The organism is Marinobacter sp. AC-23 (assembly GCF_001858325.1).
Lineage (GTDB): Bacteria > Pseudomonadota > Gammaproteobacteria > Pseudomonadales > Oleiphilaceae > Marinobacter.
This window is the reverse complement of sequence record NZ_MBPP01000023.1, coordinates 57,504-172,846: the sequence shown is the minus strand read 5'-3', so window position 1 is coordinate 172,846 and position 115,343 is coordinate 57,504. Positions and strand designations below refer to the sequence as shown.

Here is a 115,343-nt window from a genome sequence, read left to right as displayed (position 1 = left end):
CACTGCCACGCCTGGACAAGGGCGAACCTGTATTCTGCGAAGACAGCGCTGTAAGCGAGCGCAAAACACAGCCGCCCCAGCACTTTACCGACGCCACACTGCTATCCGCAATGACTAACATCGCGCGCTTTGTGACGGACCCGGAGTTACGCAAAACCCTGCGCGAGACAGACGGCTTGGGCACAGAGGCAACCCGCGCGAACATTATAGACACGTTGTTCAAACGGGATTACCTATGCCGGGATAGCCGGCATATCCGAGCCACAGACAAGGGCAAGGTGCTTATCAACGCCTTACCGGAGTCTGTCAGCAAGCCAGATCGAACCGCCGTTTGGGAGGCCACTCTGGACGGCATTCGCAGGGGCGAGGACGACCCCCGTAAATTTCTGGAGGCGCTAAAAGAAGAAATTCGTCAGTTCGTAGGGGGCTCTGTTGGCGCTGCGGCTTCCAGGCAACAAAGCACGGCGCCCAACTGCCCTAAATGCCGCTCACCAATGACAGAGAGAGACGGCAAGTTCGGCCATTTTTTCGCCTGTACTCGCTACCCCGATTGCCGTGGCACACGCCCCATTGAGGACGCGACACCGGAGGATGGTACCGAACAAAAGCCCATCCCCTGTCCCCACTGTTTTTCACCCATGGTGCGCAGAAAAGGGACAAAAGGTTGGTTCTGGGGCTGCAGTAATTTTCCTGCCTGCCGACAAACACTAGATGACGACGATGGCAAGCCTGCAACTCGTTTACGCAAATCTACATAACGACACTGAACACATTGCAGCAATTTGTGATAATTGACTGATACGGCAGGATTTCCTGTATCGCTACCCGCGACACAGAATCGCAATGAGACATCATCTACCCCAGGAGAGGCGCAATGCGCATCGCTCTGCTTGAAGACCAACAAGAACAGGCGCAGCACATTCAGTCCATTTTGTCTGAGCGCGGACACCAATGCGACAGCTTTCCTACAGGTCAAAGCTTTCTCAGCGCGGCGCTACACCGCAGTTACGATCTGATGATTCTGGATTGGCAGATTCCTGACATGACAGGGATTGATGTGCTGAAGAGCGTAAGGGCACAGATCAACTGGCCGATTCCTGTGGTGTTTCTCACTCAGCGCGACAGTGAGGCCGACATCGTGCAGGCACTGGACGCAGGCGCAGACGACTTTCTCGCAAAACCCGCGCGCGCGGCAGAGCTGGCGGCCCGTATCAACGCCTTGGCACGCCGTGCCAATCCAGACAGTGAAAAAGAAGTTCTCAAACACGGCCCTTTTGAGATCAATACGCAGCACCGAACAATCTCCCTGCACGGCGAAGGGCTTGCGTTGACCGACAAAGACTTCGATCTAACCCTGTTCCTGTTTCAGAATCAGGGCCGCCTTCTCACGCGGGAAGTACTCCTGGAACGAGTGTGGGGAATGGCAAGGGATATAAATACCCGGACTGTCGACACTCACATGAGTCGTTTGCGGCGCCGGCTGGGCCTTAACCCAGAAAACGGCTTCCGCATCAAGACAATCTACCAGCGCGGGTATCGCCTGGAGGCTATGAACACCAACATAAATGAGGCCCAGGCAGCAGATCGGGAAGTACAGACTTAAAATGACTGAATGCCCGATACCGTTTCTCGCGAAAGCTTCCTGGCACTGGCTCTTTTGGTGCTGGGCACGCCCGCGTGTGCCGAGCTTTCTATTACCCGTGGCTCGGCGACCGCCGCATCAAGCACCGCCGGCAACGCCGTTCCTGAATGGATTTACACCCTAAAACCTGGCGAAAGCTTTACCGAGGTTGCCAGTGATCTTCTGGTTAAAAGCCATAGTGCCGACCGGTTGCTTCAATATAACGCTATCGAAAACGCCGCTATGCTTGGCGAGGGAGATCGCGTTCGCATCCCTCTATCGTGGCTGAAGAGACAACCCAATCCCGCGCGTGTCACATCGGTTTCCGGTAGCGTGCAGCTAATTTCCGGCATGGATGGCACGAAAAAGCCCTTAACGGAAAACACTCTGATACGAGTGGGCGACGAAGTGCTCACCGCAATGGGTGCGGCAACCGTTACCCTGGCCGATGGCTCGGAAGTTCGCCTATCCCCGGATTCCCGGTTAATCTTCAATCGCCTGACCCAGTACGGCAAGTCCGGCATGGTAGACACACGGCTGAGACTGAACCGCGGAGAAGTCCATACCCGCGTTAAACCAGTAATCGAAGGCGGTGCCCGCTTTGAAATTGAAACCCCCTCTGCCGTCGCCGCCGTTCGCGGTACCGCGTTCTCACTAAAAACTGGGCCACAAGGCACACATTTGCAGGTAACCGAAGGCGTAGTCGATTTCGGGGCGCCAAACCAAACCCATCGAATTCCTGCTGGCTACAGCGCAACTGTTGCAAATAATAATGGCAACAGAGGCAAGCTGAATATTCGCAAGATGCCCCCGGCACCAGAAATAAATCCGCTCCCAAAGGTGCTCACTCAGCTTCCCGCGGAACTGACGTGGAAGCAAAGTTCAGCAACGAACTACCGTTTGGATGTTTTTGAAACCCAAAGCGGGCGCTGGGTCGAGAGCCGGGAAATAAGGGGGAATCGCTTCGATATCGGCCGCCTGGATAACGGCCAGTACGAGGTTCACCTGGCGGTTCTTGGCCAACATGGCATGGCAGGAATGCCCGGCATACTTCCCATAGAAGTTGATTTACAGGCTCGCTCAGCACACCTGCTAGCGCCCGACGATGGCGGCAGTGTAAATGACGACATGCCAGAATTCAGCTGGGCTCTCAAAGGTAAAAACGAAGTGGCTCGGGTTGAGATTGCGGAAGACGATACCTTCCAAAACTTAGTCGCGACCAGCGAATGGGCACCAGGCACAACCGCACTGCCATCTCGCCCGCTGGGGCCCGGCCAGTATTACTGGCGCGTGGTAACAGAAGCCGGTGGAAATTCAGTAGCTACAACGCAGCCGCGCAAACTGGTCGTAAACGGTACACTTCCGCCGGTGCGCATTATCAGCATTAACTACGTAGAAAGTCAGGTTCGCGTGTTCTGGCAGAAGGTCGATACAGCCGTTAATTACCGATTACAACTGGCAGAAGAGCCGAGTTTTAACCGCGTTATTAAGGAGGCTACGCTGCCAGATACAACAGCGGCCTTGCGTCTTATTCCCGGAAGGCGGTATTTTGTGCGCCTGAAAGCACTTTCTGACGGCCCACTACAAAGCCGCTGGGGACCAGGGAGGGAACTGTACCTGGAATAATATCGAATAATCGACACGAACAGCAGGGCTCATGAACCGGGACTGGTTGCCAATAAAAACGACTCCGTGGACACTCGGCCTGGCGCTCCTGCTCGTATTTCTGCTCGCCGAAATGTCGAATATCCCACAGCGTATTGATTACTGGCTTCTGGACTCGGCCATGCTTGCCAGCCCCGCTGCAGCCTCTCCCAATGTAGCCATCGTTGCCATAGACGATCTCAGTCTCGCCCAGCAAGGCCGCTGGCCTTGGCCAAGAAAAACCCATGCAGCTCTTATCAAAAAACTGCAACAGGCGGGCGCAGGAACCATCGTATTTGACGTACTGTTCACGGAACCTTCTACAGACGACACCCTGCTTAAACTCGCCATGCAGGCCCATGGCAAGGTTATTCTGCCACTGCACCTGTCACCCTCCAGTTCCCGCGTACTGCTCAGCGAACAGCTGCCTTCAAGTAAACTGATCAATGCAGCCACAGGCCTTGGCCACGCCCACGTGGAGCTGGACCATGACGGTATCGCCAGAGGGCTTTACCTGTTCAATGGCATGGGGCGCCAACTTTGGCCCAGTCTTGCGCTTGCGGCCTCTGGCGTGGGCCCCAGGAAACCCGATACAAAAGGGTTACCTTCGTTTGTGAACGTGCGCAACGATTACCGAATTGTTCCGCTTGCTGGCGGCGCGGGCACCTTTCCCACCTATTCCTACAACGATGTGCTTAGTGCGTCTCCGGCCCCGGATGCATTCAGTGGCAAGACCGTTTTTGTAGGAGCCACGGCAGCCGGGCTGGGGGACGTTCTGCCAACAGCGTTCTCTGGGCTAAGCCAACCCATGAGCGGAGTAGAGTTCCACGCAAATATTTTTTCAGCAAACCGACAAGGGCTTCTTATCACCCCGGCCCCTGCATGGGCCAGCATAGCCCTGGCGGCTATCACCCTTCTGTCACTGGCTGTACTATTACCGCGAATACGCCATGCCCGCACTCTGATTACATGTATTGCGGCCGGCGCTTGCATTATCGGTTTATACACAGCTCTGCTGGCCGGATTCCGGGTATGGCTTCCTGTCGCCCACGCGCTGATTATCCCCTTGCTCGCCTTCCCCATAGCCAGCGGCTTACGCCTGACCATGACCAGCCAGTTCCTCAACCGACAACTGGATGAGCTGGTTCGTAGCCCAAGAGTGGCCTTGCCCGAGCCAGCAAAGCGCGCACCCATACAGCTTTTAGAACATTTTCAGGCACTGTTTCAACCAGAAGGCTGGTTGCTGGCCGAAGGTGGTGACATTCTCTCCACCCAAAACCTGAGCCTCGCCGAGGTTCCAGACAACCTGGAGCCCGGGGTCTGGCTGCATAAAGGAAACCAGAGCTGGGTTCAGCTATACCGCGGCGGCGCTTGCTACACACTGGGCTTTACCCTGCCCAACGGCCTTAGCAGAGAGGCCATTCAACGCTATCTACGCCGACTGACGCTTTCCAACACGAGCCCTATTACAAAAAAGATCAGGCCCAGCGATACTATTTCGGCGCGTATTGAGCGCGTTAAAGTAGCCACCGAGAGCCTCAACCATATTCAAGAGTTTATCCGCCGCAGCTTCGAGCGTATGCCTGATGGCATCATAGTGACCGATGAACTAGGCATCATCCGCTTTGCTAACGGCCATATTGAGGAGTGGTTTGGGGAGCCCATGCCCAGTTTAGGCGGGCTGCCTCTGACGCGCCTTTTGCAAGGCCACGATCCACGGGAAACGCCACCTTGGCATGAAACTGTGTCTGAAACGCTCACCCTTCTGCAAAGCCGAACGGTAGATCTGAAAATACGGAATAAAGACTTCCTCATTCACTTCGCGCCCTTTGCCCTTCCAGACAGTGCGCAATACGGCATTATTGCCAACATTTCTGATATATCCGAACTGAGAGAGCAGCAGCGCCAACACCGGGAGGCCATAGACTTTATTTCCCACGATGTACGCTCGCCTCTGGTGTCACAACTGGCACTTATTGAGCAGTTGAAGCGTGACCCCACGCATATCGGCCAAAGCCAGCTAGAACAACTGGGGCGACTGGCAAGGCGAAGCTACCACCTGGCAGAAGAGTTCGTTCAATTGGCGCGCGCCGAGCAGCTAACAGAAACCCGTTTTTATGAATGCGAATTCCTGGCCATTGTAGAAAATGCTCGCGACAGCGTGAGTGAGCAAGCAGTGGAGAAGCGCATCTCCCTGCAGCTGCAAGGTACGGAGGACCTCTGGTTACGGGGTAATGCAGAACTACTTGAGCGAGCAGTCATCAACCTGCTAACCAACGCTGTGCAGTACAGCCCAGCGGGCTCTGCTGTGAGTATTCAGGTGTTTCGTGCCGGGCATCAGGCATGCTTGACGATTGCAGACGACGGTACTGGCATAGACCCAGAAGAACTGCCCCATTTGTTTGACCGTTACCGCCGGCAAAAGCGCAGCGAGCTGGCGGGTATTCACGGTGCCGGGCTGGGGCTTTCATTTGTAAAAACAGTGGTAGAGAAACACCGGGGGGAGATTTATGTGGTCTCCAGCCCCGGGGAAGGTTCATCTTTTACACTTAAACTTCCGATTGCCAGCCCGATGGCATGAACGTTCAGGATTCAAACGTCTTTTCGACCGTGATAGAAGGAGCACTCCTTAAACCATCAGTATCCTCTACCGAAATGCTGAAATACCAAGTTCCTGCGCCCAAGCCACTGATTTTGTGAGCCATATCCACCCCACCCTCTCCAGGTACGATAACCTCGCGGTTCAAGCTTTCAGCATCTTGGCCATAACTAATAATGTATTTTTCGAGCTCATATAACTCGATGTCCTGATTGTTTGCCCTGGACCTAGGGGCGCTCCAGCTGAGGACTGCTGCTCTCTTCGCCTCGGGAAGAATCGACTCACCAACAGAAGCTCCCGTGTCTGATCCTAAAGAGCCAGCCCCTGCGCTTGCATCGGTAGAATCAGAAGAACCACCACACCCTGTAAGCACAATCCCAAAAGTAAACGCGGCGATCCATGCCTTTGACATTTTAATGACGCGTTTCATATCTATTTAACACCAATTAATCGTCGGATTTGATAAATTATACAAAACGCCGCGAATTATCGATGTGATACCCGTCATCAATCTAGTTAAGAAATCGTCAATATTCCGTCAGAAATCGGTAATGTGACGACTAAATTAACGCGAGTTGTTGATTGTCCAGGCAAATTTTCGCCCAGCTCTTAATGTGCAGGTTTTTAGAGGGGATAAAAAAATAACAGATGATATTTCGGGGTTGTATTCCGGTATTAAAAAGGCTTAAAGGCATTCTCTGATTGCAGGCATCTGATCAGTCCCGCTCCAGGAAACAAAGCAGTCTTCCCCAGCTTTGCCGCGGGTAATCTGGCCATTCTCCATTTCGTATTCCACGAAGCTCGGGCGCGAGACAAAACATCTATCCCGGGCTCTCGGGCCAGCGTAGTTTTTATGGACATTTAGCGGAGGGTGCGTCCGTACGCCAAGGGCAGCTCTGCAAGTAGTATATTCCGCCGAACCAAATGCTCCTGCATCACCGCCAGCTCCTGGCTCGCCATATGTTCGGCAATGGCGAGAAGCTCTCCGGTGGCTCGGTCTTTCAGTCTTTTCAGAGCTGCGGATTGCTTACGGTGGACTTTGGGTTGGTTAAATGGCGTATGCCTGCCAAGTTCACGCCAGCTGGAGGGTACAAGCGTACTGCCTTTGCCCTGATCGAGTGCGAGGGATTGCCCGGATGGGTCGAAATCGAAAAACCACGCCAGTTTGTCTGCGGGCTGACGGCTAACTATGTCTGCAACAGCACGGACATTTTCCCGGTGCCCACGGTACAGAATGACTGAATTCTTGCAGGACCCAGGTAGCTGGAAATCCGACCAGTAGGGCATCAAACCTCCGTTTTCGATGATCACCAAATTCTGAGTTTGAAGATGTTCGGCGTCCAGGAAATCCGGCCGCACGCTGACTACACTCCCCTGAGGTGTTGTGACGTCTTCACCACTCACCCTTACGTTTGCCGCACCTGCAGTTGCCAGTACAAGCAGCTGGCCGAAGACTGAATCAGGGGTGAGCTTTTCACTGGCATCAAGACGCGCCATCGTCATGCGGCCACCGGCGCGGGTGTCAAACTGCGGGTCCAGGCCATGCTCGGCCACAACGTATTCTCGCAAGCGTTGCTTGTCTAAGGGCGTAAAATGGATTTCCCTGCCTAAAGCTCGCCCTACTCCGTTTTCTGCGCAGATCTTTTCCCAGGTTTGATTACGCTGAACCTTCGACTTACCGCCCCTTAGCAGGCGCTCAATGGCAGCGATTTCAGCCGGCATTGCTGTGCCTCAGAGTCAGGTCAGAAACCATGACATTATCTGGATAAACCCGGTGCGGAATCTGGTGATAGACCACTTCAATGTGCCTCTGATCACCGTCGGGCAATGATTCAATTTCCGAGACAATGGCCTGCAGCCAGTCGGCTTTATCTATCCCCAGGCCCGTGCTGGTCAGCGCCTCAGAGGCAAGAATGGTTCGCTCACCAAGAGCTCCGTCTACAACCAGCTTGATCAGCTCCTCAATTGCCTCTTCTACTGGGTCGTCGTCTTCAACTTCCGTTTCACCTGCTACGTCAAAGTTAACGGTATTCACGTCATCCGGAATGGGTTCGTCTTCAATTTCAACGGGAACAGTGCGAGCCTTTGCTGCAATCTCTATCAGCTCAAGGTCATCGGAGGAATCGTAAATATCGCCGAAGCCCTTTATCTGGAACGGGGCTACTGTATTCAGGAATTCCGGAACATGCCTCAAATCCAGATGGTCAATGGCAGGCTCAAAGCCCCGGTTGTTAATGAAGTGTGCCTCAAAGGCTCCAACCATTCGGCTCAGCCGCTGATCCTCGCGCATGCGCACCAGCATTTTACGCAGCTGGTTAAGGGCGTAGGAGAGGTTCTTCTGTGAAGACTCCAGTGTAGCCGGCAGGTGTCTCAGCAACAGCCGTTTGAGGAACGCATCAGAGCCTGCTTGCTCCGCCAGCTCCCGAATACGAAAGCTCTCAAACAAGGTAATCAGGCGCCCTGCGCGCTCAATAACCCGCTCGTTCTCACGGATGCGCAAGTTCAGATCGGTGATGTAGGCGAAGCCGGTGTTGATGTAGGTTGCGAAGGCATCCGTTGCATTTCGGATGTCTTCGATCACATCCGCAAGGCATTCCTTGATTTCACCTTCCAGCCGATCTATATCACTCAAAGCCGATCGCTTCTTGGCCTCTTTGTATTCCTGGAACAGCTCACTGAGTTGCTGCCAGAGAATATGCACCTGGGCACTGGCGTAGCGGCGCCTCTCCGATTCGGTGATGTGATCCAGAAACTGAACCAGAACTTTTTTCAGCTGTAAATCTTCGGATTCACCAATGCGCCACACCAGGCGATGGTGTTCAAGGGTTTCGATCAGGCCAAGGTTGTCATCCGAATCGGGCACACGATTGCCGTTTCGCAGGTGCGCCTCCAGAATCGCCTCACCATACTTGGCCAAGGCCCGGAGGGTGCCATGGGCATCTTGAGCGCGAGCCATTAGTGGAGCCTCATCTGCTCAGAGTCTGCTTCGTCAGATCCCTGAATACCTTCGTGGGTCTGGATAAACGTCATGGCGTCGTACAGCCAGCTCCAACGGCCGGTGGCCCGAAAAAGGCTCCCGCTGGTGCCAACAGGCTTCAGGTATCCCATTTTCTCCAGGCTCGAGAGAACCGCACGAATTTGGCCGGCCGAATCTGCACGCTTGGTGTGAAACACCTTTTTTTCCGCCAACGACCGCAATTTGGACTCCAGTGCCGGGGCTGCTGCAATGCGATCCAGTATGGCGCCTTCAGATAGCTTGTCGCCGGGTAGAATCGGGCGATCGTTTGCTTCCAGCATCATTACCAGCCGAAGGAACTGCACAAACGCCTCAAGATTGTTGGCTACATCCCGGAACTGATGGCGGATCGCCTCTTTGGTGTCTGCGTCCGAGGTGTCCAAGTACGCACAAACAAAGGCGTCGTGAGCGCTTGTCTGGCGCAGTGTTCGGTTAATCTGCCCTAGAAACCGGTTTACCGCGTCCTGATTGCCCGGTAAAAGCAGGTAGTTATAAAGCTCGTCGTCACTGACTTCACAAATCACCCGTTCCTGCAGCAGGGCCGTCACAGTTCGCTCGAATAACGGACTACTCATGGCTTGTCACCTCTTCTGCTTTTCCTTGCCCACCCTGGCTCACGCTGTTGAACATCTGCGCATGCTTTCCTTCGCGGGTAGACGATTCGTAGGTATGAACCCGGCCCTGCTTGAGTGAGATTTTGTTCTCGAAGAACTTGCGCAAGCTTCGATCCAGTTTGGGGCAGGCGGAAATCATGGTCAGGTTGTTGGCTTCGAGCATATTGGCCAGATGGGAAATGTTATTAGGACTGAGCGTGGCCAGCTCATCAATGGGCCAAGTGATGCGGGTGTTCAAATCCGGGCACAGATAACGCGTAAGCCCCATGAACACGGTCATGATCGCAAGGTACGTCAGTCCGGTGGAACTGGCAGACAGGAAGTCGGCGTCTGTGCGGATCACCACCTGCCGGTCGTTCTCTTTCATTTCCAGACGCATGTCGATCATCGATTCGACACTGTCCTTCACCTTGGCATCATTCAGAGTGTCGGAAACCAGCTTGAAGCGCCTTAAAATGGCATCGCTTGGCAGTGAGCGGCGGTTCATGTGAACCCATGTTTGCCACTGCTCCACAAACTCTTTCAGGGGCTGCCAGGTTTCGTCCTCATAGATTCGGGGTTCGAGCACAACCTGAATATCGCTGAGGCTTTCTATCTGTTGGTCTGTGTTGATCTTTCGCTTCAGCAGGCTGGAAACCGCTTTCACCTCACGGGCCATTACCTCCAGGCTGTCGAAATACTTCACCAGGCTACCGGCCTCTGAGACAAACTGATCAATCAAGGCATCACGCAACTGGGGAATATCGGTATCCAATAGCTCACGCAAATCCGGAACCCGCGCCAGCTTAAAGCTCTCTTCATGGTCCAGCACATCGCCGGTCATCTGGCCGCGCCTGTGTGCCGACAGTTTCTGCCACGCCTGCTGAATCTGGGTGTTGTCATACCGGTTCAAAATGGCGGTGGCTTGGTCAAATGTTCCCACCACTTCTTTGCGCAGCTGCTCCAACTTCTGGTAGGCACCCTGAAGCTCCTGGGTGAGATCGCCGATATTACCTGGGAAGCCTTCAGCAAGTGTCTCTTCCGGAAAGTGTTTGAGCATGCCTTCTGCAGCTTCGGTTTGATCCCGTAGCACCTTAATTGCACCTTGGTGCTCTGCAATCGAGATCTTCAGCTTGCTGTCTTGCTCCTTCCACGAGCGCTCTGCTTCCTCGCGCTTTCGGACAGCAGCCTCACGCTGCGCCTTAGCTTGGTTGGTTTGTTCGGTAAGCGCCTCAACCTTGCTCCACTCCTGTTCGCGCCATTTTCGATAGCCACGCACCAAATCCTCAGACGCCACAATGCTTTCGACGGTGTCTTTGAGCTTTGCCAGCGTCGCTCGCGCTTTCTGAACCACCTTCGGATCAATACCTTCCTCAGAAAGGCGCTGATCGTATATCTGACGTTTTTGTTTGAGCCGTGCTTTATGCTCCGCCTCTGCCGATGCAATCAGCTCACCCTGCTGATCTATGCTGGATTTCAGCTCAGATTCTTTCTCTGCCCAATGTCCACGCATATCCAGCATCTGCTGCTGAAAGCCGGACTCAACATCGCGAATACCCTCGCCAGTTTGCTCATCAAAGGCTTTCAGCGTGTGCTGAACCGCATCCAGATCCTTTGTGATCTTTGCAATCCGAGCAGCTTGTGCTTCTTTGACACGCTGGCGCGCATTGGCGAGCTTGTTCTGAGCGTTGCTGCGAGTACGCTCAACTAGCGAAAACTCTGTTTCCAGCCGATCCGCAGCTTCCGCACGGGCTTTGTATGTTTCGTGCCGGCGCTGGGCGTCGCGCTCGGTTTCCGCCCGCTGTTTGATTGCAGCCTGGCGTTCCGCATCTATGCTTCGGCTACGTTCCTGCAACGCATCTTCGGAGGCGGCAAAATCCGGTACTGGCAAAGCATCCAAGGCAAGTTGCCAGCCATAACAGCTGTGCCACTGGCATCAAGATCGCGGGTAGGCGTGAGATCTTTTCTGTGCAGAAGCTGCGGATTAACAACCTTCGCCAAGCGGCTGCCCCACTCTGGATCCTGGGCACGCAACTGTGATAACCAGGTACCGTCTTCGGGTGCGATCTGCTTCTGAAGCTCGTTAAACCTGTTTTCCAGCTCCTGGACTTTTACATCCATGTGCTGAACTTGTTCCTGGGCCGATTTCCAGTCGCGATCCGCCTGATCCCTTTTGCGGCCGGCTTCCAAACGATTTTCGTGCGCCAGGGAGACCTGTTCAGAGGCTTCTTCCGAGGCCTGCTCAGCGACCGCAATCTCCTGCTGCTCTGCTTCCGTCTGGCCGGGGCTTTGCCTAAGTGCCGACAGGCGGGCCTGTTCGTTCGTCAGCTCCGAGCGCTCCATTGAGCGGGTATCTTTGTATTCCGAAACCGCTGTCACTTGGTTCGTTTTGATCGCATTCAGCTTCAAATCGTAAGCGTGCTTGGCAGAGGTCAGCGCATCACTGGCCTCTCTTAGGCGTTGCTGGCGCTGGGCCTGATGCTTCTCATGCTCGCGCTGGATGCTTTGCTTCTCAAGCTCATACTCGCCCTCAATGGCCGACGCCTTACCGGTCAGGCTGTCGTAATCTGCCTGAGCGGTTGCCTGGCGCTGTCGGTAATCGGCCAGGTTATCAAAACCCTGCGCCAGGTCTGGCAATTCATCGGCTTCATACTTATCGTTCTGCTGGTGCAGAGCCGCTACTCGCCCATCCAGAGTTTCGAAATCGGCATTGTGGTTGGTCACCAGCCGCGCCAACTGGTGGTCGCCGCCTTCAAACTCCGCTCGCCTATCGGTTCTCTGCGTCTCAAGCCGCTCCTTCTGCTGGCCCAGCTCACCCACTTTCTCCCGAGCTTCCTCAACCGTTGCAAACAGGTTGGCGACCGTTTTATCAGCTTGCTCAAGTATCGCTCTGCGCTCGGCGTCCTTTCTCAGGCATTCACGGATTTTTTCTTCCTCACCTGCGAAGGCAGAAAGACTCTGTATATCCGCAATCAAATCTTTGCGATCAATGGCCCGGGGCTTGGCGTGCTGGTGGATGTTTTCAAACTGCGTCTCGCAGATCATCGCCTTAAAGCTGCTCAAAAGCCGATGCTTATTCAGCACCACGTGGGTCAGCCGTTCAATGTTGGTCATCTGGGTGTCGCTGTCACCCAGGCCAAATTCGGCCGCAAGCGCACGAAGCGCTCGGGCATCCGCAGGAAGCCGCTTCAGCAGTTTTTGGTTGCGCTGAATAATTGCCCGGTAATTGGTAATTGTATCGATGATTTTCGAAACCGCTGTGCCTTGCCTACGAAGCGCTGCGAATACGTCGTCTGCGCTGGCGCCAGCCTGAAGCAGTTCTTTGATCTCTGGTGCGAAGAAGGTTTCTTCTGCAGACCCGGCTATAAATCGGTAACAGGGTTTTCCCTGAGCATGGCGAAACATTACGGCGCAGTGGAGCCCCGTATGCCGGCGGTACTCAAAAATGATGAGACTTTGAAAGGTGGGCAGGTAGTAGTCCAGAAAGGACAGCTTGCCCGAGGCCTTGGTGACTATCCGCTCTGGCTCTTCGCCAAAAAAAGCCGGGACAAGCGCCAAGACAGAGGTTTTACCCGCCCCGTTCACACCTCCCAGGTGCGTGCGTTCGCGGCAGTCGATTTTGATGGTTCGTCCCTTCACTTGCTTGAAGGAGTGGTGCAGGACGATGCTTTCTAATCCGTAGCTTACAGTCTCGACAGACAAACTGATTTCCCCGTAACGGCAGGTCGTTCTTGATAGCCGCAGTATACAGGGAATAGTTACGGGACAAAGCCACGGAGCTGAAGCAAACATCACTCAGCGCCGTTGGAGGGGCTTACCCTTCCAACGGCGCTGAGCTGGTTTATCAGCTGTTGAGCTTGGCTGCTATTTGCGCGCCATGGTTTCCATATGGCCGTACATAGAATAATAAACAATCAGAATTTTAGTCATTTATGCTTCCTCTTTTGCATTGATTAAGGTGAATCTGTACTTCTTGTTGCTTATGCAACGTCTACCAGTACGAGTTCACTGTCTTCGTGAGCGCTAACCTTAAGCAGCACTTCGTCGCTAATTGCGACACCGTCGCCAGCAGAGGCAACTACTCCGTTAATTTCTATCTTGCCGCTCGCCGGCACCAGATAAACCTTGCGCCCCTCAGCGATGCGGTATTCGACACTCTGTCCTGCTTCCACAGTTGCTGCTACCAGCCTGGCGTCCGTGCGTATCGGCAACGCCTCATCATCACCCGGCAAACCGCTGGCGAGGGTGACAAAAGACCCACTGCGCTCGCCCTTGGGAAACGGCTTGGTACCCCAGGCCGGAGGAAGGCCGGTTTCATTGGGCATGATCCAGATCTGAAAAATCTGGGTGGCCTCGTCCTCTTCATTGAGCTCACTGTGAGCAATGCCTGTTCCGGCACTCATCACCTGTACATCTCCGGCCTCGGTGCGGCCCTTGTTTCCGAGATTGTCCTGGTGCGTAATAGCACCCTTGCGAACATAGGTGATGATTTCCATGTCGCGGTGCGGATGACGCGGAAAACCAGATTGCGGAGCAATCGTGTCATCATTCCATACCCTGAGATTCCCCCAGTGCATGCGCTTTGGATCGTAGTACTCAGCAAATGAAAAATGATGGCGGGTATCTAGCCAGCATGGTGGGCGCCGCCCAGTTCGCTGTGGGGTCGAAGTTCAATCATTGTAGAATCTCCTGTTTCGAGTAGATCGTAACGGTAAGATCATATTGCCTTAAGGAACCAGGACGACCTTTTCAGACCCACCCTCATTTACCTTATGGTAGGCCGCAACTGCTCCGAAAGCGGATGCTCGTTAAAGCCATCAGAAACCGGTACACGTAAGACCAGAGAGACATAACCGCCGTTGGAACTGAACAATGCTTATGCAAATTTGGAGTTCATTTTAATCCCTCAAACCTTGGTCTGTTGATTTCCCCCTGAAGCCTCGCTCCAGATGATGAACCTACTTTACTATCGCCAAATCGAAAGACTAAGATGCTTATCATTGCGTTATTATCAATGAATTGTTGATAGTGTCCGAATACTAAAGATACAGGACCTCCTATGGATCGCATCAATGCCATGCGCGCTTTCGTTACGGTGGTGAGCGAGGGCGCCTTCACCCGCGCCGCCGATCGGCTGGAAACGTCCCCACAGCTGGTCAGCAAATACGTTTCTCAACTTGAGCAACATTTGGGTGTACGTCTGCTCAACCGAACCACCCGCAAGATCCACCTGACCGAAGCGGGAACGAGCTATCATCAGCGAGCTCAACAGGTGCTGAACGACATCGATGAAATGGAAAGCCAAATCGGAGACCTGCAAACCCGGGCTCAGGGTCTATTGCGGATCAGTGCACCTGTCTCCTTCGCTATCCGTCACATGGCACCGTTGCTGAGCGAGTTCCAGAAAGCCCATCCGGGCGTAGGTATCGATCTGCAGCTGAACGACCGCAAAGTCGATGTGGTTGAAGAGGGGTTCGACGTAGTACTGCGGATCGGCCATTTGAAAAGCTCCTCATTGATCGCCAAACGGATTGCTCCGGTGCGAATTGTGATGTGCGCCTCTCCGGCCTACTTGAAACAAAATGGCACCCCCCAACACCCGGAGGATCTTCAGGGCCACCGTTACCTGCGCTACAGCTACATAGAGCTGGATTCCAGCCAATCCTTGCACCGGTGGTTGCAAAACAACGGCCAGAACAACAGCAGCGGCATGACCAGCAACAACGGCGACGTATTGGTCGAATCGGCTATTTCGGGAGCAGGGATCGCCCTGCAACCCACGTTTATTTCAGGCCCGGCAATCAAAGAGGGAAAGCTGCAGGTTATCCTGCAAGAGTATGAACTGGAGCCCATGGGGCTCTATGCGGTGTATGCACATCGGCAACTGCTGGCGAGTAAGGTTCGGAGCTTTATTGACTTTATTGACGGGTATTTTGGTGACCCACCCTACTGGGATTGAGTTCCGCCCCGTTTAGCTTTGCTATCTCTGCAGCCGTTAACCCATTTCTCTTCGCCTTAAGGTATCTCAGGTACGCGGGAATGTGTGTTTTACCCATGTATTTATCAAGATAGGGTAAGAAACCGGCGTAGTTGCCTTTGAACTTGGCGTGATGAAAATCGTGATAGACGGGGCCTTCATACACGGGGAGAAGGTGCACAGGGTTCCACGGGATATCATAACCAATATGGCCATCTGCGCCTTCTATCTGCCGGATAACCACCCACAGCCAGATCACATAAACGTGCGCGCCGAGAAGAACTGGCCCAATCAAGGTCAACGTTGCTGTCAACGAATATTCCAGCCAGTGCACGTAGTTACCGTTAATGCCGCAGGTATTTCGAATTCGGTGATGTACGCTGTGCACGTTCCGGAGCAACCATTTGTTCTCGTGCATGTACCGATGCATCCAGTAATACAGAAAGTCGTCCAGCAATACGAAAAACACCAATTGGGCCAAAATCACATACCAGGCCGGCAACTCGGTGTTGTGCACAGCAGTAAGTTTTAACAATGGCCAGCTCAGCACCAAAAGCGACGCCAGGATAATGTTATTTATAAGGATGCGCCCAAGTGAGGGCAGCAAGAATTTCCTGACCTCAAACGGCTTCTGCTGAATTTTATATTTCCTCAGCGACACCGGATCTAACCAGGCAACGATCGTCCAGGGCGTTGCGACTATCAGGAACGCAACCATGCTGATGGCTAGAGTGGCCATGGGGAACTGCCAGAACCAGGGATCGTTATAAAACCCATCCCAGTATCCGAATACATTCATAATCGCTCCAGAAAACCTGAACTCATGGATCACCTACGGCTGCAGAAAACCCAGGTTTACTGCTTGCGCTGCACCGAGCCAAAGCTCAAGTCACCATAGGTGACTGTTGGCCTGTAGCCCGGGAATGCGGGAATGCTCCGGCGCGTAGCAATCCGGCCCAACCCCGTTTTCGCTAGTCACCTTTAGGCCTTCCGGGGTATGTGCCACAAAAGAATGGTTGCCCACGGTATGGCCAGGTGTGCGGATCAGCGCCAAGCCTTTGCCAATCATCACATCTCCTTCAAGCTGAATGATGCGATCTTCCGGGACACCGGCCAGGCCATTAGGGCAGTACCAGTCAAATTGTGGCGGCATCAGAAAGTTGGCGGCCGTCCACTCCTCTTTCATCACCAGCAGTTTCGCATTAGGAAACAAACCCGGAGTGTTGGCATCGCCTAGCCAGCGACGAATATCCTGGGTATGCAGGTGGTCGTAACTGATGTAATCCACGTCTTCTGGTGTTAAGCCAACCTGTTGAAGACAGTCCTCTACAGTATTGATTTCGGGCGCGATAAACTTCCTCACCAATTCCTTGAGCGGCCCTGCCCTGTCGATCATTTTCTTGAAATAGGGAGTTTCTGCATTTGCTTCAGCATCTGAAGGCGACAGCAGTATCGTTTTCACGCCCTCTTCGCTATCAACCTGCACTATAAAAACGCGATTGAGAATATGAATAAACGGTGTGGGAACAACTTTGCAGTTCAGGAAAGCGTATTTGCTGGGGTATGGCACGTTCGAGCCCCATCGAAATGCGTGACCGGCTTGATGATACTGCCGTCAATAGCGCTGCTTTCAAGAATGCTGCTCATACGCCACCCCTTTTGTAACCGTATTCGTATCGTTGAATAGCTGACTGAAAAGCATCTTAGCCTGACTTATCCGCTCTTAATTGTTAGATTACGAATATAAATTGCTAAAAAACGACACCAATGAACAACCACTCGTCTTCAGATGCTTCCGTTAGTCATCCTGCCAACTATGTGGTCGGGCCTTACATTCAGCCTGTTCTGCTGGCTTATCTGCAGCAAGGCGGTCGCCTCTCAGCGCTTGCCGATGCGGCCTCTGTCACCGACCTCTGGATGATTAACCCGCCGAAAAAAGTAATCGTAGATGAGTACTTTCGGCTGTTTCTCAGCGCCAGTGATCTGCTACAGGACCCTCTGCTCGGCATAAAGACAGGGCAAAATGCCGGTCTGGAAAACTTTGATGTGTTGGGGCAGGCTCTGGCCAATATACGCGCCAAATCCTTAACGCTGCGCCACGCACTGCAACAGGTTATGGCATTGGAACGTCTGGTACACCGCTTGGGCACCTCTCGCTTGGAGTCGGATGGCGGTAATGTGCGCTTTCTCTGGCGCGCCAACTTCCAGCAGCACAAGGCAGCTCGGCTGGTGTGTGAGAGTGTGCTGGCAGGCATTATTCATCTGGCGGAACAACTGACCGGTCGACTGATTCCGGTGATGGAAGTGTGCTTTGTGCACGCAAGACCCGCAGATTATCAGGCGGAAACATACCAGCAGGGGTTCAGAGCCAGTGCCGGTTCAGCCAACCCCATAACAGCATCATGATTGCTGCAGACGTATTGGCTTGGCCTTTGAAACACATAGCGCGCCCTTCGGTTGTTGAACCCTATGCCGGCCAAGTAGTTGAGCAGGTGAAAAACCAACTTGGAAAAAACCTGACAAACAGCCCAAAACTCTCACAAATTGCGGCTATTCAAGGGCAAAGCGAGCGCGGCCTGCAGAGGCAACTGACGCAGCAGGGAACCAGCTATCAAAGGCTATTGGCGGATGTTCGTCTGCACCATGCAATGGATTATCTGCAATATTCGAATTTGAGCATCTTACAGATCAGTCAGCTGCTCGGCTTTAAGGAACAAAGCTCGTTTAATCACTTCTTTTTGCAGGGTTGTGGTGTGTCACCCAAAAAATGGCAGGAAACTAATAGAGCCCTGACTGTTAGCCGTCACCTCAAGTGAGGTTACTTGACAGGAAAACACGTCGAGAACTCGAATAAGGGCTGTCTATGCTATTGATGGCTATGATGTGCGACCAAAGTCGCTTTTAATTACCGATTTGGTCGCATTTACAGCGTTACGCCTACACTGAGATCCTCAGTACAAAGCAATAATACGAGGGTGAAGCAATGAAACAGTATCAAGGCAAGTGCTTTTGTGGCTCAGTACAGTTTCAGGTCAGTGGCACGCCGGAGGCGATGGGTTATTGCCATTGCGACTCCTGCCGGCGTTGGTCAGCGGGTCCGGTGAACGCCTTTTCTCTGTGGCCATCCGATACATTTAAGATTCTGTCAGGAGCCGATCAGATCGGCGAGTTCCATCTCACCGAGAAAAGTCACCGCAAATGGTGCAAACAGTGCGGTGGTCATATCTTTAGCGATCACCCAGCTTGGGGTTTGGTAGACGTGTATGTTGCAAACTTGCCACAGCTAACATTTGAGCCCGCTCTTCACGTGCACTATCAAGAGTCGGTGTTACCAATCAGAGACGGTTTACCTAAAATGAAAGATATGCCGGCTGAAATGGGCGGCTCAGGAGAAACGCTGCCTGAATGAGGGTGCAGCGTTAGCCACACAATGAACCTGCCAAGGGCTGGCTCGGTCATTGTTTCAGTTTGCGGGCAGCAAGCTCGTCAGCAATGCCCGCAAACGGTTGGGTTTTACCGGCTTGTTCAAAATAGGCAGGTTCTGGGCTCGCATTTGCTTGCGCAATTCATAGCTGCAATCTGCAGTAACCAGAGCGGCAGGCAATGGCTTACCCAGTAATGTGCGTACAGCCTCAATCGCCTGCCAGCCTGTTTTTTTGTCATCAAGATGATAGTCGGCCAGCATCGCAGCCGGCAAATCTTCTGCCTGCCGAAGGTATTCCAGAGCCTGGTGTTCGTCAGGGCTGGTAATCACTAAACAGCCCCAACGCTCCAACAACAGCTTCATACTCTCAAGTACGGCTGGCTCGTTATCAATTACCAACACGCGCAGACCCGCAAAGCTTGGCCCTGTCGCAACCACAGGCAACTCGATTTTTCTGGCTGCGTGCCTATCCAACGGTAGTTGCAGCGAAAATCGTGACCCCCGGCCCGGCCGCGACACAACGTCCATCTGGTAGCCCAATACCGACACCATACGGTCAACAATGGCCAAGCCAAGCCCAGCACCTTGGCGTCCGCCCGTTCCCTGCGGCAATAGCTGATGAAATTCCGTGAAAATATCCTGCAATTTGCTTTCTTCAATGCCTACACCGGTATCCCACACTTCAATGCGCAGGCTATCGTGACGGGCCCGCAAAGCCAACAGAACACGCCCACTAAGTGTGTAGCGGAAGGCATTACTCAACAAGTTGCGAAGAATCCGCGTGAGCATGCGCTGATCCGTTTTCGCCAGGGCCGGGATAGTGCGCACCCGTAGCCCAATGCCGGCGTTCGCCGCCACGGCTTCAAATTCATCACCCAAGCCCTTGGCCAAAGCGGCGATGTCGGTCATAGCCAAGTCCGGCACCATTGCTTGCTGATCCAGTTTTGATATATCCAGCAGGTCGGCCAGCAAATCCTCTGCACCCTCCAGGGCGCGGTGCACCTGATGCACCATCCGCGCCTCCTCTGCCGGCAGTGCGCTGTCTTGCAGTGCCGAAATAGTCAAGCGCGCGGCGTTCAGAGGCTGCAGCAAGTCATGGCTGGCCGCTGCCAGGTATTTGTCTTTGCTGCGATTTGCATCCGCCGCTGCCTTTGCTGCAATCACCAATTCACGCTCAACCTTTTCGCGTTCGCCGATTTGGAAATGCAACCCAACGTTGGCATCTTGCAGCGCTTGGGTGCGATCTTTTACCCGGCATTCGAGGTCGGCGTTAATCTGTACCAGTTTTTCCCGCGCCTGAACTCGCTCGGATATATCGGCCACGAAAGCTTCAACCACCTCTGGGCCTAAATCGGGCCTTCTTAACAGAGTGATTGCCACATTCACTGCGGTGTTGTCGGCACGGCGCAGGCGAATCTCACGCGCATTTATGCTGCCATTATCAAGTAATTCCTGGCGCAGCGTGTCGAACTCACTGGCACTGCAAAAAAGCTGCTCACGCAAACGAATCACACGGGTTTGCAGATCCTGAGGACCTGAGTACCCGCAAATTTTAGCCATGGCCGGATTGCAGGCTAAAAACCCGCCCCGCAAATCACCCTGAAAAATGCCGTGTAACGCCTTTTCGAACAGCCATTTGTATCGGTTCCGCTCTTGCTCAAGCTCCTCTATTTGCTTTTGCAATGCCGGGTAGTAGTTCTTGCGGGCAGACTGACTGCCAAGCCCCAGCAGGTCACTAATGCCATAGTCACCGGTTCGCTCAGAGGGCTTCTTCATACACAACCTGAACGTCTCTGAGTGACGACTTACGGGGATTGGTCAGAATACACGGATCCTGCATTGCAAAGCCCGAAAGCGACGGGATGTCAGACACGCTTACGCCCAGCTCAGAGAGCTTCGCCTCCAGGCCGACGGTGCGCTTGAGCAGGATGATGCGATTCATCAGTCGCTTCTGAATTTCGATCTGGCTCATACCACGGGTATCAATATCCATAGCTTCCGCAACCCGACGGAAACGTTCCGCCGCAGAACGGAAGTTATAAGCCACCACGTGCTCTAACAGCATGGCGTTACACAAGCCGTGGGGTAAATCCAGAAAACCTCCCAAACTGTGAGACATGGCATGCACAGCCCCGAGGATTGCGTTGGAGAATGCCAGACCGGCCTGCATCGATGCCAGCATGATCTGCTCTCGCAAATACGGATCTGCGGTATTCGCTACCAACGGCTCCAGATTGCGGTTAATCAAACGGATGGCTTCGAGGGCATGAGAGTCTGTCAGTGGCCCGCTACCGGTAGATACATAGGCCTCTATGGCGTGCACCAGAGCATCTACCCCTGTGCAGGCGGTCAAATAGCTGCTCATGGTTTCGGTCACTTCCGGATCGATCAACGAAACATCCGGCACAATCGCCTTGCTGATGATGGAAAACTTGAAGCGACGTTTGGGGTCAGAAATGATCGCAAATTGTGAGACATCGGCCGAGGTGCCGGCGGTTGTCGGAATCAGGATCATTGGTGGTGGGGGGTGGTTGATGGTGTCCACCCCTTCAAAATCCAGAATGTGTCGACCATCACTGACAACAATGCCAATGCCTTTGGCGCAGTCCATGGGGCTGCCGCCGCCGATCGCAACAATCACGTCACACTCTGAAGATTTGTAGAGCTCTGCGCCAGCCATCACCTCATCAACCCGGGGGTTAGCAGAAACCCCAGTATAAACCGTGGTGCGTATGCCTACATCGGTCAGCAAGGTAACGATTTCGCCAACCCAGCCGGCTGCCGAAACCCCCGGGTCGGACACCAGGAATACATGCTTGCCACCGAAATTACTGGCGAAGTTGGCAACTGACTTGCGTGACCCGGCCCCAAATACAATCTCTGGCGAGACAAACTTTCTTAATGCTGATATGTCGTGACCCATGAAAATGCACTCAACGCTGTATTTGTTTTTATCGTAATAGTTGAGAGCTTAACTCAAGCTCTCTGCGCATTCATTGGCCTTTCGGCTATGCCTTTGATAAAAGCGATAGAGTCCCTCAAGCATGGCGGCCTGATTCGCCTGCTGTAAAAAGCCATGGCCCTCGTCTTCAAACCAATGCAGCTCCGGGGCCTGCCCGGCTTTGTGCATTGCTGACACCATGGCGCGAGTTTGCTCCGGCACAACCACTTTATCCTGCCCTCCCTGAAAAAAAATTACTGGCGCGACCATTTTTGCCGCGCGCAGCCTGGGCGTGCGCATTTTCCAACGCTGTGGATATTTCTCGGGATCGCCTAGAAGCCAATCCAAATAACCGGATTCAAAGCGGTGTGTTACGCGCCGCAACTGGGCCGGATCAGTGACTCCAAACAGGCTGGCACCGGCGCTGTAGCGCTGATCTGTGGCCAATGCCATCAGCGCCGTGTAGCCACCGGAACTGCGACCTTGAATGAATACTCGCTGGGGGTCTGCCCACCCAGCGTCAACCAGGCAATCCACTGCGTGCGCCATGTCTTCTACATCCAACTCACCCCACCGTTCCGCCAAGGCTAAGCGGAACGCACGGCCAAATCCACTACTGCCGCGGTAGTTCACCTCGGCTACGGCAAAGCCACGCTGGCACCAGAATTGTATCTGAGGATTGAACACCGGGTAGGCCGCAGAAGTAGGCCCACCATGGGCTACGAGAATCAATTTGGCTGGTTGTTTATCCGCCGTCAGTGGTGCATAAAAAAAGCCCTGTGGAGGCTCCAGCTCTGGCCCGCGGGCGGGCGTTCTGAATGCTACCGGATGCGTCAGAGCGTGCCCGGGAAGTGCGGGCTCCCCACCGGCAATAACATGGGGCTGGGCGCTGAGCGGATCGATACGAAGAACCGCATCAAGACGATGTGGCGACTTTGCGATCGCGTAAAGCATGCCGTTAGCCGTGCACAAGCTGCGAAAATCGCTAAATTCCGGCGAAATGCGCACCGGCCCTGAGAGATCTGGACCCGAGAGCCACAACTCACCGTAGCCGTTGTGATAACAGACACGGGCCCAACAATCGCCAGGCAACGGGCAGTGGTGACGTTCACCGAGCTGCCATGGCGCATTGGCGTGATCTCGTTCGGGCGCAGCCAGAGCTTTCAGCCAGCCGCTTTCTGCGTTTTGGTAATCCACCTGCCAGGGTTGCCACCACCCCTCGTGGTCAGACAAAACCCACAGCGCCTGGCCGGAAAAAACCGGCTGTTGAATAGAACCTTCATTGGGCGATGGATGGCTCTGAACCTGCTCTAGCGTGCCACTTTCAGTAACATCTGCAGTCCATAGACGGGTACGTAACCAAGGCATATCAGGCAATTGCCAGCTCACCCAGGCAATCTTTTTACCATCGGCTGTGAGTGCCGGTGCACCGTAAAAATCTTCACCTTCATGCAGCACCGTCAAGCCGCCTGTGCGCGCCAAAGCCACCAGTTGCTGTCGACCCTCTGCAACGCCCTCCCCCGTTTCACGTACCGCCAGCACACGCTGTCGCAACGGATCTGACACCAGGCCGCCATAAGCCGCTGTATCGGTGGTCAGCACTTGGCTGCGAGTCTTTTCGCTGTCGATAAAACAGATTTTCTGACCGTCACTGACTATAAAGACGCCGTCCGGGGCCGCTGCCAAAGCACCGCCGCCGTATCCATTCACCCGGCTGCGAATACTTGGGGATGGCGTGGTTAATGGGACCGAAGCCTGGTCGCGTATCCACCAAGCCCGATTCACGCCACTGTCAGGGTCACTTTGCAGCCAGAATATGCCTGCTTGCGACGCCACCAAACCGCTGCGCTGGATGTAACCCGCGCACGCCTCAGTGGCGCTCAGCAGCCCCGCGGGCGGCTCAACTGCGGAAGAACAAACGGGAGTTACCGGCGTTGCGATAGGTCAGCTCCTCTATACCTGCGGTAGCATGGTCAGCGGCTTGGCGCGCGGCCAGAATGCGATCGTGATGGGGCGACTTACCACACACAGGGTCTGCGTTGTCGGCATTGCCGGTAAGCAAAAATGCCTGGCAACGACAGCCGCCGAAGTCTTTTTCCTTTTCATCACAGGACTGACACGGCTCTGGCATCCAGCTATCGCCACGATAATGGTTAAATCCTGGGCTGTCGTACCAGATGTGCTTCAAGTCTTTATCGCGCACATTGGGGAAGTCGATCGGCAGCAGGCGGGCGCTATGGCAGGGTAAGGCGCTACCGTCGGGAGCCACCGTTAAAAAAATACTGCCCCAACCGTTCATGCACGGTTTTGGGCGTTCTTCATAATAATCGGGGGTCACAAAAATCAGCTTCATGGCCGAGCCTTCATCCAACAGCCGGGCCCGATTCTGATTCACTTCATACTCCGCCTTTTCCAGCTGTGCCCGCGACGGCATCAGCCCTTCGCGGTTCTTGAAGGCCCAGCCGTAGTACTGGCACGTGGCCAATTCAACGTAATCTGCTCCCAGGCGATCACACAACGCGACTATGTCATTCATCTGATGGATGTTATGGCGATGAATCACAAAGTTGAGAACCATGGGGTAGCCAGCCTCTTTCACCGCACGGGCCATCGCCAACTTTTGCTCAAACGCCTTGCGAGAACCCGCAACGGCGTTATTCAATTCCGGATCTGACGCCTGAAAGCTAACTTGAATATGATCCAACCCGGCTTCGGCAAACGACTCAACTTTGGCTTGGGTCAGCCCTAAGCCAGACGTAATCAGGTTGCTGTAGTAACCCAGATGTCGAGCCTCGGCAATCAGCTCGCCCAAGTCCTGGCGCACCAACGGCTCGCCCCCTGAAAATCCCAACTGGGCCGCACCCATTTCACGCCCCTGACGCAAAACACTAACCCACTCCTCCGTGCTGAGCTCGTTCGCGGTCTCGGCAAAATTCAGGGGGTTTGAACAGTACGGGCATTGCAGAGGGCAACGATAGGTCAGCTCGGCGAGCAACCACAACGGGGGCCCAATGCTGGCTGGCTTGTGTTGTATCGAACTGGAGGTCAGAGAGGTCATGTGAGGTCAATCCAGTGTTGCTGTCTGGCGTGCTCCAGAAATTCAATCACGTCGTCTTCCAGAGCACCGGCTTGAGGAAACGTAGCCTTTAACGCAGCCACAATATCCTGCACGCAACGCTGGCCGTCAATTTCGCTCAGTACCGCACCGGCGCTCTCGTTAAGCTTCACCATACCCTCAGGGTACAGCAACACATGACCGTTCTGTGCGGGCTCCCACTGAAACCGAAACCCGCGCCGAAAACGAGGGGTGTCTGTCGTTTTGATCGCATTTTCTGCCAGATTTGCCATTACAGCCCCCGATGCCAGATTTGCTGGTCGGTTACCGTGTGAAACGGTGGTGTGTTGTGGCTGTAGGCCATCGTAAGTGCGTCCAGAAGGCTCCACAAAATATCCAGCTTAAACTGCAGAATATCCAGGGCTCTGGCCTGCTCGGGGGCAGTGGTGAAATGTTCAAGCGTTATCGCCAGGCCGTGCTCCACATCGCGACGGGCTTCCGAGAGGCGCTTGCGGAAATAGTGGTAACCAGACTCGTCTATCCACGGATAATGCTGCGGCCAACTGTCCAGGCGAGACTGGTGAATTTCCGGTGCAAACAGTTCCGTAAGAGACGAACACGCGGCCTCCTGCCAGCTAGCGCGGCGGGCAAAGTTCAGGTAGGCATCTACCGCAAAACGCACACCTGGCAGCACATGACGCTGGTCAATCACCTCTTTTCGGGTAAGCCCTACAGCCTCCGCCAAGCACAGCCAGGCTTCGATGCCGCCTGCATCTGAGTTGTGACCATCGTGATCAAGAATGCGTTGCAACCACTGTTGGCGAACCTCGGCATCTGGGCAATTAGCCATAATGGCGGCGTCTTTACGCGGAATCATGATTTGGTAATAATACCGGTTGGCTACCCAGCCCCGGACTTGTTCAGGGCTGCATTGTCCGCCATACATGGCCCGGTGATACGGGTGGTGAATATGGTAATACTGCCCCTTGCTGCGCAGCACTCGCTCAAACTCTGTCGCGTTCATGGCAGTATTGACGATGGCGCTCATAGCTTCTCCGACAGATCAATATGCATTCCGTCCCAAGCCACATCGATGCCGTGCTGAATCAATTGCGCTCGCTCATCAGAGTCTTCATTCAGAATCGGATTCGTGTTGTTGATGTGGATCAGAATCTTATACTTGGCGGGCACAGAATCCAGTACCTCAATCATCCCGCCCGGGCCACTCTGGGCCAGATGGCCCATGGCCTGACCGGTTTTGGTGCCTACTTTCTGGCGGATCATTTCGTCGTCGTGCCACACCGTGCCATCCACCATCAGAACGTCGGCTTTGCACATCCACTGCAGAATGTTCGCATCGGGCTTACCTAGCCCGGGAGCGTATAGCACAGTGTTACCCGTACGTGTGTCCTCGATAAAAATGCCAATATTATCGCCTGGGTGGGGCTGATCCCTTCGCGGCGAATACGGCGGCGCATTACTCAACAGGGGAATAGCCGTCAGTTTCAGATTCGGGGCGCAAGGAACAACAAAGGCTTCTGGCGCTCCGTCATCAAGCGGGATTTCTTGCCAGCGCAACCCACCGTTCCAGTGCGCTAGCATCGGGAACAGCGGAAAGCCGGAACTGAGGTCTTCGTGTACCTGCGCCGTACACCATAGATCAAGTGGTAGCCCTTCTCGTAGCGTTAACAGGCCCGTCGTATGATCCACCTGACTGTCCATCAGCACCACGGCCTCAATACCGGTATCACGCAGGCGCGCGCCGGCTGCATAGCGGGAAACGATGCCAACTGAGCACAAATATCGGGGGAAGCGTTGATCAGAATCCAGCGCTCGCCATCTTCACTGACGGCAATGGATGACTGAGTGCGTGCACGAGCGTTAATAGTGCCCTTTCGCAAACCATCGCAATTGGCGCAGTTGCAATTCCACTGAGGAAAACCGCCACCTGCCGCCGAACCAAGAACCTGAAGATACATAAACAGAAGCTCCGAAAGTAAAACGGCCGGCGCCTGGGCGCTGGCCGCTTCAGTCTTCAGCGGTTGGCGAAGTACATAGTGACTTCGAAACCAATACGCAGGTCTTCATAAGCTGGTTTTGTCCACATAATGCTCACCTCTTTTGTCATGATTATTTGGGCATCAGGAAACGTTCGGTCATGGTCACCGCATCCCCAAAACCCATCCTAAAGGCAGCCGCAAGTCTCCAACATGGTACTTTCGCACTGTTTTAAGGTCGTCTTAAGTTGCAGTTTGGCAGCAATTAAAGGGCGCGGAGCGATACAACAGCAATGTTGAAAAGCAAAAAAGGCCCACGAAGGGCCAAAAGAGAGCGACACACATGTCGCGGGGTCTCAGCAAAAACACCCCGACAAGCGCCGGGGAGAAAAGGCGCACGTTCCCTGTGCAGTTTACCAACCAACCTGTGTGGAGGAGGTGGCCGGCAGCATTACAATCAGAAAAAGCCCAGCGGATTAATGTCGTAACTGGTTAGCATGCACTTGGTTTGCTGGTAGTGATCCAGCGCCAGTTTATGGGTTTCGCGACCAATACCGGATTTCTTGTAACCGCCAAAGGCGGCGTGGGCTGGGTACGCGTGGTAGCAGTTCATCCACACCCGACCGGCCTGGATCTGGCGACCCATGCGATAGGCAACATGGGTGTCACGGGACCAAACTCCTGCACCCAGACCAAACTCGGTGTCGTTAGCGATGGCCAGAGCCTCTTCCTCGGTTTTGAAGGTGGTTATCCCCACAACCGGGCCGAAGATTTCCTCCTGGAACACGCGCATATTGTTATCGCCCTTAAACAGCGTGGGCTGGATGTAGAAACCGTTAGCAAACTCGCCTTCCAGGTTTTCACGGCCACCGCCGGTCAACACCTGGGCACCTTCCTGTTTGCCAATTTCAAGGTATGACATGATCTTGTCGAACTGCTCCTTGCTAGCCTGAGCGCCTACTTGCACGTCGGTGTCCAGTGGGTTGCCGCGCTTGATTGCCTTGGTGCGAGCGACCACTTTTTCTATAAATTCGTCGTACATGTCTTCCTGCACGATGGCGCGAGAAGGACAGGTACACACTTCACCCTGATTGAAGAAAGCCAAAACCAGACCTTCCACACACTTATCGATGAATTCAGGCTCAGCCTTCATCACGTCAGAGAAATAAATGTTTGGTGACTTGCCACCCAGCTCCACGGTAGAGGGGATGATGTTTTCAGCCGCGCATTTAAGGATGTGCGACCCAACCGGTGTCGAGCCGGTGAAGGCGATTTTAGCAATACGCTTGCTGGTTGCCAGCGCCTGGCCGGCTTCAATGCCGTAACCGTTAACTACGTTGAGCACACCCGGCGGCAGCAGGTCTCCGATGACCTCCATCAACACCAGTATGCTCGCAGGTGTCTGCTCGGCCGGCTTCAGCACGGTACAGTTACCCGCCGCCAGGCATGGGCCTAGCTTCCAGGCGGCCATAAGAATTGGGAAGTTCCAGGGGATAATCTGCCCGACCACGCCTAGCGGCTCGTGAAAGTGGTACGCCACGGTGTTGTTATCAATTTCTCCCATATGACCTTCCTGGGCGCGAATGCAACCAGCAAAGTAACGGAAGTGATCAGCGGCCAATGGAATATCGGCGTTCAGGGTTTCACGGACGGCTTTACCATTGTCCCAGGTTTCCGCCACTGACAATTTTTCGAGATTAGCTTCAATCCGATCAGCAATTTTCAGAAGGATATTTGAGCGCTCTTGCGCTGAAGTGCGTCCCCATGCGGGGGCTGCCTTGTGCGCCGCGTCGAGTGCCAGATCGATATCTTCAGCAGATGACCGCGGGATTTCACAAATCACATCACCCGTTACAGGGGTAATGTTATCAAAATATTGCCCTTTTACCGGGGCAACCCATTCTCCGCCAATGTAATTTCCATAGCGGGATTTGAAAGAAACGACGGAACCTTCCGTTCCTGGTTGTGCGTAGATCATGGCTTCAACCTCATGTTTTGTTTATCGCGCGCCAACGGGAGGGCAATCGCGTTTACCCATCCAATGTAGACACTAACTCTCACCCATTGAATGCTGCGATGGGGGCGAAAAACTCCTCCCTTGGTAGTAGACACCAGCCGACCCGTATTGCCCGCGGCCTGCTGGTGTCCACTTTCATCGCATACAGGATTTACTGGCTCGCAACACGGTCCTTCGGCAGTTTAAAGGTCCAGACCGTGCCACCCTGGTTAAAGTGCTTGACCACTTTGGCCACTTCACCTCCCCAAAGCGGAACCGCACCACCCCAGCCAGAAGCCACTGAGACAAACTGCTGGCCGTCCATCTGCCACGTAACCGGGGTACCAACCACACCGGAGCCGGTATTGAACTTGTACAGCTCTTCACCTGTTTTGGCATCAAAGGCTTTCAGGTAGCCCTCTGGCGTACCAGTGAACACCAGATCACCCGCTGTAGTCATTACGCCGCCCCACAAAGGCGCGGGATTTTCATAGCGCCACACTTCCTCACCGGTTTTCGGATCCATGGCGCGCAAAACGCCAATATAATCGTCGTTAGCAGGCTTGATTGTGAAACCGGCGCCTAAGAATGCCCCGCCTCTTTTATAAGAAACCGGCTCATTCCAGATATCCATAGACCACTCGTTGGAGGGCACATAGAACAAGCCCGTTTTCTGGCTGTAAGCCATGGGCATCCAGTTTTTGCCACCGAGAAATGCCGGTTGAGCTACAACTGTTTCGCCTTTGCTTCCATCCATGCCGGCAGGATCACCCGGGCGCCCACCTTCGGCATAAATAGGCCGCCCGGTTTCGGGATCAAGCCCCGTAGCCCAGGTAATCTTGTCGACAAACGGGAAGCCACGAATGAAGTCACCGTTTTCACGGTTCAAAACATAGAAGAAGCCATTTCGATCAGCTGTGGCCGCAGCCATGACGGTTTTTCCATCTTCCTCATAGTTAAAGGAAATCAGCTCATTTACACCATCGTAATCCCAGCCGTCGTGGGGCGTGGTCTGGAAGTGCCATTTGATGCTGCCATCATCCGGATCGATAGCCAGCCTTGAGGATGAGAACAGGTTGTCCCCCGGGCGCAGGTGCGAGTTCCACGGCGATGGGTTACTGGTACCAAAAAATAGCGAATCTGTGTCCTGATCGTAAGTGCCGCCCAACCAAGGTGCTGCGCCGCCAGTCTTCCACATGTCGCCGGGCCAGGTGCGTCCGGCTTCGCCACCAGAAATACCATTTTCAACTTTCTCGCCATCTTCGTACACATACCCCATGTGGCCTTCAACCGTGGGGCGCGTCCAGACCAGGTCACCGGTTTCAGCATCGTAGGCTTCCACTTTGCCAACAACGCCGAACTCACCACCGGCTACCCCGGTAATTATTTTGCCCTTTATAATAATTGGAGCAGCAGTGATGGCGTACCCTGCTTGGTAGTCCGCCACCTTCTTGATCCACTCAGGCTTGCCTGTATCCTTGTTCAGTGCCACAAGCCTGGCATCCAGAGTACCGAAATATACTTTGTCGCCGTAAAGGGCTACGCCGCGGTTAACCACGTCACAGCAAGGCATGATGCCATCGGGCAGGCGAGCATCGTACTGCCAAATCTCTTCGCCGGTTCTTGCGTCAATTGCGTAAACGCGGGAATAGGAGGCGGTCACGTACATCACGCCATCCTTTATCATGGGCTGGGATTCCTGGCCGCGCATCTTTTCGCTACCGAAGGAAAATGCCCATGCGGGCTGCAAATACTGAATATTATCTGTGTTCAAGTCTTCAAGCGTGCTGAACCGTTGCCCTTGAGTACCCATACCATAGGTAACAATGTCTTCTGGCGTGTTGGCATCGTTGAGGATATCTTCGTCGGTTACGGCCTGGGCGCCGCACGACACTGCCAACGCAAGGGTGCTGACTGCAATGCGAATGCCGAATCTGTTCAATCTCATGGTTGCGCTCTCCGAGTCTCTTGTTGTCGGTTTTCGGTGAACCGGGAAGTTTTCCCGCCTCTATGCAGATTCTTCGCTTTGCCTGCCCAATCAACAATGACTCCCCAGCAGTGGTTTTCTCATCACTTGGTCGTACGACCCAAATAGAAAAGCCCACGCTAAATGCATGGGCTTAGTCCAAATCCAGTGTGTTGCGTTTGTCGCAACCGACCTCAGGGCCGACCCTCAGCTTGTGCAATCGCTTCGTCGCTCAGGAACTCCCGGTAATACTGAGGGACGCTGTAACGCAGGCTAAACTGAGAAAATAGCTCGTTTAGCTCGCCAGACTGCACAAACTTGCCAACTATATCCTCGAGGGCATAACCCAGCTGTCGGTGTGTGTGCTTGATCGCCATGCCCACATCCCAAACCTGCTTGTTAATACCCGGGAAACCATTGCCTGCGTGTTTGAACTCACTGTTTTTAGCGTTTGCTAATTGATAATCAATTTCTGCGCGCATGCCCATAACGGCGCTCACTTCGCCATCGCGCATAGCCCCGAACGCCTCCTCCACGTTTGCGTAATGGCGCACCTGTTCGCGTAAGCGGCCATTTAGCCCGGATGAAAGATAGAAATCCGGCAATGTGTCAATTTCCACGCCAATCGGGTGGTACTGGAACATTGCAACAGTATCTACCGAGTCCATCTTCTGCGGGTTGTAAGCAATCTGCCAGGTTTCCTGCTGGTAGGGCCCAAACAGCACCACCTGTTCGTTCATGTATTCGCCAGTGGAATCCTGCATATAGGCATATTGTTTATCGTAAGGCACCCGCATCATCACATCCGCAAGGCGCTGCTTAGCCAGGTAATGACCTTTCCAGACGTTGTTGCGCAGGTCGTCCCCCAGGTTTTCATCCGGCACAATCCAGTGCACTTTGAAATCCACACCCATGGCCTTCGCAATGCGCTTGCCAAGTTCCACATCAATGCCCTGCGGTTCGCCGTTCACAGTGTAAGAGTAAGGTGGGAAGTTCTGGTAAACGCCCACCTTCAAATAACCGGACTCAAGAATAATGTCGTAAGTGCGTTCTGCGGGCCGGTTCAGCAGCGCGTTGCCATCGTCCACTTCCTGGGCAACACCCGTTTGCAACAGCAACATCAATGCTATGACTCGAAAGAGCGCTTTCATTATTTTTTCCTCAAACGGCGGCAGGCCGGCGCATAGCCGACCTGAAACCAGACCTTTGAATTTCGAAACCGACGCCACTCACTCAGGCTTTGGCAGCGATTCGACATAGGTTCTGATCGCCCAGATTGCATTCTGATCCAGGGTTTTTTTCCACGCTGGCATACCACGATCGGTGCCCTTGAGAACGCGGCCCATGTAGTACTCGTCGTCCCATTCCGTGAGCTCGCGCAAATCTGGTGTTAACCCTCCAGACATCGCCCTTATCCCGTGACAGCCGGCGCAGTTGCCGGCATAAGCACTTTCACCAATCTGCACCGCCAGAGAATTTACATCACCGTGTGAGCCGCCCTTGCGGAACGGGTTTTCTGCCAGGATTTCATCTCCCAAAACGGGAAGGTTACCTGTATCCACCGGCTGAGGAGTGACATTGCCGTGCGCCATCACCAAGCCCGATGCTCCTAGCAGGGCCGCCGTTGTCAGCGCTTTGAGTGAGAAGGAAATTTCCATTGCACTTACCTTTGTTGATTTCTCGTGCTCTGGCGATTGGATTTATGAGATGCCAGTTGCTGGTAACCAGTCTAAAAAGCTGAGCGGCCAATCCGAATGCCACTTTGGGGGCTTCGGCTTAGTTCCTTAGTCGTAGGCAATCAGGCGAAAGCCAAAGCACGAGTACCTCAGAAGCTCACTGGAAATTCGCGCGTTATCAGCGACAAAGCGAGCAACCGGGCATTTATCCCGGTTTTTAATGAAATCTTCCCGGTTATTGAGTGAATTTTGCCGTCGCCGCGTGCGTGGCTCACAGCTAATACTCAATGCGTCGCCAACAACAGCGAAGACGCCACAACAAAAATGTGAGGAATGAGTATGAAAATTCACAGTCAAAAACACCCACTGATCCGCGGAATCGGCCTGGCCCTACTTCTTGGTTCGACAGCCGGACTGGTTGCCGTTGAAAGCCATGCCGCCGGAGTAACCTGGGAAAACATTGCCAACGATGCAGAAACCACGCACGACGTGCTGGGTTACGGCATTGGCCCAAAAGCTCAACGCTACAGCCCCATGACCACACTGAACCGTGACAACGTGGAGCGCCTGGTTCCGGCCTGGTCGTTCTCCTTCGGTGATGAAAAACAACGCGGACAAGAGTCTCAAGCCTTGGTTCACGATGGGGTTATTTACGTGACAGCGTCCTACTCACGAATCTTCGCCCTGGATGCGAAATCTGGCAAGCGCCTCTGGGAGTATAATCATCGCCTGCCGGAGGGCATTCGTCCGTGCTGTGATGTGGTTAACCGCGGTGCTGCAATTTTCGGCGACAAAGTATTTTTCGGCACGCTGGACGCAGGCATCGTGGCGCTGAATAAAGATACCGGCAAGGTGGTGTGGCGCGAAAAGTTTGGCGACCATGAGGCGGGCTACACCATGACCGGTGCTCCCACCCTGGTGAAAGATCAGAAGAGCGGCAAGGTCCTGCTGATTCACGGCTCCTCCGGCGATGAGTTCGGTGTTGTAGGCAAACTCTATGCGCGTGATCCGGATACCGGCGAAGAGGTCTGGATGCGACCCTTTGTGGAAGGCCACTACGGCCGCCTGAATGGTGAAAAGAGTACACCCACCGGCGACCCTCGCGCACCCAGTTGGCCAGATGACCCCACAACCGAAACCGGTAAGGTCGAAGCCTGGAGCCATGGCGGCGGCGCACCCTGCAAAGCGCCAGTTTTGATGCCGAAACCAACACCATCATTATAGGCGCCGGCAACCCGGCCCCGTGGAACACCTGGAAGCGCACTTCTCCCGGTGGCAACCCGGCGGATTATGACAACCTTTACACCTCCGGCCAGGTAGGTGTAGACCCCACCACCGGCGAGGTGAAATGGTTCTATCAGCACACACCTAACGACGCCTGGGATTTTTCCGGTAACAACGAACTGGTGTTGTTTGAATACACCGAAGACGGCCAAACGGTAAAAGCCACCGGCCATGCAGACCGCAATGGTTATTTCTATGTTGTTGATCGGGCCAACGGCGATTTCAAGAAAGCCTTCCCGTTTGTCGACAATATCACCTGGGCAACGAGCATTGGCGACGATGGCCGCCCAGTTGAGGCAGAAGGGCAGCGGCCGCCACCCGTGCCAGAAGGTAAAACCCGTGGCGAACCCGTTGAAGTATCGCCACCATTCCTCGGTGGCAAAAACTGGAACCCCATGGCCTATAGCCCGGATACAGGCCTTTTCTACATTCCAGCCAACCATTGGAAAGAGGATTACTGGACCGAAGAGATCACCTATAAAAAGGGGGCTGCCTACTTAGGGCAGGGTTTCCGTATCAAGCGCATGTACGATGATCACGTTGGTATTTTGCGGGCCATGGACCCGATTACTGGCGAGATTGAATGGGAGCATAAAGAAAACATGCCGCTATGGGGTGGCGTGCTTACCACCAAAGGCGGGCTGGTGTTTACCGGCACCGGCGACGGCTACCTGAAAGCGTTCAACTCAGAAACCGGCGAAGTTCTTTGGAAATTCCAGACTGGCTCCGGCGTCATTTCATCCCCGGTCACTTGGGAAATGGACGGCGAACAGTATGTTGGCGTGGCCTCGGGTTACGGCGGTGCCGTGCCTTTGTGGGGTGGCGATATGGCTGAGCTGACCAAGCCTATTTCACAGGGTGGCTCGTTCTGGGTATTCAAGCTGCCCTCCTGGGCGCAGGCTTCTAACTAATCCTCCCCTGACTTGGGCCTGGTGATGCGCACCTGGCCCTATCTTAGCCACTTTCTTGTGGAGTCTGCCCTATGAAACCGTTTATTTACGCGTCGCTTCTGTTTCTTATAACGCCGGTCATGGCCGGTGATTACATGGCCGACGAAGATCAACCGCCGGTTATCAATGGTTGCGTGCTGAAGCAGAAAACCCAATGCCCAGGGGCGGATCTCCAGGGCGCTGACCTTTCCAACATGGACCTGCAAGGTGCCAACTTCGAAGGCGCGGACTTCAGTGCAGCCAATCTCAACCACGCCAGCCTGCGCGGTGCCAACCTTGACGGTGCCAATCTTGATGGAGTTAGCGGTTATCGGCTGCAAATGTATCGCGGAAGTATGCGCGGTGCCAAAGTGCGCAACGCCGAACTTCAGGGCATGCAAGGCGAATACCTGTTCGCTCAAGGCGCGGATTTCAGCGGCTCTGATCTCACCGGAGCCAACTTTGCCTTTTCACGATTCGCCGGCGCAACCCTGCAAGGCAGTAATCTGTCTTACAGCAGCTTTGAGATTGCCTGGCTACCAAAAGCAAATCTGCAAGGCGCCAACCTGCACGGGGCCGATCTCCAGGAAGCCAAGTTAGGCCTGGCCAATCTAGCCCAGGCTGACCTGACCAATACCCGTATTCACTACGCCACCTTCGAGGGTACTTACATGGAGGGTTGCACCGGCTGTCCTTTTGACTGGTAAAAACATCCACACCGGGTCAGAGCCTCTGACCCGCCCCCATTCGGCCATAACGAACCAAGCCGGCATCCACGGCAAGGTGAATCAGTTCCACAGGTGAACAAACCTGTAATTTGTTTTTTAGCAATGCCAAGTGATTCGACACGGTTTTATTGCTGATACAGAGCCTGTCCGCGATGCCGGCGATACTTTCACCACGGGCGTACATTAGTAATACTTCCATTTCGCGCTGGGTCATGTCTTTCAAACGCTGATCCACAGGTCGTTCGCTGTTCATCGCAAGGCGAGTTGCTATGGGGTGCTCAATATACGGCTGGCCGGCAGCTACCCGCCTGACCGCCTCTACAAGCTCCTCGGGTGCGCAGCTTTTAGACACAAAACCCAGGCCGCCCACATCCAGCGCCTGACGCACCATAGGCAGTTCATCGTGCATGGTAAAAAACAGAATAGCCGCTCCATGCCAGCGTTGGCGGATGCGCCGCCCCACCTCTAACCCGGATATATCCGGCAGCCCCATATCCAGCAACAACACATCCGGCCGGTTCTGTGCATAGTGACTGAGGGCCTCTTGGCCATTTTCCGACTCAGTAATCACAAGGCCAGGAATCATCGAGCGAAGAAGGTTGGCGATTCCCTGTCGAACCACCTGGTGGTCGTCAACAATCATTAATTTCATAGCATGCCTCCACTGACACAGGGCAGCCCCAACGGTACCGTGAGCTTTATTTGGGTACCTTCGCCGACCTTACTTAAAAACTGGGCACGACCACCCAGGCATCGAGCCTTTCGCGCATAGAGCGCAAGCCCAACCCAGCTTTTTCGGGAAAGTCGTCGGCACCCACTCCATTATCACGCAACTCAATATGCAGCTGATTGGCACTCTGTTGCACCGCCAGCATGGCGCAAGTGGCATTAGCGTGCCGCGACACATTATTCAACGCTTCCTGCAAAAAACGATACAAGTGCGTTTGCTGTGCATCGCTTAATTGCGCCAGCGGATCATCCATCGTCAGCTTACAATCCAGCCCACTCAAGTGCTGCCACTGTTCGGCCAAATGGCGAATAGCGCCCGCCAGCCCCAACTGCTCCATCACCAACGGATGCAAATCCTGAAGTAGATGACGAAAATGTTGCTGAACAGTTTCGCAGTGCCCCGCAAGATCCCGGGCCTGCTGCCTTTGCCGCTCGTTCAAGTCAGGGTCGTAAACCCAACTTCTGGCCTGGGCGCGAATGCCGGTTAAATACTGGCCCAAGTCATCGTGCAATACCCGAGCGATGTGCTCGCGCTCTTTGTCCTGTAGCTGTAACAGCTCGTTCAAAAGGCGGCTCACGGTTTTTTGCTCGCTCTCAAGCGCCGCCACCATGTCGTTAAAGCGCAGCGCCAATGCGTCCAGTTCGACAACACTTTGCCGCGATAAGCGCGACCCCAACTTGCCCTCGGCCACTGCGGCCATGGCGCTGGCCAGGTTTGCAAGAGGACGTATTCCCTGTCCCACCATCCAGAACAACGCTATAAAACACAGCGCCATGCCCACGGCGTATGATGCTGATATCAGCAAAAATCCTTCCCAGATTTCCTCCACCTCGTCAGCCGGGTCTATGCGCCACCCGTTAACCACCTCATAACCTTGACTTCCGGCTACTGTCGATTCAAACCATCGCGGCACCTCCTGGATAGGCGCCAACCCGGTTATCTGCGCAGGGCGCATGTGCCGCAAGGTTTCGGCGACGCCGGACGGTAAGGTTTCCGGCGACCCCAGGGCCCGTGCCAGGCTTGTTACCGCCGCCAACTCACGTTGGACGTCATGACGCGCTTGATGCACATAAAACACCGCACCCAGTAGATAGGTCGCGATAAACAGCGCTAGCATCAGCAGAAAAATTTTGCGAAAGGCGGTCATTAGTTGATCCGTTCAAGCACATTGAAAACCCTACCAACCATGCTAAACAGGCTGCTTCAGACCGGAATAGTCCTTTAGTACTGGCAGTTTGCTACTTTCTGAATATTCCCGGAACTTTTTCCCTTCTCTAAGCTGGTCGGACAATAAAATCCGGAGAGTCCCATGTTCCGACCCACATCGGTGATTGCCGTGCTCGTTTTCAGCATGCTGAGCGCGCTACCAATCCACGCGGCTGACACGATCGCTGTAAAGATCGGATATATACAGTGGGCGCCAGATCAAGGCCCGGTGTTGTCCAACGTGCTTCCAGAGCCCGAAGATGCCGGCCTGCGAGGCGCCGAGCTGGCTATCAGTGATAACAGCACCACCGGTAAATTCATGGGCCACACTTATACACTCACATCCAAGGTGGCCGAATCAGAGCAGGCGGCGGTAAAGGCTTTTGAGGCTCTGCAACAACAAGGGGTTGAGTTGTTTGTTATCAACGCGCCGGCCAGCACCCTAAATGCGATGATGGACAAGGCCAGCCCCGCTACGCTGGTATTCAATTCCGGAAGCTCAGACGACTCACTGCGCGCCGATGAGTGCCACCCCAACCTTCTGCACACACTCCCAAGCTACGCCATGCTGACCGATGCCCTAGGCCAATGGCTGAAAATGCGGCGCTGGAGCCAAGTGTTCCTGATTACGGGGCCAACTGCAGCAGACCAGGCTTGGGCCAGCGCATTTCGCCGCTCAGCTAAACGCTTCGGCGTAAAAATCATAGAAGACAAGCCCTGGACCTTCGATTCAGATCTTCGACGCACCGCATCCAAAGAGTTGCCACTGTTCACTCAAGCTAATGATTACGATGCGGTGGTCGTGGCCGATGTGCGCGGTGACTTTGGTGAATACGTGCCGTTCAACACCTGGTTGCCGCGCCCAGTGGTCGGCACACAGGGTATGTCGCCTGTGGCCTGGCATCGCGTTGTAGAAAGCTGGGGCGCCGCGCAGTTACAGAGCCGCTTTTACGATTTGGCCGGCCGGGACATGACCAGCGCAGATTACGCGGCATGGGCGGCGATTCGATCCTTGGGAACTGCGGTTACTCAGCTTGGCGAAGCCGACGCCAATAATCTTCGCAGCTTTATTTTCAGTGACCGCTTTCAATTGGCCGCGTTCAAAGGCCGCAAGCTGACCTATCGCTTGTGGAATGGCCAACTCCGACAACCCATTCCGCTGGTCCACCCTAGAGGTCTGGTGGCAAGTGCACCATTCGAAGGCTTTATTCATCCGAAAACGGAAATGGACACCCTCGGGCTAGATGAGCCAGAAAGCGCGTGTCGTATCAACGGCTGACCGCCTGTGCGTTCGCCATCCAGAATAATAAGGAGTTCTCCCATGAAATCGCTATTCAGACACACCGCTTTGGCTGCCCTGGTAGGGCTGTCCGCACCGGCTATGGCAAGCCTGGCTTACGTATCCAATGAAAAAGACAACACCCTGTCTATTATTGATACGGAATCACAGCAAGTCGTCGACACCATCGATGTCGGCGCACGGCCGCGTGGTATTTTGTTGTCCAAGGACTTCACAAAGCTGTACATCTGCGCCAGCGACGACGACACAGTTCAAGTGCTGGACCTGGCCACCCGCAAGATTATCGCCACCCTGCCCTCCGGCGAAGACCCCGAGCAATTCGCCCTGCACCCCAACAACAAGCATCTGTATATCGCCAATGAAGACGATGCGATTGTCACGGTGGTAGATGTCACCACCAAGGATGTTCTGGCCCAGATTGACGTAGGCATCGAGCCAGAAGGCATGGCGGTGAGCCCGGACGGAAAATGGGCGGTGAATACCTCAGAAACCACCAGCATGCTGCACTGGATAAATACCGAAAGTTTTGAAATCGAAAAGAACATCGTGGTTGGCCAACGACCGCGCCATGTGGAGTTCAGTAACGACAGTAAAATTGCATGGGCCTCGGCTGAAATTGGCGGCACCGTGCATATTATTGATGTTGATAAGCTCGAACAAATTCACGAAATGTCGTTCAAAGTACCCGGCGTTAACCAGGACAGAGTTCAGCCAGTGGGCATTGAGTTAACCTCTGACGGAAAATACGCGTTTGTTGCACTAGGCCCCTCCAATCACGTGGCTGTGGTCGACGCTAGCACGTACGAGGTTCTTGATTACCTGCTGGTCGGAAGCCGGGTGTGGCAACTGGACCTGAATAAAGACGAAACTCAGCTCTACACCACCAACGGTGTGTCTGGTGATGTATCCGTTATTGATGTAGAAGATATGAAAGTCATCAAATCCATCAAGGTAGGCCGCTACCCTTGGGGCGTGGTCATCGATCCCAATTCATGACTATAGAAGCCCGGAACATCAGCTTTCGCTATGGCAATAAGCCTGTGCTCAAGGAAGTCGGCTTCACGCTAACCTCCGGGGGATTCCACGCGTTGCTGGGGCCAAATGGTGCAGGTAAGTCCACGCTGTTCGGGCTGCTTACCCGGCTGCTGGCACTGCAACAGGGCGATATACTGCTTGCTGGGCAGTCTCTGAAAAAGCAACCAGCTGATGCCATGCGCCAAATAGGTGTGGTGTTCCAGCAGAACGCGCTGGATCTGGATCTGTCGGTTCGGCAAAACCTGATGTATCACGGTGCTCTTCACGGGCTATCGCGCAAAGAGGCCCGCATCCGCGGCGACCAGGAGCTGCAGCGGTTCGGATTACTTGACCGGGCGGGCGATGCGGTTCGGGAGCTCAACGGCGGTCACCGACGGCGGGTAGAAATTGCACGCGCCCTGCTACACCACCCCTCACTGCTTTTGCTCGACGAGCCTACCGCCGGGCTGGATGTCGCCAGCCGCCGGGCCCTTAATGACCATGTGCGCACGCTCTGCGAAGAAGACGGCCTAACGGTACTCTGGGCCACCCATTTGATTGAAGAGGTGCGCCCGCAAGACCGGGTGCTCATTCTGCACCAGGGCCAGCTACTAGCAGACGATAAAGGCCTTGAAATTTGTTCTGCCGACGGCACCGAGAGCCTTGCCGAGACCTTTGAATCACTGACGGGAGGCGCGTCATGACACCGGCTCAGTACTGGCACTGTTTTGTCGGCATCCAATTCCGTGAATGGTTGCGCTTTTGGCAACAGCGCACGCGGTTTGCCAGCGCGTTGGTTCGCCCACTGCTCTGGCTGGTCGTGTTTGCCGCCGGTTTTCGCGCCGTCCTTGGCATTTCCATTATTCCGCCCTATCAAACGTATATCACCTACGAGACCTACATTGCACCCGGGCTGTGCGGCATGATCATCTTGTTTAATAGCATGCAGGGCGCGCTCTCTATGGTCTATGACCGGGAACTTGGGAGTATGCGGGTACTCTTGATGAGCCCCTTGCCTCGCCCCTTTCTGCTGATAAGCAAATTACTGGCGATGGGTGTGGTATCTGTTGGCCAGGTCTATGTTTTCCTCTTGTTGGCTTTGCTCGTCGATGTGGAGCCGCCGCTCTGGGGATACCTGGCCGTACTGCCGGCTTTGATACTTACGAGCCTGATGCTTGGTGCGATGGGTCTGTTAATTGCCATGTGGATCAAGCAGCTGGAGAACTTTGCCGGAGTGATGAATTTCGTCATTTTTCCGATGTTCTTTATGTCCTCCGCGCTGTACCCACTCTGGAAAATGAATGAGGCAAGCCCCTGGCTGTACTGGGTATGCCAGTTCAATCCCTTTACCCACGCAATAGAAGCGATTCGGTTTTCGCTGTACCTGGAGTGGAACCCGTTGGCCTGGGGAGTGATTGCGGGAGTTACGTTGGTTCTGGTTATTTTGGCCACTGCCGGCTTCCGGCCACAAAGAACCAAAATACTGAGCAGCAAACCGGCCTGACCTGGAGCCTGCAATCAATGCCTGATACCCGGACCTTTGCCTCTAATCGGCTCGTTCAGGGCTTCTTAGTGTTTCTAACAGGCTCTCGACCAGACCCTGCTCTTCAGTTGCGCCATCCCACAGCAGCTGCGCTGGCTTGCCATCGAGATACCACAGTCGATTGGCCAGAGTTGCCGCATCTCCGCCATCGTGGGTCACGCAGATCATTGCCATGGCGGGGTTAGCGTCAAGAATCGCCACAATCAGCTGTTTAAGCTCATTGGCCATAACGGGATCAAGGGACGCGAACGGTTCGTCCAGCAGCAACAATTGCGGCTTTATCGCAAGGCACCGAGCCAGTGCGGCACGACGGGCCATACCCAGAGATAGCTGGTCAGGCAGGTAGTGACCATAACCGGCCAAGCCTACTCGGGCAAGATACTCCTCAGCCTCTCGCGGCGAGACGCCCACAAGCTCAATGTTGGCTGTCAGGCTGCGCCAGGGCAACAGACGATGCTCCTGAAACAAATAGCCTATCCGAAGCGCTCGACGGCCAATGATGGCGCTATCCGACACCACCGGATCCAGGCCCGCGATGGCGTTCAATAAGGTTGTTTTGCCTATGCCAGAGGGGCCTAGTAAACAGATACGATCGCCGGCCTCGACCACAGTGGCGATACCTCCCAACACTGGCTGAGTAAAATCACGGCCTGTTATGCGTAACTCAAGCATGGGCGTTCTCAGGCTGGCGCCAGCGGCTGGATCGGCGCTCCAACGGTTGCAGGATAGCCAGCTCTATCAATTGGACCACGGCGATGAAAGCCAGGCTGTAAGCGAGAATGGTGGCCACGTCGAAGATCTGAAAAGCCAGTTGGAGCTGGAACCCTACGCCACTGGAGCGGCCCAGCAATTCCACTACCAGCACAATTTTCCAGATCAGGGCCAAGCCGCCCCTCGTTGCAGCCATCAGATATGGAAACAATTGCGGCACCCAGACTTCCCGGAACCTTTGCCAACGGCTAAAGCGATAGACAGTTGCCATGCCCTCAAGCCGGAAATCCAGGCTACGGGCACCTTCACGAATAGTCACCGCAACGTTGGGCACCTTGTTGATGACCACGGCCATAATGGCTGCCGACTCAACAAGGCCTAACCAAACGTACATAAGAATAATGGTAACCAGTGCCGGCAAGTTCAGCAGCAGAACCAGTAATGGATCGAAAAGAGCATTAATGACGGTCGACCGCCCCATTGCCAAGCCAATCAGCGCACCAAGCGACATGGCCAAAAAAAACGCCAGTACAACACGGCGCAGGGTGGCAGAGAGGTGATACCAGAGATCGCCGGAACTGGCTTCCCGCATTAGGGTATCCAGCACATCTAGCGGAGAAGGCAGCAGTGGTGACTGCATGAGCCATGATATCAAAGCCCATAGCACCAGCACTGATGGCAATACAATCCAGTAGACCCAAATCGGCGGCCGCCCCCGTTTAAACGCGCCTTCGCCACTGGTCATGGCTGTTTCCGATAAAACAGGCGATCTGGCATCAACAAACCAGGGTCTACACCTGTAAGAGTCAGCAGCTCCTTTAAGTGCGCAACACGATTGTCCGTCAGCGGTTTCGGAGTTCCGGCAATGAAACCATCTCGCAAAGCCTTGAACACTGAGTCCTCAGGATTCCGTAGAAGTGGCCGTAACCGCTCCCAGGCAGACGGTCGCGCTGACAGCTCTGCGTTTGCGTCAACGACCGAAGCGGCAAACCGGTCAATAAGCTCTTTGTGTTCGCTCGCCCATATTTCCGGAAACACATACCCCAGTACAGGCAGATTGGGGTCCAGACCCATGGCAACAAGCAAGTCAGCCATACCAAAGGCCGAACGCCAGCCACCCTGCCCTTTCAAGCGAGCAGCAAAATGCCAGTAGGTGACGATGGCATCCATTTGCCCTCGCTTTAGCCCCTGGCTCAGCAACGGAGGTGCGGCAAACTGAACCTCGGTTGAACCTGCCAGATCAATACCTTGACGGGAAGCAACCTTCTGCAGCAACACCCAGCCCTTGCTGTTTGGCCCTCCAGCAACCCCGATACGCAAACCTTGAAGGTCGGCCAAAGTGCGTACGCCAGAATTTTCTGGCACCACGATGTCGCCAATATGGGATGAAAACGGTACATAGAGATAGGCACTACCGGCTTGGTACCGTGACTGCGCCCATAGCAGATCGGCAACAGCACCATTCGCTGAGCCACTGGTCACGGCAAGGTGCGAGGCCGAGAGATTGGCAACCACTCTCAGAGCCAATCGGTAGCCATGCTTGCGATCCAGTTGCTCATGTACGATATGGTCCAGCTCCCAGTGCGCTGTACCAAACTGTAAAACACTAACCGACAACTCCCGCAGCTCTGGTTCTGATTTGATTGGCCCAGCCAGAGCGACCAACCCAAAATACTGGGTAAAAATGAGCAAAGCGACCGCAGCAAGTACAGACATACCCGACTTTCGTTGTGGTAGATTCATTCCTACACAATACGAACCCCGATGACGCGCAAGAATAGTACTTTGGTGGCTGTTTTTTGGTGCGATGGTCGCATTCAACTAAGGGCCGGGGTGGCGTGTAATGGAAGTATCACAATAATATCCTGGAGCTTAGCGCCATTTTGCCGAGCTAACGACCTTCTGAACTGGGGGCTGCCGTGCATAACCAACCCAATGCTGTACTGTGTTCCGAAACCCACTCTCACGATTCGGGGAACGTTCCCGATACTGAAAATAGACAGGTAGACACCACCATGGAGCCTGCGTACAAGATTCTGATTGCCGACGACCACCCGCTTTTTCGGGAAGCCATCAGCAACGTCATCGCATCGGGCTTTGAAGGCAGCGAAATCATCGAAACCGATGATCTGGACAGTGCGCTTAAGGTTGCACAGGAAAATGAAGACCTTGATCTGATCCTGCTGGACCTGAATATGCCAGGAATGCACGGCCTGAATGGCCTGATCACCTTGCGCAACGAAATGCCAACCATTCCCGTCGTGATTGTCTCGGCTGAAGAGGAAAAGCAGGTGGTGCTGCAAGCCATCACTTACGGCGCAGTGGGTTTTATTACCAAATCATCGCCGCGGGCGCAGATGACCGAAGCTATCCAGCAAATTCTCAACGGCAACGTGTACCTGCCCTCGGACATTATCCGCTCTGGCAAAGAAAGCGCCACCCGGCGCAGACGTAACGACGACAACCCCATTTCTCCGGAGCTGCTTAATTCCCTGACTCGGCGCCAATTACTGGTGCTGGAGCGGATGTCCAAAGGAGAGTCTAACAAGCAAATCGCCTACAACCTCAATATTGCTGAGACTACCGTCAAGGCCCACGTTTCGGCCATTCTGCGCAAACTCAGTGTGCACAATCGGGTGCAAGCCATCCTGTCCGCCAGTGATGTGGATTTTAGTGAATACCTGAAGCGCTAATACCTTAGCCAGTTTTATAAGCATACGGCGGGGCCCGGCTACTTAACGCTGATTCCGCCGTTGCAGGCTAATCAAATGACTAAGCGTACTCCTGAGCTTTAGCGGCTTGACCGGTTTGTTCATCAACACATAACCAAGGTCTCGAATGTGTTGTTTGAGCTCATTGGTGTAGTTTGCGGTAATCATTACCACTGGGGCCGGATGAAGACGCAGCTCATTAATACTGGCAACAATATCCGCGCCAGTCTCATCGTTATCGAGATGGTAGTCGGCAAGGATCAAATCCACCGGACTTCCAACAGGGTCTAGCTGGCGCTCCAAATCCGCCAGCGACGTGGCAACGGTTACCCGACAATCCCAGCCTTCCAACAGAGTTTTCATGCCAGCACATATGGCATGATCGTTATCAATCACCCAGACCCTTGCGCCGCCCAAGCCCTGATCTGCCATCGCGTTATGTATCACCTTGCCGGCAGCGCCAACACGTTTGGGCTGAAGTCGGCCCATTGGTACGCTTACGCTAAACACCGACCCTTTACCTTCAACCGACGACACCGAAACATCATGACCCAGCATACGTGCAATTTTATCTACGATGGCAAGGCCGAGACCCAGCCCTTTGTCGGGACGCGAGCCTCAGGTCGGATGCGCTTGAACTCCTCAAAGATTTCGCTCAGTTTGTCCTGAGGAATGCCCGGCCCGGTATCCCAGACCTGGAGCAGCACATGGTCTTTCTGGCGCCGGCATCCCAGCAAAATCCGGCCACTACCGGTGTAGCGAATGGCGTTGGTTAAAAAGTTGCGCAGAATACGCGCCAATAGCTGAGAGTCTGATTCCACAATCGCCGAAGACGCCACAAAATCGAGAATCAGGCCTTCCGCAACAGCCATTTGCTGGCATTCACGGGCGATGTTATTGAGAAGATCACGCAAATCAAACGCGGTGACATCTGGCTTAATCACACCGGCGTCCAGTTTGGAAATGTCCACTAAGGTGCCCAACAGACTCTCAACGTCATCCAGCGAGGCGCTGACCGAACGCACCTGGTTTTCGGCTTTGGGGCCAAACGATTGCTCTAACAAGGCGCTGGTGAACAATCTCGCAGCATTGAGAGGTTGCAGCAGATCATGCTGACAGCAGCCAGAAATTTGGTTTTCGACAGGTTTGCCTGTTCGGCTTCCAATTTTGCCTCTTGCAAGCGCGCCTCTGCAGACGCGCGCTCGCTAATTTCCTGACGCAATTGGCTGTTGGCGTCCGTCAGCGCCGATGTGCGCTCTTTGATCCTATGTTCAAGATCGTCATACGCTTGCTCCAACGCAAAGGCCGTTTTGCGGCGCTCGGTAATGTCGCGAATGAGCACGAAAAACCCGACCACATCGCCACGCTCATCAAAATTGGGCACATAGGAGCGCAGCATGAAGCGCACCTGCCCCTGTTCACCGGTTTCTTCAAACTCGAAGTTCACGCTATGGCCAGCCAACACTTCCAGCATCTGTGGCAAAAGCCGTTGATACAATTCCGCCGAGTGCAACTGATCAAGCGCATACCCAGGGGTGACTCGCCGTTGCGGCCATACCAGGCTTCGTAAACCTGGTTGCAAAACTGAATGCTCAAATCCGCACCAACGTAGGCAATTAACGCCGGAACATGGTCAGTGACCACACGAATCCAGCGCTCGCTTTCTTCAAGCGCCTTGATGCGACGGGCCATTTCGCTGTTTTTTACATCGGTTATATCCGAATACAACACTACCAACCCACCCTCACGGGTGGGTCGCTCAGTCATTTGCACCCAACGATCATTGGAAAGCAGAAACACGACACCTTCTGAATCTGGCTCGCGGTGTTCTTCCACAATCAAACCCGACGCGAACGCCAGTTCCCGCACACTCTCAATACTGGTACCTGGGACTGGCATCGCAACACCGGCATGGCGCCAATAACTGCGAAAGCGGCTATTGCTTTGCACCAGCTGGTGGCGGTGGTCAAACAGAACGAATCCATCCGCAATACTCTCGATGGCATCACTCAGGCGCTGGCGGGTTGTTTCCGCCTCCTCACGAGCCGATTCAATGCCTTATTGCTGCCACGAAGCTCCTCCATTGCCTTGTATGGATAATCTCTGCCGTGAATGGGTAAAGTTGAGACCCACCCCCAGCTGCAACTGGGGGTCTTCGTGCAGCAGCTCGGTGATTGACCGGCTCCTCTTTCGAGAGACCGATAACCAGTGTGTAGCGCTGCATGACTCTAAAGCGATAACTCGAACAGTCATCGGGGCCTCGAGCCGTATAGCAAGGCAGAGTCAGCTTATTATGAACAACTCAAAAATCCAAATACCCGTCAATATCGGTGTCGACGTTGGTAAGGCCAATCTCGATATCGCCCTTCATCCCTCCGGACAGCTTTATTCGATCCCCAACAGCAAGGCGCACATCCGGCGATTCGTCAAAATCCTCAAAGGCTACTCCATCGAACGTATCGTGGTGGAAGCAACCGGGCGTTATGAACATGCCCTGGTGCAAGCATGTGACCAAGCCAGTCTACCGATCATTGTCGTCAATCCCACCAGTGTCAGACGGTACGCTCAAGCTATCGGCGTGCTTGCCAAAACCGACCGGATTGATGCGCAAGTCATTGCCAAATACGCGGCCACACTGAAGCCTGAGTTTAGGCCTATTCCGGACAAAACATCCCAAAAAATTAAAGACTTACTAACCCGGCGCAGCCAGCTCCTGGAAATGTCCACCATGGAGAAAAACCGTCTCCAGATACTTCCAAAGACACTGCATCGTTCCATCAATAGCTTGCTAAAAATGCTTCAAAATCAAATCAAAACCATTACCCAACAGATCGACCAAGAAGTGGCCAAAGTCGATCATTGGCGCATCAAAGCAGAGATTCTGACCAGTGTTCCGGGCGTCGGCAAAGTACTCACCTACACCCTGCTCAGCGAGCTTCCAGAACTCGGCTCGCTCAACCGAAAAGAAATTGCTGCGTTGGTCGGTGTTGCACCAATCAACCGCGATAGCGGCAAGCTCAATGGCAAACGAAGGATACAGGGAGGACGTCACAGAGTGCGCACGGTGATGTTCATGGCCATGCTCTCATCCATCCAGTGCAATCCTGTTTTTAAACGGTTCTACGAGCACCTGAAAGCCCAGGGCAAACTTCCCAAGGTCGCTCTGATCGCCTGCATGAGAAAAATGATTGTGGTGCTCAATACCATGGTTAAAAACCAAGAACCGTGGCGTGAAAATATGGCTTAATTTATGGGATTGACACCACAGTCACTGGTTAGTGCGAGACAACAGCATACTTCGATCTCTGGCTACCAACATGACCGGCTGCTCCAAATCCCGATACCCGGATTCGTGGATGCACTTTGATTGAAAACACCCCGCAGGATGCGACAAATGAACCTATGCTTCACGCTATCAGATCCAGACCAAATTTTAGGCTGACGGCCCCACCGCTTCCGGTCAGTGCCTGTCCCTGGGCTTTTTTCGAGTACCTGTACCTCGTTTCCCTGGCCCCGCTGGTAGCCGACAATGTCAGGCTGACATTTTAAGTTAGCCTCCATTCCGCTGGAGAATGGAATTAGGGATGGTTCCACTCATTCCGTCAGAGAGCCCTAAAAACGAAGGGGTGGAGGGGGCAAGGAATTTTTTAGGTGTCCTATATTCTTCCATATCTGATTAACGAACTTGCTCTTTCACTGCAAGGGATGCCTGCCCCTCTGTGTGTGGCCTGTTCTCGAATGCCTGCCCCTGTTACTCCTTCGGCTGTGCGAAACGGCAACTGCGATGTATCACTTGCAGCAACATCACGGTCGAAGTCTGCGCGCGCGTAATCGCGCGGGTAATATGAGAAGCTCTTCAGGTAAAAATATGCCTTTGCATCCATGTAACGCCTAGACAATTGCAAGCTAGCGGCCTCAGCCGATTTTGCGTCAAAATCATGACTGAGATGAATCATTGATATCCCGCTGTCGTTCGCGCTACTTGAATCGACCGGCGTAGCACCGCTCCTCGACCATTCATTCAGAAGAATATTCGCGGTCTTCGGTGGGCCATAGGCCACGACTGGGCCAACCGAAACTCCGGCAATCGAGCTCTTGTGATCATCGAGAAACGAACGCGTTTCCTCAAGAGTCTTGGTCGTTTCCCCGGCGTAAAGCAAGACATTGACCTTGGCGGCGATACCGTGATCGCTGCACGCCTTGAGCAAAATAGACGCTCGCTCAAGGTAGCGGTCCGGATGGCGGGATTTGCGCATGTTTAGAATCTGCGTCGGGGAGGCCGTCTCGAGCCCCAGATCGAGCACCTTCAATCCTGCCCCGGCGAGGCAGGCAATCGTTTCAGGCGTAAGGACATCGACGCGGCTCTCCGTCCGCCACGCCACATTGAGGCCGTCGGCTTGGAATGCCTTCGCTAGACCGGTGGCCCATTTCTCATTGGGGACGAACATTGATGATTGAAAATAGGGCCGGATCTCGCTGTCCCCATACTGGCTAGAAACTGCCGCAAGCGCTCTAGCAAACTGCTGCGGTTCACCCAACTTCTCTAGAGGGATATCCCGCTCTTCGCAGAACGAGCAACCCATGCCACAACCACGTGATGCCTCAATGCTCGGTTGATAGCGTTCGAAGCCTGATACCAAGGTATGGTTTAGGACGACATCTGGCTTCGGGGCAGGCAGGAGGCGTAAGTCCGGCGCGTTCGTGAGCAGGCTCGCTATTAGCGGTTCTGCCAGACCGGGGACCAACAAATCCGCCTCCGGCAATTTCGCGTGCAACCAGTCAGGATCCGGGCCGACTACCCAACGTCCACCGACAATGATCCTAGCGTCCGGATCAATGTCGCGCACTAGCCTGCAAAAAGTCTGCGCCCATCGTAGAGCGTAGAAGCTGGGTATGGATAGCATTATCGGCAACCGAGACGGAAATACTCCTTTATCCAGCAACATGCTTAGGACGTCGGCGGGTTCGCGGTGCTCGCCGTGCACCAACAAGGTGGAGGTTCCCATGGTATCTAGGGTCGTTGCCAGCGATAATGCACCGTAATTGAGATAGAGTTGCCGGCGCGCAAGCATATGATCGCGCTTCTTGGGCGATAACATACCGGCAGATACGAATGTAACTGTATTCGAGCGTTTCATTAAACTCCATTGCGTGTTTGATTATTATAAATAAAGGATTTGCATGCCATTTATAAGTATCGAGGGCATTGACGGTAGCGGGAAGACCGAGCAAGTTAAGCTACTTGTTGAGCATCTTAGAGGTAACGGTCAATCGGTACTACAGACAAAGGAACCGGATGGAGGCCATTTGGGGGCAGAGGTCCGGGCGATTCTAACGCACTCTGACCGACCACTCGCTCCGGCAGAGCAGCTCTTGCTGGTAAGCGCTGCCCGATTTGATCATGTGCGCAGTGTTATCCGGCCGGCATTGGCGAGTGGCCAGTGGGTCATCTCTGATCGTTTCATCGACTCGACTTACGCTTTTCAAGTCGCGGTGTCCGACGCTGATCTCCACCTGCTGTTTCGGTCGACCCGCGACATTGTCGTGGGCCCCACACTCCCAGATCTTACGATCATCCTAGACCTTCCCCTTGCCGTCGCTCATGGCCGGCGGGAGCAGCGCCGCGACGGCGTTCCTGACCCGGCGGAAGCGGCGCGAGATTTCGCAGTCATCCGCAAAGCTCTGATCGCGGTGGCACACCAGGAGCCGGAACGCTGCCATGTCATCGACGCAAATCAGTCACTGGATGGGGTGGCGCGAGACATCTGGCGCTTGGTCGAACCTTTGCTATGACAACCTCCGGCAACACACCTAGCGACCGTCGCCCATCGCAACAGATCTGAAACCCGGAGCTTTCCATGAACCCGCAGACCCGAAATCTGCTTATCCAGCGCGTGATTGACTCGCTTGGCATCTTGGCGCCGGGCTCGATTTTCGAGCGGTTCGGGGTCGTGTTTATTGAGTATCTGCGCGATGTGAAGCTCGTACAGCGGGGGTCGTCGGTCGGCGGCAGCCAGTCGGTGGGGCGCTAGATGCCGTGTCGGAAGATGGGAGTCTGGTCGTCGAGGCTTCGATCGTGCAGAAATACTTCTCCGGTGCGATGACCAAGCCTTGGGGGGATCTCGATCACACCCTATCCTTAGCGCCGCGCGCCCAGGACATCTATCTTCTGAGTTCCCAGCGCGCGCAAACCGGCGTAATCGAAGCGATGGTCAACACAGCATTGCAGCAGACACGGATGAATGGGAGACACCTCCATCTCATGGACAGCCGGTCGATCGCTGAGGCCATCATCGATACGCTGATGCTGCGGGACGACGCGATCGACGACCTTGCCCAGCATCTGCCCGTTCTGGCCGATATTCGAGATGACCACCCTGCGTCGTTGCGCGCGCCGCCAATAAGCGCTCTTTACGTACCAAATAACGCAGTCGACACTGAACTTGATCGGAGGCTCGAAAAAACGGCGTGTGTTGAGATCGGCGGCATTGGCGGCATTGGGAAGTCGCAAGCCGCAGCCGCGTGTCTACTGCGCAACGAATGCTATTTCGAATACAGGTTTTGGGTCAGCGGTCGCGACATCGACGGTGTCGAGCGACTCTCGTCGGTCCCGGTTCAGCGCGGCGGTGCTGAGCGTAATGTCAGCGCCCTGCTGCGCAGAAACCGCACATTCCTAGTCATAGACAATGCCAGCCCGAGTCTCGCCGTCGACCAACTAGCCGCACTGTGTGGGCTGAACTCTCGGATTCTGATCACACGGCAAACCCCCTCACCTGGAGCATTCGCTATGCCTACCATGGAAGAGACGCTGGCTCGTGAACTGCTCGGCAAAGGCTAAACACCCAGCCGTCCAAAGAGGCGTTCCAGACTATCTGGCGCGCAGTCGGCGGCCATCCTCTTAGCCTAGTGATGCTTAATGCCGCCGCGCACGAGGGCGTTTCGTGGAGCGATCTTGCAGAGGACTGCGTCAATGTAGCCAAACTGCCGGTTGGCGGCGCAAGGCTCGCTGACCGTATTCTAGGACGGTTGAAACCGGCACTAGAGGAAGAGCTGTGTTTGTTCCAATGGGCGGGCCAGAGCCACTGCGATCGCGCGTTCTTCAAGTTCGTTGTTGGACCGCTACGCTTAAGAGCGTTCGAGCGTCACGGACTGACCGCGCCCGAAAGTGAAGCGTCAATCCGAATCCACGATATCGTCTTCACGGCGCTGAAGTCGTTGAACTGGCTAACCGACGAGAAGGCGAGACAAATCGATAGTAAGCTCGATGCGTTCATTCTCCAGCAAATCCGTGGGGATGGACATGGCCTGCAGCTGATCGCATCGCAGCTCAAGGACAAGATTGCCAGCAATGTCGAGAAAGGGGATCGGCGTCCGGCCTTTCTCTACGCATTGTCGATGGTCTGGATGGGCAGCGCCATTCAGAACCAATTGCTGCCCAACCCGCTGGAAGATGCAAATCGGCTCAGGTCGCTGAGCGCGACTAAAAACGAGGTCGCGATCCTGGTAGTTCTCGAGTCAATCGAAGCTAAGGAGCGCTATTTCCGGCATATATCAGGAGAAGAGGCTGCGATAAAATGGCTAGGGACGATCGTGCAAGCCTATGACGACCTTGCAGCCATGGTTGGCCTCGATGCCCGTCAAGCCGCAGAAATCAAGTACCACCATGCAAAGACACTCCGTAGCTTGGGGAAGCATGCCGAAGCCGAGCACTTGTTCCAAGAGGTGGTCGCCAGTTATTCGCTGAATGAAGCCAAACTTCAACTGGTGCGATCTTGCAGCCGCAGGCATCAGTGCTATGAGACGGCACAGCGATATGCATCAGAAATCATCTCTACGAAACAGGACAACGGCAGCGTGTCTCCCTCACTGTTGATGGCACTAGGCGATGCGCTCAATGGCGCGCGTCAAACTTGGGCAGGCGAACTCATCGAACAGCATGAGGAGCTATTTCTGTCGGAAGCGCTGTACAGTGCTGTGATCGGCATACCGCAAGGCTATCACTCTGTCGCGAGTTTCGTCCGCGCGCTGGTTTGGCATGCGCCGGAGCGAGTCCAGAATGTACTGGCGCGTCTGCCTGAACCAACGCCGTTGATGCTGGACGATGACCAGAGCCGCGGCAGCTATGCAGAGATCATGCTGCTCGCAGCAAGCGTCGATGACCACCCCACTTACCTGAACCGCGCTCTAGAAGCGTTCGAGACTCTGAAGGCCCCCGACCCCTATCAGAGGCGCAAATGGGGAGAGTCGCTTTATAAACTTGGCCGCTACGCGGAGGCAGAGGCTATCCTTGAGACAATCGAAGACAAGAGCGGCTGGATCTGGTTGGCTCATAATTTGTCGCAGGTGAAACTTGAGCTGGGTAAGTTCCAGGAAGCTCTTGATCTCGTTAACGACTCCGTCACGGGGGCAATCGGCGTAAACGAAAAATACCGGAGCAGCTTCCTTCTGCAGCGCGTGAAGGTGAAGGTTGCGCTACATCAGGATCCAGCAGATGATATCGTTGAGGGCCGTCGGCACACAACCAACCCCGGCCTTCTTGAGCAGTTTTCCGAATTCTGAACTAAACGTGTCCGAAATTTTGTGAATGGCTTGGGCAAGAATGGTCGCAAAGCGAACATTCAGATGTTGCGATAACGCCGCTCAACACACGCGGCTACGGAATGGAGGCGAGGCCGCAATGTAGTAGCCGTCGCCGTGCATGGCCTGGTTATACAGACTTTGCCACCAACATCTCAGTGGCGCCTTTTTGAAAACGGTAGCTCACAGCCTGCAGCGAAACTTCAATACCGCCTGCGGATAGTGCCGTCACGACCGAATCCAAATACTTCGAAGCCGTTCCATCCAGAGAGATAACCGGGAAGACGCGAACCTCGGAGGCAACTCTGCACAGCTCCCGTATTGATTCCAAGTGAGCCACTTCGTCTACGTGGTCACTGTAGAGAAAAAGGTAGTGGGAGCAGAGAGCCAGATCGAAACCAGAATCCGGGAATGGCAGCGAAGGTAATGATGCTGGTACATACCGCCCTTGGTGGCGACCCGTATCAAAGTCAGAAAGAAACTCAGACATGGCTTTCATCCGAACCTTGCCAAGCTCTTCAACGCTGCCCAGTGAGTCCCAGATATAGTTGTCTGCCCCCTGTTTCATCTTGGTCATGATGTCCGGATACACCTCATCAATCCGGCGACGTATCTCCTTCGTCTCGAACTGATATACCGGATCACAAGATGTGATTTCGCTCCCCCGTTTTGTTCCTTCCGCGTTGAAGCTCGCTGGGCCATCACCACAACCAAGAATTCGCTTTTTCAGATCATCTTCCGATAATCCGAACATTGCTTGGTATTCTGCGAAAGATCGCCCCCATGGGACCACGTTTGCTAACTCCAATTCTGACTCTCCCTATCGGTATGACGCCAGCAATAAACGGCGCCCTGACAAGGGCGTCCGGTGTAGGCCGTAGGCCGGAACGAACTACAACAACTTGTTAAGTGATTCCAGGCTGTCCGGTCCACCGTCCAGTCGAACACACTCAGCAGACTCTAGCTCCCAAGGGGCAGCGGACTTTGTATGGAGGTGAACAGAAATCCGTGATGCAACCGCTTCATCAAGCAAACCAGCAGGAATCCAAACCATTCCGCTGTCTCTCAGGCTATTGGGAACCGGACTCCCGCACTCTGAACAAAAGTCGCTTCGGAAACCGCTGGGCTTTTTGTAAGACTTGATACCACTTTCACCTGACACCCAACGAAAGGCGGTGCCCTGTACAAAAGTCGCGGCGTTAGCTGCCGCTCCAGTAACTTTTCGACACAACGAGCAGTGGCATTGATAGAAATTTCGAATCTCCTCTTCAATTTCGAACTTCACGTTTCCGCAGAGACATTCACCTTTCATCGATCACTCCTTCTGAAGGCGCCAGGCCCGTAACAGGAGAGCCCGGGCCGACTCATTGATCCCGGGCTTCAACGATCCACGTGTCCGAGCGAGCGTTCAGGGTCGATTTCGTCCCGCACCAATTGCTTGAGCACCTTGATCTCCGGAAATCCCCCTTGCTCCTTGCGGGACCAGATCCGCTTTTCATTAACCCACACCTCGAAAATTCCACCGCTTCCCGGATGCAATGCCAGCGAATCCAGCTCGTCTTCGAAGGTGGCCAGCAGTTCCTGTGCCATCCAAGCCGAACGAAGCAGCCAGCGGCACCCTATGCAGTAATGAATATCAACTTTGTTTGTCATTGGGCTCGCCCATTAATTCCCGAGTGTATTCGTTCGCAGTATACAGCAGACGCTAGGTCTTCTGACCGGGCCGACGAAACAACACGTAGTTTCCCAGTATGGCCAGCATCGCTCCCGCCACCGCCGTAATAGTCCACTCGAAGCCCTCCAGCCAGGTGGACACACTCAAGGCCACGATCGGGAACAGCACCGTTGCATAGCCCGCCTTGTCAGCGCCCAGGATCTGGATCACAGTTATGTAGGAATAGAAGGCGATGATGGACCCGGGGACTGCAAGGAACACGGTTGCACCCCAGAAGGTGGCTGTCGTGGGCACCACCCACTCCACTCCCTGAATCAGGCACCAGACACCCAGGATCAAGGCACCGTAGACCATGCCCCAGGCGTTGGCGACCAGCAGGGGAATCTCTGCCAGTCGCACCTTTATGCTCACCAGGTTCCCCATGGAAAACCAGAAAGTACCCGCAGCGGCAAACAGTATGCTGGCGCCGGTTGCGTTACCCAGCTGCAGGTCATGCCAGAACAACAACGCGACGCCGCTTATACCCAGTGCCACGGCCGGGTACAGTCGGGCGGCAGGCTTCAGCCTTAGCCACAACCAACCATTAACCGCGTTGAACAGCGCCACCAACGAGAACACCACCGCCAGAAGGCCACTGGTCATCGATTCCGCAGCGCGATAGATCAGCAGAAAATTCACGCTGTACATGGTAAGCCCCTGAAGCACCAGCCAACTGTGCTGTTTCAGGCTCAGCTTCTGCAGGCGTCGCAGCAACGCAAGCACCGCCAGGGTCACAACAGAGGCCATGAGAAAACGGTAGAACACCGAAATATCAACCGGCGCCGACTCTACCTGCAAGCGAATAGCTGTCCAGGTCAGGCCCCAGATCAGCACCGTGAGAGCATAATGAGCAGAAACAGGCATGGCAGGTATTCCAGAAAAAGTTGCACGTAACCAAACGACAAGAACAGAGTAAGGGGATGGAGAGGGCAAGACTTGTCAGATCCTGCGCAACCATGGATGATTCTTGCGGAGGCCCGCTATGGATACCGACCCGATACCCACAAACACTTCACCGACGAAGCGCCGCGATATCGTGGACACGCTGAAAGCCGCCGGCGTGGCGCCACAGAAACTGATGGAACTGGATAAGGGGCGGGCGCTCGCACAGTGGCAGAATCGCAAAGGAGAAGTGCGTTATGAGCGGCCAAACCATCACGCCCTGAGCATCTACATCAACGAGGGTGCCAAAGCCAGACGGATGGTCAATGGGCAGGCCGTGAGCCAGGGGTTCCCCGGTGCCGTTTGTCTTTTTCCGGCAGGCAGCCACTCCACCTGGAAGATCGGCGGTCAGTTCGAATTCTTCCATTTCTACTTTAATGACCTCGACATAACCCAATGCGCTGAGCAAACCTGGGATTGCGAACCACACAACGTCGAGCTTGCCGAGCTCTACCATGCTGAAGACCCGGTACTGGCCCAGGCTGGGAAGTTGCTGGCGCTGAGCGATTGACAGGCCCCTGGCCAAGCCATGGCAATGGACCATCTGGCGCAGTGGCTGTTGTTGCAGGTGCTCAGCCGCCACTCCACGGTGCAAAAGACACCACCCGCTGTCACCGGCCAGCTCTCCATGCGTTATCGCAGGTTGTTACAGGCCCGCATCCATCAGCAGCTGGACCAGCCACTCACCCTCGCGGAGATGGCAGGCTGGGTAAACCTCAGCCCCTATCACTTCGCTCGCCTGTTCCGTGCCACCTTCGGCTGTGCGCCCTATCAATACGTCCAGGAACAGCGGCTGACCCGGGCCCGTGACCTGCTACGCCAGCCCGGACATAAAATCACCGCCATCGCCCTGGCCTGCGGCTTCAATGATTCCAGCCAGTTCAGCCGGACGTTCAAGGCCCGGTTTGGGGTAACGCCGTCCGCCTATCGCGGCTTTGTCGGATAACTGGATGGACCGATTATCCACGACCAGTCTTGCTGGCCGCACCAGGCCTGACCACAGAACCGTCCCCTAGCCCGGATTTCTCATAGTACCTCGGCGAACTTCTCAAATGGCTACCAGTAACGCCAAGATCCCTTTTGTAAGCATCCCTGTTTTAGTGGCACCTCTATTAGAGCCCTCCGCTGACGGTCGCTAAGCGGACATTCAGCCTCTTTGGTACCAGCCTAAAAAAAGAACCACTTATAACTTATCGTTCTTAATCTTCCGTTGACTTACTGGCAACAGAGCCCCACCATTGGATTGTCTCCGGCGAAAGCCGGTTGGAGTCTGGATCCCTTTCACGCAAAGGTTGAACCAGCCACCTCAGAAGGGCGATGACAAGCTCACTGAGGTGCTTGTCTTAAACCGCCTTTGGGCGGTTTTGTCATTTCAGGGATGCGATATGCCACTCAAAGGAGCTTACCCAAAGCACGGCCATGTCCTCTATTGCGACTTTACGCGAGGATTTGTTGAACCAGAGATGGTTAAAAGAAGGCCCGTAGTCGTTATATCTCCAAGCTCGACACATGGACGAAGGTTGTGCACTGTCGCTCCAATCTCTTCGACGCCTCCCAGCGATCCAAAACTCTATCATTATCTCTTAGGTGAACCACCAATAGATGGAAGACCTCTAGGTGAGGAAGCCTGGGTTAAATGCGACATGCTTTATACAGTGTCTTTCGACCGATTGGACAAACCACATAGACGGACCCGAGCCGGCAGAGAGTACTACATGCCCCGTATTACTGGCGAGGATTGGAACAAAATCATGGAAGCTGTCAGTGAATACTTGAAGCTGACTTAATTCCACCGACACACAATGTTTCTATTCTTCTGGAAATTGAGAGTTTTAGAAGCCTCTTTTGCTCTCTGAGCTGGCCTTGAGGCGTTCAAAAAGCAAATGAAAGGGTGGTCGCAAAGCGAACGCTCAGGTTTGTAGGTAATGCTGAAAAATTGCCCTGCAACAGCAAATTGTCAGTCATCACCAAACTCCTGTGGTCTCCACCCGGCAAGGTACTTTTCGGCCAGCTCAAATAAATCATCAACTTGGTCAGGCGGCGTAGCTTTCAACGTTTCGACCCTCACTCGCAATGGATCTTCGCCGCCGTATAGCTCAACCAAAATATCCCACGCGAGCCGTGGCTTTCGCTGAACAGCACGACTACCCATTACCTGACTTCTTGTTTCACTCCTAGCACTCTTCAGTAGTGCAAATGTTACTTCCGGAGAATCAGGCACTATTAACTCAGGCTCATCAGGGGCGACCTCCCTTTTAGTCAGCAAAAGTACCCGTAGTAGATCTGTTTCACACGCCAACTTTTCGGGGCTAGCATTGCGGACCTCCTCGCGCCATTCAGCCTCAAACCTTTTCGCAGCCGCCTCCGAAACCAGCTTATGGCCGGCCCCTTCGCGATACCCAACATCGGTGATGAGTTCCATTTTTGAAGATAAAGAGTCAACTTGAGGGAGTATTTCTTTAACCGTTGCTTCAATGGCTTCAGGTTGCTTCAGTGCCCGCACGAGACGGTATACAACCCGTCCAACAACAAGTCTTGTATCTAAGTCGAACATTCCGCGCGGTCGATCAGGGAGCTTGGGAAGAAGATTGAGGAGCACCACGACCCCAGGGACTGCATGTTCAGCACCGAATTCATCCTCGTATGCTTCAAGCGAGGAGATAACATCCTCCAGTCGCTCTGCCGGTATCGAGGTGAGGTAACTCTCGAAAGCTGTTTTTTCAGTTATTAATGACCAAGCTTTCTCTGCATCTGAGAAGGCCTGTAATTGCTCCCCTATGACACGCTCTAAGTAGTAACTGAGCACGCTCACATGACCTACACGCCTTTCTCGCAACCAACTGCTTTTCCAATCCCCGCCGTAATGCATACCTCCTAGATGACGCTCGCCAGCCGGAAATAATCTCCGAATTAAATTGCTGACACTCTGCGCCTGATCTCCACCAGCCTTTACGAGATTATCAATCTGTTGCTTTAACTTAGGTGGCTCATCGTGATGCCCGTAGTCATTCGTTGTAGCGGTAAGGCCTTCCACCGAATGGTGCAAGGTGTGAAATACGTCTGGAAGAAATACACGAATTGCCTCTAAAGCCAACACATCGACTAAGGCAACTTGCCCTTCTAAATCCTTTACCGAACCATGAATAGCAGCGGCATAACGCCGGACATCCCTCATATTCCTTATGAGTGGCTTAATGACCTCCATAAATACATCTGGCCAAAGGGCTGAATCAAAGTGCCCGGGATTGTCTATGCCTTCGAGTGCTGCATCGATTGCCTTGAATATCTGAGAAGTTAAGACGTGATCTGGCACTGCGGGAAGGTCCACTCCAATCTGCAAGATCTTTTCAAGGTAGTCACGTCCCGGAATACCTTGTTCACCTAAAGCTTGTTCTACACGGTAGCGATCGAACGCCAATAAATAGATGATATTCGGGAAATTTGCTGTCAACCTCACTAACTTGAATACGTCCCGGATTTCAGGTGTAGATAGACGATCGATATCATCAAGTACAACGATAATCGGCTCGTTCAGTTTTTCTAAGGCTTCTCGCACTCTCGATTGGTTAGCTTTCACACCCTCTTTCTTACGCTGGAGGGACTTGGCAAGAATGTCGGTAACCACGCGCCCTCGCTCAATCCATGGTCCTACCAGCGGCAACCAACCGAGGCCTGAGAAAGATTCACCGTACTCTTCGATTCTCTCACCGACTTCAGCCATTCCCGGCCGAAGCCTGAGCTGAGCAGATAGCTCTATAAAAAACGAGTGGACAAGTTGGTCTGCTCCACTAAACATCCACGGGTTAAATTCAAGTACTGCTATTCCTGAATCCTTGAAGAAGCCTTGAGTTAGATTGATAAATGAGGTCTTACCTGAACCCCATGCTCCCAAAACCCCAACCACCACTCCTTCGCTGGCGTCCAAAGATAGAACTTGTTTGGCAAACGAAGAGGCCGACTTTACACGCCCAAGAGCATCATCCTCAGGTTTTTTGATTGGATTGTCCGCACTAAGGCGGACCACCTTCTCGTCAATTTGGGGGGTTGCTGGCTGTGTAGTTTGGCGATTTAAATCGTCACCTTGTTTATCCGAGAATAAATTACGTAACCAGTTCATGGACCATCCCATTGCCTAACGCCGACCAGCATGGCCGGCTGCGGAATGTAGGCGAAGCCGCAATGTAGTAGATCGCCGTGCCAGCACTTTTTATGGATTCTCAGCATAGGGCAACCCCTTCTGTGGGAGGCCGATACCACCGGACATGCTTACCTTCACATATGCGTCTTCCCCGAGAACCCAGTGGTACAAGTTACAAAGATCGTCCGGAAACAACTTCAATCCCGAGCCACCGATGTATCCAAAGTGGTTGCTGATAAACATCTTCTTGACCAAAGGAAATAATTCACCTGCATATCTATCTTGCCGAGCTACCATGGCAGCAGTGATAGAGGTAACTAGATCAGCTAGTTGTAGATGCTTAACTAAGTGGGATGGAGTTGTAAGAATATTTAGCGCTACACGATCTGGGCCAACGTGTACAGTTCCATTGTTAACCCGCTCAAGGAAATCGGACAAAAATGCCTCGTCCTGTTTATGGCTGCCACCCGGCCGGTCAGCGATCATCAAGCCAATGGTGTCTTGCTTCTCAAGGTGAACGGATATGCGCTCGAAAGCGAAGTCCAACGCTTTGTTGAAGGCGCGTTCTCCCTTCAACGTTGTGCGCCCCTTGTCCCAACAAATGACGATTGCCTTTACGCCGTGATCGAGTGCCGCTTGTATAATCTCACGGTAACATTCAGTTCTTTTCTCACCGTGTAAGTTTTCATATATCCAGGATTTCTTCTTGGGCGACCACTTAATCTCTTCGCCCTCGGGAATGGCATATTTTTTCTGGCAGATATCGGTAATCTGCTGTTCAAGAGGCATCAGCGCCTCTGGGGATACAAAAACTCCCCCAAATGAGATTATTTTTCCCATGCCATCTCGAACTCCTTTGTGAGTTGAGTCATCGGCGAAAAACAACTCCATGGGTCATCTCCTATCCATAACAGCAGCTAGACAGCGCGCTTCACCACTGCAAAAATTTGTCTGCGTCGTTGTTACAGCCTTTGAACCGTCAATCGCACCGCAGATAAATTTATAAAACAACAGCCTAGCGCACCATCGTGAGCTCTGCCACGGAATCATTTGGCTTCTGTAATTGGCTCCGTCAATTAAATAGCATGAAAGACCAGTGATTCGCTTGGAACCTTCGGGGAAAAGCACTAATCGAATGTTCGCTTTTGTTTAAAAGAAAACATTTTGGGCGGCCACAAGCGGTTGCCTGTGTGCCCATAAAGTGGCCAAGCTGACCAACTTATGGGTGCCATATCAGCCAATATCAAGAGTCTGCTCAAGATAGCCATTGTCATATGAGAAGCCGGGCATGTTAGCTGGGGCTTAGTGTTTTCCTCAACCGGCCATCTCAAATAATCCCCGCCTCTAGGCTGGCTGCCATCGACAATCCAAGCTTCTCACATTGGTCAACAAACTCCTCCTGAAATTCCCCTCGACAGATTAGAGCTCTTGAACTAAACGCCATTTTAGGCCGGTAGTAATGCTCTCTACTGCTCTACGAGTACCCGTGCCGTCGTGGCCCGCGCGAATGTAGTAAGCAAAGGGTAAGCCTTGGGTTTTCTCCAGGCAGGGATAATAGCTGCGATCAAAGAAATCCTTCAAAGCGCCGCTCATATAACCGAGGTTTTCAGTGGTGCCGAGGATAATGGCATCACAGGCAAGAACATCATCCGGGCCGGCCTCGAGTGGCGCCAGCACGGTTACTTCTACATTTTCAATGTCTTCATGGCCCGCACCCTGCGCGACAGCGTCGCGCAGGGTGCGGGTATTCAGAGAAGGCGCATGGGAAACAATGAGTAATTTCTTTTTGCGATCCATAACGCACCTCCCGGGATGTCTTAAATCAGTTCGCTACTCGCTTCTTCGGCAGCTTCGGCGGCCGCCGCAGCGTCTTTCTTGGAAACCGGTTTCGGCATCAGCTTGTCACGTACTTTGGTTTCGATTTCCATGGCAATTTCCTTGTTTTCTTCAAGGAACTTGCACGCATTGGCTTTGCCTTGGCCAATCTTATCGCCGTTGTAGGCATACCAAGCGCCGGATTTGTCCACAAAGCCTTCTTTAACGCCCATGTCGAGCACTTCAGCCAACTGGTAAATGCCCTTGCCGTAAAGAATCTGGAACTCAGCCTGACGGAAAGGCGGGGATACCTTGTTCTTGACCACTTTAACGCGGGTTTCGTTACCCACTACCTCATCACCGTCTTTTACCGCACCAATACGGCGGATATCCAAACGTACAGATGAGTAGAATTTCAGAGCGTTACCGCCAGTGGTGGTTTCGGGGCTACCGAACATCACACCGATTTTCATACGAATCTGGTTGATGAAGACCAGTAGGCAGTTGGAATGCTTCACGTTACCCGTGAGCTTACGCAGAGCCTGAGACATCAAGCGGGCTTGCAGACCAACGTGGCTGTCACCCATTTCGCCTTCAATTTCAGCTTTCGGTGTAAGCGCGGCAACGGAGTCAACAACGATGACGTCTACGGCGTTGGAGCGCACGAGCATGTCGACAATCTCCAGAGCCTGTTCCCCGGTGTCTGGCTGCGAAACCAGAAGGTCGTCCACGTTAACGCCGAGCTTTTCCGCGTAGATAGGATCTAAAGCGTGCTCAGCATCGATAAAGGCACAGGTTTTGCCTTCCTTCTGCGCTTCCGCAATAACCTGAAGAGTCAGTGTCGTTTTACCAGAGCTCTCAGGCCCGTAAACTTCAACAACCCGCCCGTAAGGCAAGCCGCCTATACCCAAAGCAACATCCAGCCCGAGAGAGCCAGTGGAAACCGCAGGCATGGCTTCGCGGGGCTGGTCGCCCATTTTCATTATCGCGCCTTTACCAAACTGGCGCTCAATCTGACCCAGCGCTGCGCTCAATGCTTTTTTGCGGTTATCTTCCATCAGTGCAAACCCTCTGTTGCCTAGGCCGCCAGCGAGAGAACACAAGCCGGCGGAGAGATAGTAAATCGGGACCCGCGCAATGGTTGCGGCAGAATTCCCTGTATGTTTGAACAGTATTAAAACATACCCCGCGAAAGAGACCAACCCCTGTTATTGTGAAAAACCTCAGGCTTCTTCCAAAAACCCGCTAACACCCTGCAGGGCAAAGAGAACCGCTTGCCGGCGCACCTGATCACGATCGCCGCTAAAATGCTGAACCACCGCCTCTGTCGTCTTCACGGCACTCCCCCACGCGAACCAAACCGTGCCTACTGGCTTCTCTTCGCTGCCACCACCAGGCCCGGCCACACCACTTACAGCCACCGCAATATTCGCCCCGGTTGTCGCCAGGCACCAGCGACCATCTCGCGGACAACTGGCTCACTAACAGCTCCATGGTTATCCAAAGATACATCCGTAACCCCAAGCAAAGCCTTTTTAGCATCATTGCTGTACGTAACCAGACCACCCACCACGTAGGCTGAAGAACCTGTTTTATCTGTTAATACTTTGGCAACCCAGCCGCCGGTGCAGCTCTCGGCGGTCACCACCGTAAAGCCCATCTGTGATAATTGGTCTGCTAACTGGCTTGCTGCTTGTTCGAGTTCGTAGTCGCTGGCAGGCATAATGTTCTCCTCGTTTCATCACGGGCATTATTTTCTTACAATCCGTGGCTTCACCCAAAGCAAGATTATCCGGACTCGTCCATGTCAGCAGCTCAGAACAGCAAACCCCAGCACACCCCAATGATGCAGCAATACCTTAAAATCAAGGGTCAGCACCCGGACGAGCTGGTGTTCTACCGGATGGGTGATTTTTACGAACTGTTCTATGACGACGCCAAGAAGGCCGCAGAGCTGATGGATATTACCCTCACAGCCCGGGGGCAGTCCGGCGGCAACCCAATTCCCATGGCAGGCATCCCGTTTCATGCCTCAGAAGGATACATTGCACGGCTGGTCAGGGCGGGTCAATCCATTGCCATTTGCGAGCAGATTGGCGACCCGGCAACCAGCAAAGGCCCGGTTGACCGCCAAGTGGTCAGAATTGTTACCCCCGGCACCCTGAGCGATGACGCTTATCTCGAAGACCGTCGCGACAACCTGCTGGCCGCCATTTATCACCACCGCGAACAGTTCGGCTTTGCATCATTGGACATCTCCAGTGGTCGATTTGTGGTTTCCGAGCTAGATAACCTGGAAGCCTTGCAAGGGGAATTGCAACGGTTACGCCCTGCGGAAATTCTTATCAGTGAAGACTTCCCGTATCAGGAAGTGCTTACGGGCCTTACCGGCGTTCGGCGCCAGGGCCCCTGGCTTTTTGAATCCGATACGGCCCGCCGCGTAATTACACAACAGCTACAGGTACGGGACCTCACCGGTTTTGGTTGTGAGGATTTGAGTTTAGCCATTTGTGCCGCCGGCTGTTTATTGCAGTACGCAAAAGAAACCCAACGCACCGCCCTGCCCCATATCCGCAAGCTAACCCGAGAACGCCGGGACGAGGCGGTGATTCTCGATGCCACCAGCCGCCGCAACCTTGAGATTGATGTCAATCTTATGGGCGGGTATCAGCACACTCTGGCCTGGGTAATGGACCGAACTGCAACCTCCATGGGCGGCCGGGAGCTAAGGCGCTGGCTGAACCGCCCGCTGCGGGATGTGAACGCAGTGCAACAGCGACAGCAAGCGGTATCTGCCCTGCTTGAGGGCTTCCATTACGAGCCTGTACATAACTTGCTCAAAGCCGTGGGCGATATTGAGCGCGTGTTGGCCCGAGTGGCACTGCGTTCGGCCCGCCCCAGAGATCTGGCCCGCCTGCGGGACGCCTTCCAGACCCTGCCAGAGCTGCAGAAAACCCTGAAGCCGGTTAATTCTCACCACGTCGTTAAACTGGCCACGGTGATTGGCGAATACCCAGAGCTTGCCGACACGCTGGAGCGTGCGATTATCGACAACCCTCCGGTCGTGATCCGCGAAGGCGGCGTGATTCGTGAAGGCTTTGATGGCGAGCTGGACGAGCTGCGCAACATCAGTGAGAACGCCGGCCAATACCTGCTGGACGTGGAAACCCGGGAGCGAGAGCGCACCGGCATAAGTACCTTGAAAGTTGGCTATAATCGGGTTCACGGCTACTACATTGAAATCAGCCGAGCCCAGTCTGCGCATGCACCTGTGGACTATATCCGCCGCCAAACCCTGAAAAACGCAGAGCGTTTTATTACCCCGGAACTGAAAGAATTCGAAGACAAAGCCTTGAGCGCCAAAAGCCGTGCGCTGGCCAGAGAAAAGGGCCTTTACGATGAGGTACTGGAGACAGTCGCGGAACAGCTCGCGCCCCTGCAGGATGCCGCACAGGCGCTGGCCGAGCTGGATGTGATCAGCAACTTTGCCGAGCGCGCCACCACTTTACGCTTTGCTGCACCGGAGTTTCGCGAGGCTGCCGGGTTCGATATCGAGGAAGGCCGCCACCCGGTAGTCGAGCAGCTTCTTGACGAGCCTTTCGTGCCCAACAACCTGCTGATGGACACCCAACGCCGCATGCTGGTCATTACCGGCCCCAACATGGGCGGTAAGTCTACCTACATGCGCCAAGCGGCCCTCATTGCTCTACTGGCCTACACGGGCAGCTTCGTACCAGCCAACCGTGCTGTGCTTGGGCCAGTAGATCGCATATTCACTCGTATGGGTTCATCCGATGACATTGCCGGCGGCCGCTCCACCTTTATGGTGGAAATGACAGAAACCGCCAACATCCTGCACAACGCCACCGAGTTCAGCCTTGTGCTGATGGACGAAGTAGGCCGAGGCACCAGCACCTTCGATGGATTATCCCTGGCCTGGGCAACGGCCGAACACTTGGCAAAAGAGATTCGCTGCTACACCCTGTTTGCGACTCACTATTTTGAGCTCACGCAGTTGGCGGACGATCTGGAACTCGCTGTAAACGTACACCTGACAGCAACAGAACACGACGACAGCATTGTGTTCCTGCACAATGTACACGAAGGCCCTGCCAGCCAAAGCTACGGTTTGCAGGTAGCAAAGCTGGCCGGCGTGCCCCAGAGCGTGATACACAACGCCAAAGCGCAGCTGAAACTGCTGGAAGGCAGCGCAGTGCCCGCAGCCACTACGCGCCCATTGGTCGCTGAGGCAAGCCAGAAACGGCCAGCAGTGCCCAGCCAGACCGTTTACCAGGGTGACATGTTTGCCAGCGCAGAACCCAGCGCCGTGGAAGAAGCATTGCAGAGCTTCGACCTGGACGACTTGTCACCCAGAGAAGCCATGAACCGGCTGTATGAATTGAAGAAATTATTGAAAACTGACGGGAAGTGACGTGAATAATAAGGTTATAGCTGCCAGACGCTTGCGGCAGCGCGGGCTGCTCCCTACAATATCGCCCATTAAAATATAACCATGGAGCCTGACAACAAGCTCCGGATGAGATTGACCACTGGACCAGGGATCTGATTATGGCGTTTATCGTTACCGATAACTGCATCAAGTGTAAACATACAGACTGCGTAGAAGTGTGCCCGGTAGACTGCTTCTACGAAGGCCCGAACTTTCTGGTAATCGACCCGGACGAGTGTATCGATTGCGCGCTGTGTGAGCCCGAGTGCCCGGTTGAAGCGATTTTCTCGGAAGACGAGCTACCCGCAGACCAAGAACCATTCATTGAAATCAATGCCGAGTTGGCGGCCAAGTGGCCCAATATCACCGAGAAGAAAGACGCTCCTGCAGACGCTGCAGAATGGGATGGCAAGCCCAACAAGCTTCAGTATTTGGAAAGATGACTCGAGCCAAGCTTGGCAGCACCGCCCAAGCCTAAGCGCAAAAAAGGGAAGCCTATATGGCTTCCCTTTTTTTATGAAACTGCATCACCTTGAGCAGCCAAGCAGCAGGCTGCAGATACTAGGATTCCGGCTCCAGAATCTTACGTGCCGCAGCCGATTTATAAAAAGCTGACAGCCGTCGGCGCACAAGCGCCTCAACATACCCCTCTTCCTGAAGCACACCGATAACTGGAATAGCCCAGGCGTCCACCTCTGCCATAATTACATCGCGGGTAACGCCCAGATCACCGAGCAAGTCGGTAAGCGGTCGGTCACCATATTTCACAAACAGATGTGACACCACAGCCCGGGCACAGCCTTCAAAGTAAGCTGTTTTGCGGAACTGCAGCCAAAACTCATATCCCAGCACGACAAACTCCTGCAGCTCAACGTCTCCCAACCCATCGTGAAGCTCTGCAATCGTTCGATCCTCTACAGAAACCCAGGCCGCCATCACCGTGTCTCGCACTTCTTCATCGGAAAGCGCACGCTGCAGGAACTGCTCACTGCGGCTGACAAGCCCCGGCAGGCTATCTGAAAGCCAGGCTTTAAGGCGACGTTCAAAGGTTTCATCCAGCCCGGGCACCGCTTTGTTAGCCATGCGCTTGCCAAACTTCATCATGGAACCAACGCCGGGGACCGTTTTAGTGATCAGATTGTCTTCATAAAGGTAATTAACAATACCCTGATAGACCACGTTTGATACCAGCTCCTGATAAACCGGGTGAGCCATGATTTCGCTGATCACCCGCTCACGCTGCTGCCTTAGCTCTAGCATTTCTTCCACAAACCCCGTGGCCTGCTCGCGGGTGATAATGTCGCCCAAGGTGTTGTTCGCCTGAACCGAGGCATTCAGTACCTCGGCCGCCATCTCGCCTGCCAGTTCGGGAATGCCTGCGTCCAGCTCCATGCTTACAACAACGCGCTGGATGGTCTCCATCACTTGTTTTTCCGAGGCTATGCGATTCAGGGTGACAGTACCTGCGTGATCAAGAAGCTCACTGACCTCCTGCTTAAGGAATGTGCGAAGCTTTGTACCCTTTAGTGAGGCAACTTCATGCTTCACATGCAATTCCAGCAGTTGACTGGCTGGATCGATTTTGTCCTTGGTCATGGTATTCGCGGCCTTGTTGATGTGGTGAAACACAGCTAAATTGCACTGGATAGCGGGAGGCTAACACGAAGATCGGAAAGACGGATTCGCCATAATTGCGGTTGGTTCGCTGCGGCCGGGCCAGTGCCGGCAGCTGCGGAGGTAATTACTGATAATCGCTGAAGCTGTGTGTGTCTGCCGCCAGCGCCAAACACAAGCTGCCGGGGCCAACGTAAATGCTGCTGGTAATGCCCATCTGTGACAGTAGCAACTCGACGCCATTTTGTTCGCAGGCATTTCTGAGCCGATTCAAACCAGGCAAATCTTCGATCTCTGTCCAGGCCAAGCCACAGGATAGGCTCACATAAGGCGTTAGTAGCCCAGCCTCAACTCGTGCAGTGGCATAATTCATGACCTTTTCTACAGCCACGTCAAAACTGCGGGTCTTGGCAACGGGCTGGCCTTCAGCGCCCTGGCCAAAAATCACCGGAGTGATATTCAAGGCTTTACCCAGAAACGCCACAACGCCCGATACGCTTTTGTCACCACGGCGCCGGGCACGCTCACGAATATAGTGAAGGTCACGGGGAATAACGCAGGTGTATATCTTGTCTGAGAACCGCTCTACCTCGTTACGCAAGGCATTTTTAGAAAGCTTCTGATCAATCAGTTTAAGTGTATGGGCTGCCAACAAACCCTGCCCCGCAAAGATCTGCTTGCTATCAATCACGCGCATGGAAAATTTGCCCTCACGGCCTGAAGCTGCGCGTGCTTGCTCGTAATTGGCCATTACGCTGTTCATGGCTTCCGACGCATTCTGGTAAATCAGGCTTCGGCTGCGGGTGACCGTTTCACAGATGGCCACATCGAACTGGGGAACAATCTTTTCCATGAACAGCTCATGAATCTGCTCGGTGGTAAAAGCCCGGGTTTCAGCATGGCGGCCTTTCTGCAAAAGCCCACTCTGATAAAACTCCTGAGTTCTTACAGGGTCGTGTTTATCAATATAGGTTTCGCCATCGATAACGGCCGTCACCGGGAGGACAAACAAGTCGTGCTTTCGACTGAATTCGTAAGGTAAATCACACGCCGAATCAACGATCAACCCAACTCGCATGCTGGACCTCCTGTTTTGGGCCGCTTTCCCGAACGGAAGCGCCATTTATTGTAATGGTGTTAGCAAGCTTCATCTTTACACACCCTGTACCGGTTTTCAGCACACCCGGATTAAATGGTGGGCGCAGCAGCATCCAGTTCCCGGAGATTTTCCTCCAGAAGCGCCCTGTTATCCTGCTGCCAAGGGTGAAAGTCTTTGCGGAAGTACGCCAGAAAATCAGGCAGACACTTGCGCAAGATTCCGGGCTTGCCCCACAAAAAGTTGAGCCCGCCCATCCAGGTGCGAAGGCTCCAGAGCTTACCGTCGGTTTTCAGAAGGCTGCAGGTATTCAGAAAAGTGTATTTAAAGAAATTCCAGGTCACAAACAGGAAGATAATCCGCCTAAGGCGCTCGTTACCTACGCATTCTCGGTACACATCAAACGCCACCGATTTGTGCTCGGTTTCTTCTATGGCATGCCAGCGCCAGAGCTGAGCCATCACGGGCGTTGCACCATCCAGCCATTCAGGATGGCTTAAAATCGCATTCGCCAGCACCGCTGTGTAATGCTCGGCGCCGCAAGTACCCGCCAGCTGCCGGCTGGGCGACAATTTTCCAACCCATTCCATGTGCTTGCGAAAGCGGCGATCCAGCCCCTCAATATCATAGCCCCGAGCTTTCAGGGCTTCGTTGTAGGCTTTGTGCTCACGGCTGTGCAGCGCTTCCTGGCCAATAAATCCACGGATCTCGGCCTTCAGCTTCGGATCGGCAACCCGGTCCTGATAAAGCCGAACCGCGTTTATAAATTGCTGCTCGCCATCTGGAAACTGAAGCGATAGGGCATTAAGGAACGCTGTTCGGAACGCGTCGTCGCCGTGCCAAAGCGTTTTCAGATCTTCGTTGACATCAAAATGCAAATTCCGGGGCTTAACGGACACCCCTTCGGGAGTGAAACTGACGGTCATGACTGCCTCCTTTTTATTATGACGTTCGAGCGGCGGACAAAAAATCACCAACAAACTCAGTTTAGTCCTGAGGACGAGACAGAAGGAAGAGCAAGGCCAGGAAAACGGACAGATTGTCACAAAATGACACACCGTCATGGGCGCACGGAGGAGAAATAAAAGGGCAGGCAAAAAAAAGGGGAGGCGTTCCGCCTCCCAAAGACACACAGGATAAGGACGGCCCCCGGTGTAAACCGGAGGCCACCAATTCAGTGCTTGTCTGCCTCGTCTTTACCCGGTGCATCAGGGTCTGAGGTAAAGCCAAGAAGCTTGGTTCGCTCAATCAGCAGATATAGAACCACACCCGTCGCAAGGCCCCAGCCGGCGCCATAAACCGCCAATACCACGCCCATGGTGCCCGCAATACCACGTTCGGTATTATTCTCAAGCTGCTCCAGGCCTACCATCAAACAAATGTAACCGGTCAACAAAAGAGTCAGCGACAACGCAATGGGCAATACCGGCTGAAAAAAGCTCACCAGCGGCAAGATAAACAGGGCAATAAAGCCGGTAATCCAGAAGGTGCCGCCACCGCTATAGATTGAGTCCATGGCGTTGCGACCATATTTGTAGCGCTCAGCCATGGTGGCCGTCACAGCTGTCCAGATTGGACCAGCGAGTCCAGGATACGGAGCGAAGAAAGCATGCCCACCGTTGCGGATAGCGGTTACCAGATGCACGCGGTCGATACTGTTGTCGATATCTTCGTCTTTACGAAGATGATCCACGCGATTCATCAGGGACTGGCCCACTACAATATCGCCGAAAGCAATAATGTAGGCGATGACCGCCGTTGGAATCGCGTAGAGGAATACTTCGGGATTGGGGAATCCAACCGTAAACGGCAGGTAGTTCCACAACTCGTCAAAAGCCGGTTTGGTAATGCCCCATTCAACATTCGGAACGTCATATTCGCCGGTGGCAAACCCCACCAGAATAGCCACAATCATGCCCGGAACCATACCGTAATTGGCCACCTTGCGAGCAAAGGAATTGACCTCAACAAAGCCCTTGAAAGACACAGAGAACATCAGATACAGGCAAACCAGTCCGCCAACAATCAGTGATATAGGCGTATTGGCCACCCGACCGCCTACTTCAATTTCTCCCATCAGCGCAGCAATACCGGCACCAATAATAATACCACCCTTCATGGAGCGAGGTATCAGATCAACCAGCTTGCTCCCTAAACGACTGACACCGAGCAAAAGGAAAATGATAAACACCAGGAACTGCAGTGCAAACATCGCCTGAATGGCTTCTGGGCCAGGCTCAAAGTCACTCAGGAACAGCAGTACCACCGGGATACCCGGCGTTATCCAGCCCGGAACCAGAGGGACACCCAGCAAGGCGGGCAGCATAAAACCAATACCGCAGATCACTGCATAGGCCAAGGCTACGTCGTAGGGTACACCGAGGTATTTTTCCAGTAGAGGGATCATGGCCAGACTAACCACAAACATGATCAATGCTTGCACCATCTCCGCAAATTCCCAGCGGTAGTGAACAAACGGTAGGCGAATTTTGAATGGGCCAGCAGGCCAGAATGGCTGTTCTTCCCCATTCTTACGATGAAACATTTGCATAGGAATCTCCTGACACACGCGAACAGCGTGTGCCTGATCATGTTGTTTTTGTGGTGATATTCGGCAGCACTGGGGCCAGTGCTGCCAGTCAGAAGATCAGTCCAGCTCTTTGGCTTGATCCCTAAGTACGAACTTCTGGATCTTGCCCGTGGAGGTTTTGGGCAGCTCCGAGAAAACGACGGTTTTGGGTACCTTGAAGCGAGCCAGGTGTTCGCGGCAGAAGTTGATAATATCCTCTGCGCTCACATCGCCCGCTTCCGGCTTGAGGGTTACAAAGGCACAGGGAGTTTCGCCCCACTTTTCATCCGGGCGAGCCACTACCGCGGCTTCGAGAACCGCCGGGTGCCGGTAAAGCGCATCTTCTACCTCAATGGTGGAAATGTTCTCGCCGCCAGAAATAATGATGTCTTTGAGACGGTCCTTGATTTCCATGTAGCCGTCTTCGTGCCACACGGCCAGGTCGCCGGTGTGGAACCAGCCGCCGCGGAACGCTTCCTCGGTGGCTTTCGGGTTTTTCAGGTAGCCTTTCATCACGGTATTACCGCGCAGGAAGATTTCACCGATGGTCTTACCATCTTTGGGAACCGCCTCCATCGTTTCGATGTCACCCACCATGGTGCCGGCAAGGGTGTGATAACGCACACCCTGACGGGCTTTCATCTTCGCCCGATCATGCAGCGGCAGTTCATCCCACTCCTTCTTCCACGCACAGACCGTTACCGGCCCATAGACTTCGGTCAGGCCGTATACGTGAGTCACTTTGATGCCCATTTCCTCAACAGCACCAATAACCTGGGCCGGAGGCGCCGCGCCTGCAGTCATAGAGCGAACCTCGTGATCAATGCCCGCCTTGGACTCAGGCGGCACATTCAGCAAAGCATTCAGCACAATGGGCGCACCGCACATGTGGGAGACCTGGTGCTCTTTGATCAGTTGCAGGATTTTTTCCGGATCTACCCGGCGCAGACAAACGTGGGTACCAGCCATGGCTGTAATCGTCCAGGGGAAGCACCAGCCGTTGCAGTGGAACATAGGCAACGTCCACAGATACACTGGATGCATGCCCATCGACCATACCGCCTGGTTACCCAGTGCGTTGATATAAGCGCCGCGATGGTGATAAACCACACCCTTGGGGTTACCCGTGGTTCCGGAGGTGTAGTTGAGCGATATGGCATCCCATTCGTTATCCGGGAAACTCCACTGGAACTGCGGGTCGCCTTCCTTCAGAAACGCTTCGTAGTCCAGGTCGCTTACCTGAACACCTTCCCCATATTCCGGGTCGTCCACATCAACAACCAGTGGCTTGTCGTCCAAACGGCTGACCGCGTCGCGCACCACTTCGCCAAATTCGCGATCTGCGATCACAACCTTTGCTTCGCCGTGCTCGAGCATATAGGCAATGGCTTCTGCATCCAGACGCACATTCAGGGTGTTCAGCACTGCACCCACCATGGGCACACCAAAGTGGCACTCCACCATTGCTGGAATATTGGGCAACATGGCGGCAACCGTATCACCCCGGCCAATGCCGCGACCTTTCAGCGCCGACGCCAGCCGCCGGGAGCGATCATAAGTCTGCGACCAGTTATACCGAATGGCCCCATGAATAATGGAGGGGAAATCCGGGTAAACGCTGGCGGTGCGTTCGATAAAATCAATCGGTGATTGAACAGCGTAATTGGCATCAACGGGCGCAAGGCCCTGATCGAAGATCGAGGTCATGGGGTGTTCCTCTTTGAGAGCCTGTTGTTCTTGTGGCGTATTCAGCAAAATCGTTAGACTAGCTATAATGTCTTATAGTCAGAATGATATTTAATAACGCAAAAACTAGAAACTACACCAACGTATTATAGTATAGTTACTATATACCACTCCCTTGTGAGAGATTTGGTTACTACTATGAGTTTTAGCTTGCCAGACGCAGACCCGCAACCCGGCCTGATACTGAACCACTCCGCTCACGTGTTGCGGAGCAATCAGGCCGCAGATACATTGTGGGTGAAGAATGATCTGGCAGGCCTTTCTGACCTGCTTCCAACAAATGTGCAGGCATTGGTTAACGCTGCGCTGCAACAAGCGCGGGCGATCGAAGGTGTAGAAACCCGGTTCAACAGCACCATACTTTTATGGACGTTTATTCCCTCCCCGCAAACCTGCGAGGTACTGGCCCGCGGGCGGGACGCCACAACCGACGTCCTGACGCATGAACAAGCCACTCGATCAAACCGCCTATACCGAGTGATCACCGAAAACACCACCGATCTTATCTCGCGCCATGCTCCGGACGGGCGCTTTATCGACGCTACGCAGGCTTCATGGCGCTTACTCGGTTACTGGCCTGAAGAGCTACGCGGTAAGCTTTTGGAAGATATTTTTCGCAGTGATAGCGCTATGCAGCAGCTCACGGAGGCCCGCAATCGCCTAAGAGATGACGGCTATGCCACCATGACTCTGGATATAGCCCACCGTAACGGCAGCAAACGCTGGTTCGAGATCGCAAGCCGGGCCATAAGGGAAACCTATACAGGTGCGGTTGTTGAGGTAGTCAGCGTATCCAGAGACATCACTGCCAGGGTGGCCTCGGAAGATAACAACCGCAGGCTGGCTGATGAGCTTGCGCGCACAGCAAGGCTCGCGGCACTGGGCGAGCTGGCATCCAGCATAGCCCACGAAATGAACCAGCCCCTGGCAACCATCGTCAACTTTGCCAGTGCCAGTCAGCGTTATCTTAAAAGCGCAGGAGCAAACCCCGAACACCTTGAGCGTGTTGACGATGGCCTTCAGAAAATCATCCATCATGCCAATCGCGCATCAGAAGTAATCAAACACTTACGCGCCTTTCTTCGCAAAGGCCGGAAGCGCACCACAACGGTTTTACTAAACCAGACTCTTACAAATGTAGCCCGACTTTGTCAGTGGGAAGCTGACAAAAACAACGTAGACATTGTCTGTGCACCCGCCACCGGTGAGCCTACCATCATCGCAGATCCGGTATTGCTGGAGCAGGTGCTGATCAATCTGATCCGAAATGGTATGGAAGCAAACGTGGAAACCCGCAGTACTCAGCCGGACAGCGCAGGTTCACGCCTGGTGATTTCAACCTCGGTAAACAACAAGGGCGAGACCCTGATAGATGTCACCGATGAAGGGCCTGGTCTTGATGAACAGGAGATCAGGCAAATGTTTCAGCCGTTTTACACCAACAAACCTCTGGGGCTGGGATTGGGGCTCTCCATGAGCCGCTCCATTATTGAAGGTTTTGGTGGATTTCTGGACGCTCAACCTGCCTCAACCGGCGGCCTTACACTAACCTGCCGCTTCCCGACAGCGCCCGCAAACAAACGCACACCAAGCATCGAGACTGAACCCAATGAGTGATCAACCTGCACCTGACACCAACACCGTTTACGTTGTTGACGACGACGACGGCATGCTGGAATCGACACAATGGCTGCTGGAGTCGGTCGGGTTAAACGTGCATGCGTACAGCGACGGCCGCAAGTTTCTTGACGCCTTGGGAGACAGCCGGGGCGGCTGCGTGGTGCTGGATGTAAGGATGCCAGGCCTGGGTGGGCTTAACGTTCAGGAAGAGCTACAAAAGCGAGGCATTGAGTTGCCGATCATTTTCGTATCCGGCCATGCGGACGTGTCTATTGTGGTGCGCGCGTTCAAATCTGGCGCTTTTGATTTCATCGAGAAACCGTTCAACGAGCAACTACTTCTGGACAGCGTGCAACAGGCACTGGAGGCGCATCAGCACTCCAACCACCTGCAACTGGGCGACGAGCGAACCGACGCGCTCATTACAACGCTCACGCGCCGGGAGCGGGATGTTTTCCTACCCATGGCCCAAGGCTACACCAGCCGGGAAATCGCCGATCAGCTGGGCGTAGGCGTCAAGACCATCGACCTCTATAGAGCCCGCGTAATGAAACGCCTGGGTGCCGAGCGGTTGCCCGACGTTACGGGTATGGCCATCACCGCCGGGCTTCTGGACCCATCAAACCTTCGCACTGAATCCTGAGTAACCTCCCACCAGGCGCCTCAACCGCTCTGCGCCAGCTCTTCATGGGCAAGTGCTCCGAGCCTGGCGATTGCCTGGTCGATGCGTTCGCTCCAGGGGTTGCCACCATTCAGCCGCAGGCACGATTCGAACTTGTCTGAAATCGAGAACATCAGGCCCGGTGCCACGTTAATGTTTTCCGCCCGCGCCCGGTGATAAACCCGAGTGCCAGAAACCCCAGCAGGCAACTGCACCCACAGCACAAAGCCGCCTTGTGGCCGGCTTACGGCCGTGCCAGCAGGAAACGAGCGAGCCACAGCTGCTCGCATACGCTCTATCGCCTCCCGATAATTTTGCCGTGCAGAGCGCAGATAGCGATCATAGCCGCCCTGCTCCAGAAAATGCGCAACCGCCAGTTGTGGAATGGACGACGTTGCCAAATTGGAAAAGTATTTTTGCTGCCGGGCACCGGCCATGTAACGCCCGGGCAACATCCAGCCCAGTCTCAACCCAGGAGAAATGGTTTTCGAAAAAGAGTTGCAGTAGATAACATTGTCTGTGCGATCAAAGGCTTTCGCAGGTTTGGGTCGTTCGCCTGAGTGATAAAGATCTCCGTAAATATCATCCTCTATTAACGGCACGCCAGCGGCGGCAAGCATAGACACCAGCTGTTTCTTGCGCTCATCCGGCATTCGGGCGCCCATGGGGTTACTGTGATTGCATACCACCACGCAGGCTTTCAAGGGCCACTGCTCCAGGGCCAACTGTAAGCCTTCAAGACTAAGACCGTCAGATGGGTGCGTCGGAATTTCCATGGCTCGCAGCCCGACAACTTCCAAAGCCTGAAGAATACCCGGGAACGACGGCGACTCAACTGCCACTATGTCCCCCGGTTGAGTGACAGCGCGCAAGCCCAGAATAATGGCCTCCTGAGCACCGTTGGTAACCAGCACATCATCTGGTGTCACAGGAACACCTACCGACGCCATACGCTGCGCAATCTGCCTGCGGAATGACTCTTTGCCGGGAAAGGCGTAGTCCAGCGTTTCAAGGCCACGTCGTGCGGCCCACAGCGTGCTCTGCTGAATCTGCCGTAACGGCAGATAATCCGCATGGGGAATGGCAGTGGCCAGCGGCACCATGCGTTTTTGCTCATCCGCACACAAATCCAGAGCCATCTCACGGGCACTGACCGGTACCGGCCGGTTGCGATGCTTATGCATAACAGGCTCTGGCGCATCAACGGCAGGCAAGCGAACAAAATAGCCACTGCGTTCCCGGGCCTGAAGATAACCACGGGCCTCTAGCGTCTGGTGCGCCTGCAGCACCGTTGAAATGCTGACGCCCAACTGCTTGCTCAACACTCTTACGCCGGGCAACCGGTCTCCATCGCGATAGACTCCGTCCTGTATCAATGCCTGAAGCCTGTCTGCCACTTGGTTGTATAGAACACCCATCCCCGTTGCCTCGCCGCATCGATAAAATTTTTGCCCACTCAAGCACCACTGTCGCCATTGCAACAGACCGGCGTCGGTTATGAACAGTACAGTTGCCGGTAAAACTGACCGGTACAGATGGTCGACTGTCTCTTCTGTACCGGTTCAAAAACAGGTTATCTGAATCTGTTATGGCTGTCTGCACAGGGGGACAATAACAACATCGCAAACAGAAGAAGGAGTTTCATCATGGGCATAGCAAACAGTCACGCTCTGGCAGCAACACGGAACAATCTCTTCGGGCTTCAGCCCAACGCTCCGTCCTTGTATGAGGAGGGAGGGAAAACGAGCCGCCAATGGCTGGAAGACCTCGGGTTTTCCGTGAGGCAGTCGGATCAGCAGCACTGGGTGGTAACCCACCACAACCCCCTGCCCGAACTGCACTTTTACAGCGCCCGTGAACTGGCGCAGTTTGCCAGCTACAAGGCTCACCACTACGCTAAGCGTTTGCTCCGGGAGAACAGATCATGAGATACCCCATCTATCAGGTAGACGCCTTCACCAGCGAGATCTTCAAAGGCAACCCGGCAGCCGTTATGCCTCTGGAGTCATGGCTGCCGGATGCGACATTGCAAGCCCTGGCGGCGGAGAACAATCTGGCAGAGACGGCGTTTTTCGTACGTGAAACCAGTTCTGATAGCGCAGACTTTCACATACGCTGGTTCACTCCGCGTATAGAAGTGCCTCTTTGCGGGCATGCCACTCTGGCCAGCGCCTGGGTTATTTTCAACAAACTGGGCTGGCCTGAACATGCGATTCGCTTCCAGTCCAAAAGCGGCCCCCTGGGCGTTCATAAGACCCCGGATGACTGGCTGGTACTGGACTTCCCCAACCTTCACATCGAAGAACAGGAAACACCTGCCATCATTATCGAAGCTCTTGGTGGCGCACCCGCCCGGGCCTTTCACGTGCCGAGCGACACCAATGACATGATCGTTCTGGAAAACGAAGCAGCGGTAAGAGCGGCGCAACCGGATCTGCGAATACTAAAGCAACTGGGCAATATGGGCCTGATTGTCACTGCGCCCGGCGACCAGGCCGACTTCGTTAGCCGGTACTTTGCCCCCGGCTCAGGCATTGATGAAGACCCGGTTACGGGCTCGATTCACAGTGCTCTGGTGCCTTATTGGGCCGACAGACTCGGCAAAACCAAGCTTGAAGCCCGACAGCTGTCAGCCCGGGGCGGCGTGCTGCACTGTGAATTGAAAGGCGACCGTGTTGCCATTGCTGGGCAGGCTGCGTTCTATATGGAAGGAACAGTTCACTTGGAATGAGCCATACGACGGCTCTGGGGCTGGTATACTGCGCGCCACATTAACCAACCGGCAGGCAGCAATGACGGCAAGTTCCAGCAACCAGTACGATGTAATCATTATCGGCGCCGGCGCCGCCGGCCTGATGTGTGCGGCCACCGCAGGCTATCGCGGGCGTAAGGTGCTGGTAATTGATCATGCCAACAAACCGGGAAAGAAAATCCTCATGTCTGGTGGCGGGCGCTGTAACTTCACCAACCTCAACAGCACGCCTGCCAATTTTCTATCAGACAACCCGCGCTTTTGCATTTCTGCCCTGAAACGTTATACCCCGCAGAATTTTCTGGATCTTGTTGAACGCCACGGCATTGAACATGAAGAAAAAGCCGCTGGTCAGCTGTTTTGCAAAGACAGCGCGAAAGAAATACTCGCCATGCTGCTGACAGAATGCGACTGGGCCGGTGCTGAAGTTCGCATGAAAACCAGCGTAAAGAGCATCGCCCAAAGTGCTGGGCACTACCGGGTTAACACCAGCTCAGGCGCCCTCACCTGCGAATCTCTGGTTATCGCCTGCGGCGGCCTATCCATCCCCACCATGGCGCAACCGGCTTCGGCTACGACATTGCCCGGCAATTCGGGCTCACGGTTCTGCCCACCCGGGCCGGGCTGGTACCCTTCACGCTGCACCCCGAATTGAAGCAACAACTGGCACCTCTGTCCGGCGTAAGCTGCCCGGTGGATGCGGCCTGCAATAACCATCATTTCCGGGAGCCCATGCTGGTCACGCACCGGGGGCTGAGCGGCCCGTCGATGCTACAGATTTCCAGCTTCTGGCAGCCAGGCGACCCGCTAACCATCAACTTGTTGCCGGAGCGAAACACCCTGGAAGACCTGCTATCCCTGCGCAAACAGAAGCCGCAATCAACCGTTGCCCAATACCTTATTCAACACCTGCCTAAGCGTTTCGCCCAGGCTTTCAATGAGCTTTTCGGCTGGAACGGCCCGCTTCAGAGCTACAAGAACAGCGACCTTGAACAGATTTCAGACGCGCTGAGGCAATGGACGGTCAAGCCGGCGGGAACAGAAGGGTATCGTACAGCTGAAGTCACGCTCGGCGGTGTAGACACTCGCCAGCTTTCATCAAAAACCATGGCGGCCCTGGAGCACCCAAACCTTTACTTCATCGGCGAGGTTGTGGACGTAACGGGGCACCTGGGTGGGCACAACTTCAATTGGGCATGGGCTTCAGGGGTGGCCGCGGGGCAGTCAGCTTAACGTGACCAGCGCCGGCAAACACAAACCTAGCGCAGAATCACCAACGGCTTTTTAGCCGATGTCAGCATACTGGTCGTCGTGCTGCCCAACAAAAAACGGCGAATTTTCGAGTGTCCGTAGGCGCCCATCACCAGAATGTCGATATCGAACTCATCCTGATAACTATGCAATACCGGCTCTACCTCACCACTTCGGATAGCCAGTGTAATTTCCGACTCCAAAGGCGCCAGCATAGCCTCTGCCTTGCGCAGCTGGGCCATGGCTTCGGTCGTTTCATTGCCCACCATCACCAGGTGCAGGGGCATGCCCTTGAGTACCGGGCTGGCAGCCAGGTGTTCAACGCCACGAAACGCTGTGGCACTGCCGTCAAACGCAAGCATGGCACTTTTGGGCGCTGAGAACTCATTCGGCACCAGCAGGATCGGCCGGCTCATGCTGCGGATAACAGTTTCCAGTTGGCTGCCAATATGCTGCTCACCGTCTGAACTGCTTTCACCGTGCAATCCCATTACTAGCAGGCGAATCTGTTCCTGCATGTCCAGCAGCGATTCGGTTAAACCACCGTGGCGCTGGCGCTTTTTGATCTCACTGATACCAGCTGTTTGTATCCTTTGCGCCGCCTCGTCCAGCATATGATTACCATGCTCCAGGGCCAATTTGGCGCGCTTACGATCCAGCAACGCCAACTCATCCAGCAGGTGTTCACGGCTACCCAAGCCAATGTTCCCAGCTAAATCCGGCTCTGACGGATAACGCTCTTCGTCGAGCACGTGCAGCAGGGTCAGCGGTGAGCTCATATGCTTACTAGCCCAGGCGGCGTAATCGCATACTGCCGGCGCCGCGCGCGAGCCGTCAATGCAAGCCACAACCTGCAGTGTATCTTGGGAATTTCCTGTCGCGTCTTGCATATTAATGGCCCATCAGCTGATCAATGCCTTCCGGCTTGTCGTGCACGCCAAAGCGGTCAACGATGGTAGCGCTGGCCTTGTTCATGCCAATCACTTCCACCTCCGCACCGTCACGGCGGAACTTGATAACCACTTTGTCGAGCGCGCCCACGGCGGTGATGTCCCAGAAATGGGCACGGCTCACGTCTATGACCACTTTATCGACCACTTCACGAAAATCAAACGCTGCAACGAATTTTTCTGATGAACTGAAAAACACCTGCCCCATTACGGTGTAGCTGCGCGTGCCTGAGGATTCGTCCAGCGTTGTCTGCACCTCCATAAAGTGCCCGATCTTGTTGGCGAAGAACAGCGCCGCAAGCAGTACGCCGGCAAACACACCCAGCGCCAGGTTATGAGTCACAACGACAACACATACAGTTACCAGCATCACAATGTTGGTAGACAGCGGGTGGGTTTTCAGATTACGAATGGACTCCCAGGAAAATGTGCCGATGGACACCATGATCATCACGGCCACCAGAGCAGCCATGGGGATGCGCACCAGTACATCGTCCAGCACCAGTATCATCACCATGAGGAACACGCCCGCTGTGAGCGTGGAAAGCCGGGTTCGGCCACCGGATTTGATGTTGATAACCGACTGACCAATCATTGCACAACCAGCCATACCACCCAGCAAGCCAGAGCCGATGTTGGCAATACCCTGCCCTCGGCATTCACGGTTACGGTCACTTTCCGTATCGGTCAGATCGTCCACAATGGTGGCGGTCATCATGGATTCCAGCAAACCCACCACGGCCAGCGGAATGGAATACGGCAGGATGATCATCAGGGTTTCGAAGTTCAGCGGCACATCTGGCCAGAGAAAAATTGGCAGCGTATCAGGCAGATCACCCATATCGCCCACTGTGCGCACGTCAATATTGAACAACACTGCGACGATGGTTAGCGCCACGATGCAAATCAGTGGCGACGGCAGCAGCTTGCCCAGTACCGGCACATACGGGAACAGGTAGATAATACCCAGCCCGGCGGCGGTCATGGCGTATACATGCCAGGTTACATTGGTGAGCTCGGGCAACTGAGCCATAAAGATCAGGATGGCTAGCGCATTCACGAAGCCGGTCACCACAGAGCGCGACACAAATCTCATCAGGCTGCCCAACTTCAGCCAGCCCGCCACAACCTGGATCACACCGGTTAACAGCGTGGCAGCCAGCAGGTATTCCAGGCCGTTCTCCTTGACTAGCGTCACCATTAACAGCGCCATGGCGCCGGTTGCCGCAGAGATCATACCTGGGCGACCACCCACAAACGCGATGATAACGGCGATACAGAATGAGGCATAAAGCCCGACTTTGGGATCCACTCCGGCGATGATCGAGAAAGCAATCGCTTCTGGAATCAACGCAAGGGCAACCACGATTCCGGCGAGCACATCGCCTTTGGTGTTGGAAAACCAGTTGGCTTTCAGTGTATTTACCATAGCTTTGGGTACCCGGGTGGCTGCGCTGTTTAATGAACGTCGGATTGCCGTCGCTTAAATTACGGATTACGGCAAAATAAAGGGCGCGAAGTCTACCAAAATACGGGTTCCGGCGTAAGGGCGGCCTGGTTTCAGTGGCCACGCAACTGCTAACGGGCGCAACGAAACGTTAAATTGTAACGACAGGCACCGGTCAGCGGGTGTGCTCCGGCCTTCAGTGTAAGCACCCCGTGGTAACGTAACCGCGAAGGCCCACCCCACACCACAACATCACCGTGCGCCAGAGGAATGTTCTTTGGTCGCGCGCTCCGCGTCAGCCCGCCGAACTGAAATACCTGGGACAATCCAAGAGAAACCGACACAACCGGTTGCGAGAAATCCTGCTCGTTTTTATCCTGGTGTAACCCCATCTTTGCACCGGGTTCGTAACGGTTGATAAGGCAGGCGTTTGGAGTGAAATCACCATATCCTGCTGCCAATGCGGCTGATCTGGCCAGACTGGCGAAAACAGGAGGCATAATGGGCCAAGGCGCCCCGGAACAAGGGTCTTCTGCCTGATAGCGGTAGCCTTTTGCATCGGTGATCCAACCCCAGCATCCGCAACAACTCATGGCGACAGACATGCTATGCCCACCGGGTGTTTTCATATGCCTCAGGGGCGCCACCGTCGTTATATGCTCTATCTCGCTTAGCAGATCCGGCGCTTGGGCAGAGGCAAAATGCCGGAGCACAATGGCCCCTTCCGAGAGCCTTTCGGTGGTCACTTCAATTGGTTGGTCTGCAAACAGATCGGGGGTCATAACCGGTATTTTTAACACGAAAAACAGCTCAACTCCCAAACTCTCTGAAAAACAGATGGCCTGAATGAAAGCCTGTTCATGAAGATTCACTGAAAAACACGTATATTCTGTGGTCTGATCCATTATCCCGTAAGGACCTTTTAATGCTGTTTGCTATGATCATTGGTGGTTTGATTGGTTACGCCTTTGGCAAGTTCCCCGGTTTTTTAGTGGGGGCTGCTCTGGCTGCATTCCTGCTTAACCGCGCTAAAAGCCGCCTGATTGGCAAACTCCACAACATTCAATCCGGCTTTATTGAATCTGTTTTTGCGGTTATGGGCGCCTTGTGCAAAGCCGATGGTGTTGTATCAACAGATGAAATACAGATGGCCGAAGCCATGTTTGTGCGCTTCCGCCTGAATGACGCTCAGAGAGAAACCGCTAAAGCCGCATTCAGCCGTGGTAAGAGCGAAGATTTTGATCTGGATGCAGAGCTGGATCACTTCCTGCGCATCAGCGGGCGTCAGCCGGCTTTCTTGCAAATGTTTCTTCAAGCGCAGTTTTCTGCAGTCGCAGCAGATGGTGTAGTACATCCCGCCGAACGGGCAATGCTGATGCGTATTGCCCGGCGCCTGGGCCTGCCAGAGAGCCAGGTTGACCAACTGGAGGCCATGCTGCGAGGCGCTCATGCAGGCCAATCCGGCAGCCAACGATCTACTGCCCAGCAAACCGACGATGCTTACAAGGTTCTGGGTGTTTCTCCGTCAATCAGCGACGCAGAGCTTAAGAAAGCGTACCGCAAGCTGATGAGCGAGAACCATCCCGACAAGCTTGCAGGGCGAGGCCTTCCTGAGAGCATGCGCGAAATGCAGAAGAGCGTACACAGGAAATTACCCACGCTTACGATGTCATCAAGGAATCCCGGGAAAACAACGCCTGACGTCCCCCTTTCCTACCCGTTCGACAAGCCCGGTTAACCCAACGGGCTTGTGAACTCATACCTGAAATGACATGTCGTCGTGTTTTGCGTTCGAGTAGAGTATGCCTCCAAGAAAGCAGCTTCCCAGGAGCCGCTATAAATATTCACGGAGACGCTTCGAATGCCGGTCCATTATCCCCTGCCAGCCACGCATACGTTCACTAACGATGCGCTAGGCAACGACGATGCCACTGCTCTGGCCGATCGCATCCGCAGTCGCGACGTATCGGTTACCGAGGTGACCCAGGCTAGCATTGAGCGGCTGCACAAAGCGGAGCCGCTGGTGCACGGTATGGTTGCTGAGCGCTATCAGCAGATGTTGGAGGCTGCGGCGGGGCTGGATAAAGAAAAAGGCCTGGCGGACGCGCCATTTTTCATTGGCGTACCCACCTTTATTAAAGACAACACAGATGTGGTGGGAATGCCACCCGCCAGGGTTCAGATGCAGTGCCTGCTGGTAATCCCGCAACAAAAACCAGCCCTTTCGCTCAACAGATGCTGGCACAGGGCTTTCTTTGCATGGGCAAAAGTACCATGCCCGAGTTTGGATTCAACGCCTCAACTGAGCCTCTTCATGATGCACCCACTCGCAACCCCTGGAACCTTGCCTACTCCGCCGGCGCTTCTTCCGGCGGTTCGGCTGCACTGGTGGCAAGCGGGGCGGTTCCCATTGCCCACGCCAACGATGGTGGTGGTTCCATTCGGATTCCTGCAGCCGTTTGTGGCCTCATAGGGCTCAAAGCGACCCGGGGACGTGTCATCGAGAACGATGCCTCAAAGTCGCTACCCATAGATATTCTCAGTGATGGCGTGGTGTCCCGCTCTGTTCGGGATACCGCCAACTTCATCTATCAGGCAGAGCAGTATTTTCGCAACCCGAAGCTGCCAACCGTTGGCAAAGTGGAAGGTCCATCTGAAAAGCGGCTAAGAATTGGTTTGGTTATCGATTCCATAAACGGTCACAAGACCGACGATATGACACGACAGACTGTAGAAGCTACTGCCCGAAAACTGGAAGCCCAGGGGCATATTATTGAGCCTGTAGAAACACCGGCAAACTCAAGCTTCCCCGACGATTTTGCGATGTACTGGGGCCTGCTGGCTTTTGGAATGAAGATCAACGGTCACAAACTGATTCACCCGGATTTTGATAAACGGCGGGTAGACGGCCTAACCCAGGGCCTGGACAAAATGTTCAAGCGAGGTTTCTGGAAGATGCCAGCGGTTCTGTGGCGCTTGCGCCGCGCCAGATTCGATTTTGCCAACGCCATGACAGACTTGGATGCGGTGCTTACGCCTACTCTGGGCCATACCACGCCTAAACTGGGTCACCTCAACCCAAGTGTCCCTTTCGACATCCTGTTTGATCGGCTTACCCGATACGCCAACTTCACACCCCTGGCCAACGTTACTGGCGCACCGGCTCTATCACTCCCCATGGCTCTGACACCCGAAAACCTGCCAGTGTCGGTACAGCTTATGGGCAAGCATGGCGATGAACGCACCCTACTGCAGCTTGCGTTTGCACTGGAGTCTGAGTATTCACCCTGGACATCTCTGGCCAACACAGCGCAATAAAGTCAACTTTGAACAGTGGCTGGTGGCGCGTCACCGGCTCTGCTGAAAAACCTTTCTGCGAATAAACTGCCCAACCCGCTCACCAAGCACCAACATCGCGGGCGTTAGCAGCAATGTGAGAATAGTGGCGAACGCCAAGCCACCGGCAATGGCGCTGGAAAGCTGCGCCCACCACTGAGTCGATGGCGCGCCCAGCCCGAGAGAGGGCGTGAGCAGATCTACGTTCACGCTCAGCACCATTGGCATCAACCCAAGCACGGTGGTAACCGCTGTGAGCAACACGGGGCGCAAACGCAAGCAGCTGGTTTCCAGTGCCGCCTCATAGGCCTCCATTCCGTCTTTCTTCATCTGATTGTAAGTGTCGATCAGAATGATGTTGTTGTTCACTACGATGCCCGCCAGCGCAATGATGCCCATACCCACCATCACGATCCCGAACGACTGGCCGTTCAGCAGCAATCCCAGAAGTACCCCGGCAGTGGAGAGAACAATGGCTGATAGAATCAGAAAACTCTGGTACAGAGAGTTAAATTGGGTCACCAGAATGAGCAGCATCATGGCAATCGCAATCAGAAACGCACTTATCAGAAAGTTGGATGCCTGTTGCTGATCCTCGTTTTCGCCAGCAAACTTTACAGAAACCCCTTCGGGGGCCTCCGGGAGTTCAGCCTGCAGTGCTTTCAGCAAACTATCCACCTGCTCGCCGGGCTGAATATCGGATTTAATGGTGACCGCTCGCTTGCCATCTACCCGGGCAATGCTGCCAGTTTTACTCCCCGGCTGCAGGTCAAGAAACTGTGACAGCGGCACCTGCCCCCGAGCCGTGTTAATCGTCTGGCGCTGCAGATGATCCAGCTCGCGCCAGTTGTTGGGAACCCGCACGGCAATGTCCACCTCGTCGCGCACATCTTCAGGCCGATAGGTTGCCAGCACCAAGCCATTGGTGACCAGGCGAACGGCACTGCCAATGCTGAGCACGTCGGTTCCGAAACGAGCGGCGGCTTCGCGATCCACTTCCAGCCGCCACTCAATGCCCGGCAGGCTGCGATCATCTTCAATATCTACAAAGCCGCCCTGGGCGCGCATCTGATTTTCGATCTGATCTACGTAACCGTTGAGCTTGCTACTGTCTCGGCTGCTGACCTGCAACTCTATGGGCTTGCCACCCGCCGGGCCGTTCTCCTGCTCGCGGAACTCCAACGCAATACCCGGAATATCCTCCGTGCGAGCCAGGAAATCATCCAGAATGGCGCTGGCCGGGCGGCGAGTAAACCAGTCGGTAAACTGAAACTGGAGCACCCCAATCACATCCGGTGCCATCTGTGTGCTGACACTCAACATGGATCGTGCATAAACGGCTTTCACTTCCGGCATACCCTGCAAACGACCTTCTACCTGTTGCACAATGGCATCCCGCTCCAAAACCGACAGATCCCCGCGTGCGCGAACCTGAACCTGGGCAGAATCCGGCTCTACACTGGGGAAGAACTCGACACCATGGTTGAACTTGCCGTAGGTGATGTAGACCACCACGACCACTCCCAACACACCTACCAGCGTGAAACCAGGATAAGACAGGAGTGTGGAAAGCAGCCTGCGATAACCGTGCATCATTCGACCGCTTTCACTGACCTTGCGGGCACGACGCCCTCCGCTCACGCCACCCAAAACCGGCAGAAACACCAAGGCCATGGCGAGCGAGGCAACCAGGCAGATGATTACGGTAATAGGCAGAAATTTCATGAATTGGCCCACCACGCCGGGCCAGAACAGAAGCGGCACAAATACCGCAAGAGTCGTTGCCGTAGAGGCAATGATCGGCCAGGCCATGCGACTTGCAGCTTCCGCCCAGGCACCTTTCACTGAATGCCCATCAGACAGGTTTCGGTCTGCCAGCTCCGATACGACAATCGCCCCATCCACCAGCATGCCGGCTACCAGAATGAGGCTGAACAGAACCACGATGTTGAGGGTGAGGCCCATCATCCAGATCACCAGAATGCCCGTCAGGAACGCACCCGGAATGGTAAGCCCAACCAGCAAGGCCGATCGAGGCCCCATGGCAGCGATGATCACAATGATTACCAGCACAATGGCAGTCAGCACGTTGTTAAGCAGGTCGCTCAGCAAGTCACGAACTTCGTCGGACTGATCCATTATGTAGCGGACATCGAGGGCGTCGGGCAATTGCGGTTTTGCCTGGGCAATCAACTCACGCACCTGGGCCACAGTTTCGATAATGTTGGCGCCGCTGCGTTTGGACACCTCAAGCACCACAGCCGGCTCACCGTTGATGCGAGCAAAGCCAGTTGGATCTTTGAAGGTGCGCTGCAGCATGGCTACGTCGCCGAAGGTCACCACGGTGTCGCCATCGACCTTGATCGGCATTGACATAACGTCCTCGATATTCTCAATAACACCGGGCACTTTAAGCGTCATACGCCCATTGCCGGTATCCAGAGATCCAGCCGCTACCAGCTGGTTATTGCGCGTGACCAGATTACTGAGCTGGTCGAAATCAATGCCGTAGCCTTCCAGCACCTGAGGATCCACAACAATTTCCAGAAGATCTTCCCGATCGCCGCCAATCTCTACTTCAAGCACTTCGGGAATCGCTTCGATGGCATCCTGAAGCCCTCGGGCTACTGTAATCAATTCCCGCTCAGACAGCGGCCCAGACAGGCCAACGGACAGTACCGGGAACAGGGAAACGTTGATTTCATTCACTCGCGGCTCGTCGGCTTCCCTTGGAAGCTTGCTGCGGGCCGTATCCACTTTTTCCCGAACGTCCTGCAAGGCTGTGTCCGGGTCAAAGCCGGCATCGAATTCCAGCATCACGGAAGCGTGCCCTTCAGACGCTGTGCCACGCATTTCTTTTACGCCTTCGAGCGAACGCAGCTCCTGTTCCATGGGGCGAACCAGCAGCCGCTCTGCATCTTCCGGGCTGATACCTTCCAGTGTCATGGAGATATAAATCATCGGAATGGTAACGTCGGGGTTAGCCTCTCGGGGGATGGCCTGGAATGCTGCAATACCGCCGAGCGTCAGAAAAAACAGGGTAAGCAAGGTGGTGCGACTGCGGTCTATCGCCGCGAAAATAAGTGCGCGCATAGTGCTCAGCCTCGCTCTTCGGAGGCGTCTACAGGTTCAACTTGCTCGCCCTCACTAACAAAACCAGCACCACGGGTAATCAGGCGAGTCTCATCGGGCAAGCCCGTAACCCAGGCACCTTCGGTGGACACACTGAGCAATGTCACCGTACGAAAAACAACTTTATTCTGATCATCAACATACTTCACACCCGGGCGGCCGTCGTCACCAAGGGAGAGGTAGGCCGGGGAAATAAACGTGGCTTGAACATCCGCCAGCGCAACTCGGAGGTTTGCAGTGCCACCGGCTATACGTTTTTTTTCCGGGTTCTCAACGGCGATTTCAACGGCAAAACTCCGGGTCTCGGGATTCGCAGCACTGGCCACAAAGGTGACCACGCCATCCAGTGCTTCTCCGTCCAGAGGCAGCACTCTCACTTTCTGGCCCAGCGCCACTTGCGCTACAGATTGCTGGGGCACCTGACCTTTGGCCTTGAGCCGATCTATACGAACCAGCTCATATAAGGGCGAGCCCACCTGAACCAAGCTGCCAGTCTCAACGTCTTTGCTGTTTATTACGCCATCAAACGGCGCCGTAGGACTCAGATGAGACACCGCCAGCTGAGCACCTTTGAGCTCCGCGCGAGCTGCCGCCAACTCACTTTCTACGCTTAGAATCTCTGATTGTGAAGCCAGATCCCTTGCTGCCAGTTTTCGTGCGGCAGACAGGTCCGCCACCAGCTCTTTAACCCGGGCTTGCCAGCGATCAACGCTTGCGTCCCTGCCATCTTCAGACAAAGTTAAGAGCACACTTCCGGCTTTTACTGCGTCGCCCAGGTTTGCTTCAACGGCTTCAACCGTACCAGCAACCCGTGCGCTCACATTGACGGCGCTCCATGGCTCCAGCTGGCCCTGAAGCAAAAGACCCGGCTCATATAACTGCGCGCTGAGCGTTGTAACCTGAACCCGTGTTCGCTCCTGCTGTGCAGCTTTGGGCTCTGCAGGAGCCTTGGTGCTAGCGACTTTGATATCGCCTGTTGCCATCCAGATAATCAGAGCAATCACAACAATTACAGACAGACCCAGCGAACTCCATTTTACTTTGCTCATTAAGTACCTACACAGCCTGAATTTGGTGAACGGCGGATTGAAAAGCGACGCTATCTGAAAAATAAAAGGATTAAACGGTTGCAACCGCTTTAAATCGTGGGGTAGATTCTACACAGAATCCTTTTACGAATTCAGAGCAGTTTGTCCGTTTTATGAATCTTAACTCAGTGATTATCCTTGCAGTGCTAGTCCTCGTGGTAGTGATACCTTCCGGGGGATTTTGCGTGGATAAGCAGGTGAGATAGCGACAAACCTGACAAAAACACCAGAAACCCCCGGCACCGCAAGGTCCCGGGGTTTTTTTTTGCGGAAGAAAAAACAGGAAATACGACAATGAACGGCGCACAGCACATTCTCGAAGCATTTCACCGCCACAACATCCAAACGGTTTTTGGCTATCCCGGTGGCTGCATCATGCCGCTATACGATGCCCTGGTGGATGATGCGCGCGTGGAACATGTGCTGTGCCGCCACGAGCAAGGCTGCGCCCTGGCTGCCGATGGCTACGCCCGTGCCAGCGGCAAATTAGGGGTTTGCATTGCAACATCCGGCCCCGGTGCTACCAACCTTATTACCGGCGTTGCCAACGCGCACCGGGATTCTATTCCCATGCTTGTCATTACCGGCCAGGTTCCCTCAGCACTGATCGGAACAGACGCTTTTCAGGAAACCGATGTTTTAGGCATGACACTTGGCATCGTGAAACACAGTTATCTGGTGGAGAGTGCAGACGAGCTGCCCGAGATTCTTGAAGAAGCTATGGCGCTTGCGCAAACCGGGCGACCAGGGCCGGTGTGGGTAGATATCCCAAAGGATATATTGCTGGCACAAACCACCGCCATGCCAAACAGCCCACTTGCACAACCAGAAGCGACCTGCCCCGACGTCGGCCCCGCAATAGCCATGCTCCGCGCGGCCCAAAAACCTCTGCTTTACAGCGGCGGCGGTATCAGCCTGGCCCATGCAGAAGAATGCTTCCGGGAGTTTGCTGAGTGCTCAGCACTGCCGGCGGTGGTCACTCTTAAGGGTATAGGGAACCCCGGCAAGCACAGCGCTCATAACCTTGGCATGCTGGGTATGCACGGTTCCCGCGCGGCGAACCGTGCCGTAGACGAGTGCGACCTTCTGTTGGTAATCGGGGCGCGCCTGGATGACCGAGCCACTGGCAAGCTCGACGGATTCGCCCCCAACGCCCAAACCATTCACATTGACGCCGACGCCGCAGAATTCAACAAACTTCGGAGTGCAGACTTAACGGTTCGCGGCGACCTGAACACCATTCTCGGCGAGTTGACTCGGGCGCTCAGGGAAGCACCACTGGCGATCAATGCCTGGCGCAAACAGTGCCAAATCTGGCGCACAACGGGTGGTTTTCAAGCAGCAGATAACGAAGAGCCATTGGCACCCATCACCGGCCCGGCATTCGTCCGCCAGTTATCTCGCGTTGCACCCGACGACACAATCATTGCGTGTGATGTTGGCCAGCATCAAATGTGGGTCGCCCAGCATTACCAGTTCGACCACCCAAGGCACCATCTTACAAGCGGTGGCCTCGGCACAATGGGGTTCGGCTTGCCAGCGGCTATCGGCGCGCAATTTGCCAATCGCAAAAGCACCGTCATCAATGTTGCAGGCGACGGCTCCTTCATGATGAACGCCCAGGAGCTGGCCACTATTCGCCGATACAATCTACCGGTGAAGCTGATCATTATGGATAACCAGTGTCTGGGCATGGTGCGCCAGCAACAGGAACTGTTCTATAACAACCGGGAAAGCCACATCAACCTGGACGACAACCCGGATTTTGTTGCCCTGGCCCGAGCATTCGACATCCCTGCCTTGAAAATTGAACGCACGGATCAAGTTCGGCGGGGCATTGAAACCATCCTGGCTTACAACGGCCCCATGCTGTTGCACGTAGCCATTGCTCGGCAAGAAAACGTCTGGCCAATCGTAAAACCGGGCGGAAGTAACAAAGAAATGATTGATGAAACCCGCCGTTTGGCAGCGGACAAAAAGGAGATGACCGCATGACCACCGAAAACAGCCATAAAACGCCCAGCTATACCATCACTTGCCGCATGAGTCACGAAGCGGCCGCGCTCGAGCGCCTGTGCCAGGTGGTTCGCATTCGCGGTTTTCGCATTGCAAAGATGGCGGTGGAGAGCTCAATAGCCGGTGCCGACGAGATTCTCGAGATCGCGCTGACCATTCAGGGGCACCGGCCGGTGGCCATGCTTCAATCGCAACTCGAAAAGCTGCACACTGTGGCAGAGGTTATACTAACCGCGCCAGCCCTAGTGCCTGCAGCAAGCCGCAGAGCCTAACAAGCCAGAACCCACGACAGGGAAACCCGTGATGCTCCGCAGCACCTTGCAGCGTTATCCATTGTTCGTCATTGTCCTGGCGCAGCTTTGTGGAACCTCGCTCTGGTTCAGCATCAACGGTGTCTGGCTCTCCCTCTCTCGGGAGCTGGGGCTTACTGAGTCAGATCTCGGGCAGCTGACGCTCACGGTGCAGGCGGGTTTTATCGTTGGCACTTTGGGCATTGCGGTAACCGGCCTGGCTGATCGGTTCCGTGCCAGTTACATATTTGCGTGCTCCAGCGTGCTTGGCGCCCTGGTGAACGCCGGCTTCGTATTCACTGCAGCATCGCCCCCGTTTGACCTTGTCATGCGCTTTTTGACTGGCCTCTGCCTTGCCGGCATTTACCCTTTGGGCATGAAACTGGTTATTGGCTGGACGCCAAAACACACGGGCACGGCGCTGGCCTGGCTGGTTGGAATGCTAACCCTTGGTACCGCCATGCCTCACTTGCTGCGGGGAGCAACACCGGGGCTACCTTGGCAGTGGCCGTTACTGGGTTCTTCTGCACTGGCTCTTCTGGGTGGCATGATAATTCTGATTTTGGGGGATGGCCCTCACCTGCCCATGGGCACAGCAAAAGCCCACTTACGAAGCGGGTTGGCCGGGCTTAGATCTCCCAGATTTCGTGCTGTTGCTGGTGGCTACTTCGGCCATTGTTGGGAGCTTTACGCTTTCTGGACGCTGACACCACTGCTGGTCACACGGGAAGTGCTTCGAATGCATGCAGCACCGGCACTGATTCCTCTGATTTCATTCATTGTGATTGGTGTGGGGTTTGCCGGTTGCGTAGGTGGCGGCAGGCTCAGCCAGAGGTTTAGCAGCCAATGGGTCGCAAATCGAGCCTTGGCCATGTCGGGAATAATTTGTTTGGCTTACCCTTTTCTAACTTGGGCACCGCCTGGCGCCTTGCTTATGCTGCTGATGTTATGGGGCACCTCTGTGATTGCCGACTCACCACAGTTTTCCGCATTAGCGGCGGCCGCAGCCCCCAGGGAGTTCGTTGGCGCGTCACTGGCGGTCATGAACGCCATAGGTTTCGCCCTGACTATTCCGGCAATCTGGATCACCAGCAATCTTTGGGGATCCCAAGGCGTCTGGGTGACACTCTGGCTGCTACCTGGCCCAGTTCTGGGGCTATGGTCAATGCGCCGGCTCGATAGTCTGGAAGACTAGGGCCGGCGCCAGCCGAACCTGTATCAGATCAGCTCAATGGCCACTGCGGTGGCCTCTCCCCCACCGATGCAAAGCGCGGCAATGCCCCGTTTCAGGCCTTTTTGCTGCAAGGCGTTCATAAGCGTAACCAGGATACGCGAGCCAGAGGAACCGATGGGGTGCCCCAATGCACAGGCGCCGCCGTAGACGTTCACTTTCTGCGCATCCAGGCCCAACTCGTTGATCGCCAGCAGGGAAACCACCGCAAAGGCTTCATTGATCTCAAACAGATCCACGTCGTCTTTGCTCCAACCGGCCTTTTTCAGCACTTTCTGGATGGCCCCAATGGGCGCCAGAGTGAACTCCGCTGGCAACTGGGCGTGGGTAGCGTGAGCAACAATTTTCGCCTGAGCTGTCAGGCCACGGGCTTTTGCCTCTTCAGCAGAAGCCAGCACCAGTGCAGATGCACCATCACTGATGGAGCTGGCGTTGGCAGCCGTCACTGTGCCGTCTTTTTTGAACGCTGGCTTTAGTTTTGGGATTTTCTCGGGGCGAGCATTACCTGGCTGCTCGTCTATATCTACCTGAGTATCACCCCCGCGACCAGACACGGTTACCGCACAGATTTCCGGCTTGAACCAGCCATTGTTGATGGCCGCGCTGGCGCGTTCCAGCGACTGAATGGCAAAATCGTCCATCTGCTCACGGGTAATTTTGTATTCATCAGCGCTCTGTTGTGCAAACACACCCATCAGGCCGCCCTCATAGGCATCTTCCAGGCCGTCGAGGAACATGCTGTCCATCACCTGTCCGTGGCCCATGCGCATGCCGCCACGAGCTTTTGGTAACAGGTATGGCGCCTGGCTCATGTTCTCCATGCCCCCGGCAATCATAATGTCGTTAGTGCCAGCCTTGATTTGGTCGTGGGCCATAATCACCGCTTGCATGCCGGAACCGCACATCTTGTTCACGGTGGTGCAGCCTGAACTGTCCGGAATACCGGAGGCGCGGGACGCTTGGCGTGCTGGCGCCTGACCCAAGCCAGCGGGTAGCACACAACCCATGATCACTTCCTGAATGTCTACAGGCTGCAGGCCACTGCGCTCAATGGCTGCCTTAATGGCAGTGGCACCCAAATCCGGGGAGCGTACCGAACTCAGGGAACCCATCATGCCGCCCATGGGCGTGCGGGCAGCTCCAGCAATTACAACGCTGTTATCACTCATTTTTCAACCTCACAGATTTCAAACTCTGCCCAGTACAGAACGGGCAATGATTTCTTTCATGACTTCCGACGTGCCGCCATAAATGCGCTGTACGCGGGCATCCATAAACGCACGGGAAATCGGATACTCCGTGGTGTAGCCATAGCCACCAAACAGCTGCAGGCAGCCATCTGCCACGCGGCACTGCATTTCGGTTGCGCTGTACTTGGCCATAGATGCCGTAGGCGCATCCAGTTCGCCAGCTTCGTACTGGCTTATGCACTGACTCACAAATGCCTTGTTAACCTGGTACTCGGTTTCCATGCGGGCAATTTCAAATCGGGTGTTCTGGATCTGCGCCAGTTTTTGCCCGAACAGAACCCGCTCTTGGGTGTAGGCTATGGTCAGATCCAGCGCACCTCTGGCAGCAGCCACGCCCAGCGCGCCAATAACCAGCCGCTCCCGTGGCAATTCCTGCATCAGGTAAACAAAGCCTTTGCCTTCCTCGCCCACAAGCGCCGATGCCGGTACACGCATATCCGAAAAGAACAGCTCAGAGGTATCACCGCTGTGCTGGCCTATCTTGTCGAGATTCCGCCCTTTGCTGTAACCGGGCAAGCTGGCATCAACCAAAAACAGGCTGATGCCCTTTGCCCCTGCAGCGGGGTCGGTTTTCGCCGCAACAATCACCATATCGGCATGCTGGCCATTGGTAATGAAGGTTTTCGAACCGTTCAGAATATAGTCGTCGCCATCGCGCACTGCACTGGTGCGCATGGCCTGCAGGTCACTGCCGGCACCCGGCTCGGTCATGGCGATGGCGCCAACCACTTCACCCGACACCATTTTAGGCAGCCACTTCTGCTTCTGTGCCTCATTGCCCAGGTGGCTGATGTACGGCGCCACAATGTCCGAGTGCACCATCACGTTAGTGGAGAGCGCACCAAACCCCATGCGCGCCAGCTCTTCGCCGACAACGACGGAGTATTGGAACGGTGCGCCACACCCGCCGCAATCCTCAGAAATATCCACGCACAACATCCCGGCATCGCCGAGCGTGTTCCAGAGTTCGCGGGGTACAAGGCCAGATTTCTCCCAGGCTTCGTAATGCGGCGCTACCTCTGTTTCCAGAGCCTTGATAACAGACGACCGGAACAGTGTGAGTTCTTCTTGATCCACAGTGTTAGTCATTGCGCTCTCCCTTATGTGCTTGAATTCATTTAGGCGCCATACGCAACGCACAGTCCAGCCGGATGGTTTCACCGTTCAGGATCGGGTTGCGCACCATCTGGTCGACCATCATGCCAAACTCCTCGGGCTTACCCAGGCGCTTGGGGAACGGCAGCGTGGCCGCCAGGCTGTCCTGCACTTCTTGCGGCATGCCGGACATCATTGGTGTCATGAACAGGCCAGGTGCAATGGTATTCACGCGGATACCTTCGCGAGCCAGCTCACGGGCCGACTGAATGGTCAGAGCAACAACACCACCTTTGGAGGCGCTGTAAGCCGCTTGCCCTATCTGCCCTTCGTAAGCGGCGACCGAAGCAGTGTTGATAATCACGCCGCGTTCACCTTCCGCGTTGGGTTCGCGCTGCGCCATATCGGCGGCGGCAAGTCTCAGAATATTGAAGGTTCCGATCAGGTTAATCTGTATCACCTTACTGAAACTCTCGAGCGGCATAACGCCGTCGCGGCCCAGAATTTTCGCTGCCGGGCCAATACCCGCGCAACTAACCGCAACGCCACAAAGGCCATGGGCTTCACGGGCCGTCGCCAACGCCGCTTCTGCGCTTTCAGCCGAGCTCACATCGCAGTGTACGAAAATGCCGCCAATATCTGCCGCAACCTTCTCGCCCTGCTCTTTTTGCAGATCCAGGATGGCAACTTTACAGCCTGCAGCAGCAAGTGCACGGGCTGCGCCCTCGCCAAGCCCGGAGGCTCCACCTGTTACAATGGCCGGTACGTTTTTGAATTCCATCACTTTCTCCCTTCGCGTCAGGTATTGTCGGCTGAATTGGAAACAAGCCAATCTTTACGTTAACGTAAACTTTATCCAATTCAGCCTCAAAAAGAAATAAAACCGCGCTCAGGCGATGCTTTCAACAATCAGCGCAATGCCCTGACCACCGCCTATGCACATGGTAATCAAGCCATAGCGACCACCAGTGCGCTCAAGCTCTGCCAAGGCTTTGATGATGAGAATGGAGCCAGTGGCACCGACCGGGTGGCCCAGGGCAACAGCGCCGCCGTTGGGGTTAACCTTGTCTGCCGGCAGCCCAAGCTCTTTGTTGACAGCAAGTGCCTGAGCTGCAAAGGCCTCGTTAGATTCAATCACATCCAAATCTGCAACGCTGAGGCCGGTCTTCTCAAGTACGCTACGCACCGCAGGGATTGGGCCAAGGCCCATTACGCTGGGGTCTACGCCTGCAAAGGCATAACCCACAATGCGTGCACGAGCCTTGAGGCCGCGCTTTTCGGCTTCTGCTGCACTGGTCAGCACCATGGCTGCTGCACCATCGTTAATGCCAGAAGCGTTACCCGGCGTGACTATGCCATCTTTGGTAAAGGCCGGCTTCAGGCCAGCAAGGCTTTCAGTGGTAGTGCCAGCGCGCACATGTTCGTCCTGATCGAACGTAACCTCCTTGCGACCCTGTTTTACCGTTACCGGTACAATCTGTTCTTTAAAATAGCCACTCTCAATGGCCTGACTGGCCCGACGGTGGCTTTCTGCCGAGAACGCGTCCAGATCCTCACGGCTGAGACCGTACTTTTCGGCAATCCGCTCAGCCGTCATACCCATGTGACCGCTGCCAAACGGGTCACTGAGCGTGCCCATGGTCATATCAATCACTTTGCCGTCACCCATCCGCAGACCCTTGCGAACGTTAGGCAAAACATAGGCGCCCTGGCTCATGCTTTCGGCGCCACCGGCCAGTGCAATCTGACTATCGCCCATAACAATCATCTGCGCGGCACTGATAACCGACTGCACGCCGGAACCACAGAGGCGGTTCACATTAAATGCTGCAGAACCCTTCTGCAGGCCAGAATTCAGGCCAATATGGCGGGCTACATACGCATCGGCCGGGCCAGTTGGAATAATATGGCCGAAAACCGAATGGTCGATGTCTTCGGCGGGCACACCTGAACGGGTGATGGCCTCTTTTGCCGCGCAAGTTCCCAGCTCAGCCGGGCCCAGAGAGCTCAAGCTTCCGCCAAAGCCGCCAATGGCTGTGCGTGCACCGTCGAGAATGACAACATCAGTAAGTTTCATTGCTTTGTTCCTTAAGGTTTAGATCACTAAAAATCCGGAAAGCGGATAATCTATTTGCCCAGCATGGAGCGGGCGATCACTTCTTTCATAATTTCGGACGTACCGGCATAGATAGTCTGCACCCTGGCATCCACAAAAAAGCGCGATACGGGATACTCAATGGTATAACCGTAACCGCCAAACAGCTGCAAGCAATCGTTGGCTATATCGCACTGCATTTCCGTGAGCATCAGTTTCAGAATCGCGGCGTCTGTTGGCCCCATCTCGCCTTTGAGATACTTTCCAATGCACTGGTTCAGATAGGCTTTTGCCATCTCCAGGCGCGCCCGGCTTCTGCCAGTTTAAACCGAGTGTTCTGAAAATCAGCCACCCGCTGACCAAAAGCCTTACGTTGCTGCACGTAATCCAGAGTAATCGCCAGCACGCCTTCGGTTGCCCCCACCGCCTGGGCTCCCACGCCCAACCGCTCACGGGGAAGCTCCTGCATCAGATAGGCAAACCCACGCCCTTCCTCACCCAACAGAGCGTCGTGGGGAACAACGAGATCCGAAAAGAAGAGTTCGGCAGTATCGCTGGCGTGTTGGCCAATTTTGCGGATCCCTTTGCCCCGAGAGAACCCAGGCAAGCTGGCATCCACCAGAAACAAGGATACGCCCTTGGCGCCCGCGCCGGGATCGGTTTTGGCGCATACAATCACCAGTTCCGCCTGCAAGCCATTGGTGATAAACACCTTGGCACCGTTGATTACATACCCTTTATCCGTGCGTTGTGCCGTGGTGCGCATGGCGGCGAGATCACTGCCCGCACCCGGTTCGGTCATGGCGATCGCACTGAGCACATCGCCACTGATCATTTCAGGCAGGTAGCGCTGCTTCTGGCTTCCGAGCCAAGGTGTAAAATGTAAGGCATCACGATGTTGGCGTGGATGTTGTAGCCTGAAGCCAGCCCACCAAAGCCCTTACGGGCCATTTCTTCAATCGCCAACTGTGAAATCTCAAAGCTCGCTGCCGCCCCGCCGTACTCCTCCGGCATATCAATACCCAGCATGCCGGCCTGCCCCAAGGTGCGCCACACGTCGCGTGGATGGCAGACTCCTCCTCCCACTGTTCGTAGAAAGGCCCGACTTCCTTATCAAGCACCCGGTTGATCATGGAGTGAAACAGCTCAGTATCTTCTTGATGTCCGGACATACACGACCTCTCGATAAACCTTTATAAGCGCCTGGCAAATCTGATAGTCAGGCAGTCGACCATTTAAAGGGTTATCCTGTTCCACGAGAATGGCCGTACAAGCCGAAAAAATTGACACATTACGCACCAGAATCGTCATAGCCATGCGCGACCCACAGCCCAGACCCCATATTGCAAACCACTATCTTCAGGCGTCCATTCGCGGTGCCGAACGGCAGGGGCTTCAGCGTGAAGCACTGCTGAACAGCGCTGGCGTGCCGGCAGCCCTGCTTGGCAAACCCGAAAAGCTGATCACCGAAGAACAACTTACCCAGCTTATCAAAACAGTATGGCGGGCAACGCGCGACGAATTCATGGGGTTATCCACCAGCCGCTGCAAAAATGGCACCTTCGCGCTAATGACAGATTATTGTCTCGGTTCTGCAACACTGGGTGCTGTGCTCAGAAAAAGCGCGCGCTTTTTTACCATCGCCTGCGACAACATAGACATCGGCCTGGGCGAGACAAACCATCACAAACTTGTGTTCTTCCGGCTGAGCCTTGAGAACGCCAGCCGAGATCCTGACCACATGCTGCAGGAGTTCCTGTTACTTATGTGGCAAAGGTTCGCATGCTGGCTGGTGGACCAGCAGATCCCGTTTGCAACTACACATTTCAACTATTCACCGCCGCCTCACGCTGCAGAATACCAGGCCATGTTCCTCGCAGAGCTCAAATTCAACCAAGCTGTATGCGGCTTCCACCTGCACGAAAAATACCTGCAGCTGCCGATTATCCGCAGCGAGGCGGAGCTTGCCGTTTTCCTGAGGGAGTCTCCTGCCTACATCCTGCACCGCCCGGACCACGATGACAGCCTGCGCAACCGGGTTCGTACACTGATTGCCCAGCAAAGCCTCAAAGACCAACCAAGCCTGGACGAAATCGCGCAACGGCTGCACATGACACCCAGAAGCATCGGGCGCAAACTCCAGGAAGAAGGCACCTCCCTGCGCAAGATCAAAACGTCGTTGCGACGGGAATATGCCATAAAACTCATGAGCACAGAAAACCTGAGCGTTGCAGACGTCAGCGAGCGTGTCGGCTTTTCAGAAACTGCGTCGTTTTGCCGTGCCTTCAAGCGCTGGACTGGCAAATCGCCGTCCCAGTGGCCTGGATAAACACCTGGTTACAGCGTCTCACTGTCCGATTGGGTCAATTTTTTCGACCTGGCCGATCATTCCCGCAGGGTCTGCTCCTCTGAGTTAATGCCGACACGCACGAAATAACAACAGTAAAGGGGTATATGCATGAACAACTCCCGTACATCCGCTTCTTCCTCCGTATCGGCGGGTATCCAGCGGGCTCTGCGCAACACCATCGGAGACGCCCTTGGCCGCGCAGCGAACACCCACGGCAACCGCACGGCACTGACATTTGACGCCCGAACCTGGACGTTCTCAGACATTCACACAGCCTCGAACAGGTTGGCTCACCGTCTGATTGCGCTGGGTCTTGAAAAAGGTGACCGCGTGGGTGCCTACGGCAAAAACTCGGATGCCTACGTTCTGCTTTGGCTTGCCTGCGCAAAGGCCGGACTGATTCATGTGCCGCTTAACTACGCCCTGATTGGCCATGAACTGACCTACGCACTTAACCAGTCTGGCTGCAAAGCCCTGTTTGCCGATCTGGATCTGCAGCCCCAGGTGGATGCAGTCAGGGACACAACTGAGTTTGCCATCAACGGCAGCCTCCATGGCGGCGACGAGAACGATGCGCTGCAGTTCGCACTAACGGCGGGCAACGATGCTGCACCGGAACTGGAACTCTCCGACACGGATGTAGTGCAGATTCTGTATACCTCCGGCACCACATCCGACCCCAAAGGTGCCATGCACACGCACCGTTCGCTGATGACCCATTACGGTGCCTGCCAATACCACCTGGACATCCGCGCCAGCGACCGCTCACTGGCCGCGCTACCGCTTTACCATTCGGCGCAAATGCACGTGTTTACCATGCCCATGTTATTGAGTGGCGGGTATAGCCGGATGATCAACACACCCACACCGGACGCAATTCTCGGGCTGATCGTCAGCGACAGGCTCAATGCCTTTTTCGCGCCGCCTACCGTGTGGATTGCTCTGCTACACCACCCGCAATTCAACCCGGACACACTGCAGCACCTGAACAAACTCTACTACGGCGCCTCTATCATGCCCGGTCAGGTTGTGAAGGAACTGGGCGAAAAACTACCCGGTGCCGGCTTGTACAACTGTTACGGCCAGAGCGAAATCGCACCGCTGGCAACCGTTCTGCTACCAGAAGAGCACGCCGACCGTCCATCTTCTGCCGGCCGTCCCATGCAAACCGTTATGACCCGCATTGTGGACCCGGTTACCGGCAAAGACTGCAAGCCCGGTGAACAGGGGGAACTGGTTCACCGCTCACCACAACTGATGGTGGGTTACTGGGCCAAACCGGAGGCGACCGAAGAAGCATTCAAAGACGGTTGGTTCCATTCCGGCGACCTGGGCTACCAGGACGAAGAGGGTTACATCTACATTGTTGACCGCATAAAGGATGTAGTGAATACCGGTGGTGTGCTGGTGGCCAGCCGCGACGTGGAAGAAGCCCTCTACCAGCACGAATCCGTTGCGGAAGTTGCGGTTATCGGTGTACCAGACGAAAAATGGATAGAGGCCATCTGTGCCGTGGTGGTGGTCAAAGAAGGCTACCCGGAAGATGCGGAAGCTTTGATGAACCACGCTCGCACCAAACTGGCCAGTTTCAAACTGCCAAAACACATTCACTTTGCAGAACAACTCCCCAAGAATACCGCGGGCAAACTGCTGAAGCGTAAACTCAGAGAAGACTTGGCGTAAACCGTCCTAGTGCCCGGTTCATATCTGCTGCTTTGCGGCTGAGCCGGGCTACTGGAAGTCGACACTCCCTCCCCCGAGTGCCACCCAACCTCTAAACGCTCCCTGCTACAATTCATTGCAACCTAACAAGCAAACTACCTTTTTTGTTTTCCTGTACTCAATGCCAGATATTTAACGCCGAAAACTACTTTACGTTTACGTAAACTTTATCTAACCTTACTTAAAAAAGGATACCGCCATGATCGAAAAGAGAACATTCAGCATCAGCGAGCTCTCCAATGAGTTTGATGTGACAACCCGTAGCATTCGCTTCTACGAAGATCAGGGCCTACTGAAGCCGGCACGCCGCGGACAAACGCGCATCTTCAGCACCAAAGACAAGGTGCGCCTGAAGTTGATTCTCCGGGGCAAGCGCATGGGCTTTTCACTTGCTGAAACAAAAGAGCTTTTCGATCTTTGGGACGAAACCCTGACTGGCAACGAAAAACAGCTTTTAAAAATGTTGACCATACTGAGCAACAAACGGGCTCATATGGAACAACAGAAAAACGACATAGCTATGGCAGAAATGGAAATAGAGACTGCAGAGTCCCGCTGCCGAGACGCTCTTGCCGAGTTGAAGATAAAGAAAGAACAGCAGGCCTCGGCCACTAGCGAGCCAGAAAGTGCCGCTGAACAGCACTGACAGTAACGGACGCCTGGTCTGGCTCCTCGTTCCTAAACACGCATTTGGCAGAACAAAAGGCAATCAAACATGAAATCACAATACTCAGAACTCAACTTCGGCCTTGGCGAAACCATCGACATGCTACGCCAGCAGGTCAACAGCTTTGCCGCCACCGAGATCGCCCCACGCGCTGAAGAAATCGACCGCAGCAACGAATTCCCCAACGAGTTGTGGAAAAAGTTTGGTGACATGGGCCTGCTGGGTATTACCGTGGACGAAGCCTATGGCGGGTCTGGTATGGGCTACCTGGCCCACGTGATTGCAATGGAAGAAATCAGCCGAGCATCTGCCTCTGTCGGCCTGTCTTATGGCGCTCACTCCAACCTGTGCGTAAACCAGATTCACCGCAACGGCACCGAGGAGCAAAAGCAGAAATACCTGCCCAAACTCGTCAGCGGCGACCACATCGGCGCCCTGGCCATGTCTGAGCCCAACGCCGGCTCTGACGTTATCTCCATGAAACTGAGCGCCAAAGACGCCGGTGACCACTATGTCCTGAACGGCAACAAAATGTGGATCACCAACGGCCCCGATGCCCACGTCTACGTGATCTACGCCAAAACCGACGTGAAAGCCGGTTCAAAAGGCATTACTGCTTTCATCGTAGAACGCGACAGCGAAGGCTTCAGCCAGCACCAGAAGCTCGACAAACTCGGCATGCGCGGCTCCAACACCTGCGAGTTGGTATTCCAGGACTGCAAAGTGCCCAAAGAGAACGTTCTGGGCACAGTAGGCGGCGGCGCCAAAGTTCTCATGAGCGGCCTGGACTACGAACGCCTGGTACTCTCCGGCGGCCCTCTGGGTATCATGCAGGCGGCAATGGACATTGTGATTCCCTATATTCGCGAACGGAAACAATTCGAACAGGCTATCGGCGAATTCCAACTGGTTCAGGCAAAATTGCCGACATGTACACCTTCATGAACACCGCCAAGTCCTATGTTTACCTGGTGGCGCAATCCGCCGACCGCGGCGAAACCACCCGCAAAGACTCCGCCGGCGCCATCCTCTACTCCGCCGAAATGGCAACAAAACTGGCTCTGGACTCTATTCAGCTTCTTGGCGGCAACGGCTATATCAACGATTACCCTACGGGCCGCCTGCTGCGCGACGCCAAGCTCTATGAAATCGGCGCAGGTACATCCGAAATCCGGCGCATGCTGATCGGTCGGGAACTGTTCCTGAACAAATAAGCAGTAGCTTCAAGCCACAGGCTCCCTCTAGCTCTGAGAGCTCAGGAAGCCAGCACCCAAAGTATGACGGAGGGGGCGGTGGCAGAACGATCCGGGAATGTTGGAGGCCAAGGATGGCCGGAAACAAGCGCACATGGATGTGCTCGTAGCAGTTCCCGGATCGTTCTGCCATCGGCCCCGACTCCCCCGAGGTCAGGAAGTCGAACCCATGACGATACTGCAAAGCAAAATAAACCCACGGTCTGAAGAGTTTCAGGCCAACCAGGCCTCCATGGCGGAAGTCGTCGCAGACCTGCGGGACAAAGTATCCACCATCCAGCAAGGTGGTGGCCCCTCCTACCAGGAGCGCCACATCGCCCGCGGCAAACTCCTGCCCAGGGAGCGTATTAATCACCTACTAGACGACGGCTCACCGTTTCTCGAAATCGGCCAGTTCGCTGCCTACAATGTCTACGATGAAGCTGTGCCAGCAGCCGGTGTTATCGCCGGCGTAGGCCGCGTTTCTGGCACCGAATGCATGATCATCGCCAACGACGCCACCGTAAAAGGCGGCAGCTACTACCCACTGACCGTCAAAAAGCACCTGCGCGCCCAGGAAATCGCCCTGGAAAACCGCCTGCCCTGCATTTATCTGGTGGATTCCGGCGGTGCCAACCTGCCGCTACAGGACGAAGTTTTCCCGGATCGTGACCACTTCGGCCGCATCTTCTACAACCAGGCTCGCATGTCTGCCGACGACATCCCCCAGATTGCCGTTGTAATGGGCCTGTGCACCGCCGGTGGCGCTTACGTACCCGCCATGGCCGACGAATCCATTATTGTGCGCAATCAAGGCACCATCTTCCTGGCCGGCCCGCCACTGGTAAAAGCGGCTACAGGCGAAGTTGTGACTGCCGAAGACCTGGGCGGTGCGACGTGCACTGTAAAATCTCCGGCGTTGCCGACCATTACGCAGAAAATGACGCCCACGCCCTGGAAATAGCCCGGCGTTGTGTCTCCAACCTCAACCGCCGTAAGCCGGTTCCAGTAGAGATTCGCAAACCCAAAGCGCCGTTGTATGACCCCGCCGAAATTTACGGCATCGTGGGCACCGACCTGCGCAAACAGTTCGACGTGCGCGACGTGATCGCCCGCACAGTAGACGGTTCCGAGTTCGACGAATTCAAACGCTATTACGGCCAAACCCTGGTCACCGGCTTTGCCCACATACACGGCTACCCCGTGGGCATCATCGCCAACAACGGCATATTGTTCAGTGAGTCCGCGCAAAAAGGCGCGCACTTCATCGAACTGTGCTGTCAGCGCAACATCCCGCTGCTGTTCTTACAGAACATTACCGGGTTCATGGTCGGCCAAAAGTACGAAGCTGAAGGCATCGCCAAGCACGGCGCCAAAATGGTCATGGCTGTAGCCTGCGCCAATGTGCCCAAGATTACCGTACTGATCGGTGGCAGCTACGGTGCCGGTAACTATGGTATGTGTGGCCGCGCCTACAGCCCCGACTTCCTTTGGATGTGGCCAAATGCCCGCATCTCCGTAATGGGGGGCGAACAAGCCGCCGGCGTAATGGCTCAGGTTCGCCGCGATGGCATGGAGCGCAAAGGCCAGGAGTGGAGCGCAGAGGAAGAGGCTGCGTTCAAAAAACCGATTGCCGACACCTACGAGCAACAAGGCCATCCATACTACGCCAGTGCCGACTGTGGGATGACGGCGTGATCGATCCGGCCCAAACCCGGGAAGTGGTTGCTCTCAGCCTCTCTGCCACCCTCAACCGGCCCGCGAAGCCCACACGCTTCGGCGTGTTCCGGATGTAATCGGGGAGAATGACCATGACAGATACCAATACAACATCAGATCAAGAATCGGCGGTTCTGATCAAGCGCCGCGCTGGCGGCGTGACCGAGATCGTACTGAACCGGCCAGACAAGCGTAATGCGTTTGACGACGTTATTATCCAGCAGCTCATTAGCGCCTTTACGGACGTACACGCCGATCGCGAAACAAAAGCGGTCATCCTGCGCTCCGAAGGCAAGCATTTCTCTGCCGGAGCAGACCTTGGCTGGATGCGCCGCATGGCAGACAACAGCCGGCAGGAAAATCTGGACGACTCCCGCCAGCTTGCCCGCATGATGGAATGCCTGAACGAACTCAAAAAGCCCGTCATCGGCCTTGTTCAAGGCGCGGCTTATGGCGGCGCCGTCGGCCTGGCAGCTTGCTGCGACATTGTCATAGCCACAGAAAAAGCCAGCTTCTGCCTCAGTGAGGTAAAGCTCGGCTTGGTTCCGGCTGTCATCAGTCCATACGTCGTACGCGCCATTGGTGAACGCCAGGCCCGCCGGTATTTCTTGTCAGCGGAAGTATTCAGTGCTCAAGACGCCGAGCGCTTCGGCCTTGTGCATATCGTCTGCGGCGATGTTGAGGCCATGAACGCCCGCTGCGATGAGATGCTGAAACACCTTGCCCAGAATGGACCCGAAGCCATGGAAGCCGCCAAAAGCCTAGTGTTTGCTGTCAGCCACAAGCCTATCGACAGCACTGTGATAGACGACACTGCGCAACGCATCGCTGATATTCGCGTAGGCGAAGAAGGTCAGGAAGGGCTCAATGCCTTCCTGAACAAACGTCGCGCCAACTGGATTCCGGAGAGCAACTAACATGTTTAGCAAAATCCTCATTGCCAACCGGGGCGAAATCGCCTGCCGGATTATCCAGACCGCGCAACGCATGGGCATCCGATGTGTTGCTGTGTATTCCGATGCCGACGCCAACGCCCACCACGTAGCTCTGGCCGACGAGGCGTTTCGCATTGGCCCAGCACCCAGCTCCGAAAGCTACCTGCGCGCTGACAAAATCATCGAAATCGCCAAGCAAAGCGGCGCACAAGCTATCCACCCGGGCTATGGTTTTCTTTCTGAAAACACCGATTTTGCCGAGGCCTGTGAGGCTAACAACCTGGTATTCATCGGCCCACCCTCTTCTGCTATTGCGGCCATGGGTTCCAAATCTGCCGCCAAAATCATCATGGAAAAGGCCGGCGTACCACTAGTGCCCGGTTACCACGGCGACGACCAAACGCCTGAAACCCTGCGCATCGAAGCTGAAAAGTGCGGTTTCCCGTTACTGTTGAAAGCGGTGGCCGGCGGCGGTGGCAAAGGCATGCGCGTGGTGGAGAACATCGGCGAGTTTGATGAAGCACTCGCCGCAGCCAAGCGTGAAGCCAAGAACGCGTTCGGCAACCCGGACATGCTGATCGAACGCTACCTGACCCAGCCGCGCCATGTTGAAATCCAGGTATTCTGTGACCAAAGCGGCCATGGCGTGTATCTGGCCGAACGTGATTGCTCGGTTCAGCGCCGTCACCAAAAAGTTCTGGAAGAAGCCCCAGCACCAGGCTGAGCGATGAAACCCGCAAAACCATGGGTGAAACAGCCGTTAAAGCCGCCCAAGCCATCAACTATGTGGGTGCGGGTACCGTGGAGTTTCTCTACGATGTAGACGGTTCATTCTTCTTCATGGAAATGAACACCCGCCTGCAGGTAGAGCACCCGGTAACAGAAATGGTCACCGGCCAGGATTTGGTGGAGTGGCAACTTAAAGTAGCCTGGGGTGAGCCTCTGCCGTTGGAGCAGTCTCAGGTGAAAACCCGTGGTCACGCGCTGGAAGCCCGCATTTATGCGGAAGACCCGGATCAGGACTTCCTGCCCGCCACCGGCAACCTGCGTTACCTGAGCACGCCTGATGAAAGTGCCCATGTGCGGGTCGATACCGGCGTGATCGAAGGCGATGACATCAGCATTCACTACGACCCGATGATAGCCAAACTGATCGTATGGGACGAAACCCGTGATCAGGCCATTAACCGCATGGTTCAGGCACTTGAGCACTACCGGATTGCAGGTGTGAAAACCAACATTCGCTTCCTGCATGCACTGGCCGATTCACAGCCGTTCCGGGAAGCCGACCTGACAACTGGCTTTATCGACAGCCACCGGGAATTGCTATTCCCGAAATCGAAGCTGGACACCCACAAAGCGCTGGTACTGGCCGCAGGTTTTGTGCTGGAAGAACGCAAATCCGCGGAATCCGTAAGCACCGACCCCTGGTCGCCATTCGGTCGGCGCAATAGCTGGCGCCTGAACTCAGAATACGCTCAGCCCTTGCAGTTACAGGTAGGCGACGACATACACGAACTGAAAATCCTCGAGCGGGATGAGAACTATCAGGTCTTCGTAGACGGCAGCGTTTACAGCCTCACGGCAAAGCTCGATGACGATTACATGCAGGCGGTTATAAACGGCCACCGCATCAGCATTCACGGCAACCTGCACAACGACCAGCTCGTGCTTTTCTACGAAGGTGACACCTTTCAGTGCATTTTGTACCGGGAAAACCACGTGTCTGAAGACATGGCTCCAGAAGGCGGCCTGAGCGCGCCCATGAACGGGGCAATTGTGGCGGTACAGACCAAAGTGGGCGACACGGTTACCGCGGGGCAAACGCTGGTAATCATGGAAGCATGAAGATGGAGCATGCCATCAAGGCACCGGCAGACGGTGTGGTTAGCGAAATCTTCTTCTTTGAAGGTGAGCAGGTTTCAGAAGGTGCGGAGCTGATTGCTATTGAGATTACTGAAGATAGTGCCGACGAAAGCACTGAGGAGGCAGGCTAATGGCCTTTCCTAAACAGGTTCGACTGGTTGAAATGAGCCCACGGGACGGACTACAAAACGAGTCGGGCCCGGTGATTGCCACAAGCATCAAAACCCAGTTGATCGAACGGCTTGCCGATTGCGGCCTCACACACATTGAGTCCGCCAGCTTTGTGTCACCCAAATGGGTGCCGCAAATGGGTGATGCCTCAGAGGTGATGGCGGGTATCAAACGTAAAGCCGGCGTACGCTATTCGGTTCTGACGCCCAACCTCAGAGGCTTCGAGAATGCCCTGGCGGCAGGCGTGGACGAAGTCGCGGTATTTGGCGCGGCTTCAGAGTCATTCAGCCAAAAGAACATCAACTGCTCCATCGCAGAAAGCCTGGAGCGCTTTCTTCCCGTGATGGAGGCAGCAAAGAAACACAACATCCCGGTGCGGGGCTATGTTTCCACGGTATTGGGCTGCCCCTACGAGGGCGATATTGCTCCAGAACAAGTGGCAAAGGTTGCCAAAAACCTGGCCGACATGGGCTGCTACGAAATCTCCCTGGGCGATACCATTGGCGTAGGTACGCCACTGAAAGCCAAGCGTATGCTGGAGGCAGTGGCAAAACAGGTGCCTGTGGAGCGCTTGGCTGCGCACTTCCATGACACCTACGGACAGGCGCTGGCAAACCTCTACGCGGTACTGGAAGAGGGTGTGGCGGTTCTTGACGCCTCCGCCGCAGGCCTTGGCGGTTGCCCTTATGCCAACGGCGCCTCCGGTAACGTCGCCACCGAGGACGTACTTTATATGCTCAACGGCTTGGGCATAAGCACAGGTGTGGATTTGAACAAGCTGGTAGCCACCGGCGAGTGGATCAGTAATCAGCTCAAACGACACAACGGCTCGAAAGTGGGCCAGGCCCTGCAATCGTAAGGATCTGATATGACCAAGAACACAAATGTTGTCGCTCTGGATCTGCCCATTCCTGACATGAAAGACCTCCCTGAGGATGTCAGGAAGTATTTTGACATCTGTCTGGAAAAGTTGGGCATGGTTCCCAACGTACTTACCGCTTACAGCCAAAACCTCAAACAGCTGGACGGTTTTACCCGGTTATACAACGAACTGATGATGGGTGAAAGCGAGCTTAGTAAGTTGGAGCGGGAAATGGTTGCGGTGGTGGTTTCCTCCGAAAACAAATGCTTTTACTGCCTGGTGGCCCATGGCGCCGCGGTACGCGTTATGAGTGGTGACCCTGCCTTGGGCGAGCACCTGGTGATGAATTACCGGTCTGCCAACCTGGATAAGCGCCAACGCGCCATGCTGGATTTTGCATCCCAGCTAACCCGCTCACCGGAAACGGTTGCGGAAGACGAAGTTCAGGCACTGCGAGATGCAGGCTTTAGCGATGGCGGCATCTGGGATCTGAGCAACGTCATTGGCTTCTACAACATGTCGAACCGCGTGGCGATTGCCAGCGACATGCGTCCAAACCCTGAATACCACAATCAAAGTCGCTAACAGGCTCAACTATTTTTAGACCTCGACCACAAAAATAAATGGAGGCAAACAATGAATCAGACTCTTCCAAGCTACACCAGCGGTACCTCCAAAAAACCACTGCTGGGCATGACGATTGGCGAGATGCTGGACCGCACCGCCAACACATATCCCGATACCGAAGCTTTGGTGTGTTTGCATCAGGACATTCGCTGGACCTACAAAGAATTCGTTGCCAAGGTTAACGAAGCCGCACGGGCTTTCCTGGCCATAGGTGTAAAGCGCGGCGATCGCGTAGGCATCTGGCGCCCAACCGCTATGAGTGGACAGTTACCCAGTTTGCTACCGCCAAGGTGGGCGCCATTCTGGTTAATATAAATCCGGCCTATGGCATGCACGAGCTGGAATACGCCCTGAATCTGGCGGGCATCAGCGTGCTGGTTACAGCCGACAGCTTTAAAGCCTCTGACTACCGCAAAACCCTCTACGATCTGGCTCCAGAACTGAAAGCGGGCACGCCGGGCAAGATCAAGGCGCAGCAAGTTCCTGATCTGCGCGCGGTGATCAACTTGGACACAGAAAAGCACGCCGGCATGTGGAGCTGGGACGAATTTACCGGCTTTGCCAGCGACGTCAGCCAGCAAGAAGTGGACAAGATTCAGAGCCAGCTACAGTTCGATGACCCCATCAATATCCAGTTTACTTCTGGCACAACCGGCAGCCCCAAGGGCGCTACCCTCACCCACCACAACCTGCTAAACAATGGTTTCTTTGTAGGTGAAAGCCAGGTTCTGACTGAGAAAGACCGACTGGTTATTCCCGTACCCCTTTACCATTGCTTCGGCATGGTAATGGGCAACCTGGGCTGTATTACCCACGGCTCCACCATGATTTACCCCGGGGAGGGTTTTGAACCTAAAGCCGTGCTGCAGGCAGTTCATCAGGAGAAGGCGACAGCACTGTACGGCGTGCCTACCATGTTCATCGCACAGCTGGCCGAACCCGAGTTCGAAACCTACGACCTCTCAACCTGCGCACCGGCATCATGGCCGGCTCCATCTGCCCGGCAGAGGTGATGAAAAAGGTCAATGGCAAGATGAACATGAAAGAGGTTCAGATCGCCTACGGTATGACCGAAACCAGCCCGGTTTCCACCCAGACCAGCTCCCTCGACCCGTTCGATAAGCAGGTAACCACTGTCGGCCGCACCCAACCGCATCTGGAAACCAAAATCGTCGACCCGGCAACAGGCAACGTGCTGCCCAGAGGCGAGATAGGCGAGCTATGCACCCGCGGTTACAGCGTGATGCTGAAGTACTGGAACAACGAGGAAAAAACCCGCGAAGCGATCGATGCAGCCGGTTGGATGCATACCGAAGATCTGGCAACAATGGACGAAGAAGGCTATATCCAGATCGTCGGCCGCATCAAGGATATGGTGATTCGTGGCGGCGAGAACATCTACCCGAAAGAGGTCGAGGAATTCCTTTACACCCACCCTTCCATTGAGGAAGTTCAGGTTACCGGCGTTCCCGACGACAAGTACGGTGAAGAGCTGATCGCCTGGGTAAAGCTGCGCCCTGATGCCGACCCGGTAGATGCCGATGGCCTGATGGCCTTCTGCAAAGGCAAAATTGCCCATTTCAAAATCCCCCGGAACTACAAATTCGTGGATGAGTTCCCGATGACGGTGACCGGTAAGATCCAGAAATTCAAAATGCGGGAAATTTCCATTGAGGAAATGGGGCTGAAGTAACTAACAGCCTGCGCACTTCCAAGCCCCGGTACTCCTTAGCTGAGCCCGGGGCTTTTTTTTGGCCTTCAAAAACCTGATTGACCGCCGCACAGTTTCGTGATGTTATCTCGGTTAACATTGTTACCATTGATAACATTTAACGAGACTAAACAGCCCATGGCAAAACCGGCCTACCATCACGGCGATCTGCAACTCCAAGCCCAATTGCTGGCACTCGATACGCTTAGAGCCCAAGGGGACGCCGCCATCAGCTTGCGTGCGCTGGCTAAACAACTCGGTGTCAGTGCGCCTGCGTTGTATCGACACTTCTCAGACCGCGAAACACTGCTCGCGGAACTTGCCATCGGCGGATTCGAGGCACTGCGTGATCGACTGCGCGCCGTAGACCAACAGATACCGCGCAAAGCCCTGATCGAGATAGGGCTGGTGTATGTCGCTTTCGCTCAGGAAGAACCCAACCTGTACAGGCTGATGTTCGGCGGTCGTGTATTACCAATGAGTGCGCATCCTCGCTTGGATACTGCTGGCAAGAGTGCCTTTGAGGTTCTCGAAAACACCGTGGCCCGCGCCCGCCAGCTTGGCTATCTCAAGGCCTCCCCCGTTTCACTGATAACAGCTGCCGCTTGGTCCCTCGTGCACGGGCTGTCGCAGCTGACTATCGATGGCCATTTGCCGGGTGCAAAGGCCGAACCCATGTTGACCGAAGGCGTACTCAGCTTGTTGCTGGACGGCTCCAGGTCTAACGAGCAACAACAATCACAACAGGATTTAACCCCATGAGCAGCCCCAAACCCAGTACCCTCCGCGTTGGTAAGCGGTATCGCGAAAACCGCCTGAACGGCCCCTACGATGCCATTATCATCGGCTCTGGCATCGGCGGCCTAACTACCGCTGCCTGCATGAGTAAAATGGGTAAAAAAGTGCTGGTACTTGAACAACACTACACCGCCGGTGGTTTTACCCACAGCTACGACCGCAACGGCTACGAGTGGGACGTAGGCGTGCACTACATTGGCGACATGGGTGCAGATCACACGTTTGGCAAGCGGTTATTCGATCACATCACTGACGGTCAGTTGAAATGGGCGCCGATGGATGCCAACTACGACCGCATATTTTTGGGCGACAAGCACGTAGACCTGATTGCAGGCCCCGATGCATTCCGTGCTGAACTGGTCAAAGGGTTCCCGGAAGAAGAACAGGCCATCGACACCTACCTGGGTTATCTGCGCAAGGTATCCAAGGCCATGCCGGCCCTTGTTCTGGGTAAAGTACTGCCAGATCTGGCCGCCGGGCCGTTAAGCATGCTCACCAAACGCCGGGCTCCGGAGTTTCTCAACAAGCCTACGCGCGAGGTGCTGGAGGGCATTACCAGCAACCAGGAACTGATCGCTGTATTAACCGGCCAATGGGGCGACAACGGCCTGCCACCGGCGGAATCCAGCTTCATCATCCACTCGCTGATTGCACGCCATTACCTGCACGGTGGCTACTACCCTATCGGCGGTGCCTCTGAAATGGCGAAGACCATCATCCCGGTGGTTCAGCAAAGCGGTGGCGAAGTTTTCACCTACGCAGATGTAACCAGCATTGTTATCGAGAAAGGCAAAGCCGTGGGCGTTCGCATGGCAGACGGCGCGGAGATACGCTCGCCACTGGTTATCAGCAACGCTGGCGTATTCAACACCTTCAACAAGCTGCTGCCCAAAGGCGCGCCCAGCTGGGACTATTACCAGGACAAGCTGACCACCGTTCAGCGCTCCATGGCCAGCAACTGTCTGTACATCGGCCTGCAGGATACCGCTGAAAATCTTGGCCTGCCAAAAACCAACTACTGGATTTACCCCGGCCCGAATTACGAAAAGCAAATGCAAGACTTCCTGGCCGATCCGGAGGCCAATGACATACCGATGACCTATATTTCGTTCCCGTCGGCCAAAGACCCCAGCTTTTCCGAGCGCTACCCTGGTCGCGCAACCATCGAGATCGTGGCGCCTGGCCCGTTTGAGTGGTACGAAGAATGGACCGACAAAACCTGGGGCAAGCGTGGCGACGACTACGAAGCCAAGAAAGAAGAATACGCCCAGCGCCTGCTTGCGAAGCTGTATGAGAAGTTCCCGCATCTGGAAGGCAAAGTGGATTACTACGAGCTATCCACCCCCCTTTCCACGGACTACTTCTGCCGCTACAGCAAAGGGGAGATTTACGGCCTGGATCACACCCCTGACCGCTTCGAACTGGACTGGCTGAAGCCCAAAACCCGCATCCCCGGCTTGTACCTTACAGGGCAGGACATCATGACCTGCGGCGTGGTGGGTGCGATGCTGGGCGGCTTGCTAACAACCGTCGCGGTCAGTGGCTTCAAGGGTCTGCCACTTGCGAAAAAGATGTTTGTAGGCTAATAAATATCAGTAGCTCCGGTGTCACTAACGTAAGGGTGATGCCGGGAACTGAAACGCCTACCGAACATTTGAGGCTGTATGAAAACCATCGGATTAATCGGCGGAATGAGCTGGGAATCCACTCAAACCTACTACCGCCTGATCAATCAGAACGTACGGGAACAGCTCGGTGGACTCCACTCGGCCAAAGTCGTTCTCTACAGCTTGGATTTTGCCGAAATTGAAGTACTCCAGCGCAATGGAGACTGGGAAGGAACGGAAAAGATACTGATATCGGCGGCACAATCCGTTAAGGCCGGTGGTGCAGACTTTCTTCTAATTTGCACCAACACCATGCATAAAGTTGCGCCACAGGTTCAGCAGGCCAGTAACATGCCCTTGCTCCACATCGCCGATGCCACCGCCAAGGCACTCAAACAAGACGGTGTAACATCGGTAGGGCTACTTGGGACCCGGTTCACCATGGAGCAAACCTTTTACCGCGAGCGCCTGGAGCAACAGGACATCAGCGTCATCATTCCTGATGACAACGAACGGGACGCAGTCCACCGGATAATCTACGAAGAGCTGTGCCGAGGCATTATCAACCCTGATTCGAAAGTCGCCTACCTTGATATCATTGGCTCACTGGCCGCAAGTGGGGCGCAAGCCGTTATTCTTGGATGTACTGAGATCAACTTGCTGATCCAGGCTTCCGATACGCAGGTTGCGCTGTACGACACAACAGAGATCCATGCGGCTCAGGCAGTTGAGTTAGCCTTGAAATAGGCAATATGCAAATTTTTAATGTGTCTATCTCGTGAGTAAATAAAGATCTCTAAAAAGCTGCTACGCTTAATATCCAGGCAGCAAAAAACTTTGGCCTGGCGATTTCATATTTGTCACGTTAAGGAGAAGCACAAATGAACACTCATTCTGGCTTTACCTTACGTTCCGATTTTGCTGTACGGTTCGTATCTACTGTTTTTGGAACGACTTTGGCTTTATTGATCTCATCATCAGCCATGGCCGCAGACGCAGCCCCTCAAGTGGAGACGGCAGCAGTACACGCAGGCCTTGCCGCTCAAGCAGCAAATGTTAAAGGGGTGCAAACGCACTTGCACCACTCACTGAATTGCCTTGTTGGGCCAGACGGTGACGGTTTTGACAGTGATGAGATGAATCCCTGCGGCGATATGGGTAACGGAGCCATTCCCGATACCTCAGACAGCAAGATGAAAGAAAAACTGGAGAGTGCTGTTGATAAAGCCAACAGCGGCCTAGACACAGATGATTATGACGAAGCGAAAACCGCTGCAATGAGCGTCCAGAAGATGCTCGGAACGAAGTAGATGTTAAAAGGGCCACTGCGAAGTGGCCCTTTATTTTTTTGCTATTCAGGGCCGAGGGCCCTACCCCATATTCTTCCTAATGAATTTCTGAACCTCACCCACAATACCGCTGCGGAAGGCCAGCACGGTAAGCACAAAGATGCCCCCCAAAATCGGATCTACCCAGTCTCTGAGTGGGCCCTGCCCGAGTTGGTACTCGATATTAACCACAAGAGTGGCGCCCAGAACCG

95 protein-coding genes and 13 pseudogenes (2 of these 108 cut by a window edge) are annotated in these 115,343 nt (G+C 54.6%); 51 read left to right on the top strand and 57 right to left on the bottom strand.

Annotated features, from left to right (window positions below):
* The 4 genes from BCA33_RS09015 to BCA33_RS09000 all read left to right on the top strand — a co-directional run.
* Positions 1 to 758: the 3' end of a DNA topoisomerase 3 gene (locus BCA33_RS09015; RefSeq protein ID WP_071265200.1), read on the top strand. The gene continues 1,405 nt to the left of window position 1, outside the view; 758 of the gene's 2,163 nt are visible here — the last part of the coding sequence; the start codon falls outside the window, past its left edge; its stop codon occupies positions 756 to 758.
* A 116-nt stretch (positions 759 to 874) separates the two neighbouring features.
* Positions 875 to 1,603 carry a response regulator transcription factor gene (locus tag BCA33_RS09010; protein ID WP_071265130.1) on the top strand — a complete coding sequence of 243 codons (729 nt, stop codon included), beginning with the start codon at positions 875 to 877 and terminating at the stop codon, positions 1,601 to 1,603.
* A 9-nt stretch (positions 1,604 to 1,612) separates the two neighbouring features.
* The gene (locus BCA33_RS09005; RefSeq protein ID WP_071265128.1) at positions 1,613 to 3,247 is read left to right on the top strand and encodes a FecR domain-containing protein; all 1,635 of its coding nucleotides are present in this window, start codon (positions 1,613 to 1,615) and stop codon (positions 3,245 to 3,247) included.
* A 31-nt stretch (positions 3,248 to 3,278) separates the two neighbouring features.
* Positions 3,279 to 5,846 (top strand): CHASE2 domain-containing protein, encoded by a 2,568-nt coding sequence (locus BCA33_RS09000; RefSeq protein ID WP_071265126.1) that lies wholly within the window; start codon positions 3,279 to 3,281, stop codon positions 5,844 to 5,846.
* A 4-nt stretch (positions 5,847 to 5,850) separates the two neighbouring features.
* Here BCA33_RS09000 and BCA33_RS20485 read toward each other — a convergent pair whose 3' ends face one another.
* The 7 genes and pseudogenes from BCA33_RS20485 to BCA33_RS08960 all read right to left on the bottom strand — a co-directional run bounded on the left by BCA33_RS20485 (position 5,851) and on the right by BCA33_RS08960 (position 14,151).
* Positions 5,851 to 6,294 carry a fibronectin type III domain-containing protein gene (locus tag BCA33_RS20485; protein WP_175469740.1) on the bottom strand — a complete coding sequence of 148 codons (444 nt, stop codon included), beginning with the start codon at positions 6,292 to 6,294 and terminating at the stop codon, positions 5,851 to 5,853.
* Between the two features lie 431 nt (positions 6,295 to 6,725).
* A complete protein-coding gene (locus BCA33_RS08990) occupies positions 6,726 to 7,586 on the bottom strand; it encodes a hypothetical protein (protein WP_071265124.1) in 861 nt (286 codons plus the stop codon).
* Entirely contained in the window at positions 7,576 to 8,820 is a 1,245-nt protein-coding gene (locus BCA33_RS08985; protein WP_071265122.1) for a hypothetical protein, read from the bottom strand. Before BCA33_RS08985 ends, BCA33_RS08990 begins: the two co-directional genes overlap by 11 nt.
* Complete coding sequence (locus tag BCA33_RS08980; RefSeq protein ID WP_071265120.1) at positions 8,820 to 9,455, bottom strand: hypothetical protein; 636 nt, start codon at positions 9,453 to 9,455, stop codon at positions 8,820 to 8,822. Before BCA33_RS08980 ends, BCA33_RS08985 begins: the two co-directional genes overlap by 1 nt.
* Complete coding sequence (locus tag BCA33_RS08975; protein WP_083394687.1) at positions 9,448 to 11,373, bottom strand: ATP-binding protein; 1,926 nt, start codon at positions 11,371 to 11,373, stop codon at positions 9,448 to 9,450. The genes BCA33_RS08980 and BCA33_RS08975 overlap by 8 nt, the downstream gene beginning before the upstream one ends.
* Positions 11,304 to 13,175, bottom strand: coding sequence for an ATP-binding protein (locus BCA33_RS08970; protein WP_175469738.1), 1,872 nt, complete (start codon positions 13,173 to 13,175; stop codon positions 11,304 to 11,306). The genes BCA33_RS08975 and BCA33_RS08970 overlap by 70 nt, the downstream gene beginning before the upstream one ends.
* A 278-nt stretch (positions 13,176 to 13,453) precedes the next feature.
* Positions 13,454 to 14,151 (bottom strand): annotated as a pseudogene (locus tag BCA33_RS08960) (pirin family protein).
* Positions 14,152 to 14,532: 381 nt separating this feature from the next.
* On the opposite strand from BCA33_RS08960, the gene BCA33_RS08955 reads away from it, so the two are divergent.
* Positions 14,533 to 15,432, top strand: coding sequence for a LysR family transcriptional regulator (locus BCA33_RS08955; protein ID WP_071265112.1), 900 nt, complete (start codon positions 14,533 to 14,535; stop codon positions 15,430 to 15,432).
* Here the strand turns inward: BCA33_RS08955 and BCA33_RS08950 are convergent.
* Positions 15,392 to 16,249 (bottom strand): sterol desaturase family protein, encoded by an 858-nt coding sequence (locus BCA33_RS08950; protein WP_071265109.1) that lies wholly within the window; start codon positions 16,247 to 16,249, stop codon positions 15,392 to 15,394. The two genes, BCA33_RS08955 and BCA33_RS08950, sit on opposite strands and share 41 nt — an antisense overlap.
* Positions 16,250 to 16,339: 90 nt before the next feature.
* On the bottom strand, positions 16,340 to 17,020 hold the full coding sequence (locus BCA33_RS08945) for a hypothetical protein (RefSeq protein WP_175469736.1): 681 nt from the start codon (positions 17,018 to 17,020) through the stop codon (positions 16,340 to 16,342).
* Between the two features lie 197 nt (positions 17,021 to 17,217).
* Between BCA33_RS08945 and BCA33_RS08940 the strand changes: the two genes are divergently transcribed.
* The 3 genes from BCA33_RS08940 (at position 17,218) to BCA33_RS08930 (ending at position 18,859) form a co-directional block, all read left to right on the top strand.
* Positions 17,218 to 17,856, top strand: coding sequence for an AraC family transcriptional regulator ligand-binding domain-containing protein (locus BCA33_RS08940; protein ID WP_071265108.1), 639 nt, complete (start codon positions 17,218 to 17,220; stop codon positions 17,854 to 17,856).
* The gene (locus BCA33_RS08935) at positions 17,853 to 18,266 is read left to right on the top strand and encodes a helix-turn-helix transcriptional regulator (RefSeq protein WP_071265106.1); all 414 of its coding nucleotides are present in this window, start codon (positions 17,853 to 17,855) and stop codon (positions 18,264 to 18,266) included. Before BCA33_RS08940 ends, BCA33_RS08935 begins: the two co-directional genes overlap by 4 nt.
* Before the next feature lie 167 nt (positions 18,267 to 18,433).
* A complete protein-coding gene (locus BCA33_RS08930) occupies positions 18,434 to 18,859 on the top strand; it encodes a GFA family protein (protein ID WP_071265104.1) in 426 nt (141 codons plus the stop codon).
* Positions 18,860 to 18,913: 54 nt separating this feature from the next.
* Here the strand turns inward: BCA33_RS08930 and BCA33_RS08925 are convergent, their stop codons facing one another.
* From BCA33_RS08925 to pedF, 12 genes and pseudogenes are all read right to left on the bottom strand, one after another.
* The gene (locus BCA33_RS08925) at positions 18,914 to 20,650 is read right to left on the bottom strand and encodes an ATP-binding protein (protein ID WP_071265102.1); all 1,737 of its coding nucleotides are present in this window, start codon (positions 20,648 to 20,650) and stop codon (positions 18,914 to 18,916) included.
* Positions 20,634 to 21,797, bottom strand: coding sequence for an alcohol dehydrogenase-like regulatory protein ErcA (ercA, locus tag BCA33_RS08920; protein WP_071265100.1), 1,164 nt, complete (start codon positions 21,795 to 21,797; stop codon positions 20,634 to 20,636). The genes BCA33_RS08925 and ercA overlap by 17 nt, the downstream gene beginning before the upstream one ends.
* Before the next feature lie 48 nt (positions 21,798 to 21,845).
* On the bottom strand, positions 21,846 to 23,651 hold the full coding sequence (locus BCA33_RS08915) for a prolyl oligopeptidase family serine peptidase (RefSeq protein ID WP_071265197.1): 1,806 nt from the start codon (positions 23,649 to 23,651) through the stop codon (positions 21,846 to 21,848).
* 64 nt (positions 23,652 to 23,715) lie between these two features.
* Positions 23,716 to 24,873: a pyrroloquinoline quinone biosynthesis protein PqqE gene (gene pqqE / locus BCA33_RS08910; RefSeq protein ID WP_071265098.1), complete on the bottom strand. Its 1,158-nt coding sequence runs from the start codon at positions 24,871 to 24,873 to the stop codon at positions 23,716 to 23,718.
* Positions 24,870 to 25,163, bottom strand: coding sequence for a pyrroloquinoline quinone biosynthesis peptide chaperone PqqD (pqqD, locus tag BCA33_RS08905; RefSeq protein WP_071265096.1), 294 nt, complete (start codon positions 25,161 to 25,163; stop codon positions 24,870 to 24,872). Before pqqD ends, pqqE begins: the two co-directional genes overlap by 4 nt.
* Entirely contained in the window at positions 25,163 to 25,918 is a 756-nt protein-coding gene (gene pqqC, locus BCA33_RS08900) for a pyrroloquinoline-quinone synthase PqqC (RefSeq protein ID WP_071265094.1), read from the bottom strand. Before pqqC ends, pqqD begins: the two co-directional genes overlap by 1 nt.
* A pseudogene (gene pqqB / locus BCA33_RS08895) lies at positions 25,915 to 26,849 on the bottom strand (pyrroloquinoline quinone biosynthesis protein PqqB). Before pqqB ends, pqqC begins: the two are co-directional and overlap by 4 nt.
* A 56-nt stretch (positions 26,850 to 26,905) precedes the next feature.
* A complete protein-coding gene (gene pqqA, locus BCA33_RS19760; RefSeq protein ID WP_007153157.1) occupies positions 26,906 to 26,977 on the bottom strand; it encodes a pyrroloquinoline quinone precursor peptide PqqA in 72 nt (23 codons plus the stop codon).
* Positions 26,978 to 27,324: 347 nt separating this feature from the next.
* Positions 27,325 to 28,845 carry an aldehyde dehydrogenase family protein gene (locus BCA33_RS08890; RefSeq protein WP_071265092.1) on the bottom strand — a complete coding sequence of 507 codons (1,521 nt, stop codon included), beginning with the start codon at positions 28,843 to 28,845 and terminating at the stop codon, positions 27,325 to 27,327.
* A gap of 190 nt (positions 28,846 to 29,035) precedes the next feature.
* Positions 29,036 to 30,811 carry a PQQ-dependent methanol/ethanol family dehydrogenase gene (locus BCA33_RS08885; protein WP_071265090.1) on the bottom strand — a complete coding sequence of 592 codons (1,776 nt, stop codon included), beginning with the start codon at positions 30,809 to 30,811 and terminating at the stop codon, positions 29,036 to 29,038.
* A 212-nt stretch (positions 30,812 to 31,023) separates the two neighbouring features.
* Complete coding sequence (locus tag BCA33_RS08880) at positions 31,024 to 31,980, bottom strand: transporter substrate-binding domain-containing protein (RefSeq protein ID WP_071265088.1); 957 nt, start codon at positions 31,978 to 31,980, stop codon at positions 31,024 to 31,026.
* A gap of 78 nt (positions 31,981 to 32,058) precedes the next feature.
* Complete coding sequence (gene pedF / locus BCA33_RS08875; RefSeq protein ID WP_071265086.1) at positions 32,059 to 32,487, bottom strand: cytochrome c-550 PedF; 429 nt, start codon at positions 32,485 to 32,487, stop codon at positions 32,059 to 32,061.
* A 357-nt stretch (positions 32,488 to 32,844) separates the two neighbouring features.
* Here pedF and BCA33_RS08870 point away from each other — a divergent pair.
* Together BCA33_RS08870 and BCA33_RS08865 are read left to right on the top strand one after the other, a co-directional pair.
* Positions 32,845 to 34,700, top strand: a pseudogene (locus BCA33_RS08870) (methanol/ethanol family PQQ-dependent dehydrogenase).
* Between the two features lie 71 nt (positions 34,701 to 34,771).
* On the top strand, positions 34,772 to 35,425 hold the full coding sequence (locus BCA33_RS08865; protein WP_071265084.1) for a pentapeptide repeat-containing protein: 654 nt from the start codon (positions 34,772 to 34,774) through the stop codon (positions 35,423 to 35,425).
* A gap of 16 nt (positions 35,426 to 35,441) precedes the next feature.
* Here the strand turns inward: BCA33_RS08865 and BCA33_RS08860 are convergent, their stop codons facing one another.
* Together BCA33_RS08860 and BCA33_RS08855 are read right to left on the bottom strand one after the other, a co-directional pair.
* Positions 35,442 to 36,098, bottom strand: a complete 657-nt coding sequence (locus BCA33_RS08860; protein ID WP_071265082.1) for a response regulator transcription factor — start codon at positions 36,096 to 36,098, stop codon at positions 35,442 to 35,444.
* Between the two features lie 73 nt (positions 36,099 to 36,171).
* Positions 36,172 to 37,323, bottom strand: a complete 1,152-nt coding sequence (locus tag BCA33_RS08855) for a histidine kinase (protein ID WP_254774284.1) — start codon at positions 37,321 to 37,323, stop codon at positions 36,172 to 36,174.
* A gap of 162 nt (positions 37,324 to 37,485) precedes the next feature.
* Here BCA33_RS08855 and BCA33_RS08850 point away from each other — a divergent pair, with 162 nt between their 5' ends.
* Genes BCA33_RS08850 through BCA33_RS08835 form a run of 4 tightly spaced genes read left to right on the top strand, consistent with a single transcriptional unit; the run spans position 37,486 to position 41,200 of the window.
* On the top strand, positions 37,486 to 38,661 hold the full coding sequence (locus BCA33_RS08850) for an ABC transporter substrate-binding protein (RefSeq protein ID WP_071265080.1): 1,176 nt from the start codon (positions 37,486 to 37,488) through the stop codon (positions 38,659 to 38,661).
* Between the two features lie 42 nt (positions 38,662 to 38,703).
* A complete protein-coding gene (locus BCA33_RS08845) occupies positions 38,704 to 39,678 on the top strand; it encodes a YVTN family beta-propeller repeat protein (protein WP_071265078.1) in 975 nt (324 codons plus the stop codon).
* Positions 39,675 to 40,400: an ABC transporter ATP-binding protein gene (locus tag BCA33_RS08840; protein ID WP_071265073.1), complete on the top strand. Its 726-nt coding sequence runs from the start codon at positions 39,675 to 39,677 to the stop codon at positions 40,398 to 40,400. Before BCA33_RS08845 ends, BCA33_RS08840 begins: the two co-directional genes overlap by 4 nt.
* Positions 40,397 to 41,200 carry an ABC transporter permease gene (locus tag BCA33_RS08835; RefSeq protein WP_071265071.1) on the top strand — a complete coding sequence of 268 codons (804 nt, stop codon included), beginning with the start codon at positions 40,397 to 40,399 and terminating at the stop codon, positions 41,198 to 41,200. Before BCA33_RS08840 ends, BCA33_RS08835 begins: the two co-directional genes overlap by 4 nt.
* Positions 41,201 to 41,242: 42 nt before the next feature.
* Here the strand turns inward: BCA33_RS08835 and BCA33_RS08830 are convergent, their stop codons facing one another.
* From BCA33_RS08830 to BCA33_RS08820, 3 genes are read right to left on the bottom strand one after another with little or no spacing between them, the layout of a single operon-like run.
* Entirely contained in the window at positions 41,243 to 41,911 is a 669-nt protein-coding gene (locus tag BCA33_RS08830) for an ABC transporter ATP-binding protein (protein WP_071265069.1), read from the bottom strand.
* Complete coding sequence (locus BCA33_RS08825; protein ID WP_071265067.1) at positions 41,904 to 42,695, bottom strand: ABC transporter permease; 792 nt, start codon at positions 42,693 to 42,695, stop codon at positions 41,904 to 41,906. The genes BCA33_RS08830 and BCA33_RS08825 overlap by 8 nt, the downstream gene beginning before the upstream one ends.
* Positions 42,692 to 43,666, bottom strand: coding sequence for an ABC transporter substrate-binding protein (locus BCA33_RS08820; protein WP_083394685.1), 975 nt, complete (start codon positions 43,664 to 43,666; stop codon positions 42,692 to 42,694). The genes BCA33_RS08825 and BCA33_RS08820 overlap by 4 nt, the downstream gene beginning before the upstream one ends.
* A gap of 299 nt (positions 43,667 to 43,965) precedes the next feature.
* On the opposite strand from BCA33_RS08820, the gene BCA33_RS08815 reads away from it, so the two are divergent.
* Positions 43,966 to 44,643: a response regulator transcription factor gene (locus BCA33_RS08815; RefSeq protein WP_071265063.1), complete on the top strand. Its 678-nt coding sequence runs from the start codon at positions 43,966 to 43,968 to the stop codon at positions 44,641 to 44,643.
* A 42-nt stretch (positions 44,644 to 44,685) separates the two neighbouring features.
* Here BCA33_RS08815 and BCA33_RS21655 read toward each other — a convergent pair whose 3' ends face one another.
* The 4 genes from BCA33_RS21655 to BCA33_RS21640 are packed head-to-tail and all read right to left on the bottom strand — an operon-like array spanning position 44,686 to position 46,611.
* Entirely contained in the window at positions 44,686 to 45,219 is a 534-nt protein-coding gene (locus BCA33_RS21655) for a response regulator (protein ID WP_254774283.1), read from the bottom strand.
* A gap of 14 nt (positions 45,220 to 45,233) precedes the next feature.
* A complete protein-coding gene (locus tag BCA33_RS21650) occupies positions 45,234 to 45,740 on the bottom strand; it encodes a HAMP domain-containing sensor histidine kinase (protein WP_254774282.1) in 507 nt (168 codons plus the stop codon).
* Positions 45,719 to 46,135 carry a PAS domain-containing protein gene (locus tag BCA33_RS21645; protein WP_254774281.1) on the bottom strand — a complete coding sequence of 139 codons (417 nt, stop codon included), beginning with the start codon at positions 46,133 to 46,135 and terminating at the stop codon, positions 45,719 to 45,721. Before BCA33_RS21645 ends, BCA33_RS21650 begins: the two co-directional genes overlap by 22 nt.
* Complete coding sequence (locus BCA33_RS21640; protein WP_254774280.1) at positions 46,105 to 46,611, bottom strand: PAS domain-containing protein; 507 nt, start codon at positions 46,609 to 46,611, stop codon at positions 46,105 to 46,107. Before BCA33_RS21640 ends, BCA33_RS21645 begins: the two co-directional genes overlap by 31 nt.
* On the opposite strand from BCA33_RS21640, the gene BCA33_RS21635 reads away from it, so the two are divergent.
* Together BCA33_RS21635 and BCA33_RS08805 are read left to right on the top strand one after the other, a co-directional pair.
* Entirely contained in the window at positions 46,573 to 46,761 is a 189-nt protein-coding gene (locus BCA33_RS21635) for a hypothetical protein (RefSeq protein ID WP_254774297.1), read from the top strand. The two genes, BCA33_RS21640 and BCA33_RS21635, sit on opposite strands and share 39 nt — an antisense overlap.
* Before the next feature lie 193 nt (positions 46,762 to 46,954).
* Positions 46,955 to 47,908: an IS110 family transposase gene (locus BCA33_RS08805; RefSeq protein WP_071265061.1), complete on the top strand. Its 954-nt coding sequence runs from the start codon at positions 46,955 to 46,957 to the stop codon at positions 47,906 to 47,908.
* A gap of 409 nt (positions 47,909 to 48,317) precedes the next feature.
* On the opposite strand, the gene BCA33_RS08800 is transcribed toward BCA33_RS08805, so the two are convergent.
* Positions 48,318 to 49,799 (bottom strand): radical SAM protein, encoded by a 1,482-nt coding sequence (locus BCA33_RS08800; protein ID WP_083394684.1) that lies wholly within the window; start codon positions 49,797 to 49,799, stop codon positions 48,318 to 48,320.
* Positions 49,800 to 49,842: 43 nt separating this feature from the next.
* Between BCA33_RS08800 and tmk the strand changes: the two genes are divergently transcribed.
* The 4 genes from tmk (at position 49,843) to BCA33_RS20775 (ending at position 53,220) form a co-directional block, all read left to right on the top strand.
* On the top strand, positions 49,843 to 50,454 hold the full coding sequence (gene tmk / locus BCA33_RS08795; protein ID WP_071265059.1) for a dTMP kinase: 612 nt from the start codon (positions 49,843 to 49,845) through the stop codon (positions 50,452 to 50,454).
* 65 nt (positions 50,455 to 50,519) lie between these two features.
* Positions 50,520 to 50,693, top strand: coding sequence for a hypothetical protein (locus BCA33_RS20785; protein ID WP_217632641.1), 174 nt, complete (start codon positions 50,520 to 50,522; stop codon positions 50,691 to 50,693).
* Positions 50,694 to 50,698: 5 nt separating this feature from the next.
* Entirely contained in the window at positions 50,699 to 51,499 is an 801-nt protein-coding gene (locus BCA33_RS20780) for a hypothetical protein (protein ID WP_217632640.1), read from the top strand.
* A 71-nt stretch (positions 51,500 to 51,570) separates the two neighbouring features.
* The gene (locus tag BCA33_RS20775) at positions 51,571 to 53,220 is read left to right on the top strand and encodes a lipopolysaccharide assembly protein LapB (protein ID WP_217632639.1); all 1,650 of its coding nucleotides are present in this window, start codon (positions 51,571 to 51,573) and stop codon (positions 53,218 to 53,220) included.
* A gap of 148 nt (positions 53,221 to 53,368) precedes the next feature.
* Here the strand turns inward: BCA33_RS20775 and BCA33_RS08785 are convergent, their stop codons facing one another.
* From BCA33_RS08785 to BCA33_RS08770, 4 genes are all read right to left on the bottom strand, one after another.
* On the bottom strand, positions 53,369 to 53,992 hold the full coding sequence (locus tag BCA33_RS08785; protein ID WP_254774279.1) for a class I SAM-dependent methyltransferase: 624 nt from the start codon (positions 53,990 to 53,992) through the stop codon (positions 53,369 to 53,371).
* 138 nt (positions 53,993 to 54,130) lie between these two features.
* Entirely contained in the window at positions 54,131 to 54,550 is a 420-nt protein-coding gene (locus BCA33_RS22735; protein ID WP_071265054.1) for a GFA family protein, read from the bottom strand.
* Positions 54,551 to 54,618: 68 nt separating this feature from the next.
* Positions 54,619 to 54,891, bottom strand: coding sequence for a SelT/SelW/SelH family protein (locus tag BCA33_RS08775; RefSeq protein WP_071265052.1), 273 nt, complete (start codon positions 54,889 to 54,891; stop codon positions 54,619 to 54,621).
* A 52-nt stretch (positions 54,892 to 54,943) separates the two neighbouring features.
* Positions 54,944 to 55,816: a DMT family transporter gene (locus BCA33_RS08770; protein WP_071265050.1), complete on the bottom strand. Its 873-nt coding sequence runs from the start codon at positions 55,814 to 55,816 to the stop codon at positions 54,944 to 54,946.
* 118 nt (positions 55,817 to 55,934) lie between these two features.
* Between BCA33_RS08770 and BCA33_RS21630 the strand changes: the two genes are divergently transcribed.
* From BCA33_RS21630 to BCA33_RS19755, 3 genes are all read left to right on the top strand, one after another.
* On the top strand, positions 55,935 to 56,405 hold the full coding sequence (locus BCA33_RS21630) for a hypothetical protein (protein ID WP_254774278.1): 471 nt from the start codon (positions 55,935 to 55,937) through the stop codon (positions 56,403 to 56,405).
* Between the two features lie 18 nt (positions 56,406 to 56,423).
* A complete protein-coding gene (locus BCA33_RS21625) occupies positions 56,424 to 56,840 on the top strand; it encodes a helix-turn-helix domain-containing protein (protein ID WP_254774277.1) in 417 nt (138 codons plus the stop codon).
* Positions 56,841 to 57,279: 439 nt separating this feature from the next.
* Complete coding sequence (locus BCA33_RS19755) at positions 57,280 to 57,681, top strand: type II toxin-antitoxin system PemK/MazF family toxin (protein ID WP_083394695.1); 402 nt, start codon at positions 57,280 to 57,282, stop codon at positions 57,679 to 57,681.
* 170 nt (positions 57,682 to 57,851) lie between these two features.
* On the opposite strand, the gene BCA33_RS08760 is transcribed toward BCA33_RS19755, so the two are convergent.
* The 5 genes and pseudogenes from BCA33_RS08760 to BCA33_RS08740 form a co-directional block, all read right to left on the bottom strand.
* Complete coding sequence (locus BCA33_RS08760; protein ID WP_071265195.1) at positions 57,852 to 60,011, bottom strand: P-loop NTPase fold protein; 2,160 nt, start codon at positions 60,009 to 60,011, stop codon at positions 57,852 to 57,854.
* Between the two features lie 90 nt (positions 60,012 to 60,101).
* On the bottom strand, positions 60,102 to 60,923 hold the full coding sequence (locus BCA33_RS08755) for a DUF3800 domain-containing protein (RefSeq protein WP_071265048.1): 822 nt from the start codon (positions 60,921 to 60,923) through the stop codon (positions 60,102 to 60,104).
* A gap of 436 nt (positions 60,924 to 61,359) precedes the next feature.
* Positions 61,360 to 61,829, bottom strand: a pseudogene (locus tag BCA33_RS08750) (flavodoxin family protein).
* A gap of 20 nt (positions 61,830 to 61,849) precedes the next feature.
* Entirely contained in the window at positions 61,850 to 62,905 is a 1,056-nt protein-coding gene (gene recA / locus BCA33_RS08745; RefSeq protein ID WP_071265046.1) for a recombinase RecA, read from the bottom strand.
* Between the two features lie 165 nt (positions 62,906 to 63,070).
* Positions 63,071 to 63,570 (bottom strand): annotated as a pseudogene (locus BCA33_RS08740) (nicotinamide-nucleotide amidohydrolase family protein).
* Positions 63,571 to 63,651: 81 nt separating this feature from the next.
* Between BCA33_RS08740 and mutS the strand changes: the two are divergent.
* Together mutS and fdxA are read left to right on the top strand one after the other, a co-directional pair.
* Positions 63,652 to 66,279: a DNA mismatch repair protein MutS gene (mutS, locus tag BCA33_RS08735; protein ID WP_071265044.1), complete on the top strand. Its 2,628-nt coding sequence runs from the start codon at positions 63,652 to 63,654 to the stop codon at positions 66,277 to 66,279.
* A 137-nt stretch (positions 66,280 to 66,416) separates the two neighbouring features.
* Positions 66,417 to 66,740 carry a ferredoxin FdxA gene (gene fdxA / locus BCA33_RS08730; RefSeq protein ID WP_071265042.1) on the top strand — a complete coding sequence of 108 codons (324 nt, stop codon included), beginning with the start codon at positions 66,417 to 66,419 and terminating at the stop codon, positions 66,738 to 66,740.
* A gap of 118 nt (positions 66,741 to 66,858) precedes the next feature.
* Here fdxA and BCA33_RS08725 read toward each other — a convergent pair whose 3' ends face one another.
* The 5 genes from BCA33_RS08725 to BCA33_RS08705 form a co-directional block, all read right to left on the bottom strand.
* Positions 66,859 to 67,893 carry a hypothetical protein gene (locus tag BCA33_RS08725; protein ID WP_071265040.1) on the bottom strand — a complete coding sequence of 345 codons (1,035 nt, stop codon included), beginning with the start codon at positions 67,891 to 67,893 and terminating at the stop codon, positions 66,859 to 66,861.
* 145 nt (positions 67,894 to 68,038) lie between these two features.
* Complete coding sequence (locus tag BCA33_RS08720; protein WP_071265038.1) at positions 68,039 to 68,989, bottom strand: DegV family protein; 951 nt, start codon at positions 68,987 to 68,989, stop codon at positions 68,039 to 68,041.
* 110 nt (positions 68,990 to 69,099) lie between these two features.
* Positions 69,100 to 69,933 carry a metal-dependent hydrolase gene (locus BCA33_RS08715; RefSeq protein ID WP_071265036.1) on the bottom strand — a complete coding sequence of 278 codons (834 nt, stop codon included), beginning with the start codon at positions 69,931 to 69,933 and terminating at the stop codon, positions 69,100 to 69,102.
* Between the two features lie 248 nt (positions 69,934 to 70,181).
* On the bottom strand, positions 70,182 to 71,558 hold the full coding sequence (locus BCA33_RS08710; protein WP_071265034.1) for a solute carrier family 23 protein: 1,377 nt from the start codon (positions 71,556 to 71,558) through the stop codon (positions 70,182 to 70,184).
* Between the two features lie 96 nt (positions 71,559 to 71,654).
* Positions 71,655 to 73,283 (bottom strand): acyl-CoA synthetase, encoded by a 1,629-nt coding sequence (locus BCA33_RS08705; RefSeq protein ID WP_071265032.1) that lies wholly within the window; start codon positions 73,281 to 73,283, stop codon positions 71,655 to 71,657.
* Positions 73,284 to 73,460: 177 nt separating this feature from the next.
* On the opposite strand from BCA33_RS08705, the gene BCA33_RS08700 reads away from it, so the two are divergent.
* On the top strand, positions 73,461 to 74,939 hold the full coding sequence (locus BCA33_RS08700; RefSeq protein WP_071265030.1) for a sensor histidine kinase: 1,479 nt from the start codon (positions 73,461 to 73,463) through the stop codon (positions 74,937 to 74,939).
* Entirely contained in the window at positions 74,932 to 75,585 is a 654-nt protein-coding gene (locus BCA33_RS08695) for a response regulator transcription factor (RefSeq protein ID WP_071265028.1), read from the top strand. Before BCA33_RS08700 ends, BCA33_RS08695 begins: the two co-directional genes overlap by 8 nt.
* Before the next feature lie 20 nt (positions 75,586 to 75,605).
* On the opposite strand, the gene BCA33_RS08690 is transcribed toward BCA33_RS08695, so the two are convergent.
* Positions 75,606 to 77,021: a PLP-dependent aminotransferase family protein gene (locus BCA33_RS08690; protein WP_071265026.1), complete on the bottom strand. Its 1,416-nt coding sequence runs from the start codon at positions 77,019 to 77,021 to the stop codon at positions 75,606 to 75,608.
* A 228-nt stretch (positions 77,022 to 77,249) separates the two neighbouring features.
* Between BCA33_RS08690 and BCA33_RS08685 the strand changes: the two genes are divergently transcribed.
* From BCA33_RS08685 to BCA33_RS22730, 3 genes and pseudogenes are all read left to right on the top strand, one after another.
* Positions 77,250 to 77,531: a hypothetical protein gene (locus BCA33_RS08685; RefSeq protein ID WP_071265024.1), complete on the top strand. Its 282-nt coding sequence runs from the start codon at positions 77,250 to 77,252 to the stop codon at positions 77,529 to 77,531.
* Positions 77,528 to 78,334: a PhzF family phenazine biosynthesis protein gene (locus tag BCA33_RS08680; RefSeq protein ID WP_071265023.1), complete on the top strand. Its 807-nt coding sequence runs from the start codon at positions 77,528 to 77,530 to the stop codon at positions 78,332 to 78,334. Before BCA33_RS08685 ends, BCA33_RS08680 begins: the two co-directional genes overlap by 4 nt.
* A gap of 61 nt (positions 78,335 to 78,395) precedes the next feature.
* A pseudogene (locus tag BCA33_RS22730) lies at positions 78,396 to 79,519 on the top strand (NAD(P)/FAD-dependent oxidoreductase); the annotation flags it as partial.
* Positions 79,520 to 79,614: 95 nt separating this feature from the next.
* Here the strand turns inward: BCA33_RS22730 and BCA33_RS08670 are convergent.
* The 3 genes from BCA33_RS08670 to alkB form a co-directional block, all read right to left on the bottom strand.
* Positions 79,615 to 80,496 carry a universal stress protein gene (locus BCA33_RS08670; protein WP_071265021.1) on the bottom strand — a complete coding sequence of 294 codons (882 nt, stop codon included), beginning with the start codon at positions 80,494 to 80,496 and terminating at the stop codon, positions 79,615 to 79,617.
* A gap of 1 nt (position 80,497) precedes the next feature.
* The gene (locus BCA33_RS08665; RefSeq protein ID WP_071265019.1) at positions 80,498 to 81,985 is read right to left on the bottom strand and encodes a SulP family inorganic anion transporter; all 1,488 of its coding nucleotides are present in this window, start codon (positions 81,983 to 81,985) and stop codon (positions 80,498 to 80,500) included.
* Between the two features lie 149 nt (positions 81,986 to 82,134).
* A complete protein-coding gene (gene alkB, locus BCA33_RS08660) occupies positions 82,135 to 82,785 on the bottom strand; it encodes a DNA oxidative demethylase AlkB (protein ID WP_071265193.1) in 651 nt (216 codons plus the stop codon).
* 143 nt (positions 82,786 to 82,928) lie between these two features.
* Here alkB and djlA point away from each other — a divergent pair.
* From djlA to BCA33_RS08650, 3 genes and pseudogenes are all read left to right on the top strand, one after another.
* A pseudogene (gene djlA, locus BCA33_RS08655) lies at positions 82,929 to 83,704 on the top strand (co-chaperone DjlA).
* Positions 83,705 to 83,864: 160 nt separating this feature from the next.
* Positions 83,865 to 84,110: pseudogene (locus BCA33_RS22725) on the top strand (hypothetical protein); the annotation flags it as partial.
* An 80-nt stretch (positions 84,111 to 84,190) separates the two neighbouring features.
* Positions 84,191 to 85,321: an amidase gene (locus BCA33_RS08650; RefSeq protein ID WP_254774274.1), complete on the top strand. Its 1,131-nt coding sequence runs from the start codon at positions 84,191 to 84,193 to the stop codon at positions 85,319 to 85,321.
* A gap of 30 nt (positions 85,322 to 85,351) precedes the next feature.
* On the opposite strand, the gene BCA33_RS08645 is transcribed toward BCA33_RS08650, so the two are convergent.
* Together BCA33_RS08645 and BCA33_RS08640 are read right to left on the bottom strand one after the other, a co-directional pair.
* Complete coding sequence (locus BCA33_RS08645) at positions 85,352 to 88,432, bottom strand: efflux RND transporter permease subunit (protein ID WP_071265017.1); 3,081 nt, start codon at positions 88,430 to 88,432, stop codon at positions 85,352 to 85,354.
* A 5-nt stretch (positions 88,433 to 88,437) separates the two neighbouring features.
* Complete coding sequence (locus BCA33_RS08640; protein ID WP_071265015.1) at positions 88,438 to 89,520, bottom strand: efflux RND transporter periplasmic adaptor subunit; 1,083 nt, start codon at positions 89,518 to 89,520, stop codon at positions 88,438 to 88,440.
* A gap of 333 nt (positions 89,521 to 89,853) precedes the next feature.
* Here BCA33_RS08640 and ilvG point away from each other — a divergent pair, with 333 nt between their 5' ends.
* Genes ilvG through BCA33_RS08625 form a run of 3 tightly spaced genes read left to right on the top strand, consistent with a single transcriptional unit; the run spans position 89,854 to position 93,060 of the window.
* A complete protein-coding gene (ilvG, locus tag BCA33_RS08635) occupies positions 89,854 to 91,554 on the top strand; it encodes an acetolactate synthase 2 catalytic subunit (protein ID WP_071265013.1) in 1,701 nt (566 codons plus the stop codon).
* Positions 91,551 to 91,847: an ACT domain-containing protein gene (locus BCA33_RS08630; RefSeq protein WP_071265011.1), complete on the top strand. Its 297-nt coding sequence runs from the start codon at positions 91,551 to 91,553 to the stop codon at positions 91,845 to 91,847. The genes ilvG and BCA33_RS08630 overlap by 4 nt, the downstream gene beginning before the upstream one ends.
* A 31-nt stretch (positions 91,848 to 91,878) precedes the next feature.
* Positions 91,879 to 93,060 (top strand): MFS transporter, encoded by a 1,182-nt coding sequence (locus tag BCA33_RS08625; protein ID WP_071265009.1) that lies wholly within the window; start codon positions 91,879 to 91,881, stop codon positions 93,058 to 93,060.
* 23 nt (positions 93,061 to 93,083) lie between these two features.
* On the opposite strand, the gene BCA33_RS08620 is transcribed toward BCA33_RS08625, so the two are convergent.
* The 5 genes and pseudogenes from BCA33_RS08620 to BCA33_RS08600 all read right to left on the bottom strand — a co-directional run bounded on the left by BCA33_RS08620 (position 93,084) and on the right by BCA33_RS08600 (position 98,708).
* The gene (locus BCA33_RS08620) at positions 93,084 to 94,265 is read right to left on the bottom strand and encodes a thiolase family protein (protein ID WP_071265007.1); all 1,182 of its coding nucleotides are present in this window, start codon (positions 94,263 to 94,265) and stop codon (positions 93,084 to 93,086) included.
* An 18-nt stretch (positions 94,266 to 94,283) separates the two neighbouring features.
* A complete protein-coding gene (locus tag BCA33_RS08615; RefSeq protein ID WP_071265005.1) occupies positions 94,284 to 95,435 on the bottom strand; it encodes an acyl-CoA dehydrogenase family protein in 1,152 nt (383 codons plus the stop codon).
* A gap of 25 nt (positions 95,436 to 95,460) precedes the next feature.
* Entirely contained in the window at positions 95,461 to 96,222 is a 762-nt protein-coding gene (locus BCA33_RS08610) for an SDR family NAD(P)-dependent oxidoreductase (protein WP_071265003.1), read from the bottom strand.
* Between the two features lie 108 nt (positions 96,223 to 96,330).
* Positions 96,331 to 97,518, bottom strand: a complete 1,188-nt coding sequence (gene bktB, locus BCA33_RS08605; protein WP_071265001.1) for a beta-ketothiolase BktB — start codon at positions 97,516 to 97,518, stop codon at positions 96,331 to 96,333.
* 50 nt (positions 97,519 to 97,568) lie between these two features.
* Positions 97,569 to 98,708: pseudogene (locus tag BCA33_RS08600) on the bottom strand (acyl-CoA dehydrogenase family protein).
* 143 nt (positions 98,709 to 98,851) lie between these two features.
* Here BCA33_RS08600 and BCA33_RS08595 point away from each other — a divergent pair.
* From BCA33_RS08595 to BCA33_RS08530, 14 genes and pseudogenes are all read left to right on the top strand, one after another.
* Entirely contained in the window at positions 98,852 to 99,865 is a 1,014-nt protein-coding gene (locus tag BCA33_RS08595) for an AraC family transcriptional regulator (protein WP_071265191.1), read from the top strand.
* 129 nt (positions 99,866 to 99,994) lie between these two features.
* Positions 99,995 to 101,569, top strand: coding sequence for a fatty acyl-CoA synthetase (locus BCA33_RS08590; RefSeq protein WP_071264999.1), 1,575 nt, complete (start codon positions 99,995 to 99,997; stop codon positions 101,567 to 101,569).
* A gap of 238 nt (positions 101,570 to 101,807) precedes the next feature.
* On the top strand, positions 101,808 to 102,254 hold the full coding sequence (locus BCA33_RS08585) for a MerR family DNA-binding transcriptional regulator (RefSeq protein WP_071264997.1): 447 nt from the start codon (positions 101,808 to 101,810) through the stop codon (positions 102,252 to 102,254).
* Between the two features lie 69 nt (positions 102,255 to 102,323).
* A pseudogene (locus BCA33_RS08580) lies at positions 102,324 to 103,489 on the top strand (isovaleryl-CoA dehydrogenase).
* A gap of 208 nt (positions 103,490 to 103,697) precedes the next feature.
* Positions 103,698 to 105,303, top strand: a pseudogene (locus BCA33_RS08575) (carboxyl transferase domain-containing protein).
* A gap of 9 nt (positions 105,304 to 105,312) precedes the next feature.
* Entirely contained in the window at positions 105,313 to 106,143 is an 831-nt protein-coding gene (locus tag BCA33_RS08570) for an enoyl-CoA hydratase/isomerase family protein (RefSeq protein ID WP_217632638.1), read from the top strand.
* A 1-nt stretch (position 106,144) separates the two neighbouring features.
* Positions 106,145 to 108,158, top strand: a pseudogene (locus BCA33_RS08565) (acetyl-CoA carboxylase biotin carboxylase subunit).
* Positions 108,158 to 109,057: a hydroxymethylglutaryl-CoA lyase gene (locus tag BCA33_RS08560; RefSeq protein WP_071264995.1), complete on the top strand. Its 900-nt coding sequence runs from the start codon at positions 108,158 to 108,160 to the stop codon at positions 109,055 to 109,057. Before BCA33_RS08565 ends, BCA33_RS08560 begins: the two are co-directional and overlap by 1 nt.
* A 9-nt stretch (positions 109,058 to 109,066) precedes the next feature.
* Entirely contained in the window at positions 109,067 to 109,645 is a 579-nt protein-coding gene (locus BCA33_RS08555) for a peroxidase-related enzyme (RefSeq protein WP_071264993.1), read from the top strand.
* Between the two features lie 51 nt (positions 109,646 to 109,696).
* A pseudogene (locus BCA33_RS08550) lies at positions 109,697 to 111,380 on the top strand (AMP-binding protein).
* Between the two features lie 156 nt (positions 111,381 to 111,536).
* A complete protein-coding gene (locus BCA33_RS08545) occupies positions 111,537 to 112,160 on the top strand; it encodes a TetR/AcrR family transcriptional regulator (RefSeq protein WP_071264991.1) in 624 nt (207 codons plus the stop codon).
* Positions 112,157 to 113,782 carry an NAD(P)/FAD-dependent oxidoreductase gene (locus BCA33_RS08540; RefSeq protein ID WP_071264989.1) on the top strand — a complete coding sequence of 542 codons (1,626 nt, stop codon included), beginning with the start codon at positions 112,157 to 112,159 and terminating at the stop codon, positions 113,780 to 113,782. Before BCA33_RS08545 ends, BCA33_RS08540 begins: the two co-directional genes overlap by 4 nt.
* A gap of 78 nt (positions 113,783 to 113,860) precedes the next feature.
* Positions 113,861 to 114,550, top strand: coding sequence for an aspartate/glutamate racemase family protein (locus tag BCA33_RS08535; protein ID WP_071264987.1), 690 nt, complete (start codon positions 113,861 to 113,863; stop codon positions 114,548 to 114,550).
* A gap of 134 nt (positions 114,551 to 114,684) precedes the next feature.
* A complete protein-coding gene (locus tag BCA33_RS08530) occupies positions 114,685 to 115,113 on the top strand; it encodes a hypothetical protein (RefSeq protein ID WP_083394683.1) in 429 nt (142 codons plus the stop codon).
* 60 nt (positions 115,114 to 115,173) lie between these two features.
* Here BCA33_RS08530 and BCA33_RS08525 read toward each other — a convergent pair whose 3' ends face one another.
* Positions 115,174 to 115,343, bottom strand: the 3' end of a protein-coding gene (locus BCA33_RS08525) for a branched-chain amino acid ABC transporter permease (protein ID WP_071264985.1). It continues 826 nt past the right edge of the window; the window shows 170 of its 996 coding nt (coding positions 827-996); its start codon lies off the right edge, out of view — the gene reads right to left on this strand; its stop codon occupies positions 115,174 to 115,176.

Coding starts and splice junctions, on each gene's coding strand:
- BCA33_RS09010 (WP_071265130.1), top strand. CDS start 875: ATGCGCATCGCTCTGCTTGAAGACCAACAAGAACAGGCGCAGCACATT.
- BCA33_RS09005 (WP_071265128.1), top strand. CDS start 1,613: ATGCCCGATACCGTTTCTCGCGAAAGCTTCCTGGCACTGGCTCTTTTG.
- BCA33_RS09000 (WP_071265126.1), top strand. CDS start 3,279: ATGAACCGGGACTGGTTGCCAATAAAAACGACTCCGTGGACACTCGGC.
- BCA33_RS20485 (WP_175469740.1), bottom strand. CDS start 6,294: ATGAAACGCGTCATTAAAATGTCAAAGGCATGGATCGCCGCGTTTACT.
- BCA33_RS08990 (WP_071265124.1), bottom strand. CDS start 7,586: ATGCCGGCTGAAATCGCTGCCATTGAGCGCCTGCTAAGGGGCGGTAAG.
- BCA33_RS08985 (WP_071265122.1), bottom strand. CDS start 8,820: ATGGCTCGCGCTCAAGATGCCCATGGCACCCTCCGGGCCTTGGCCAAG.
- BCA33_RS08980 (WP_071265120.1), bottom strand. CDS start 9,455: ATGAGTAGTCCGTTATTCGAGCGAACTGTGACGGCCCTGCTGCAGGAA.
- BCA33_RS08955 (WP_071265112.1), top strand. CDS start 14,533: ATGGATCGCATCAATGCCATGCGCGCTTTCGTTACGGTGGTGAGCGAG.
- BCA33_RS08950 (WP_071265109.1), bottom strand. CDS start 16,249: ATGAATGTATTCGGATACTGGGATGGGTTTTATAACGATCCCTGGTTC.
- BCA33_RS08940 (WP_071265108.1), top strand. CDS start 17,218: ATGAACAACCACTCGTCTTCAGATGCTTCCGTTAGTCATCCTGCCAAC.
- BCA33_RS08935 (WP_071265106.1), top strand. CDS start 17,853: ATGATTGCTGCAGACGTATTGGCTTGGCCTTTGAAACACATAGCGCGC.
- BCA33_RS08930 (WP_071265104.1), top strand. CDS start 18,434: ATGAAACAGTATCAAGGCAAGTGCTTTTGTGGCTCAGTACAGTTTCAG.
- BCA33_RS08925 (WP_071265102.1), bottom strand. CDS start 20,650: ATGAAGAAGCCCTCTGAGCGAACCGGTGACTATGGCATTAGTGACCTG.
- ercA (WP_071265100.1), bottom strand. CDS start 21,797: ATGGGTCACGACATATCAGCATTAAGAAAGTTTGTCTCGCCAGAGATT.
- pqqE (WP_071265098.1), bottom strand. CDS start 24,873: ATGACCTCTCTGACCTCCAGTTCGATACAACACAAGCCAGCCAGCATT.
- pqqD (WP_071265096.1), bottom strand. CDS start 25,163: ATGGCAAATCTGGCAGAAAATGCGATCAAAACGACAGACACCCCTCGT.
- pqqC (WP_071265094.1), bottom strand. CDS start 25,918: ATGAGCGCCATCGTCAATACTGCCATGAACGCGACAGAGTTTGAGCGA.
- BCA33_RS08890 (WP_071265092.1), bottom strand. CDS start 28,845: ATGATCTACGCACAACCAGGAACGGAAGGTTCCGTCGTTTCTTTCAAA.
- BCA33_RS08885 (WP_071265090.1), bottom strand. CDS start 30,811: ATGAGATTGAACAGATTCGGCATTCGCATTGCAGTCAGCACCCTTGCG.
- BCA33_RS08880 (WP_071265088.1), bottom strand. CDS start 31,980: ATGAAAGCGCTCTTTCGAGTCATAGCATTGATGTTGCTGTTGCAAACG.
- pedF (WP_071265086.1), bottom strand. CDS start 32,487: ATGGAAATTTCCTTCTCACTCAAAGCGCTGACAACGGCGGCCCTGCTA.
- BCA33_RS08865 (WP_071265084.1), top strand. CDS start 34,772: ATGAAACCGTTTATTTACGCGTCGCTTCTGTTTCTTATAACGCCGGTC.
- BCA33_RS08860 (WP_071265082.1), bottom strand. CDS start 36,098: ATGAAATTAATGATTGTTGACGACCACCAGGTGGTTCGACAGGGAATC.
- BCA33_RS08855 (WP_254774284.1), bottom strand. CDS start 37,323: ATGACCGCCTTTCGCAAAATTTTTCTGCTGATGCTAGCGCTGTTTATC.
- BCA33_RS08850 (WP_071265080.1), top strand. CDS start 37,486: ATGTTCCGACCCACATCGGTGATTGCCGTGCTCGTTTTCAGCATGCTG.
- BCA33_RS08845 (WP_071265078.1), top strand. CDS start 38,704: ATGAAATCGCTATTCAGACACACCGCTTTGGCTGCCCTGGTAGGGCTG.
- BCA33_RS08840 (WP_071265073.1), top strand. CDS start 39,675: ATGACTATAGAAGCCCGGAACATCAGCTTTCGCTATGGCAATAAGCCT.
- BCA33_RS08835 (WP_071265071.1), top strand. CDS start 40,397: ATGACACCGGCTCAGTACTGGCACTGTTTTGTCGGCATCCAATTCCGT.
- BCA33_RS08830 (WP_071265069.1), bottom strand. CDS start 41,911: ATGCTTGAGTTACGCATAACAGGCCGTGATTTTACTCAGCCAGTGTTG.
- BCA33_RS08825 (WP_071265067.1), bottom strand. CDS start 42,695: ATGACCAGTGGCGAAGGCGCGTTTAAACGGGGGCGGCCGCCGATTTGG.
- BCA33_RS08820 (WP_083394685.1), bottom strand. CDS start 43,666: ATGTCTGTACTTGCTGCGGTCGCTTTGCTCATTTTTACCCAGTATTTT.
- BCA33_RS08815 (WP_071265063.1), top strand. CDS start 43,966: ATGGAGCCTGCGTACAAGATTCTGATTGCCGACGACCACCCGCTTTTT.
- BCA33_RS21655 (WP_254774283.1), bottom strand. CDS start 45,219: ATGCTGGGTCATGATGTTTCGGTGTCGTCGGTTGAAGGTAAAGGGTCG.
- BCA33_RS21645 (WP_254774281.1), bottom strand. CDS start 46,135: ATGCTGGAAGTGTTGGCTGGCCATAGCGTGAACTTCGAGTTTGAAGAA.
- BCA33_RS21635 (WP_254774297.1), top strand. CDS start 46,573: ATGGCGCCAATAACTGCGAAAGCGGCTATTGCTTTGCACCAGCTGGTG.
- BCA33_RS08805 (WP_071265061.1), top strand. CDS start 46,955: ATGAACAACTCAAAAATCCAAATACCCGTCAATATCGGTGTCGACGTT.
- BCA33_RS08800 (WP_083394684.1), bottom strand. CDS start 49,799: ATGAAACGCTCGAATACAGTTACATTCGTATCTGCCGGTATGTTATCG.
- tmk (WP_071265059.1), top strand. CDS start 49,843: ATGCCATTTATAAGTATCGAGGGCATTGACGGTAGCGGGAAGACCGAG.
- BCA33_RS20785 (WP_217632641.1), top strand. CDS start 50,520: ATGAACCCGCAGACCCGAAATCTGCTTATCCAGCGCGTGATTGACTCG.
- BCA33_RS20775 (WP_217632639.1), top strand. CDS start 51,571: ATGCTTAATGCCGCCGCGCACGAGGGCGTTTCGTGGAGCGATCTTGCA.
- BCA33_RS08785 (WP_254774279.1), bottom strand. CDS start 53,992: ATGTTCGGATTATCGGAAGATGATCTGAAAAAGCGAATTCTTGGTTGT.
- BCA33_RS22735 (WP_071265054.1), bottom strand. CDS start 54,550: ATGAAAGGTGAATGTCTCTGCGGAAACGTGAAGTTCGAAATTGAAGAG.
- BCA33_RS08775 (WP_071265052.1), bottom strand. CDS start 54,891: ATGACAAACAAAGTTGATATTCATTACTGCATAGGGTGCCGCTGGCTG.
- BCA33_RS08770 (WP_071265050.1), bottom strand. CDS start 55,816: ATGCCTGTTTCTGCTCATTATGCTCTCACGGTGCTGATCTGGGGCCTG.
- BCA33_RS21630 (WP_254774278.1), top strand. CDS start 55,935: ATGGATACCGACCCGATACCCACAAACACTTCACCGACGAAGCGCCGC.
- BCA33_RS21625 (WP_254774277.1), top strand. CDS start 56,424: ATGGCAATGGACCATCTGGCGCAGTGGCTGTTGTTGCAGGTGCTCAGC.
- BCA33_RS19755 (WP_083394695.1), top strand. CDS start 57,280: ATGCCACTCAAAGGAGCTTACCCAAAGCACGGCCATGTCCTCTATTGC.
- BCA33_RS08760 (WP_071265195.1), bottom strand. CDS start 60,011: ATGAACTGGTTACGTAATTTATTCTCGGATAAACAAGGTGACGATTTA.
- BCA33_RS08755 (WP_071265048.1), bottom strand. CDS start 60,923: ATGGAGTTGTTTTTCGCCGATGACTCAACTCACAAAGGAGTTCGAGAT.
- recA (WP_071265046.1), bottom strand. CDS start 62,905: ATGGAAGATAACCGCAAAAAAGCATTGAGCGCAGCGCTGGGTCAGATT.
- mutS (WP_071265044.1), top strand. CDS start 63,652: ATGTCAGCAGCTCAGAACAGCAAACCCCAGCACACCCCAATGATGCAG.
- fdxA (WP_071265042.1), top strand. CDS start 66,417: ATGGCGTTTATCGTTACCGATAACTGCATCAAGTGTAAACATACAGAC.
- BCA33_RS08725 (WP_071265040.1), bottom strand. CDS start 67,893: ATGACCAAGGACAAAATCGATCCAGCCAGTCAACTGCTGGAATTGCAT.
- BCA33_RS08720 (WP_071265038.1), bottom strand. CDS start 68,989: ATGCGAGTTGGGTTGATCGTTGATTCGGCGTGTGATTTACCTTACGAA.
- BCA33_RS08715 (WP_071265036.1), bottom strand. CDS start 69,933: ATGACCGTCAGTTTCACTCCCGAAGGGGTGTCCGTTAAGCCCCGGAAT.
- BCA33_RS08710 (WP_071265034.1), bottom strand. CDS start 71,558: ATGCAAATGTTTCATCGTAAGAATGGGGAAGAACAGCCATTCTGGCCT.
- BCA33_RS08705 (WP_071265032.1), bottom strand. CDS start 73,283: ATGACCTCGATCTTCGATCAGGGCCTTGCGCCCGTTGATGCCAATTAC.
- BCA33_RS08700 (WP_071265030.1), top strand. CDS start 73,461: ATGAGTTTTAGCTTGCCAGACGCAGACCCGCAACCCGGCCTGATACTG.
- BCA33_RS08695 (WP_071265028.1), top strand. CDS start 74,932: ATGAGTGATCAACCTGCACCTGACACCAACACCGTTTACGTTGTTGAC.
- BCA33_RS08690 (WP_071265026.1), bottom strand. CDS start 77,021: ATGGGTGTTCTATACAACCAAGTGGCAGACAGGCTTCAGGCATTGATA.
- BCA33_RS08685 (WP_071265024.1), top strand. CDS start 77,250: ATGGGCATAGCAAACAGTCACGCTCTGGCAGCAACACGGAACAATCTC.
- BCA33_RS08680 (WP_071265023.1), top strand. CDS start 77,528: ATGAGATACCCCATCTATCAGGTAGACGCCTTCACCAGCGAGATCTTC.
- BCA33_RS08670 (WP_071265021.1), bottom strand. CDS start 80,496: ATGCAAGACGCGACAGGAAATTCCCAAGATACACTGCAGGTTGTGGCT.
- BCA33_RS08665 (WP_071265019.1), bottom strand. CDS start 81,985: ATGGTAAATACACTGAAAGCCAACTGGTTTTCCAACACCAAAGGCGAT.
- alkB (WP_071265193.1), bottom strand. CDS start 82,785: ATGACCCCCGATCTGTTTGCAGACCAACCAATTGAAGTGACCACCGAA.
- BCA33_RS08645 (WP_071265017.1), bottom strand. CDS start 88,432: ATGCGCGCACTTATTTTCGCGGCGATAGACCGCAGTCGCACCACCTTG.
- BCA33_RS08640 (WP_071265015.1), bottom strand. CDS start 89,520: ATGAGCAAAGTAAAATGGAGTTCGCTGGGTCTGTCTGTAATTGTTGTG.
- ilvG (WP_071265013.1), top strand. CDS start 89,854: ATGAACGGCGCACAGCACATTCTCGAAGCATTTCACCGCCACAACATC.
- BCA33_RS08630 (WP_071265011.1), top strand. CDS start 91,551: ATGACCACCGAAAACAGCCATAAAACGCCCAGCTATACCATCACTTGC.
- BCA33_RS08625 (WP_071265009.1), top strand. CDS start 91,879: ATGCTCCGCAGCACCTTGCAGCGTTATCCATTGTTCGTCATTGTCCTG.
- BCA33_RS08620 (WP_071265007.1), bottom strand. CDS start 94,265: ATGAGTGATAACAGCGTTGTAATTGCTGGAGCTGCCCGCACGCCCATG.
- BCA33_RS08615 (WP_071265005.1), bottom strand. CDS start 95,435: ATGACTAACACTGTGGATCAAGAAGAACTCACACTGTTCCGGTCGTCT.
- BCA33_RS08610 (WP_071265003.1), bottom strand. CDS start 96,222: ATGGAATTCAAAAACGTACCGGCCATTGTAACAGGTGGAGCCTCCGGG.
- bktB (WP_071265001.1), bottom strand. CDS start 97,518: ATGAAACTTACTGATGTTGTCATTCTCGACGGTGCACGCACAGCCATT.
- BCA33_RS08595 (WP_071265191.1), top strand. CDS start 98,852: ATGCGCGACCCACAGCCCAGACCCCATATTGCAAACCACTATCTTCAG.
- BCA33_RS08590 (WP_071264999.1), top strand. CDS start 99,995: ATGAACAACTCCCGTACATCCGCTTCTTCCTCCGTATCGGCGGGTATC.
- BCA33_RS08585 (WP_071264997.1), top strand. CDS start 101,808: ATGATCGAAAAGAGAACATTCAGCATCAGCGAGCTCTCCAATGAGTTT.
- BCA33_RS08570 (WP_217632638.1), top strand. CDS start 105,313: ATGACCATGACAGATACCAATACAACATCAGATCAAGAATCGGCGGTT.
- BCA33_RS08560 (WP_071264995.1), top strand. CDS start 108,158: ATGGCCTTTCCTAAACAGGTTCGACTGGTTGAAATGAGCCCACGGGAC.
- BCA33_RS08555 (WP_071264993.1), top strand. CDS start 109,067: ATGACCAAGAACACAAATGTTGTCGCTCTGGATCTGCCCATTCCTGAC.
- BCA33_RS08545 (WP_071264991.1), top strand. CDS start 111,537: ATGGCAAAACCGGCCTACCATCACGGCGATCTGCAACTCCAAGCCCAA.
- BCA33_RS08540 (WP_071264989.1), top strand. CDS start 112,157: ATGAGCAGCCCCAAACCCAGTACCCTCCGCGTTGGTAAGCGGTATCGC.
- BCA33_RS08535 (WP_071264987.1), top strand. CDS start 113,861: ATGAAAACCATCGGATTAATCGGCGGAATGAGCTGGGAATCCACTCAA.
- BCA33_RS08530 (WP_083394683.1), top strand. CDS start 114,685: ATGAACACTCATTCTGGCTTTACCTTACGTTCCGATTTTGCTGTACGG.